Consider the following 115,343-nt stretch of genomic DNA (forward strand, 5'->3'; position numbering starts at 1 on the left):
GGCACGAATCTCGTTGGTGAGCTGTTCGTTACCATCAAGCGTCAGTCCATAGGAGGGGATCATGCGCTTGAGCTTTTCCTGCCACTGGCTGGACGCCAGCTGTTCGGGGAAAACCCGTTCCATCAGGCCGAGCATGATGGAGGGCGCCGTAGAGGCCCCCGGGGAGGCGCCCAGCAGCGCCGACATGGTGCCGTCTTTGGAGGCCACGACTTCGGTACCGAACTGCAACACGGAGCCCTTGACCGGATCCTTCTTGATGATCTGAACGCGCTGGCCGGCGTCGATCAGTGTCCAGTCTTCTCGTTTGGCGTCCGGGTAGTATTCCTGGAGCGCTTCGAAGCGATCCTCTTCCGACAGCATGACCTGACCGACCAGGTATTTGACCAGGCTGAAGTTATCCAGCCCGACTTTCATCATCGGCAGGGTATTGCTGGTGGTCATGGAGCCGAACAGATCCGTCCATTCGCCGTTTTTCAAAAACTTTGTCGAGAAGTTGGCAAACGGTCCGAACAGGATACGCTGCTGGCCGTCCAGTTTACGGCTGTCCAGGTGTGGCACCGACATCGGGGGCGAACCGCTCGCGGCCAGCCCATAGGCCTTGGCATGGTGGCGGTGAACAATGTCGGGGTTACTGGTCACCAGAAACTGACCGCCGACCGGGAAGCCCGCATAGATGCGCCCTTCAGGAATGCCGGATTTCTGCAGCAGGGGCAGGGCAGCACCGCCGGCGCCAATAAAGACATGACGGGCATTGATGCTGTGCTCGGCACCATTGTCGTTCAGATCCGCCCAGGTGACTTTCCAGCTGCCGTCATCGTTGCGCTCAAGATCACGGACTTCGCTGCCGGTGCTCAGGCTGAAATTGTCATGCTGTTCTGACAGCGCACTGATGAGCTGGCGCGTCACCTCCCCCCATTCGGCATCGGTGCCGGCCTTCATGCGGGTGGCGGCGACCTTCTGGGCGGCGTCACGTCCTTCCATCATCAGCGGCGCCCATTCACGGATGACCTCGGGGTCTTCCGAGTACTCCATGGCCTTGTAGAGGCTGCTTTGCTGCATACCTTCGTAGCGCTTTCGCAGGAAGTCGATGTTGTCATCGCCCCAGACAAAGCTTAAGTGCGGCGTGTTGTTGAGAAACGAGCCGGGATCATGCATGACGCCATTGAGCACCTGATAGGACAAAAACTGTCGGGTAATCTCAAAGGCCTGTGTGATTTTGGGCGGGCGGGAAACATCAACGCTGCCATCGTCACGCTGTGGGGTGTAGTTCATTTCCGCAAAGGCGGAGTGACCGGTGCCGGCATTGTTCCAGCCGTTGGAGCTTTCCTCGGCGACATGGTCAAGGCGCTCATACATGTTGACCTTCCAGTCAGGCTGAAGCTCTTCCAGGAAGGTGCCCAGAGTGGCGCTCATGATGCCGCCGCCAATCAGGGCAACATCGATGGTCTTGCTGTCCTCTTCAGCCATCGCCACGCCTGAAAACATGCAGAGATTCAGGCACAGCGCCGCTGTCAGTTGTTTCGTCATGAAGTGTTGTCTCGACTTGCAGGATTGGGCCTGCCAGCAACGGCAAGCCACCCATGGCGACCTGTGAAAGGAAACAATGGGCAGGAAGAATACGCAAAAGAAGTGCGGCACTTTAACGCAGATCTTCCCGACAAGGCGTTTATGGACTTATAAAAAATGTGGAATGGTTTTATTTATTTTAAAAAATAAAGATATACGAATTCAGGCCGAGAGCGTTGAAAAGAAAAAGAAAGGAAGTTGTTGAGAAAAGAAAAATCCGCGGAGTGCGGATTAAGGATTGCCTCTTTTAACGGGCAGATTTATGTCTTTTTCGGGCTCAAAAGGCAATCGTATTGTTTGAAACCTGGTTTTTAGAAAACCGACAGGTCACGAATCAAACGGCTGTCCATTCGCGTCTGGCTCGGCGTGTCGATAAGGCGTCGTATTCGTCATCGTTGGCACTGTCATCACTGGTGCGCGGTTTTGCGGCTGCAGCCCCCGTGATAATCAGGGCGTGTTCATCACCCACGGGCCGCATTGGCGATCGATCGGCGCGTCCGAAACTGCTGGCAAGCCATAGACTGATACCGCACCAGATCGTTGTTGCTACTGCCATCGTTATCAACAAGGAAGCCATGAGCATTCTCCTGCGTGGGGTGTTGGCAGTGATGATGGCAAGCTGACATGACGCCAGGACGTCAGGCAGATGACACTTCGGTGAATACTGTGCCGAAAAGCGCAGTGTGGTGGTTTTTACCATCGGCGCTGTTTAGATACCGTTTGAGGCCGAACAATGAAGTGTCACGACCTTTCATGACTCATGGTATGGCGATTCAGCCTCTTTGGAACTGCCATTTTTATCAATGCGTTAGCGAATTGTTTAATTATTTTTTAGCCAATGGCGTCGTCTTGTTTTAAGCATGGTAATCCATTGGTATTGGTCAATTGATAACCCTGTCATCCCTTGGTTCAGCAGAGGGTATGAGAGAGGTGACTTTCTTTTGGCACAAACGGGTTAAAGGGCCTGATAAGCCCCCTGATGCTGCCGGCTTATTTACGCGATTAGACCGCAAATCTGCACATATTGTTACTCAATGTTGCCTCATATTTCTCCTCGTTCACATTTACCGCATCAGACGGTGGAGACAGGGAAAATGAGTCAGGCAACCATTGCACTTCTTATCATATTGTTCCTTGGCAGCGGCGTTGCCTGGTGGAACGGCAACCGGCACGACAGCAACCATGGCGGCCATTCCGGCTATCATCAGGGTGGCGGTCATGGTGGCGGCAACGCCAGTGGCGGTGGCGGTATCCATTTCCCTGATCCGCAGCAGTGTTCCTGATCCGTTGCTGTTTCAAAGAATCCATCGTGACTGACGTCGTGGCCAACGCCTGAGCATCGGTTACAGTAAAAGGCCCATCGCATTGCGATGGGCCTTTTGCGTATAAGGAGTATGGCGGCAACTGACCGGCCTGTATCACGCTTCCCCTGGCGTTCGAGCAGGGCTTTCATGGCACGATATGGTGTGTTCAAGAGCAAAGAGGCTATTCTGATGCTCTTGTCGCCAATAACGGCCATTCCTTATAGAGCTGATGCCATGACATCATCACAACAAAAAGCGCTGCTGGTGTTTACGGATCTGGATGGCTCGCTGCTTGACCATGCCACCTACGACTATACGCCCGCCATGGCCTGGCTTGAGCGGCTCAGGGAGGACTCCATTCCGCTGATCATCAATACCAGCAAGACCGCAGCAGAAGTCGTGGTACTGCATCAGGCCCTTGGGCTTGATTCCCCCTTTATTACTGAAAACGGTGCCTCGATACATTTGCCGGCCTCATGGTGTCTGGATGAAACGCCTGATGAGCGTGGCTGGGCAGATATCGTGCTGGGGGAATCCTATCGCCGGATTCGCAGCGTGCTGGAGGCCGTCAGGGCCACCGAGGGATTCAAATTCCGTGGCTTTGGCGATTTCAGTATCGAGGAGGTGGCCGACCATACCGGTCTTGATGCCAGCGATGCCGAGCTTGCCCACCTTCGGGAAGCATCCGAACCTCTGGTCTGGGAAGATACGGATGAGGCACTGGAGCGTTTTCGTCTGCTGTTGATTGGCGCCGGGCTGACAACGACCCGGGGCGGTCGCTTTTATCATGTGCTGGGCGATAACAGTGGCAAGGGGCGTGCGATTGCCTGGCTGGTGGATCGCTATCATCTTCTCAAGGGGCAGCGGCCCCTGACGCTGGGGCTGGGAGATGGTCCCAATGATGTGCCGATGCTGGAAAGCGTCGACCGGGCGGTGCTGATTCGCGGTGAGCATGATGTCTCGATCAGTATCGCAGAGACTGTCCAACTCTATACAACAACACAAAAGGGCCCGGCAGGATGGTCGGAAGGTCTTGATCACTGGCTGGGCTGACAGCGACAGGAGAGAGACGCCATGAGCGATTTTTATCAAAACGGTATCATCACCAACTTTCACAACCTGACGCGGCGCCCGCTTGAAGCGCTGGAAAGTGATCTGCTGGGGTTTTCAAAGCGCCGTCCAATGGGGCTGATTTTGCCCTCGCTGTTTTCCGAACTGGAAGGTCCGGCGCTTACGCGCATTATCGATCAGCTCTCGCAGGTCGAATATTTAAGCGAAATCATTATCGGGCTGGATCGTGCCGACCGCGATCAGTTTCTCTACGCTCGGGAGTTCTTCTCCCGCCTGCCACAGCGTCATCGCATTCTCTGGAACGATGGCCCGCGCCTGAAAGCGCTGGATGCTGAACTTGCCGCGGAATCCCTTTCGCCGCAGGCGCCGGGCAAGGGGCGCAACGTCTGGTTCTGCTCGGGATATGCCATTTCGTCAGGCCGCGCTGAAGCGATCGCCCTGCATGACTGTGATATCACCACCTATGACCGCTCGATGCTGGCGCGCCTGCTCTACCCTGTGGCCAATCCGCATTTCAACTACGAGTTCTGCAAGGGCTATTACGCCCGCATCGCCGATGGCAAGCTTAACGGGCGCGTTGGGCGGTTGATGGTGACGCCGTTGTTGCGTGCGCTGAAAAAGATTCATGGACCGCTGGATTATCTGAACTACCTCGACAGCTATCGCTATCCGCTGTCAGGCGAGTTCGCCATGCGCGCCGACGTGTTAAACGATATCCGTATTCCCAGCGACTGGGGGCTCGAGATCGGCGTGCTCTCTGAAGTACATCGCAACTATTCCACCAAGCGGCTGTGCCAGGTCGATATCGCCGACAACTACGACCACAAGCATCAGCCGCTGTCGCCGGAAGACGCCTCCACCGGGCTTTATCGCATGAGCACTGACATCGCCAAGGCGCTTTATCGCAAGCTGGCAACGCTGGGGGTGACCATGAACGAGGCGCATTTTCGAACGCTCAAGGCCACCTATTACCGTACCGCGCTCGATATCATCGAAAACTACTACCACGATGCGATGATGAACGGCCTCAAGGTCGACCGTCATAGTGAGGAGCAGGCTGTGGAGCTGTTCGCTCAAAGCATCATGGAGGCCGGCGTGGCCTTTCTTGAAAGTCCGCGCGACAAGCCCTTCATTCCCAGTTGGAGCCGGGTGCAGTCCGCCTTTCCGGATATGCTTGAGCGGATGTATGACGCCGTGGAAGCCGACAACGCCGGCGATGTGTAATTCCATCGTGCGACAAGGGTAGTCGCCCTCTCTGTCAGGGGGCTGGCCCCTGTCATATCGTTCGACGTTACAGTTTAAAACGCGATAGTGTCAGGGGCATTCGGGGGCTGTCATGGGTCTGTCATATCGGCTGCCCACGATACCCCGATCACCCGCCCGGGTATTAGAGGTCTCACATGGCAGCAGCAAAAACGTCCAATGATCTGGCACTGGCCCTGAAAGCCTGTCGACGCTCGTTTGTGTCGGTGGGCGGTTTCAGCATGTGCATCAATCTGTTGATGCTGGTGCCGCCGCTTTACATGCTGCAGGTCTACGACCGGGTCATCACCACTCGCAGTGTCGACACCCTCATCATGCTGACCCTGATCGTGATGTTTTTGTTTGTGGTCATGGGCGGACTGGAACTGGTGCGCTCGCGCATTCTGGTGCGGACCGGCAACCGGCTGGAAACGCTGACGAACACGCGCATCTACCGGGCCATGTTTCGCCGCAGCCTGCTGCGTTCGGGGCAACAGACAGCCCAGCCGCTCAACGATCTGACCACGCTTCGCCAGTTTTTGACCGGCAACGGGCTCTTCGCCTTTTTCGATGCGCCCTGGATACCGATCTACATCGGTGTGCTCTTTCTCTTTAACGTCTGGTTTGGCGTGTTTGCCGTTGTGGCAGGTCTGGTACTGCTGGCACTGGCACTGGCCAACGAGCGCGCCACGCGACGGCTTCTGGCCGAGGCCGGCAATGAACACATTCAGGCCCAGGAGCTGGCCAATTCCAATCTGCGCAACGCCGAGGTCCTGCATGCCATGGGCATGGTGCCCGGCATTCAGGCGCGCTGGGCACAGCGTCATCATGACTATCTCGTTCGCCAGTCCCAAGCCAGCGACCGGTCAGGGACGCTGGCTAATCTATCCAAGGTGCTGCGACTGGCCTTTCAGTCCCTGATTCTGGGGCTGGGCGCCTGGCTGGTCCTGCAGGGCAGCATCACCCCCGGCATGATGATCGCAGGCTCCATCTTGATGGGGCGGGCGCTGGCCCCCATCGATCAGATGATCGGCGCATGGAAGGGCTTTGTCAGCGCCCGTTCGGCGCATCAGCGCCTCACCACGCTGCTGGATGAAGTGCCTGCCGATCGCGAGCGAATGTCCCTGCCGGCCCCTCAGGGCGATATCCGTGTGGAAGGTGTGTCGGCGGCGCCGCCGGGCGTGCGTCTGCCGACCCTTCGCGGTATTAATTTCACCCTGGCTCGGGGCGAGCAGGTGGGCATCATCGGCCCCAGCGCCTCGGGAAAATCGACCCTGGCGCGGGTGTTGCTGGGCATCTGGCCCACCCAGATGGGCACCGTGCGCCTTGATGGAGTAGACGTTGCCCAGTGGCCGCGCGAAGAGCTGGGGCCGTATATCGGCTACCTGCCGCAGGACATCGAGCTCTTTGACGGCACCATCAGTGACAACATTGCGCGTCTGGGCGACGTCGATGCCGAGAAGGTGGTCGAAGCCGCCCGGCTGGCGGGCGTTCACGAGATGATCCTGCAGCAGCCGCAGGGCTATGACACCGTCATCGCCTCCGGCGGCGGTGCGCTGTCCGGCGGTCAGCGTCAGCGCATCGGGCTGGCGCGGGCGCTTTATGGTCGCCCGGTGACGGTGGTGCTGGACGAGCCCAACGCCAATCTGGACGACAGCGGCGAGCGGGCCCTGATTCAAACGCTGGCGCGGCTGCGACAGATGAAAACGACGGTCTTTGTTATCTCCCATCGCCCCGCCACGCTCAAGGCCGTAGACAAGCTGCTGGTAATGAAGGAAGGCCAGGTCGGCGCCTTCGGTCCTCGTGACCAGGTCGTGGCCCATCTCCAATCGCAAAAGCCGAGCACCGTTCGCCCCATGACCTCCCCGGCGCCCGAGGCACCGGACAACCAGACAGCTGCGGTAGGCAACCAATGAGCATCTCATCGAGCACGACGGCCTCAACGTCCACCAGCAATAGCCCCGCACTGCCGATCAGCGATCGTGGCGCCCGGCGTGCCGGCATCGTGATTGTGCTGGTGGCCTTTGGCATCTTCGGCGGCTGGGCGATGCTGGCCAACCTGGCGGTGGCGGTCGTGGCCACCGGCACCGTCTCGGTGGAGTCGTTTAAAAAGACCGTCCAGCATCTGGAAGGCGGGATCGTCTCGAAGATCAACGTGGACGACGGCAATCATGTCCAGGCTGGTGATGTATTGATGGTGCTGGACGCCACTCAGGCGCGGTCCCAGTACGCCATCGCCCGCACCGGCTGGTTCATTGCCAGTGCTCAGGAAGCACGACTAATGGCCGAGCAGCAGCAGCTCGAACAGCTCGAGTTTCCCGACGCGCTGCTGGAGATGGCCCACGAAGAGGAGCGCCTGCAGCAGGTTCTCAACGTACAGCGCAGCCTCTTTTTCTCGCGCCGCCAGGCCCTGCAGGGAGAACTTGACGGTCTTGATGAGCAGAACCAGCAGCTGCGCGAACAGATTGCCGGCCTTGAGCAGACCATGGGCATCAACGTGCGGCGCGTCGGTTCGCTCAGCGATGAAGCCGATGACTATCGGGCATTGTTCCGCGAGGGGCTGGGCAACAACCAGCGCGTGCGCGAACTCGAGCGCCAGAGAATGCAGCTTGAGTCCGACAGCGCTGCGTCAAAGGCGGAGATCGCCCAGCTGCGCTCACGCATCAGCGAAAATCGCGTGAGGATGGAGACGAGACGGCAGTCCTGGCAGCAGGAAGTGGGTGAGGGTCTGCGTCAGGCGCAGTCCGAAATCGGTGATAACGCCGAGCGCATGACGGCGCTGTCTGATCAGATGCGCCGCACCGAGCTGCGAGCCCCGGTCGCCGGCACCGTGGTTGGTCTTGAGACCCACACCATCGGTGCGGTGATCGAGCCGGGCAAGCCGGTGATGAGCATCGTTCCCAATGCAGAAGGCTTTCTGATCGACACGCGCATCGCCGCCCAGGACATCGACAATATCTATGTGGGCCAGCCTGCCGAGATTCGCTTTAGCGCTTTCAATCAGCGCCGCTCCAGCGTGGTGGAAGGGGAGCTGGTCAACGTCTCCGCCGACAGCTTCCAGGATGAATCCACCGGTGAATCCTATTATCGCGGCCGCGTACGGGTCTCGGAGGCCGGTCAGGAAATCATGAGCGATGAGGAGATGCAGCTTTTGTCCGGCATGCCGGCAGAGGTCATGCTGCGCACCGGTGAGAAGACCCTTATGGGCTACGTCATGCAGCCGGTGACCGACATGCTGGCACGCGCCGTACGGCAGGATTGATCAATGATCATGACCGAGCGTGCTTCTCATCAGACCCTGCGTGCCCTGCTGGTCAGCGTGCTGTGGCTGCCGGCGGTGGCGCTGGCCGAGCCGCACGGCCCCGCAGAGACCGATCTCGAACCGTTGACGATGTACGACCCGGCGCCGACCGATATCCGCTCGGCGCCGAGTACTCCGGCGGGCGCTAATGGCGCCAGCGCCATCGTGCCGTCCCTGCCGGCGCTTTATGCACATGCGCGCGATCATGATGCCGAGCTGCGCCGTCAGATGCTGGATGCCGAGGCGACCGGACTCGAGACAACCCGGACGCGGGCGGGGCTATTGCCCGCGATCGATCTGATGTACTCCGTGGGCTATACCGACAGCGACAACTATTACTCCGAGGGCGCCGACTCCTGCGAGGAGAACCCTCGTACCGGTGAACTGTTCGGCGGTGACGATTTTGAGGCGCGCTGTCGCGGCCACTCTACCGATACCACGGCGCAGATACAGCTCACTCAGCCGCTGTTTTCCATGGAGCGCTGGCGAACGCTGGCCCAGTCGCGCGAGGAGGTCCAGGCCGCGCAGCTGCAGCTTACCGTTGCTGAGCAGCAGCTGGCGCTGGAGACGGCCGAGGCCTACATGGATGGCTTTTACAGCGCTCAGCAAAAGCGGCTTCTGGTGGGCAAGCAGCGCTCGCTGGAACTACAGGTAAAACAGGCGCAGCGCGCCTATGAGCTGGGGATCGGCGATCGTATCGACCTGCTGGCGGCTCGATCCCGATTGGATCAGGCCGGGGCGGAAATCGCCGTGGCCGACAATCAGTATGCCGATGCCGTGGCGCGGCTGGAGCGTCTGACCGGTCAGACGCCGGACTTCACCCGGTTCGCCCTCGAGGAGCTGTCCGAGGCCCAGTGGCCAGCGCCCGAGGCAGTTGAGTACTCCGAGGCCACTATCAGTGACAACGTTCGGGTCCGTCTGGCCGCACAACAGCTGGCCGTGGCCGATGCCGTGCAGTCCGTTCGTCAGGCCGGTTATTACCCCGAGGTGTCCCTGAACCTGTCATGGACGGATCGCAACAGCGACGATCCCTACCGCGAAAGCGAGGATCGCTCGGCCGTGGTTCAGGCGCGCATGAATCTGTATCAGGGCGGGGCGACCAGCGCGGAAGTGCGCCAAGCAGATCTGCGGCGTCAGGCACAGGGTACGGATGTGCAGCAACAAAAGCGTCTGGCGCTGGAGGAGATTCGGCGGCGCCACCGCAGCATCGGCGGTGATCTCTCTCGTCTGAAGGCGCTGTCCCAGTCGATTCGTTCCAGCGAGCTTTATCTGGAGGCTGCCGATCGTGGCGCGGCGCTGGGGCTGCGCGATCTCGTCGATGTGCTGGATGCCCGCGCCGATCTCTATGACCAGCGTATTCAGTATGTCGATGCCTTTCGTCAACTGCTGCTGGATCGACTCAATCTGCAGGCTGCGGCCGGGCCGCTGGCCAGTGATGACATGACTGACACCATGACCATGATCGGACGCATTATCGGCCCGCCCCGTGATGACACTCCGTTGCCGGGCGGTGTTGAGGCGTCGTCGTAAAAAATAATTACATACTGTTGCCAATCATTGCGTCTTTAAACGCCACGGTCATCTCGATGCAGGCAAATCGTCATGGATGAAAGGCGAACATGCTTGGGCGGGTGGATCAGTGCCCGGACCTTGAACTCCAGACACTGTCGCGGATCCCGGATGCTGTCACGGAGAAGGTCACTCTCACCAAGGTACGCATGACCCGTCTTCGGGCACATTACGACTCAGGAGAATGACGATGTTCGGCTACAGTAACGGCATGTATGGCAGTAACGGTGCACTGTATGGCAGCAACGCGATGACCATGAATAGTGCTTCATCGGCCATGTTCTCTCCCTTCCAGGCACTGTCTCCGATATCAAGTCTCTGGTCCGGTAATGATATGCCCTGGGCGTCCGAGCCGGCGCTGGTGCCGGCCTTTCTGGATGCCACGAAATCCATTCTCGATGGCTACAGCCAGGCGCTGGGTCAGCTGAGCGGGGCCTTTCGCGATGTGCTGGCCGGTCAGGATAAACTGCCTGATATGCCCGAGCCCGAAGCGCCGGCCAATGGTGACATGGCGCAGAACGTCATTTTCATGGTGCCGGATGGTTTTGGAACGGACTACTCCACTGCCTTTCGTACTTTCAAGGGCGGAGAAGAACTGCCGGCCTGGGAAGCCGAGAACATGCTGACGGGCGCAATCAAGACACATTCGGCCAATTCCCTGATTACCGATTCGGCAGCCGCGGGCACGGCCTTTGCAACGGGTCAGAAAACCGACAATGGCATGATTTCCCAGTCGCCGGATGGTCATGACCTGGAGTCGATCGTGGATCTGGCGCAGGCGGCTGGAAAGTCCACCGGGGTGGTCTCGACGTCTTCGGTCACCCACGCCACGCCTGCCGTGTTCGGCGCCAACGTCGAAGATCGCAACGACGCCACCACCATTGCCGAGCAGTTTATCGATAACGATCAACTCGATGTGATGCTCGGCGGCGGTCTGCAGTATTTCACCTCCGAGGAGCAGGGTGGCATGGCCAGCAGCGACCTGCTGGACCAGGCCGAGTCACAGGGTTACACCTTTGTTGGTAATGCGACTGATCTGGACAGCGTGGAAGGGGGTCGTCTGCTGGGACTGTTTGCCAATGACGGCATGGACACCAGCTATGGCGAAAGCGATGACGATCAGCCAACGCTTGCCCAGATGACCCAGACTGCGCTGGACGCACTGTCACAAAATGACAATGGCTTTTTCATGATGGTGGAAGGCAGCCAGATCGACTGGGCCGGCCACGCCAACGATGCCGGCTGGGCCATGAACGATGCGCTGGCCTTTGAAGATGCCGTGAAGACCGCCCAGCAGTTCTCCGAGGAAAATCCGGACACGCTGATCGTGATTGCGCCTGATCACGAAACGGGTGGCATGTCGGCGCAGTCCACGCTGGACAACAATGCCTCGATCTATCAGAGCTTCACCGGCACCTATGAGCAGATGTACGTTGAGGCCAGTGATCGCATTGAAGCCGCTGGCATGAGTGCTGGTGACGCCGGTGCTGCCTGGGTCATGCAGGGCGCGGTGGCTGAAATGACCGGCGGCAAGGTATTCCTCTCCGAAGACGAGCTGACGGCGGTTTTGTCGGCTGAGGATGCCGACGCAGGTCTCGAAGCGCTGACCCAGACGCTCAATGAGTACGGCGGCATCACTTTCAGCTCTGGTAATCATACGGCCGAAAACGTGCCGCTTTACGCCCAGGGGCCGGGTTCCGACATCTTTGCAGGACTTCTGGACAACACCGAAGTCGGTCAGGGTTTGGCCACTGCAATGGGGCTTGAGTTCTCTGACCTGCCCTCTATTGATGTCATGGGCGTGAACACCCAGATGCAGGGCGCCGAGCTGGCGGTGGCCTGATCCTCTTTTTGAGTCGGTGGCCCTGAACAGGACGCCGGTTCAAAACAATGAATGCCCTGAAAACGCCCCGCACGATAAAAACGACTCACACGATAGAAATGACAACCCGCAAGATGTGATCACAAGAAAAAATAACCACAGAAAGGGCGCCCCGAGGGCGCCCTTTTTTTGCAGGATTTCCTTGATCCGAAAGCCTAGACACCGACAGCCTGCTGGGCATCGCTGCCTGGATCGACCCCGATGATAATCGGGTCGTGGTCCGAGGCGCGGAAGGGGTCGTCACTGTAGAGTGATTCGATCTGCTCCGGGCTTTTGAACTCGGTGTTGTAGTCCAGCGCGATAGGCTCATCGGCGTTGATGTGCAAGGTGGTGGTGCCGGTGATCTGATCACTCATCGAGGCGCTGGCCAATGCGTGGTCGAGCGAGCCCCACTGGCCGTCATAGCTGTAGGAGTAGTCGTTATCCAGCAGCGTATAGCCTTCCTGTACGAGCGTGGTGATGGGGTCTTCCATGGCGTAGCTATTGAGGTCACCAATGATCAGCACATCGCTGTCGCCGCTATCAGTGGGGTCGGTCCCGATCCAGGCGGCCAGCTGTTCGGCAGCCTCGACCCTGGTCGGGTTGTTGTTGCCCTGCCCATCACCACTGGCGTCTTCTCCGTTGATCACGCTGCCCTTGGACTTGAAGTGATTGACCGCCACCGAGAAGGTCTCGCCGCTGTCGTTGTCCTGAAAGGTCTGCAGCATGGGCGCCCGGTTGCCGGTGGCAAAGGCACCACTTGAGTTGATCGCGGCATTACCTTCAGGTGTCACGCTGTCTGGCTGGTAGATCAGCCCGACGGCGATGGCGTCGCTGCCGGGGGAGACCACGTTACCGGCGTCATCGCGCGGGGTAATAAAATCCCACTGGGCCCCGCCCTGGGCGTTGAGCGCATCGACCAGGCTTGCAATCGAGCTGTCGGCACCGAAGCCATCGTTGGCGATTTCCATCAAACCGACAATATCGGTGTCGCTGTCATTGATGGCACTGACCAGCTTGTCCTGCTGGCGGACGAACTCTGCCTCGCTATTGGCGCCACGTGGAGAGTGTTGGGTGCCTTCGGGGGTAGTGATCTGATTGTTCGATTGATCCAGCGTGTTGAAATAGTTGAGCACATTGAAGGAGGCAACCTTGAGCGGTGCATCGTTCAGTGCCTGGACCTCGGGCTGATCAAGGCGCGGGTTGGCGGGCTGAAAATCGAGCCCCTGGTCGTTCTGGACGCGCCACTGCTGATGGCTGAAATCCAGCACGCCTTCAAGCTGATCGATCGTATCGCCTCCCCGCAGGGTATTGGCTGCAGACAGGGGCTCGCCGCCGCGGCCAAACAGGATCTCTTCGGGGTTCTGAACATTGCTGGCGTCGTCGACAATGATCGAGCGGCTCTCCAGCTGATCCAGCCACTGCTGATTGCCGGCCTGGTCCGGTGCATTGACCTCGGTGAACTGTTCAAGACGCCCACCAGCAGAAAGGGTAGCCGTACCATAGCGACCCAGCTCAAAGGTGTCCGTGACCGTCAGCGGCGTGCCATCCTCGCCCTGAATGCTCACCAGCATGCTTTCCCGGGCGGCCAGCGATGACTTGTCGTCGATTGGCAGATCCAGCGCGGTCAGGGTGGGTAGCGGCTGGTCCCGGGCCGTGACCTCCAGCGAGGTCACATCGGTCAGTTCGGTCCTGCCCTGATACTGCTCGACCGTGCCGGACAGTCGCACCCGGTCGCCCACGTTGAAGTCGGTGATGTCACTGTCATTGGACAGATAGACAAAAATGCCTTCGGAAGTGGCCTCATCGCCGTCGCGATCAGCATCTTCTTCCTGCAGGAAAAAGCCGCTCATGCCGTCGCGGGCATCCAGTGTGACGATGGCCTCGACGCTGACCTGATCGCCAGCGCGCTCACTGCTCATGCCACTGCCCTGGATGGTGGAAATCAGCTCTACGGGAGGCAGGTCCATATCGTCTCCATCGTTGTTTGACGCGTCACCGCCCGGTGACTCGTTGTCCGCGTCTTTGTCAGGTGTGTCGCCACTGCTGGCACCGTCATTGCCCAGGCCGTCAAAAGTGTCCTGTGGATACTCCTGCCACTGGGAAGCATCGAAACGATCACTCCCTTCCTTGACGCTGGCATCGCGGCGCAGGGTAACGTCACGGGCAAAGTCGGTGTCATCGCCGATCGTGCCAACAATGTCCTGCGTAATGCCATCGGCGCTGGTCAGCACGATGGCATCGTTGCCGTTGAAGTTGATCACGCGGCTGGTGGCATCGCTGCGAGCGAGCAGATCGCCATCGGCCTGCGAGCTGGCCAATACCAGCGTGTCACCGGCCGCTATAGTGCCGTACTGGCCCAGCTGGACGGTCGCACTGGCGTCGGTATTGCCATTGGAATAGAGCGACAGCGTAAATCCTTCCAGCGACAGGTCGCTACCGCCCCGGTTGGCCAGCTCGATTGCTTTATTGTTGCCGCTGCCCTCGACATATTCGGACACAAGCAGTGTGCCCGGAGTGGCGGGCACTTCCGTGGCAGGGGGGTGTTCTGGTGTCTCGGGGGAAAATTTATCTCTGATGCTGTCGAGCAGGCTATCAATGCGCGAGCGCAGAGACTCGAACGGTGAAAGCCATTGCCCGGCCCAGCTTGCAATGGTGCCGAGACCCTGGCCGAGCTGCTGAAATTCCTGGTGAAAACTGTAGGGGGAAGAGATAAGGGAAAACAATGACATGGAAGCATCCTTGCGGGAGGTTATCGATTGTCATGCCTGGCGTTGTCATGGACGGGCCATGAATGGACGTAGGCACTCTTCATCCTGAAGCCTTCCTGTTGCAGTGCGGTGAAGCGAGCATTGCAGCGCCGGCTTTCGGGCTAGGCCTGACTGACCAGCCAGCAGCTGCGATAGGGCTTGAGCATGGGCGCGTCCAGGTCCGGGTCAATGCGTCCCAGCAGGTCGTGCCAGTGATGGTTGGCATACGCCTCGGGCAGGTTCAGAGGATGGGGCTGGTCGGTCACGTTGTGCACCGCCAGAAGCCGGCGACCATCGGGCAGCGGGCCGCGCAGAAAGGCAAAAAAGTGCGGACCCAGATCGATGATCTTCTGCGGTACGTCGGGGTGAAAGCAGGGCTCCTGCCGGCGGGTTTTTAATCGCAGGGTCAGCGCCTCAAACACAATATGCGTGGGCGTACTATAGGCCTCCAGCAGCGGCTCCAGCGCTTCTCGCTGCCAGCGCTTGCGGTTGATCGCCCGCAGTCGGCCGGTGCGGGTCACGCCTTCATGGTCGTTGAGCGTGGCCAGCAGGCTGTGAAAGTAAACCGCCGGAATCCCCTGAAGGCCCAGCATGATGGTCTGGGAGCAGATAAAACGAGCGACCTGCCACGGGTCGGCGCCGCGCCGTGTCCCCTTGAGCGCATCGAAATAGGTGATGTTGATTTCGTAGGGCGAGTCCTGGCCATCCGAGTCAGTCTTCATGCTGATGAAGCCACCAAAGCGCTGCATCAGTTCCAGCAAAGCGTCGATGTCATGGCGGGGCAAAAGACCTTCGAGTGCGCGGACACCGACACCGTCATGGCTGGCGGTAAAGTTGAGATAGGTGCACCCGGCCGGAAGTGGCGGCAGGGTGGCGGCCCATTCGGTCAGGGCCCGGGCATTGCCGGTCGTCAGGGTATGCAGCAACAGCGGCGGCAGGGTGAACTGATAGATGATGTGCGCTTCATCGCCGTGGCCGAAATAGCTCAGGTTTTCATGATGCGGCACGTTGGTCTCGGTCAGAAGCAGCGCTCCGGGGGCCACACGTTCCATGATGGCGCGCAAAAGCCGCACGATGGCGTGGGTCTGGGGCAGGTGAATGCAGCTTGTGCCCAGCTCCTTCCACAGATAGGCGATGGCATCGAGTCGAATCAGTCGCGCGCCCTGAGTCAGGTAGTAGAGCAGTACACCAACCATTTCAATGAGCACATCGGGATTGGCAAAATTGAGATCGATCTGGTCTTCGGAGAAGGTCGCCCAGACATGCTGCATGCCCCGTCGAGTCGAGACCGGTGCCAGCAGCGGCGTATTGCGCGGTCGGGTAACGGATCTGACATCGGTCTGTTCCGGCAGCTCAATAAAGTAGTCACGCCCGGGCAGTGTGTCGGAGAGGTAGTCGATAAACCACAGCGACTCTCGCGAGACATGGTTGATGACCAGGTCAAACATCAGATTGAAGCGCCCGGCGAGATGGCGCACCTGAGGCCAGTCCCCCACCGCGGGGCTGACCTTTCGATAATGGATGACCGAAAAGCCGTCATCACTGCTCCAGGTGAAAAAGGGCAGGATGTGTACAGCGCTGAAGGTGTCTTCGAGATGCTCGCGCATGAAGCGCTCCAGCACTTCCAGCGGCACACTGTCCTCGCCTTCAACGATGCTGTCACCGTAGGTGATCATCATCTGTGTCTGCTCGCTCCAGAGCCTGCGCGGCTCGGACGTCATGTCCGTTTGATGATGGGCGATCAGCTGTTCAAGACGTTGCAGAAGGTCAGGCGCCTGCTGCCCATAGACAAACGTCAGTTCGGCGCCGGCACGGGCATGAAAGTCATCGCGGGACAGCGCTACAACCTGGGGGGCGGCAGACATGGCAGGACTCCGGAATCTATTATTGTATGTTCTTATCAAAGCGCTTGAAGCGTGGAAATTCAAACTGTATTGGTCTGAGCGAATGTTAAGGCTTAATTATCAGCTTGCGCTGATGTTAAAGCTGATTAACACTTGCCGCTGTCGAAGGAGGGGAGTATTCCCTTGCAGGGCGCGGCGTCTGTTATCAGGCTGCGTTTTTTCTACAGCGGTGTCGTCATCACGGTGGATTGTCTTTTGAGGGTTACTTCTCTGGATGATTGCCCGGTGCCGCTGGTCCGGCGTTTTGCCATGAACTGATATGGCAGACCCCGGGCGGAAGAGACCTCCGGTAAATCACCTTTGCCGGAGAACCAGGGCATGCATGTTCCTGTCTGGGTATGGGGAGCCACCATTGCGGGCTTCGCTGCCATGTTTTTATTTGATTTCTTCTCACATGTGCGCAAGCCGCACGCACCAACCATGCGCGAATCAGCGCTGTGGTCCGTGTTCTATATCAGCCTTGCGGCCATTTTCGGGGCCGGTCTCTGGATGGTGTGGGGTCATGATCACGGGGTGGAGTATTTCGCCGGCTTTATTACCGAGAAGAGTCTGTCGGTCGATAACCTGTTTGTCTTTGCCATCATCATGGCCAAGTTTGCTGTCCCGCGAATCTATCAGCAGAAAGCTCTGCTGATCGGCATTATCATGGCGTTGGTCATGCGCGGTATTTTCATTGCCATTGGCGCTGCCGCCATCAATGAGTTCAGCTGGGTCTTTTATATCTTCGGGCTGTTTCTGCTCTATACCGCCTTCAAACTGGCGATTGAGAGTGCGCAGCATAAGGAACAGGGTGCCGATGATTTTGAGCCCAATGCGCTGGTCAAGTTTGCCCAGCGTCATCTGCCGGTGACCGATGAGTTCCATGAGCAGAAGTTGATCGCTCGCGAGAATGGCAAACGTGTTGTCACGCCGCTGTTTCTGGTGGTGCTGACGCTGGGCGTGACGGATCTGCTGTTTGCGCTGGATTCGATTCCGGCCATCTATGGACTGACCCAGCAACCCTACATTGTCTTTACGACCAACGCCTTTGCGCTGCTGGGACTCTTGCAGCTCTATTTCCTGTTGGGCGGGCTGCTGGACCGGCTGGTGTATCTGGGCTTCGGACTGTCGCTGATTCTGGCCTTTATCGGCGTGAAGCTGGTGATGCATGCCATGGTCGAGAACACGCTGCCCTTTCTCAACAACGGTCAGTCGCTTGATTGGGTACCGCATATTTCAACCGTGCTGTCCCTGTCTGTCATTATCGGCATTTTGGTGGTGACCACCGTGGCCAGCCTCCTGAAAAGCCGTCATGACCGGCGTCGTGACAAGCCCATCGATACGACCAGCTAGCTTTGAGCAGTGACTGAATGGCCATAAAAAAACGTCGCCCCGCAATTGCGGGGCGACGTTTTTAATTCGGCGATCAGTTAACGTCTGTTCATCCGTTCCATTCGCGTTATTTTTTGACTACACGGCTATTTTTTGACAACGCGATAAAGAAACAGCAGTACGAGTGCGCCGACCACGGCCACGACAAAGCTTCCGAAATTGAAGCCGTCAACACTGCCAAAGCCCAGTGCCGTACCGATCCAGCCGCCAACCACAGCGCCCAGAATACCGATAATGATGGTAATGATGAACCCGCCGGGATCCTTGCCGGGCATCAGGAATTTGGCGATGGCGCCTGCAATCAGGCCAAAGATGATCCACGCGATAATACCCATAGTCAGCTGCTCCTTGCTGTTATCAAGTCTGGCGGTTGCCAGTTTAAAAGGGCCCGGGAAAAACGTTTTTCCTTAACATTTTTCTTCAGACTGCCTTCAAGACTAGATGGGCAGGCGCGAACTGGCAAGCTGTCAGTGTTGCAGTATGTCACTGATTGCGAAGTATTATTTTCAAAGCGCTGTCTTCGATGGCAGTTATCATGTATGCCGCCATGTGCTGCCGCGATTTATCCCTTGTTGTAGCGCACCATCCAGAGCGTCATGACGGCAACGGCGCCCAGGGCGCCGGCCACCGCGGCGGCAAGGCTTCGAACATCGAATGCAAGCTCGGCGGCAAAACCGAATACCGTGACCATAAAGGCCAGTACCACACCGCCCAGTACGGCCATGCCGGCGGTTCCCAGAAAGCCGACACTCAGGCGCCGGGGAATGATCAGGTTGACCAGCATGCCCACGGCAATGCTGGCGAAAATCCAGGAGATAATGTTCATGTGCCTTCTCTGTCGGTAGACATTGTCGACTTCAAAATAGCGCTGTGGGCGATGGCGCTCAACTGCACGATGACGGACAGGAGCGCGGTACAACCGCGATGGAGTGTAAGACTTTCATCGCGTTTTCGCGGGAAACCGTGCATGTTCGCGCCCCGGGCGTGGGGATGCGTTTCAGAATACGGGGTAAAACGTTACAATATTGTCCCCGAGTATGCGTCGACATGTCGCAATGACTGGCCGCACCGACGGGCGTGTCACGCCTTGAAGGCCGCCGCCTGGCCGTGGTGTATCATGGCCCTGCAATAGGCAGGGCCTGAAAAGCTCGGGGCATCGATTATCGGCTCTTTCATCGACGGGACAGAGAACATTCATGCATTGCCCCTTTTGCGGTGCGCAGGATACGCGAGTCACTGACTCCCGACTGGTGGCCGATGGCGATCAGGTACGCCGGCGTCGCCAGTGTCTGGCCTGTGGCGAGCGTTTCACAACGCATGAGGCCGCTGAACTGGTCATGCCGCGAGTCGTCAAGGCCGACGGTTCGCGGGAAAGCTTTGACCCTGCCAAGTTGCGTGCCGGCATGTTGCGGGCACTGGAAAAGCGTCCGGTGTCCAGTGAGCATATCGAGGCGGCCATCGAACGTATTCGACAGCGTCTTCGAGCGCGCGGTGAGCGCGAAATCAATGCACTGGCCATTGGCGAAGAGGTCATGGGGCAGCTCAGGGCGCTGGACCAGATCGCCTATATCCGCTTTGCTTCAGTATACCGGCGCTTTCAGGACATCGATGAATTCCGTGCCGAAATCGAACGCCTTTCCAGTGAGTCCGCGTCGCCATCCAGCGCAGGCGTTACCGGCAGGGATCAGGAGTCTCATGAGCATTGAGGATGCCACAGAAGGCGCGCTGGCGTCCTTTTGTCGCATGGAGGGAAGCTCAAGCGTGACACGGCAACCCGAGGATTACATGGCTCGCGCGTTGCATCTGGCGCGTCGCGGGCTATATACGACCGATCCCAACCCGCGAGTAGGCTGTGTGTTGGTGCGTGGTAATCAGGTGGTGGGAGAAGGCTGGCATGAGCTCACCGGTGAGCCCCATGCCGAGATTCATGCTCTGCGCGCGGCAGGTGAGGCGGCGCGCGGGGCAACGGCCTATGTCACACTGGAACCCTGCTCGCATTATGGCCGCACTGGCCCCTGTGCCAAGGCGCTGGCAGAGGCGGGTGTCGATGTGGTCGTGGCCGCCATGCTCGATCCCAACCCTCAGGTGTCCGGTCGTGGTATCGCGATGCTGGAAGCGGCAGGCGTTGGCACGCGCGTTGGCATGCTGGAAGCGGATGCCCGCGAGCTTAACGTGGGATTTATCTCGCGCATGTCGCGCTCTCTACCCCACGTCCGGCTCAAGATGGCGATGAGCCTGGATGGCCGCACGGCCATGGCCAGCGGCGAATCGAAATGGATTACCGGTGAGCGCGCACGTCGTGATGTGCAGCATCTGCGCGCGCGCTCGAGTGCCATTCTCAGTGGCGTCGCCTCGGTCATTCGCGATGACAGCCGATTGACCGTGCGCGTTGATCAGCTCAGCCGGCCGGAATCGCATGCTGTTCAGGTCTCGCATGAGCGAGGGGTACGTCAGCCGCTGCGGGTGATCGTTGATTCGACCCTGTCCCTGCCGGCTTCGGCGCGCTGTCTGACCGAGCCGGGTCGCACGCTGGTGGCCACGGTATCCCCGACAGGCCCCGGTGCACTGGATAACCGGGATCACTTTCGTCGGCGCGAAGCACTGGTGGCTGCCGGGGCCGAGGTGGTCACGCTGGCGTCAAGCCCGGGTGGCCAGGTCGACCTGGAAGCACTGATGCATTATCTGGCCGATGTAGAACAGTGCAATGAAGTGCTGCTTGAGAGCGGCTCTCGACTCAGCGGTGCCATGCTGGATGCGGGACTGGTCAATGAGTTGATCATCTATATGGCGCCGATACTGATGGGTGATGAAGCCCGTGGGCTTTTGACCCTGTCCGGGCTTGAGAAGCTGTCGCAGCGGCGGCAGCTTTCCATTGTCGATGTTCGCGCCTTCGGCCCTGATTGGCGTATTATCGCGCGCCCCGTCAACGATCATGAAACCTCCTGATCAGGACAGGCTCAACGCCCTGATCATCAGGGAGGCATTCATCCAGGCAACCCTGCATCGAAAGGAGCGGCTTAGCCGGCAAGCGTTATGAGTCAGTCAACGGGCAACTTCGCTTCCGTGGAAGCGCTGATCGAAGATATTCGCCAGGGCAGAATGGTCATCCTCATGGATGACGAGGACCGTGAAAATGAAGGCGACCTGATCATGGCCGCCGAGTGCGTGGAAGCCTCACACATCAATTTCATGGCCCGCTATGCCTGCGGCCTGATTTGCCAGCCCATGCTGCGCGCGCGCTGCGAACAGCTTGGCCTGTCGCTGATGGTCAACGACAACGGCTCCGGCTTTGGCACCCGCTTTACCGTTTCCATCGAGGCGGCCACTGGCGTCAGTACCGGCATCTCGGCCGCTGATCGAGCGCGAACGGTGCGGGCCGCGGCCTCGCGTGATGCCAGACCCGGCGATGTGGTCCAGCCCGGCCACATCTTTCCGCTGATGGCGGAAGCCGGCGGGGTTCTGCGGCGCGCCGGGCATACCGAAGCGGCCTGTGATCTGGCCGCCATGGCCGGTTTCGAGCCGACCGGGGTGATCTGCGAGATCATGAATGAGGACGGCACAATGGCGCGGCGGCCGGAGCTGGAACGCTTTGCGGCGCTTCATGATATTAAAATCGGCACCATTTCCGATCTGATTCACTACCGCATTCACAATGAGCAGACTGTTGAACATGTGGAGTCACATCCGGTAGAAACGGACGCTGGCCCCTTTCAGCTGCACTGCTTTCGCGACCGGATCCAGGGCTCTCATCATCTGGCGCTGGTCAAGGGCTCTCCGGAAAGCGATCAGGCCACGACCGTTCGCGTTCATGTCGCCGATGCCCTGCGTGATCTACTGGGGCTGCGCCGTGATGGCCAGCAGAGCTGGTCCTCGCGTGATGCACTTGAAGAGATTGCAGCCAGCGAGACCGGCGTGCTGGTGCTGCTCGCCGACCAGCGGGGCATGACGGATTTTCGTGATCAGCTCGATCTTTTTCTGGAGCGACGTCCGCGAGCCCAGGACCCGCAGACAGACGGCGCCGGCAACTATTTGAGTATCGGTACCGGGGCGCAGATCCTGCGCAGCCTCGGGGTCGGTCGAATGCGTCTTTTAAGCTCGCCCTGGCGCTTTTCTGCGCTGGCGGGCTTTGGCCTTGAAGTCATCGAACAGGTCAGCAGCGTTGATGACAGCCGCCCGGCGCGGCACTGACAATAGCAATCAATGGCAACGACAGTTTCCGGAAGGGCCCGAACATTACGGGTCCGATGGCTTATATTACACGCTGATGCGTTTTATCAGAGACAACAGGATTTCAAGATATGCAACCGATTGCACAACTGGAAGGGCGTTTCAACGAGATCGATGGCCGCTATGTCATCGTGGTCGGGCGCTTTAACCACCACGTGGTCGACTCTCTGGTAGAGGGCGCCGTGGACGCGCTGGTGCGTCACGGCGTCGACGAGGCCAATATCGATATTCTTCATGTCCCGGGCGCCTGGGAGCTGCCGCTGGCGGTCAAGCGTGCGCTGACCCGTATCCAGCCGGATGCCATCATTGCGCTCGGCGCGGTCATTCGCGGCGGGACACCGCATTTCGAGCATGTGGCCGGCCAGTGCAATGCAGCACTCAATCGTCTGCAACTGGATTTTGATACCCCCATTGCCAACGGTGTGCTGACGGTCAATTCGATCGAGCAGGCCATCGAGCGTGCCGGTACCAAGGCGGGCAATAAGGGCTTTGAGGCGGCCATGGCGGCCATGGAAATGGTCTCGCTGCTGCGTCAGCTGGGTGGCAACGATGGCCTTGATGATGATGCCGACCATGGAGGTGTGGCGTGACCCAGCAAAAACGTGCCCCTTCAAAGCAGCAGCAGGCCCGAAGGGCAGCGCGCGAGCTGACGGTACAGGCACTGTATCAGTGGGAAATGACGGGAACGTCGATTTCCCAGGTGGAAACCGAGTTTCGCTCACAAACCGCCGATGACGACCTGGAACCGCATGAGAACTGGGTTCAGGTCATGAAAATTGCTGATCTGGGGCTTTTTCATCAGCTGCTTCATGGCGTGGCCAGACACTGCGGTGAAATGGATAATCTGATTGCGCCGGCGCTGGATCGCAAACTGGCAGAACTCGATCGCATCGAGCTTTCCATTCTGCGCCTTGGGGCCTATGAGCTGGCGCATCGGCCGGAGGTACCATACATCTCGGTCATCAATGAAGGCATCGAGCTGGCGCGTTCGTTTGGCGCTACCGAGGGGCACAAGTATATCAACTCCATTCTTGATCGACTGGCCAGGAAGCTGCGTGAAGCCGAGGTTCAGGCACGCAGGCGCCGTGACTGAGCATGGCCCATCCGCAGCATGGCCTGTGCATGAAGGTCACTGATCAGCGCTTTCCTTCACCTGTCAGGGAGATGTCCGGGCGATGAGCGATGCAGCCACTCCTGGCGAGTTTGAACTCATCAGGCGTTATTTCATGCAGGACGTTGAACCCGCCTGCCGCTCGGATCAGGTCTCGCCGCATCAGGCTCGCGCCGGGGTCGTGCTGGGGCAGGGGGATGACTGCGCGCTGCTGGCGCCGTCGGCCGGCTGCCGGCTGGCGGTCAGTGTAGACACGTCGCTGGCCGATGTGCACTTTCCGGGCGATGCCTCGGCAGAAGCGATCGGCCATCGTGCGCTGGCGGTCAATCTAAGCGATCTGGCTGCCATGGGGGCTAGGCCGCGCTGGTTTGTGCTGGCGTTGACGTTGCCGGAGGTCGACGAGCAGTGGCTTGAAGGTTTTGCCCGCGGGCTATACGGGCTGGCGCAAGCGCATGATATTGCCCTGGTTGGCGGGGACATTACCTGCGGTCGGGAGCTCTCCATTACCATTACCGTGCATGGCGATGTGCCTGATGACGAGGCCATTACCCGTCACGGCGCTCGCCCCGGCGACCTGCTGGCCGTGACCGGTGTATTGGGCAGTGCCCATGGCGGTCTGCGCGCCTGGTTTGACGGGCAACGCGATGAGCGCCATCCGCTGGTAAAGGCGTATTTGCGCCCCGCTCCCCGCGTGAGTGAGGCCATGAGCATTCGTCATCTGGTCTCGGGCGGTCTTGATATCTCTGACGGTCTTCTGGCAGATCTGGGCCATCTTTGCGCACGCTCCGGCGTGGGTGCCTGTCTTGATGCGAACGCCATTCCGCTGGATCAGGCGCTGGTTGAATCGCTGGGCGCTCAGGAGGCGCTTGAAGCTGCGCTCAACGGTGGGGATGACTATGAGCTGTTGCTGGCACTGGCGCCCGACCGGGAAGCGGCGGTTCGTCAGGCACTCGAAGCTGTGGGCGGCGCGCTGCATGTCATTGGTCGAGTGACGGCCGAGCCCGGCATCACTGGTGTCGTATCGACTGGCCGCGGCTGGCAGCACTTTCATGCGCAGGATCAGCAGGCTCAGTCACATCGCGGCACGGGAGCAACCTCATGAACCGTGCGCCTGCAAGCATCTGGCGCCGCCCCGTGCACTTTCTGGCCTTCGGGCTGGGGAGTGGCGCTGCGCCCTTTGCCCCGGGAACCTTCGGGACCCTGGCGGCCATTCCCTTTTACTGGCTGATGTCGACGCTGCCGCTGGGGACCTACCTGGCGATTCTGGCCGTGGCCACCATCATTGGTATCTATCTTTGTGATCGCACCTCGAAGGACCTGGGGGTACATGATCATTCGGGGATCGTCTGGGACGAGTTCGTCGGCTACTGGCTGACCATGGCGGCGGTGCCGTTTTCCTGGCAGTCCGCGCTGTGGGGCTTTGTCATCTTTCGGGTCTTTGATGTCATCAAACCCTGGCCGGTGCGCACGGTAGACCGCCGTGTCGCAGGCGGTTTTGGCATTATGGCCGATGATGTTCTGGCCGGGGTCTATGCCTGGAGTGTGATGCACGTGTGGCTTTGGCTACATTGATATGACGTAAAGCGCAAATATCACTATCGCAGCGGTCACCCGTGCCAGCGATTCCGGCCCGGTCATGATCTCTTGTGTCGACCCGGGGAGCGTTGATGAAAAGGAAAGTGACAGCTGCACTGACAGCTCTTGTCGTTCTGGCATTGGTGCTCTGGCTGGGCGCCCTTGCCTGGAGTCGTCATGAAGTGCAGTCCCGTATGGCGGGACAGGTCGCCGACATCAATGCACTGGCCGGGGTTCGCGCGATCAATACCATCGACCGCGATGGCTTCTTTTCCGCCAGTGGAACGCTCCGGGTCATAATGGCCGACAATGACGCGGATGCGCCCGCGGGGGTGATCGACTGGCGCGTCGCCTACGGTATTTTGAGCACCCGCTTTTCGGGTCAGGGCGATATCAGAACCCGTGACGGCAAGGCCTTGCTGGCCGATGAGCTTTCCAAAGGCGAGCAGGTCGATTTTGATGCTCGCATCCGGCATCTGAGCCATGATCTGACCCTCAACGCCAGATTTCCCGACACGATGCGCTATCAAGGCCTGAGCGGCCAGAGCCAAAACACACAGGAACAAAACACGCAGGCACAGGGCATGACTCTGCTCTTTTCCGGGGCTCGATTGGGTCTTGATGAGAATGAACAGGGGCTGCGTCTTGACGGCCAGTGGTCAGAACTGGCGCAGCAGAGCCCTCAGCGTCAGGTACATCTTGGCGAAACACACTGGTCGATGCTGTTTCCAGCCGACGACGCTGATCAGACGGACGATACGCCAGAGGGACGGCCCGGCCGACTGGACAGTCTGGACATCAGCGATGCCCGGCTGCAACGACAGGGGGGCCTCCCCCTGACACTGAGCAATCTTCATCTTGAAGGCAGCACGCATCATGAGCGTCAGGAGTTCAGCTATCTATTGAAGGCGCAGCTGGGCAATGCTGCATTTTCCGAGCAGCAGCTGGGGAGCGCCTCGCTGGATGCGATGGTGCGGCGAATCAATGAGCCGGCAGCGCGCGCGCTGCTACAGACCATGGGACGCGATATCCGTCAGCGCTGGCAGAATGCACGGCAGCAGCCGACCCAGGACAATGCCGGGGCGCAGGGCATGGCCGCCGGCGACGTCAGGGACTCGAATGACGTGCATGACCTTGCCTCGCTGATGACGCCTTGGCAGGAAGCCTTTTTTGCCGTGATGAGTGATTCCCCACAGGTGGTGGTCCATCAGCTACAGCTGGAAAGCCCGATGCTGGATCAACAGATGCATCTGGATGGCGAGCTGACATTGGATGGCGCGAACATCAAAACGACCCGTGTCGAGCAGTTGCAAACCTCCTGGGGGCGGGCGGCGTTCAAGCGTCGGCTTGACGGTCAATTCACGCTTCACAATGCACCACCGCTGCTGGCGCTGGTGGCCGGGCAGTCCCCTGATCAGGACACGCTGGAACTCGCCATTCGAAAAGGGGTCTTTTTGGTCAATGATGAGCCCTGGTTCCTATTGAACTAGGCTCTTGATCACGACAGGGGTTCTTCAGGAATGCATTACGCGGCTGCCTTTGGCAGCCGCTGTCATTTTGATCTGTTGATGCCTTTGGCACGATGCCGGACTTGATAACGGGGTGTGGTGCCCGCATTGCCAGAAACAACAGGTAACGTCAGGCATGTGTTGTCTTGCCTACAGACACGACATCCGGCGAACGATTGCGAACAGGGAAGAGCAGGTTGCCCATGAGCGAAGAAGATCAGTCCGACTACACCATCGAGCCCGCTGACGACAACGGGAGTGCCATGACCCAGGCCGTGGTGCCTGCCAGTGAGTATCTGCCTGACAGGCTCTATCTGCTGCCAGTACACAATCGCCCCTTTTTTCCGGCTCAGGTTCAGCCACTGTTACTCGACCGCAAGCGCTGGAGTGACACGCTTGAGCAGGTCGGCAACACCTCGCACCATATCGTGGGGCTGATCTTTATCGGCGATACCGGTGCTGATCCATCGCCGGAAGAGTTCCCGGTATATGGCACCGCCGTGCGCGTTCACCGCGCTGAAAACAATCAGGAGCAGCTGCAGTTCATCGCTCAGGGGCTGCGTCGTTTCAGGATTACCCGCTGGCTGTCGCAGGAGCCGCCCTATCTTGTCGAGGTTCAATACCCCAAAGAGGCGGTGGATAAACAGGCCGATGAGACGCGGGCCTATGCGATGGCCATCATCAATGGCATCAAGGAGCTTTTGCCCATCAACCCGCTTTATGGGGAAGAGCTCAAGCACTATCTCAACCGCTTCAGCCCCAATGAGCCCGGCCCCCTGACCGATTTTGCCGCGGCCATCACCTCGGCCCGTGGTCCAGAGCTTCAATCGGTGCTGGAGACGCTGCCGGTGCTGGAGCGCATGCAGGTGGTGCTGCCACTGCTGCGCAAGGAGATCGAGGTGGCGCAGCTGCAAAGCGAGATCTCCGAGCAGGTCAACGCGCAGATGCAGGAGCGCCAGCGCGAGTTCTTTCTGCGCGAGCAGCTCAAGGTTATCCAGAAAGAGCTGGGCATCTCCAAGGACGACCGGGAAAACGATGTCGATACCTTCCGTGAACGTCTGGCAGACAAGGTCGTGCCGGAACGTGTGCAGGCCCGAATTGATGACGAGCTTGGCAAGCTGTCAGTGTTGGAAACCGGCTCACCTGAATATGGCACCACGCGTAACTACCTCGACTGGTTGACCGCGCTGCCCTGGGGGATCACTTCCGAGGACCAGCTGGACCTGCCGCATGCTCGCCACGTACTCAACCGTGATCATGACGGGTTGCAGGACGTCAAGGACCGCATCATCGAATTTCTTGCCGAAGGCGCCTTCAAGGGTGATGTCGGTGGGTCGATTCTGCTGCTGGTTGGACCGCCCGGGGTCGGCAAGACGTCCGTGGGTCGATCGATTGCTGAAGCACTGGGCCGCAAGTTCTATCGCTTCTCGGTGGGCGGCATGCGCGATGAGGCCGAGATCAAGGGCCACCGCCGCACCTACATTGGCGCCATGCCCGGCAAGCTGGTGCAGGCGATGAAGGAAGTCGATGTCGAGAACCCGGTCATCATGCTCGATGAGATCGACAAGCTGGGTCAGTCCTTTCAGGGCGATCCGGCCTCGGCGCTGCTGGAGGTGCTTGACCCGGAGCAGAACGTCGACTTTCTCGATCACTATCTCGACGTGCGCATGGACCTTTCCAAGGTACTGTTTGTCTGCACGGCCAACCAGCTCGACACGATTCCTGCCGCACTTCTGGATCGCATGGAGCAGATTCGACTGGCCGGCTATATCGCCGAGGAGAAGGTGGCGATTGCCAAAAACCACCTCTGGCCAAGACTGCTTGAACGTGACCGCATTCCCAAAAAGCGCATCAATCTGACCGATGCCGCCCTCAAGCACGTCATCGAGGGCTATGCACGAGAATCCGGCGTGCGTCAGCTTGAAAAGCAGCTGCATCGCATCGTGCGAAAGGCCGCCGTCAAACTGCTGGAAGAGGATCTGGAAACGGTCAAGGTGTCGGTCAATAATCTTGAGGAGTTTCTGGGAGCGCCGATCTTTCGCAAGGAGAAGGTGCTCAAGGGTGTGGGTGTGGTCACGGGCCTTGCCTGGACGGCCATGGGCGGTGCCACCCTGCCCATCGAGGCCACACGGGTGCATGGTCTGCAACGCGGCATCAAGCTGACCGGCAAGCTGGGCGACGTCATGCAGGAGTCTGCCAATCTGGCTTATAGTTTCGTACTCGGCCATCTGCAGGAGTTTGGCGCACAGCCGGGCTACTTTGATCAGGCCTTTATCCACCTGCACGTGCCGGAAGGAGCCACACCCAAGGATGGCCCTTCTGCCGGGGTCACGATGACCACGGCGCTGCTGTCACTGGCGCGCGGGCAGGACATCAATCGATCGCTGGCCATGACGGGAGAAATTACCCTGACCGGACAGGTACTGCCGGTGGGCGGCATTCGCGAGAAGGTGATCGCGGCCCGGCGCAGTGCCATCTTCGAGCTGATTTTGCCCCAGGCCAACCAGCGCGACTTTGATGAGCTGCCGGATTTTCTGAAAGAGGGCATGACCGTAAACTTTGCTCGCACCTATCAGGATGTGGCCAAGGTCGTGTTTGGCTGATCAAGCCCTTGAAAGAAAAAGCCGCCCTGACCGGGCGGCTTTTTTAATACCTCTTTCAAAAGCTCAGCGGTGACTATTGCGATCGGCCAGGGCTTCAAACAGACGGGCCACGGCTTCGGCGCCCGGGTCGACAACACCCTCCAGCGCCTGCTCCGGAACCAGTGACGAGCGCCCGGCGCCGGCCTTGCGCATGCTGGCGGTCTCGTCAGCGCCCGAGCGGGCCGCTTTTGCTGCCGCTTCAAGGCTTTGGCCGTCGGTCAGCGTCTCGATGGCAGGAATCATGGCGTCCAGCATGGTGCGATCCCCCTGCTGTGCGCCGCCGTAATGCTGCATTCGCTCAATGCCGGCCTGCAGGGCATCAGCCCAGTCGGCATCGTCTTCGAGCCGCTGGGCGGCGCTGGTCATCAAAATCGAGAGCAGTACACCGCTTGAGCCGCCCATGGCAGTGGCAAAGAGATGGCCCAGCTCGCTGGCCAGACGCGCGTCTTCACCGGTAGAGAGCTGCCCCTCATCCAGCGCTTTCAGGACCGCGCGAGCCCCCGCGGCAAAGGTAGCGCCGGCGTCACCATCGCCGACTTTGGCATCGAGCTCGTCCAGCGCTTTCTCGCTGTCCTTGAGCGTGGTCGCAAGATGGGCGATCAGATGGCCGCGCGTCTCATCATGCCGGCCTTCACCGGGCGAGGGTCGCTGACTGAAGCGTGGCGAGAAGGTCTCGATCTCATGCACCTTCTGCGGTGTGGGCCAGGCCGGCGCTTCAACGGGGGCAAGAAGTGCTTCAAGGGTCGCTTCATCGGCAGGGGCCAGCGTGATGGAAAAGCCGTGCATGTCCAGCGAGGTCATCAGCGCGGCCGGACCCATCATCAACGCCACGTTGGAAAGGCCCAGCTGCTCAAGACAGGCGCGCTTGAGAATCTGCATCTCCTGCGGGGCACAGCCCCCCAGGTTGTTAAGCATTGCCACCCATGGCCCGTTATCGGGACGGCCCAGTGCCTCAAGAACCTGCATTACGGCGTCATCGGCGCTATCAGGGTTAACCTGACGCACGCCGGGTTCATTATGGATACCCAGCCCCAGTTCCGGGGTCTTGCGAGAAGATGCTTCCTGCCCGGGCAGGGTGGCGCTCGACAGTGCCATGCCCATGGAACGTACACGTGAGGCCATAACACGCGCCGCCTGATGAACCGTTCCGAGATCATCGCCCCGTTCGGCGCAAGAACCGGCCATCTTGTGGACCAGCAGTGTACCGGCCAGCCCGCGTGGTTGAGGAGTATCCGGCAGCGCCACGTCATCGGCCACAATCACCGTTTCAACCTGGAAGCCTTCTTCGCGCGCGCGTTCAGCAGCCAGCCCGAAGTTGAGTCGGTCTCCGGTATAGTTCTTGATGATCAAAAGACAGCCGGCGGCTCCGCAGCAGGCGCGGATGCCCGCAAGGATGGCTTCCACGCCCGGGGAGGCGAAAACATCCCCGGCCACGGCCGCTGTCAGCATGCCGCGACCCACAAAGCCTGCGTGTGTCGGCTCATGGCCTGAGCCACCGCCCGAAATCAGGGCCACCTGCTGGCGACCTTCACGCTCGGGATGCCAGTCCGAACGCATCACGATGCGCGCATCACGATGGTCGGAAAGAGTCACGTGGGTCGACATGGCCAGCCCTTCCAGCAGCTCGCTGACCAGATGTTCCGATTGATTATAAAAATGATGCATAAAAGGCTCCTTTGAGAGGGCGCTTTTAGCGTAGAGGGTTCCGGGCGGAAACAGGAGTCCCTTGTGTCAGGCAGGGCCAGTTGGCGTTCATTGAATCGGCCGACGCGGCATGGGCCATTTGATCGGGCCCTGGTCTGCCCTGGGGTCGAGCCGGCCGGGCCGCATTTCGGGCGCACACGTCTTGAGGGCACTGGCCAGGCGATCCAGAGCGACCTGCCCGGTAGTGCCTGCTGTCACCTTTTCCCACCATTGCCGATGTACGGCACGCACGGTGACCGGAACGGTCGGTAGCCCCAGACGCTGCGCCATCGCCAGTCGGTGAAGACCCCGATTGATCTTGAGCAGATGGCCTTCACGCGTCACGACCACGCCCAGCGCATCCTTGCCGCGGCTGGCGTTAAACCCGTGGCAGGCCATGTCGTCGAGAAACCCCAGATAGATTTCCAGATAAGCCAGAATTTTCGCTTCGCTGTCGAGCAGGATGCCTTCATGTGCCGAGGCCCATGGCTTGCCTGCGTTTAAACGCGCGGCATGCGTCTGAAAGCGCTTTGTCTGTGTCAGGTCGTCTCGGTGCTCGTCCAGGTCGGTGATGAACTCATAGCGCGAACCATGGCGTAGATCGCCGCGGCTTTCATCCCATTCGCCGTCCCAGAGAAAGGCCGAAGAGGAAGGGCGTTTGCCACCAACGCCCTTGAAATTGACGTCACGAATCATGTCCCGCGGATTGATATGCACGATCAGATGCTGGCCCAGACGTTTTTCGATGGAACGTCGAGGAAGGCCTGCCTTTTCAAGCTGGGTGCTGCCGGGCTGGCCTTTCAACCAGCGTTGAAACCAGAGCTCTTCAAGGGGGATGCCCACGCGCTGTTGAAATGACGATTTGAGCCATTCCTGAAAGCGCACACGCCGCATCGACCAGCGAAGACGGTCGCTGCCCAGACAGGCAAAGGCATGTTTATCCCGAGGGGAAAGAGGAGTGTGGAGAGACCTTGAAGACATGAAATGAGCCGATAATTCGAAACAGGGCACGCAGTACGGTGAGTTTACCATGAGGAACAGTAAATGCCGGAAAGGGGCGCGCAAGAGCTTTTGCATTTACGGCACAGGTTTCTTTACCCAGGCTTTACCTCCTTTGTACAGCACTTTGACAGGCTGCGGTTTGTGCCCTAACTTTACGCTTACTTACTCAGCGGTATCCTGCAGAGTGCCGCTGTGACTGCCTCCCATGCCATGACAGGCAGACTACAACATCGCTTGGGCGTTGTTGCAGGAAGTATCTGTGTAGCCGGTGCTGTGGCCTGAATGTGCCTGTGTGCCGGAACGAAAATCAGAGTTCTGGAGGAAGTATCCATGAAGAAAGTTATTGCTACCGTTTTTTGCGCCGCTTTTGTGCTGCCTGCCATGTCTGTCATGGCTTCAAGTGAAGCTACTCATAACAGCGCTGCCAACAAGGGTCAGGAAATGACAGGCGCGGCATCCACTGAATCCACCAGCACCATGGATCACAGTGCGACCAGTGCCGATGTCACCAAGACTGGGCAGGCTGGAAACGGCAGCTCTGCTCAAATGAACGACATGGAAGGCATGAGTGACGACGGCATGGGCAGCACCGATTCGATGGGCAGCACCAGCATCGAAAATGCTGATGCGACCATGACCGGTCGACAGGGGCATTCCGCACAGATGGAATCTACGGATCCCATGCAGGATGGCGACACTACAGAGCATGGTGCCAGCCCATCCAACTGATCCCGGATTGAATGCAGTCACTGCATTGATCCTGATTTGAAAGGGCCCGGCCGCGTTAGCGGCCGGGCCCTTTTCCTTGGCGTCAATGATAATAAAGCAGGAAAAGGCCGAGCCGGTCAGGATCCTGGGTTACCAGAACATGGGATCGGGCGACTCCTGCCTTTCACGAAGCCGTTCTCTGGCAATAAACAGGGCCGCAATGGCGCGTCCTTCATGAAAATCGCCACGTGTGAGCAGGGCGCCAATGTCTTCGATGGCATGCTTTTCGACAATCAGAGGCTCGGGTTCATCACCGGGCAACTGTTCTTCGTAAAGCTGGGTGGCCATGACAACATGAATGCGGTGGGTCATGTAATTGGGCGCCAGCGTCAGTTCGATAAGCGGCTCGATCACGTGCGCGCCATAGCCGCACTCTTCACGAAGTTCGCGATTGGCGGCCGTAATAATGTCCTCGCCCGGATCGATCACGCCCTTGGGGAGTGTCAGGGCATAGTCTTCGATGCCGACGGCGTACTCCTGAATCAGAAGCACATGATCCGGGTCCGGCATCGCCACGATCATGACGGCCCCTGCGCCCTGTCCGTTGCTGGTCAGACGCTCGAAGGTGCGCTGTTCGCCGTTGGAAAATTCAAGCTCCAGCGCTTCAACTGCAAAAAGCCGGCTCTGGGCGATGCTGCGCCGCCGTCCGATTTCAGGCTTTTTTGATGGGGACATGTCTCTACCTCCGGATGCTTCAAAAGACGGGAGCGGCGAATCCGATGCGATCTCGATGCCTGTGCTACACATTATCGCATTGTATTGTGGGCAGCATCTTTCTGACCCTGCCATCACAGGGCTTGAGAGCATGGCTTTTGCCCCCATATTGACTTTCAGAAACGGTGTGGAGACATGGCATGAGCGAACAGGTTCGACTCGATAAATGGCTCTGGGCAGCCCGGTTTTTCAAGACTCGTGGGATGGCGCAAAAGGCCATTGATGGTGGCAAGGTTCATTACAACGGCGCGCGCACCAAGGTCAGCAAGATTGTTGAACCCGGGGCGCTGCTGGCGCTACCGCAGGGATGGGACCGCGTTGAGGTGGAAATCATCGACGTCAGCGACAAGCGGCGCGGGGCTTCCGAGGCTCAGGCGCTTTACCGTGAGACACCGGCAAGCATCGAACGTCGTACCCGCGAAGCTGAAATTCGCCGCATGGACAAGAGCATGCAGCCCCCGAAGGGGCGCCCGGACCGTCGGGCCCGTCGCGATATTCAGAATTTTCAGCGTCACCAGCACGATGACTCCTAGCCCTTGTACGGTGCTCTGGTAAACGGGTCCTTTATGGCCATGCCTGCCGCGCCGATCCCCCTTTTTCCTTATTGAGCGACTCATGGATCATATTCAACGCTTTATTTTTGATGACACCAACGTCCGTGGTGAGTTGGTCAAGGCAGACGACACCTGTCTGGACATCATCAATCGCCACGGCTATCCCGATGTGGTCAACCGTCAGCTCAGTGAAATGCTGGCGGCCGTGGCGCTTTTGACCGCGACCATTAAACTCGATGGCGTTCTGACCCTGGAGGTCAAGGGCAATGGCCCGGTCAGCCTTTTGATGGCGGAGTCCAACCCCGGCCATGGCGACAATGGCCAGCGGCTGCGGGCGATTGCTCGTTTTGCCGAGGATCAGCCGTTGCCGGATGAAGGTGCCACCCTTCGGGCGCTGGTCGGGGAAGGCCACATCGTCATGACGCTGGATCCGCATGAGGGACAGCGCTATCAGGGCATTGTTGCGCTGGAAGCGGACTCCCTGGCGCAATGTCTTGAAAGCTATTTCGAGCGTTCCGAGCAGTTGCCCAGCCGGCTGTGGCTGTCTGCTTCAAAAGAGCATGCTGCCGGGCTGATGCTTCAAAAGCTTCCTGAAGATGACAGCCTCACGGATGAAGACGCCTGGCCGCGACTCAATATGCTGGCCGATACCCTCAAGTCTGAAGAGCTTTTGGAGCTGCCGGCGCGTGAGGTTCTGGTGCGTCTGTTTCATGAAGAGCAGATCCGGGTCTTTGAACCTGATCAAATCGGCTTTGGCTGCACCTGTTCCCGCGAGCGTTTTGCAAGCGCCCTGCATCAGCTGGGTGCCGAGGAATTGCGCTCGGTGGTCAAAGAGCAGGGTGAATTGAGTACGACCTGTCACTTCTGTAACACGGACTACGTATTCACCGCCGCAGATATCGAGGCCTTGATTGAATCGCCTGATGCCCCCTCGCCAACGCTGCATTGAAAATCGTCTATTCCGGGCCGGCGCGTTGTGCCTGTTTTAAAGGTGCGGCGCGCTGTGCCTTTGTGCGTCATGCCACCGTGATACATTCTCCCCTTGAAGCGATCTGGTCATAATACGCTTTACCGTATGCCCGACGTTGCATCAGGCAGCATCAGGTCAGACGGGAATATAACGCGAGAGGCAGATAGCAAGTGCCCATCCGCTTAACGAGAGAGAACGGCTTATGCCCGGGATAGACATGACAACGAATATGCGTACCCCTCGTATCAATGCCAGTGCTGCAGAGCTTGTCGAATATGCCATCGCGCGTGGCGAAGCAAGGCTTGCCGCCAATGGCGCGCTGGTTGCAGAAACCGGACGTCGTACCGGCCGCTCGCCTGTTGATCGCTACATTGTCGATGAGCCCTCCACCAGTCACGAGATCGACTGGGGGCGCGTCAATCGGCCCTTTTCCGGCGAGCATTTCGATGCGCTATGGGAGCGGGTCGAGGAGTTTCTGGCCGATAAGGGCGCCTTCGAGACCGAGCTGCATGTCGGGGCGGATCCCGAGCATTATCTGCCGATTCGTGTCATGGCCCAGTATGCCTGGCATACCCTTTTTGCACGCAATCTCTTCGTGCGAGCGCAGCCATTCAATCCGCGCGACAAGGGTGAATGGCAGATCATGAGCGCGCCGGAGTTTGTCTGTCAGCCCGAGCGTGACCATACCCATTCCGACGGTACGGTCATTATCAATTTTGCCCGTCGTCGCGTGCTGATTGCTGGCATGCACTACGCCGGTGAGATGAAAAAGGCGATGTTCACGGTGCAGAATTTTCTGCTGCCGGAAAAGGACGTGCTGCCCATGCACTGCAGCGCCAACGTGGGTGACAATGGTGAAACCACGCTCTTTTTCGGGCTTTCTGGCACGGGCAAGACCACGCTTTCTGCCGACCCGTCACGCTATTTGATCGGTGATGACGAGCATGGCTGGGGTGAGGGGACTGTCTTCAATCTCGAAGGCGGCTGTTATGCCAAAACCGTTGATCTAAGCGAAAAAAATGAGCCCATCATCTATCGAGCCATTCGCTTTCCGGCAGTGCTTGAAAACGTCGTGCTCGATGACGACCGCTCGCCTGTCTACGACGATGCCTCGCTGACCCAGAATGCCCGGGCCGCCTATCCGCTGGAGCACGTCGACAAGCGGACCGTCGACAATCGGGCCGGCGAGCCGAGTGCCATTGTCTTTTTGACCTGTGACATGAGCGGCGTACTGCCACCGGTCTCGATTTTGTCACGCGAGGCAGCGGCCTATCATTTTCTCTCCGGGTATACCGCGCGAGTCGGGTCGACCGAGATCGGCGCCGGCAGCGCTCTGGAGGCCACGTTCTCTACCTGTTTTGGCGCGCCGTTTTTCCCCCGTCCGGCGCATGAGTATGCCGAGCTTTTGATCAAGCGTATCGAGGCTTTCGATTCGCGGGTCTATCTGGTCAATACAGGCTGGACCGGCGGTGCCTACGGGCAGAGCGGAGAGCGGTTCAGCATCCCCACCACCCGCGCCATCATCAGTGCCATACAAAGTGGCGCGCTCAAGGATGCCGAGACGGCCACACTGCCCGGACTCAATCTGTCGGTGCCACTGGCCGTGGCGGGCGTGGATGCCACCCTGCTGGACCCGCGCAAGGCATGGCAGGATCAGGCGGCCTTCGAGGAGCATTCGCGGCTTCTGATCGAGAAATTTATAGATAATTTCAGCCGTTTTGACGGTGTGGATGAGGCCATTACCCAGGCCGGGCCGCGCCTGGTTTGAAGGACGTCCGGTTTAAAACGCGTCTGGCTTGAATATAGCCTCGGGTACCTCTCGCCCCTCCTGCTGATATGCAGACCCGCATGGCGACAGCTTTCGAGCTGTCGCCATTTTTTTACAGAGGCTGACCTGATTCAGGCGTTATCCCGTCGGTTCATGGTTTGTGATACCCTGGCGCCCTGTTCGGAAGGGAAGGCGTTTTCATGACACAGATTTCTTCAATGGCCACGCGTCTGGCGGCAGAGCTTGGTGCAGCGCCCGGTGCGGCGGCGGTTCGTCCTGCCCAGATCGAGGCCACCATCGCCCTGCTCGATGAAGGGGCCACCGTGCCATTCATCTCGCGCTATCGAAAGGAAGCCACCGGCGGCCTTGACGATAGCCAGCTACGCCTTCTTGAAACCCGGCTGCGTTATCTTCGCGAGCTCGATGAGCGCCGCGAAACGGTACTGTCCTCGATCGAGGAGCAGGGCAAGCTCGATGACGCGCTGCGGGCCAATATTCTGGCGGCTGATACCAAGCAGCGACTGGAAGACCTGTATCTTCCTTACCGAAAAAAACGGCGCACCAAGGCGCAGATCGCTCGAGAGGCAGGACTCGAGCCGCTGGCCGATGCGCTGTTGAACGATCCCTCACTGGTGCCCGAAGCGCTGGCGACCGATTATCTTGACGAGGCGCAGGGCATTACGGATGCCCGCGCTGCCCTGGATGGTGCCCGGCAGATTCTGATGGAGCGCTTTGCCGAGTCCCCGGCGCTGGTCGGCCGGCTGCGGGAGCGGCTGTGGCAGGAGGCCGAGCTGGTGTCCACGATGCTCGCCGGTCAGGAAAATAGCGGGGCCAAGTTCTCGGACTATTTTGATCATCGTGAAAAACTCTCCAGAACGCCTTCGCATCGGGCGCTGGCCATGTTTCGTGGCCGCCAGGAGGGGGTGCTGGGTCTGGCCCTCAAGCTGCCCGATGAAGATGAGGCCCCCGTTCATCCCTGCGAAGTCGAGATCGCGCGCGAGTTTGGTATCAGTGACCATGCCCGGCCTGCCGATCGCTGGCTGAAGGAGGTGGTGCGCTGGACCTGGCGGGTCAAGCTTTATACGCATCTGGAAACCGAGCTGCTGGGTCAGCTGCGTGAACAGGCAGAAGCTACAGCCATTGGTGTGTTTGCCGATAATCTGAAGGACCTGCTGCTGGCAGCGCCTGCTGGCGCACGCGCCACGCTGGGGCTTGATCCGGGCCTTCGTACCGGCGTCAAGGTGGCAGTGGTGGATGCCACCGGCAAGGTGGTCGATCACACGGCCATTTATCCCCATGCCCCGCGCAACCAGTGGGAAGCCTCGCTGGTCACGCTGACCGGGCTGTGTAAAAAACATGATGTCGGGCTGGTGGCCATTGGTAACGGCACGGCCAGTCGTGAAACCGACCGGCTGGCCGCCGACCTGCTGGATCGGCTCAAGGGGCAGGACATTGCCCGGGTCATGGTCAGCGAGGCCGGCGCCTCGGTGTATTCTGCCTCCGAGTTCGCCTCGCGCGAGCTACCAGAGCTGGACGTCACCATCCGCGGCGCCGTGTCGATCGCTCGACGGCTGCAGGACCCGCTGGCCGAGCTGGTCAAGATCGATCCGAAATCGATTGGCGTGGGCCAGTATCAGCACGACGTTTCACAGCTGATGCTGGCGCGCTCGCTGGACGCCGTGGTCGAGGACTGTGTCAATGCTGTAGGGGTGGATCTCAATACGGCCTCTTCGGCGCTGCTGGCGCGCGTGTCGGGGCTTAACAATACCTTGGCTGACAATATCGTCGCCTGGCGTGACCGTCATGGCGCCTTTGACAATCGTCGCCAGATTCTTGAAGTCACCCGTCTGGGGCCCAAGACCTTTGAGCAGTGCGCGGGCTTTTTGCGTATCAACGGCGGCAGCAATGCGCTGGACGCATCGGCCGTTCATCCCGAGGCCTATCCGCTGGCAGAACGCATCGCAAAAGCCGGGCGCCGCAACCTGCAGACGCTGATCGGCGATAGCGATTTTCTGCGCGGTGTTCGCGCGGCGGAGTACGTCGATGAGCGCTTCGGTCTGCCGACGGTGAGCGATCTATTAAAGGAGCTGCAAAAGCCCGGTCGTGATCCGCGCCCCGAGTTTCGTGCCGCACAGTTTCAGGAAGGCGTCGAGAAGGTCAGCGATCTGGTCGCCGGGATGGTGCTGGAAGGCGTCATCACCAATGTGACGCATTTTGGCGCCTTCGTGGACGTTGGTGTCCATCAGGATGGTCTGGTGCATATTTCGGCACTGTCGCACCAGTTCGTGCAGGACCCGCGCTCGGTGGTCAAGGCCGGTGACGTGGTCAGGGTCAAGGTCATGAGCGTCGATCTGGCGCGCCAGCGTATTGCGTTGTCCATGCGCCTTGATGATACCCCGGAGGCCGAGCAGGGCAGCAGGACAGAAGGGGCCGGACGCCGTGAGCAGGGCAGACCTCAAAAGCGCCGCAGTGAGGCCGCCTCCTCACCGGAGCCGATTGGTGCGCTGGGAGCGGCACTGCTCAAGGCGGGTGCCGGCAAGCCACGCGATCGAAACCGTTAACACGTTGACATGATAAACTCGTTAGCATGCACACTTTGGCGCTTGAAAGGGCCGAGTCGCGCTTCATAATGAGCACACTATTGGCAGATGCCGACGCCTGACTGATGCAGTGTCAGCAGGTGTTGGTCGACGAAAACAGTTCCGGAGCCTGTCCCGGCCACCTGCCGGCATGCGCGCAACAAGGTTACTGCGCGCGGGCTCCCGCAAGAGAAGGTGTTCAACCTTGTCCGAGCAATTCACTCGCCGCATCGATGGATTGAGCGCACCGGCGCAGCAGGGCCTTTTTGGCCGCATTCGCCGGGGCATTGAAAAGGAAGGGCTGCGCGTGGATTCTCGGGGGCATATCGTGTCAACGCCCCATCCGCATGCTCTGGGCTCAAAGCTGACCCACCCCTACATCACGACCGATTATTCCGAGTCGCTGCTGGAGTACATCACGCCGGTATTCTCCCGGCCATCGGATGCGCTCGCCTTTCTGGGAGACCTGCATCGCTACAGCTATCGCTATCTGGGCCAGGAGCTCATCTGGCCTTCTAGCATGCCAGCTGAGCTCGATGGCAACGATAGCGTGCCGATTGCCGATTACGGCAATTCCAACGTGGGTACCATGAAGCGGGTGTACCGTAACGGTCTGGATATGCGCTACGGGCGCATCATGCAGTCGATTGCCGGTATTCACTACAATTTCTCACTGCCCGATGAGCTCTGGACGCATCTGCAGGACATTGACGGTCAGCAGGCGGTGTCGGCTCAGGCGTTTCGCTCGCGCGGTTATTTTGACCTGATTCGCAACTTCCGGCGTAACAGCTGGGTGCTGATGTATCTGTTTGGCGCCTCCCCCGCCGTGGATCGCAGCTTTCTTGAAGGACGTGATGCCGGACTGCTGCCCCATGGTGAGCAAACGGAGCTTTCGGATACGGCGTCCACGCTTCGCATGAGCGATCTGGGCTATCAGAACAAGGTGCAGTCGCAGCTGCGCATCTGTTTCAACTCGCTTGAAAACTACATTGGCACCCTGCGCCATGCCATTGTGACGCCATGGCCTGCCTATGAGCGCGAAGGCGTTGAAGTGGATGGGCAGTGGCGTCAGCTCAATGCCAACATGCTGCAGATTGAAAACGAGTATTACAGCGATATTCGTCCCAAGCGTGTGGCGCGCCACGATGAAACGCCGACTCAGGCCATGGAGTCACGTGGCGTTGAATACATTGAAGTGCGCTGCCTGGACCTCAACCCGTTTACGCCGTTGGGCATCGATGAGCAGCAGATCCACTTTATCGACACGTTCCTGGTCTGGTGTCTTTTGTCGCCCAGCCCCTGGATCAATGATGAAGAGTGTGACCGCCTCGATGACAATCGGGCACACGTGGTTCGTGGTGGGCGTGATGCGTCACTGATGTTGTCCTTCGCCCACGGTGATCGCCCCCTGCACGAGTGCCTGGAGGAAATTTTTGAGGCCATGGCACCTATCGCCGAACTGATGGACAGCGCTGATGACAGCGCCTCCCATCAAAAGGCCCTGGCCGAGCTGCGTACGTTGATTCATCACCCCGAGAAGACGCCGGCCGGGCGCATGCATCAGCAGATGCGGGAAAGCGGTAGCGATTTTGTAACCTGGTCGCTGGAACGTGCCCGTGAACATGCGCAATGGTTTGCGCAGACGCCGATGGATCAGGCACGCGACACACTGCTTGATCAGCTGGTGGAAACCTCCCATCAGCAGCAGCGTGAAACGGAAGAGGGCGACGATGTTGATTTTTCGACCTTTATGCGGCGTTATTTCGAACATGCGCGTCAATTGAAGGTCAATAATGGCGCTCAATAATGAAATGACAACGTAAAATCGGTGGGAATCACGCATGACGAATCTGTTGAATCGGTCAGCACGCCAATGGTGTCTTGTTGGCAGCGTCTTTTGTATTGCCATGCTGGCCTTCGCGCTGGTGCTGCAATATGGCTTCGGGCTTGAGCCCTGTCCGCTGTGTACCTTTCAGCGGGTAGCCGTGCTGGCGGCGCTGGTGCCGCTGATCATTGGCGCGCTGCATAATCCCCGAGGATGGGGTGGCAGCCTTTATGGTCTGCTGGCGTTGATCGGTGCCGGCGCGGGCATCTTTCTGGCCGGTCGACATGTCTGGTTGCAGCATCTTCCCGCAGATCAGGTACCCAGCTGTGGACCTGGGCTGGATTACATGATGGAAGTGCTGCCGCTGAAAAGCGTGATTTCGACCGTGTTGAGCTCGTCGGGAGAGTGCGCCGACATTAAAGGCAGCTTTCTGGGGGTGTCCCTGCCCGCATGGACGCTGGTCGGATTCGTTGTGCTGGCCCTGATCACGATCGGCCTGATCTTGAGTGCCCTCAAGCGCCAGCGTTTGAACGTCAGCGCCTGATCACCCCGTATCGACAGCAGTGTGGTCAACACAAAAAAGGCACCCTTGGGTGCCTTTTTTGATGCCAGCGGTGGCTTGCCGACCCTCAGGCGCCGGGGCCAACGCTTTTATTCTCTTTTTCCTTTTGCTGCTCGGCATCAAGATCTTCACCGTGAGATGACTTCTCGGGCGACATCTGCGGGGCTTCATCAAGCCCACGCAGTTCGACTTCACCCATCAGCAGGTCGCCCTCGAAGGTTTCCTTGTCGATGTTAAAGCCCAGAAATTTCTGCGCCAGATACAGGTCCTTCTCGGCGTTGCCCAGACAGCTGGTACCACCGGGTGAGGGGGTCATGTTGAACACGATGCCGGTACCCGGATCGATCTTGGCTTCGCCCATGACCAGCTTTTTGGCCGTCTTGTCGATTAGCTGTGGGCGCACCCCACCAAAACCCTTGGCAAACGTCACATCCTCGGCACGAAGGCTTGGCACGATGCTCTTGATGCTCTGGTGGAAGAGCCTTTCGCGCAGTATTGGCACTTCATACATGAAGTTCTTGAACACGTAGTTGCGAATATCGCGAACCTTGAGCAGATCCCAGAAGACCTTCGCCACGCTACCATCGAAGCGGAAAACGCGCAGAAATTCCGTAAAGGTCTTGCTGTTATAGCGCTCAAGCAGCGGCAGCATCAGAGCGGTGGGGCCAAAGCGGGTTTTGTCCTCCACCAGTACGTCCGGGTCACCGTGCACTGCTGCAAAGGGCAGGTTTTCATTCTGAATGGTGTAGACCTTGCCGTTGAGCACCTTGGGCGTGAAATAAAACGACCCGGCCATCGGCAGGCAGGACTTGTCCAGACCGTAGCCCATCTGGTGGGCAAACAGCAGTGAGTGACCGCCGGCGGCGACCACGACATAGCGAGCCTGCAGGGTGCCCTTGTTGGGCGTGGTGACCTTGAAAAGGTCGCCTTCCTTTTCGATCTTGTGAACCGGCGTGGAAAGATGCAGGTCGCAGGTCATGCCCTTTTTCTCGGCATCCTGCTCGGCATATTTCACAAAGGCTTCGGACAGCGTGGTGTAGTTGACGGCCGTGTATTCATCGGACGAGCCCAGCGCCAGAATCTTTTCCGCGGGGTCTCGACCTTCCACCACCTTCGGCTCCTGAGCGGCGATATCGTCGCGCTCCAGAAGACGCATGTTCGGGAAAAGTTCACGGAAGGTGTCAAAGCGCTTGCGCAAAAAATCACACTGCTTGTCGCCAACGCCCAGCACCATCTTGGGGTAGCGATAGATGATGTTGTCGCGCTCTGCGGCGGCCAGCTTGGTGCCGAAATTGATGACCATGCCGGCGGTGCGCTTGGTCGTGCGCGCCTTGTCCAGCGTGTAGTTGGTCTCGATATCGCCGCAGTGAATGGTCTGACTGTTGTTGCGACCATGCGAATTGACGATGGCAACCTTGTCATACTTCTCGATCAGACCGATGGCGTTCACATCGGTATATCGAGCCAGTTCATACAAAAGGGCAGTGCCTGATACGCCGCCACCCACGATAAGGACATCATACGTCGTTGCTGCCATGGCTTCTCACGCTCGGTTTGATGCGAGATTTGCGTCCTGATCCATCATCCTGACATGACACGGGGCATTACACACCGAGGGATCATGGTCACGGATGGGTCGATGACAAACAGGACGCGCTGGGTCGAACGGCACTTTCATGGTCTGGCCGGAGGGCGGACCCCGATCGGGGAGGGCGCTTGTCGATGCCCGTCCGGTTCAACCAATGGTGTCAAAGTGACACACTCCGCGATGGATATATTGATTATAGGGAATCACGCCGTTCGTCGCGATCCCGCAGGGTAATGATTTGCCAGTGCCGCTGTCTGGCGAGGTCGGCCAGTACCGGGTCCGGGTCGACGGCCACGGGGTTGTCGACCCGTTCAAGCAGTGGCAGATCGTTTTGAGAGTCGCTGTAGAAAAAGGCACCCTCAAGCGAGACGTCATGCGCCTTGATCCAGTGTTCCAGGCGAGTGATCTTGCCCTCGCGAAAACTCGGGATGCCCACCACGCGCCCTGTGTAGCGACCCCCCTCCATCTCGGGCTCCACGGCGATCAGGTGCTCAACGCCCAGTCTTTTTGCGATGGGGCCGGTAATGAAGCGGTTGGTGGCCGTAATGATCAAAATCAGATCACCGCGGGCACGGTGCTGCTCCAGCAGCGCTTCGCCCATGGGCAAAATGATGGGATCGATACGATCTTTCATGAAGCGGCGGTGCAGCTCGTCAAGCTCTGCCAGGCTGTGGCGGGTCAGCGGTTCGAGTGCAAAGGCCAGATATTCGTGGATATCCAGCGTGCCGGCATCGTAGGCGCGATGGAAGCGATCATTTTCACGACGGAAATGATCACGATCGACAATGCCCTGTTCAACCAGAAAATCGTTCCAGGCGTGATCGCTGTCGCCGCCAAGCAGTGTGTTGTCGAGATCGAAAATGGCCAGCGTCAAGGGCAAGGCTCCCATCAAGAGCAAGGGTCAGTTTGTTTAATTTCATTATTACAAAGATGACCACGCTTTAATATGCGCACGCAACAACTCGCATCTGCCTGCGCGCAGCATATTGATGCGCTTTCGCGCTTTGTGGAAGAATGCCTGTAATCTATTTTCAAAAGGTGGCAAGTCGTGATCGATCCCGACGGTTTCCGGCCCAACGTTGGCATCATTATTGCCAACTGCGGTGGTCAGGTGCTGTGGGCACGACGGGTAGGACAGAATGCATGGCAATTTCCACAGGGTGGGATCAAGGAAGATGAGACACCTCATGACGCCTTGTATCGAGAACTGAAAGAGGAGATCGGCCTGCATCCCGATGACGTCGATATACTGGCCTGTACGCGTGGCTGGCTAAGATATCGACTGCCAAAGGGACTGATTCGCACCCATTCGCGTCCGCTTTGCATTGGCCAGAAGCAAAAGTGGTTCCTGTTGCGCATGCGATGTCAGGAATCAAGCATTTGTGTGGATACCACGCCCAAGCCCGAGTTTGACGGCTGGCGATGGGTCAGTTACTGGTATCCTCTGGGTCAGGTAGTGTCTTTCAAGCGTGACGTCTATCGGCGCGCCCTGCGAGAGCTGGCGCCGCGTTTGCCAAAAGAGAGCTCGGTGGATGCGGCCGGCCAATAGCGGCCATTGACGTGTCCGTTCGTCTGCTGTGTACAGGCGAGCGGGCATGGCAGATATACAGGGATGAAAATATAACGCCATGCTCGAAATTCTTCGCCGCATCGTTCAGGAGGTTAATGGCGCCCGCAGCCTGGATGCGGCGCTGTCGATCATTGTGCGGCGCATACGCAAGGCCATGCAGACCGACGTTTGCTCGGTGTACCTGCGCGATGACGAGCGTGACTGCTTCATTTTGATGGACACCATCGGTCTGAATGCCTCGGCCATCGGTCAGGTCACCCTGAAGCCGGGGGAAGGGCTGGTGGGTCTTGTCGGTCAGCGCGAAGAGCCTCTCAATATCGAGGAGGCGCCGTCGCACTCCCATTTTCGCTACTTCGCTGAAACCGGTGAGGAGCGCTATTCAAGCTTTCTTGGCGTGCCCATCATTCATCAGCGTCGCGTGCTGGGCGTGCTGGTCGTACAGCAGCGCGAAAAGCGCCAGTTCGGCGAGGGTGAAGAAGCCTTTCTGATCACCATGGCGGCCCAGTTGGCCGGCGTGCTGGTGCATGCCCTGTCAACCGGTGCGCTGGCGCGACTGAGCGACACCGGCACCCAGGCCCTTCTCAACGGCATTGCGGCGGCGCCCGGCATGGCCATCGGGGAGGCTTTTGTGGTGGTGCCGTCGGCCAATCTGGAGGCCGTGCCCGAGCGCGTGCCCGATGATATCGAGGCCGAGGTCCTCCGACTGCGTGAGGCCATCGACTGCGTGCGTCACGATATCCGCCAGGCGGCGGAGCGGCTGGCCAGTCGCATCTCGGCGCAGGAGCAGGCGCTGTTTGATGTCTACCAGCAGATGCTGGGGGACGCGGCACTGGGCAATGAGGTCGAAAAGCGAATTCGTGAAGGCCAGTGGGCGCCCTATGCGCTGTCGCGGGTGGTGCAGCGCCACGTCAATTATCTTGAGCGCGTGGATGATAACTATCTGCGCGAGCGCGCCGCGGACATTCGTGATCTGGGGCGTCGCGTTCTGGCGCATCTACAAAAGGACAGCAACGCCCGCAAGCCGGTCTATCCCGAGCGCACCATTTTGGTCGGTGATGAAATCAGCGCCGCACAGCTGGGTGAAATTCCGCGTGAAAAGCTGGCGGGCCTGGTAGCGCTGCGCGGCTCGAGTACCTCTCACGTGGCGATTCTGGCGCGGGCCATGGGGATTCCGGCCGTAATGGGCATGAACGATCTGCCCATTTCCCGGCTGGCCGGTACGCCCATGATCGTTGATGGCTATCGAGGTCGGCTGATCCTGCGCCCGCAGCCCGACCTGCTGGTGCGCTATGAGAGCATGATCGAGGAGGAAAAAGCGCTTACCTCGATGCTCGAAAGCGAGCAGTCGCTGCCGAGTGAAACCAGCGACGGGTTTCGTATTCGGTTGATGATCAATACCGGATTGGCCGTGGAGATGAGCGGCTCGCCTGCGGCGCGCATTGATGGTGTAGGGCTTTATCGCACCGAAGTGCCTTTCATGATGCATCAGCGCTTTCCCAGTGAAAAAGAGCAGACGCGGATCTATCGCGAGCAGCTTCAGGGGTTTGCGCCCCTGCCTGTGGTCATGCGAACGCTCGATATCGGCGGCGACAAGTCGCTGCCCTATTTCCCCATCGAGGAAGACAATCCGTTTCTGGGCTGGCGTGGCATTCGGGTGACGCTGGATCACCCTGAAGTGCTGATGGTGCAGCTGCGGGCCATGCTCAGAGCCGCCGAGGGACTGGATAATCTTCGTATTCTGTTGCCCATGATCACCAGTGTTGAAGAGGTCGATACGGTCTCTCGCCTGCTGGATCGCGCCATACAGGAGATGCGTGATGATGGCGTGCAGATCGAGCGTCCGCTACTGGGGGTGATGCTTGAAGTGCCCGCGGTGATCTATCAGCTGGAGGCACTCGCCTCGCGCGTTGATTTTTTCTCGGTGGGCAGCAACGACCTGATCCAGTATCTGCTGGCCGTGGACCGCAACAACGCGCGTGTCTCCGCGCTTTATGATGCCCTTCAGCCGGCAGTGCTCAGGGCGCTGGATCATATCGCTCGTGAAAGCCGGCGGCTGAATGTGTCTGCCTCGGTGTGTGGCGAGCTGGCAGGAGACCCGATAGGCGCGCTGTTATTGATGGGCATGGGCTATCGGGTACTGTCGATGAACGCCCCCAATCTTTCACGCGTGCGCGCCGCAATACGTCGCGTGTCGATGGAAGGGGCGCAGGGTCTGGTCAGCGACGTGCTGGCGCTGCACTCCCTGACCGAGACGCGTGAGCTGGTTTATCAGCGCATGAAGGAGTGGGAGCTGGCCCATCTGCTGCCGCCACGGGACTGATTCAGGCGCCCGGACGTGTCATTTTGACCCCTGCCCATCGTGTGTCGTGGCGACCCATGTGTCGTCATGACACAGTCCCCCTGCCTGCTCGGCATTGCCTGTTACTGACTTTCTTCATAAAAGCATATGTAAAACAGTGGCTTGAATTTTTTTACCATGGTGGTCAAGACTGGCATGGTCGTTGCTTTTGTCTGAGGCAATGACGTCAACAGACAGTGGCTGACCATGGTTAAAAAACTTGAATGGATTAATGTCCTGAAAGGCCTCGGCATCATGATGGTGGTGTACGCCCACATGACGTCCGGGTTTGTGCGGGATTTTTTCTTTTTGTTTCACATGCCGCTTTTTTTCATCATTGCCGGTTATCTCTTCAGGCCCTGCGCCGATCTCAAGGCGTATCTCGGCCGCAAGAGCCTGCACCTGCTGGTGCCTTACGGCTTTTTCATGGCGCTTTTGTACGCCCCGTCCCTTTATCAGGCAGCGGGTGATGAAAAGGCACTTTCCAGTGCGCTGCTGGCGATGGTACTGGGCGGGCGGGATCTGGAATCGGGGCTGTCGCCATTCTGGTTCGTGACCTGTTTCTGGGCCACGCAGCAACTGGTCAATGTGCTGATGACGCGGCTGTCATTGCGCACCACCGGCGGCGTCATGCTGGGCATGCTGTGTCTTGCCATGGCGAACCAGTATGGTTTCAGAGAGCTCTGGCTGATCGGCAATCTCAACGTGGTTCTGATGGCCGCGCCCTGCTTTTATCTGGGGCATCTGGTGGCGCATTACCGGATTGATGTCGAAAGGCCGCGCGTATTGCTGCTGACTGCAGGGATTGGCGTACTGTCGATGTGGTGCGTTCACGCTGATCCACATTTCACGATGGACATGAAATATGCCGATTACGGAGTGCCGGTGTTGAGCCTTCTGGGGGCGGTTGCCATGACGCTGGTGTTAATGGCGCTGTCGCGACAGCTGGCGCGCCTGCCGCTCGTTGCCCCCCTTGTGGGGCTGGTGGGAGAAGCCTCCATGGTGATCATGTTTGTGCACCTGGGCATTCAGGTCACGCTCGATCAGCACGGCATGGTAGAGGCGCTGGCGCCGCGCTGGTGCCTGATGGTGACCTTGCCGGTGCTGATGTATCTGCTGGTGCGCCATAACGGCTGGACAAGGCTGCTGTGTCTGGGGGACCCCACGGTGTTGTCCGAACGGCGCGCCCGCCGACATGAGCAGCGTCAGAACGGGTATGCGCTGGCGTCCAATCAATACTGAGAGGATGTTCTGGTATGCGGATGGAATAATGGCAGGTCAGGGGGACTCCCGATCTTCCAGACGACGATAGAGCGTCTTGCGGCCGATCCCCAGAATGTCGGCGGCACGGCGCTTGTTGCCATCCACGGCGTCAAGCACGCGCTGAATGTAGCGCTGCTCCATCTGCTCAAGACTGAGCCACTCCTGGGTCCTGGCGTCATGGCCTTCGAAAGTGGCGGCCGCCTGGCGAAAGCGTTCAGGGAAGTCATCGGGTTCAAGGATATCTGCCTGTGCCAGGGTGACGGCGCGTAGAATGGCGTTGTCCAGCTCCCTGACATTGCCGGGAAAGGGATAGGCCCACAGCAATGACAGGGCCGAAGGCGACAGCGTCATGGGGCGTCGTCCCTGCTCCCGACGGTAGCGGTCAATGAAGTGCTCTGCCAGCAGGGGGATGTCATCGGGGCGCTCACGCAGGGGCGGCAGTGTCAGACTGAAGGTCTCGAGTCGATAAAACAGGTCCTCGCGAAAAAGCCCTGCCTCGATGCGCTCCGCGAGCGCGCGGTTGGTAGCCGCCACGATGCGGATATCGATCTGCTGCTCCTCTTCACTGCCCACGGGCCTGACGCAATGGGTTTGCAGAACGCGCAGCAGCTTGACCTGCAGGGCCGGCGGCATGTCGCCAACCTCATCAAGAAACAGCGTTCCGCCATGGGCCTGCTGAAACAGGCCGCGGCGATGGGCAATGGCCCCTGTAAAGGCGCCCTTGACGTGGCCAAAGCACTCACTTTCCATGACATCCGGGGCGATACTGGCACAGTTGACGGCCACAAAGGGACCTTCCCTGCGAGGGCCTTCCCGATGCAGGGCATGCGCCAGCAATTCCTTGCCGGTACCGCTTTCTCCCAGAATCAGAACGGCGGCCTGCTGGGCAGCGAGCCGGCGCGCCTGCTCAAAAAGGGCAGACATGGCGGGCGTGCAGCTGGAGAGCTCGTCCAGATGAAAGGTCTCGCGATGCTCACCGTCCTGCTGGCGATTTTGCAGCACGCGTCGTTGGCTCAGCCGGGCGACGCTGGCGCGCACCTGATCAAGATCCAGTGGCTTGGTCAAAAAATCGTCGGCGCCGCGCTGCAGGGCATCCACGGCCTGTTCGATGCTGCCAAAGGCGGTAATGATGATCACGGCGGGCCGGTCGGGCTGCTGTGCCAGTGACGCCAGCAGCGCCATGCCATCCATGCCCGGCAGGCGGATATCGCTGATGATGACGTCAAACCTGGTGGTTTCAGACAGCATCAAGGCCTGTTCGGCGCTGTCGACACCGGTGACGATATGGCCGGCTTCCTCGAGCTCCTCGGTAAGGAGTTCGAGAATGGCCTCATCATCCTCGACAATCAGGATCTGATCAGTCATGGCCGTAATTTCCGTGACATGGCATCCTCGATGTGGTCCGTGGTTTCCATCCTGTCGCTATCAGGCGCTGTGTCCTCGGGCGTGATGGCGTCCGGCGGCAACAGGGTTTCGGCGGGCAGGGTGATCACGAAGGCAGCACCGCCCATTGAACTTTCTTCCAGCGTGATGTGGCCGCCGTGATCTTCCACCACGCGGTGTACGATCGTCAGGCCCATGCCGCTTCCCTTGCCGGCGCCGCGGGTGGTGTAGAAGGGGTCAAAGATCTGACTGCGGTGTCCTTCGTCAATGCCCGGCCCGTTATCCTCAAGGCGCATTACCACGCCGGTGGCTGAATAGTGCGCTGAAATAGCCACGTCATCACCGCCGGCCTGAAAGGCATTCTTGATCAGATTATCCAGCAGTTGCTGGAAGCGCTGTCGATCCACGGTAATGGCATCCCCTGGGGGGAGATGTAGCACAAGTCGTGGATGCGCCTTTTCAAGATGCAGGGCATCGCGGGCCAGCCGCTCGGCCTCATGGATCATCTCTCCCAGGGAGCATTGCCCTGGATGCAGCGTGTGGCGACGACCCATGTCCATCAGCTGGCGGATGGTGGCCTCCATGCGCCGGGTTTCGTGGCGGATTCGCGTCAGGCGCTGGCGGGCGTCATCGGGTAGATCATCGCGGCGCTGCAAACGTTGAACCTGTCCATCAATGACCGTGAGCGGTGAGCCAAGTTCATGGGCTACCCCTGCGGCCAGTACGCCAATTTCTGCCAGTCGTCGGGATTTCTTCAGGCTGCGCTCCAGTGCAAGCTGCTGCTGTTGCTGCGCGCGGACCTCCTGTTCCTTATGAGCCACGGCGTCGAGCATGGCATTGAACGCCTCCCCCAGTTCGCGAAATTCCCGAGCGCCTCCGGGCGTCATGCGGTGCAGGCGATTACCGCCCTGAACGGCCTTCATGCTGCAATAGAGGCGGTTGACCGGGCGGTTCACATAGCGGCGAAAGCCCCACCACACCATCAGCACGACCAGAATGCCGACAATAGCAGCCAGCAGCAGGGCCACGGTGGTCATGAGACTCATGTAGCGCTCGATGCCGGTGGTCAGCCGGTTGATCTGCAAAATGCCCAGCACGTCACCCTGAGCGTTCGTCATCGGCAGCAGATAGGTATAGAAGCTTTGTCCGCTCTGCTGTGAATAGCCTTCTGCTTCTTTGGCCGTACTGATCGCCTTTTGCAACATGGCCGTGTTCTGCAGGCCGCCGGCGAGGCCGACGCCGGCAATCTGCTGACCCGATGTCGACAGGACAAAGGCGCCATAGAGTCTTGAGAGTGAAAAGGTGGTGCTCAAGCCTTCCTGCAGGGCCTGCGGGTCATGATGGGAAAGCGCCCGGGTCAGAGGCAGGCGTAGCCCATGGGCAATCAGTCGCACCTCTTCCTGCTGGCGCTTTTGCATGTTGTCTTCCAGTACCCAGAGCGCCACGGCACTGAACGTGACCAGCGTGAGCAGCAGGGGACAAATGATGGTCAGCAATATGGTGGTGCGCAGTCTCATAACGGGCCCCTGGTCGTCAGGCGGCTACCTTAACGCGCCCGACACGGGCAGACGAGCATTGGCGTAAAGGCGCGAGGCCTGATGGCTTCATGGTAGACTCGCCGCTGTCGTTGGCATCCCCCGAAAAGGGGCGGTGTTGTCGGGTCTGATAGGCTCCTGTGCAGGGAAGGTTGCATGTTTCATCATCCGCAGTTTGATCCGGTAGCGGTCTCGCTTGGACCGTTGGCCATTCACTGGTATGGCCTGATGTATGTGGTGGGGTTTGTTGGCGCCTGGTGGCTGTCCCGCGTGCGTGCGGCGCGGCTTGGGCTGACAAAAGATCAGGTCGGCGACATCATCTTTTATGGCGCCCTGGGCGTCGTGCTGGGCGGGCGTATCGGATACGCGATTTTTTACGGCTGGGAGCAGGTTCTGGCCAACCCGCTCTGGATCTTCAAGGTCTGGGAAGGCGGCATGAGCTTTCATGGCGGCCTGATCGGCGTGCTCATCGCGTCACTGCTTTATGCGCGACGACATCAGCTGACCTTTTTTCAGCTCACCGACTTTATTGCACCGATGGTGCCCATCGGTCTGGGTGCCGGGCGACTGGGCAACTTCATCAATCAGGAGCTTCCCGGACGGGTAACGGATGTGGCCTGGGGCATGGTGTATCCACTGTATGGCCCCGAGCCGCGTCATCCTTCCGAGCTCTATGAGTTCGCCCTTGAGGGTGTCGTGCTTTTTTGCATTCTCTGGAGCGTCTCGCAAACGCCGCGTCGGCGCGGGCTGATCTCGGGACTGTTTCTGATCTGCTATGGCGCCTTTCGCTTTTTTGTCGAGTTTTTCCGCCGGCCCGACCCGCAGCTTGGCTTTATCGCCTTCGACTGGCTGACCATGGGTCAGCTGCTGTGCGTTCCCATGCTGCTTCTGGGCGCGGTGCTGGTAGTCTGGTCGCGTCGTCAAAACGTTGACGACGCGCGTTCTTCTTCACAGGTATAAACGGTTCAAGTACATGCAGCCCTATCTCGAACTCATGCAGCAGGTGCTCGATCATGGCGTGGAAAAGCATGATCGTACGGGCGTGGGGACGCGCGCCATTTTTGGCCATCAGATGCGTTTTGATCTCTCACAGGGCTTTCCGCTGCTGACCACCAAGAAGCTGCATCTGCGCTCGATCATTCACGAGCTTCTCTGGTTTTTAAGCGGCGATACCAACATTGGTTATCTCAAGGACAATGGTGTTTCGATCTGGGATGCCTGGGCCGATGATGACGGCGAGCTGGGCCCGGTCTACGGCTACCAGTGGCGCAGCTGGCCCTCGCCCAAAGGCGGGGAAGTGGATCAGATCAGCCGGGTCATCGAGCAGATCAGGACCAATCCCGATTCGCGGCGCCTGATTGTCTCGGCCTGGAATCCGGCGCTGGTCGATGAGATGGCGTTGCCGCCCTGTCATGCGCTTTTTCAGTTCTTTGTGGCGGATGGCAAACTCTCATGCCAGCTTTATCAGCGCAGTGGCGATATCTTTCTGGGAGTACCGTTTAATATCGCAAGCTATGCGCTGTTGACCCACATGGTGGCTCAGGTGTGTGATCTGGCACCGGGGGAATTCATCCATACGCTGGGTGATGCGCATCTCTACAGCAATCACATGGAGCAGGCGCGCCTTCAGTTAACGCGTGCCACAAGGCCACGGCCGACGCTCAGGCTCAATCCTGACGTGAAGGACATTTTTGCCTTCCGCTTTGAAGACATCGCCATCGACGACTATGACCCCCACCCGCACATTCGCGCCCAGGTGGCCGTCTAATGCGACCGGAGAGTGAGAGCATGCAGGAAACACTGGTCCCCATTGCCATGATTGCGGCGGTTTCACGCAATCGTGTGATCGGCGTTGAGGGCAAGCTGCCCTGGTATTTGCCCGAGGATCTGAAGTTTTTCAAGGCAGTCACATTGCACAAGCCGGTGGTGATGGGACGCGCTACCTTTGCCTCCATTGGCAAGGCGCTACCCAACCGTCTCAATATTGTGGTGACACGCGATACGAGCTTTGAGCATCCCGGCGTACGGGTATGCCATGATCTGGAAAGCGCGCTGGCGCTGGCAGACGATCAGGCCATGATTGAAGGCAATGAGGAGATCATGGTCATCGGGGGGGGCGAGATTTATCAGCAGGCACTGTCTTGCGCTTCCCGACTTTATCTGACAGAAATTGATGTCGAGGTGGAAGGGGATACCCATTTCCCTTCGCTGGATGAGCACTGGCAGGAAGTGGAGCGGGTAGCAGGCTCGCCCACTGAGGGGCAGCCCGGCTACGACTTTGTGCGCTATGAAAGAAACGACGCTGCACAGGCCTGATACTGGCTTGCCGGATGCTGGCTGCAGGTCCCATAAAATAATGTATGGTTCGATGGTGTCGAAGACAGACACCATCATGAAAAGGCTTGGGAGATGGGCGTGAGCGATCGTTTAGATGAAGTGTTCAGCACGCTTGAGCAGCAGGCAGGCGATCTGAAAGCGCGTCTGGAAAGTGCAGGAGCCCGGATTCGGGAGCTTGAAAGCACCAATCGGGAACTGATGGCTCGCCTGACACGCATTCAGCAGATGTCGGGTGCCGACCCTGAGCCCCCGTCTGCGCAGCCTGAACTGACGGAGAGCCCTTCAGAGAGCGTTGCCATGACTGCCGAGGGGGCAGAAGCCGGCAGTACGGAAGCGCCCGATAGTGATGTCTCTCGTTTACCCATCTCCGAGTTGACAGCAGAACCCGACGCCTTGTCGCCGGCGCCAGATGAATCAACCCCGCCTACAGAGCAGAACATGTCCGAAGTTGTTGAAACCGCACCGATTGAGCCTGCCCAGGAAGAGATCTCTCCTCAGGCGCTTCTCAAGCAGTGGTATCGTCGCTATCCCAAAACCTTTTTCGAGCGTCATACCCGACCGCTGGCCATCGGGATTCACGAGGCCCTTTCGGCTCGCGAACCTTACAATGAAAAGCTGATTCGCCGGGCGCTGGCGGGCTATGTCAACCTGCCGCGTTATCTCAAGTCGGTGCGGGTGAATGCCGCACGTATCGACCTGGAAGGCCAGGAGGCCGGCCGGGTTGAAGAAGAAGATGCCCAGCATGCAAAGGAGCAGCTCAAGCGCCTGCAGGATCGTCAGCAGGAGCGAGAGGCCGAAAAGCAAAAGCGCAGATTGGCACAAAAGATGTCCGAGCTGGCCCATCTGCATCAGCGTTAAATAAAACAATGGAAGACATTAATCGTTACGCTGCAAACTAAGTGGCACGTGTTTTGCCAATAAAACTTTGTATGATGTAACGCTTTGATGTTTTTTGTTTTTACCAAAAAGAGCGCCCCTAAAGGGCGCTCTTTTTTTGATTACACAAAAGAAGATGTCATATAAAAGTAATGGTTTTATCCCAAGATACCGGCCTGAGAGCGGCGTTCTAGTCCAATAGTAAAAAGAACGGAAACGCTGTTTTTTTCTTGTTGCGTTAGTGAAAACGCCGTTATAAGGTAGCCCGGCGAGCAACAAACAATAAAAGCTCGAACGCCACCGGCGTCGGGCATCTGCCACGGCAGACAATCGAACAGTTAGCCAGTTAAGGAAAAACCAAGATGAAAAAGACGCTCTTAGCGACTGCGATTGCCGGTGCGCTCGGCACGATGGCGGCTGGTGCCCAGGCGGCCACGGTTTACAATCAGGACGGTTCCAAACTGGACGTTTACGGTAACGTTCAGCTGGGCTGGCGTAATGTTAAAGGTGTTCAGGATGATGGCACCGTTCATGGCGATGATGACCTTTTCGACAACGGTTCTACTGTCGGGTTCCGTGGCGAACACATTATTAATCCGGACCTGACCGGCTACTTCCGCGCCGAATTTGAATTTAATGCCGATCAACAAAAAGGTTATTACGCTGCTGGCGGCTCCAACTCTAATGGTTCCGGCCTGTCCAAGGGTGACCAGGCTTATCTTGGTCTGACTGGCGACTTCGGTGATGTTCGCATCGGTTCCTGGGATGATCTGTTGAATGACTGGATTCAGGATCCTGTCTCCAACAACGAATACTTCAGTAACACCACCAGTGGTAGTGATATTGGCGGCTCCACTTACCGCGAAGCCAACAAGATTACTTACACTTCACCGATTACTGGTGGTCTGCAGTTCGCAGTCGGTACTCGTTACTACGGCGATGCTGAAGATACTCAAGAGTTTCAAAACAACGTCAGGGATCGTGCAGGTCTGACCGGGCAGTTCCAGACCAAGGACGGTGGTAATGCCGCCCTGTTCGGTGGTCTGCGCTACATGGTCGGTGATTGGACCTTGGCTGCAGTCTATGACGATCTGAGAAATTTTGAGTATGTCGAAGCTAACGGTGATGACCATGACTACGGTCAGCAGTTTGGTTTGAATGCGACCTGGCAGATGAGTGATGACCTGCGCGTAGCTGCCAAATGGGAACAGGTACACGGCGAGTGGGAAGATGATGCCAACGCGAATCGCTATGGTATTGGTGCCCGCTACAGCTATGGCTCAGGCGATCTTTACGGTTCCTATCAGTACGTTGATGCCGAGCGTAATGCTGTTGCCCTTATCGATCCGGACTCCTTCGCCGGTGTCGATCAGGGTAGCGACAAGAGCTACAATGAGTTCATTCTTGGCGCGACCTATAACCTGAGCAGCCAGATGTATGTATGGCTCGAAGGCGCCAAGTATGACCGTGAAGAGAATGTTGGTGATGGTTTCGGTACCGGTATCGCCTACAGCTTCTAAGCACCTGTCCTGATCGTCCTCGTGACGCTTGCGACATATAATGAGCCGGCCTCCTTTGGGAGGCCGGCTTTTTTGATGCCGATTATCAGGCGCTGTACGCTCCATTTAAATGAGCGAGAGTAAGGAGGCGTGCCTTTTTCTGCGATGCCTTCACAAGGCATGACGCGTACAATGCCGCGGTTGCTGACCGGTTTGTTCGACAGGAACGGGGTTTTCAACAGCGCCGGGTCAGCGGTACTGCACTATGCTTTGGGCACTTCATTACCGATATTGACGGTGATTCCGCCATCATGAGCACTGCTTTCATGACGAAGGCCCTTGATGGAACAGAAACAGGAGAAGGGCGTGTTACTGCGTGAACTTTCCATTGGCGGTGTCTTCATCAGTCCGATGCTGCTGTTTGCGCTGGTGTCTCTGGTGATTTCGGCGTTGCTGCGAACCATGATGCACAAGGCAGGTCTGACACGCTGGGTGTGGCAGGAGGCGTGGTTTGACGTCAGTCTGTTCGTGATTGTGCTGGCCGTGGTGACCTACCTTTCAAGTCATGTGTTGTAGAAGCGAAACCTGAATGCGCACGATTATTAGAGTTTTCATTACGCTGGTGCTGGCCGCCATTGCCATCGCGCTGGGTATCTGGCTATGGCAGTACTATATGTATACGCCCTGGACGCGCGACGCCCGTGTTCGCGCCGATATCGTCACCATCGCCCCCGATGTCTCGGGCTGGGTGATGGATCTCGATGCCCATGATAATCAACAGGTGAAGGCCGGCGACGTACTCTTTACCGTCAATCACGAGCGCTATGAGGCGGCCGTTCGTCAGGCCGAGGCGACGCTTGCCAATCGAGAGTACTCGTACCAGCTCAGCGAGCATGAGTATGAGCGCCGCCGCAATCTGGGCAGCAACGCCATCAGTACCGAAGATCGCGAAACCGCGCGGCTCAATGCACAAATCGCGAAAGCACAGCGTGACCTGGCAAAGGCGCAGCTCGACAGTGCCCGCATTGACCTTGAGCGTAGCGTGGTGACCTCACCGGTGGACGGCTCTGTCATTAATTTGCATCTGCGTCAGGGCAATTATGTCAGCCAGGGCAATGCGCAGATGTCGATCGTGCGCAATGGATCCTTCTACATCACGGCTTATTTCGAGGAGACCAAGATCCCCTCGATCGATATCGGTGATGGTGCCAGTGTCTGGCTGATGGGCGGTGATCAGGAAATGCATGGCCACGTGGTGAGTATTGGCCGCGGGATCGCCAATACCAACACCACGCCCGATGGGCAGCTTCTGCCGCAGGTGCAGCAGACCTTTACCTGGGTGCGCCTGTCCCAGCGAATTCCCGTGGATATTGCCATCGATCATATTCCCGATGGCGTTTATCTGAGTTCTGGCATGACCGCCAGTGTGCGCATTGATGACCCGCGTCAGAAGGATGACGGTGTTGATGGTGTACGCCCGCACGGTATGGGCAACGCCGGCGAGCAGGCCCGTGATCCTGATATCCCGCCGGCGGTGACCAGTGACGCCGAGCAGCGGGATCCCTGATCATGGCTCTTGGCCCCTGGGCGCGCGTTTACCTGACGCCGGACATCAATACCCTCAAGTTTGCGACCAAGGGTCTGGTGGCCATGACCCTGTCGCTTTATCTCGCCATGGAAATGCAGCTGGACCGGCCCTATTGGGCGCTGATCTCTGCAGTCTTCCTGCAGATTCGCCCCCAGAGTGGACTGGTCATCGAGAAGGGCTTTTGCCAGATCGGCGGTACCGTGATCGGTGGGGGTATCGGGATTTTGATCATGGCGCTGAGCATGCAGATGCCGGCCATGGCACTGATGCTTTTGATGATCTGGATCTTTATCTGTGCCACCTCCTCGGCACTGACCCGTAACTTCAACCTGACCTATGGCTTTGCGATGGGGGCGGCCACGGCCATCCTTGTCGTGGTGCTGACCATTGTGAACAACAATTCAAGTCAGGGCGTTTTTGATATTGCCGTCGCGCGCGTCAGCGAGATCGTGCTGGGGGCGACCTGTGCCACGCTGGTCAGCATGCTGCTGTGGCCCAATCGGGTCCGAAACATCATTTATAGCCATGCCAATACGGTGATTGACCAGACGTTCAAGGCGCTCGTCATGCATCTTGACGCCAGTGTCTCGATGGGTGATGCCCGTGCGCAGATCATGTCTGCGCTGGAGCAGGCATTGACGCTCAACAATGACAGCAGTGCCGTAGTCTATGAAGGGCCGCACGGCCCGGGGCGTGCCCGGGCGGCCTACCTTCTGTCGCAGCGGGCACTGTCCATGATGGCTGAAATGCAGACCTACGCACGCCTGGTGCGCGAGCACCCGACGCTTTCCAGCGAGGCGTTCGAAGAAGCCCTCAAGGACATTCGTGACACCATGGAGCGGGTCCGTTCGCGTCAGACCTATAGCGAGCGCAAGCGCGAAATCAATGGTCTTCGGCAGCGTATCCAGAAGGCCGAGCTGCACCGTCATGGCACACCGCTGGCAAGACGCATGGCGCAGGGCCTGATGATGCTGCTGGGCTATGCCAGCGTCATGGTCGAGGCGCATCACGCCATCAATGATGCCGAAAATACGCGACTCAAAGCGCCACGACTGTCACGTCATCGTGACTATATGCCGGCGCTGACCATCGGCATTCGATCCAGCCTTTTGTTTGCCATCGGCTCAATCATTTATGTCGCGACCCAGTGGGGCTCCGGGGTGCTGATGATGGTCATGCCCGTGATTTTTGGCACCATGTTTGCCTCCTTTCCCTCGCCAACGGTCATGCTGGGCAAGGTCATGAAGGGAGGGGCTGTCGGGGCCGTGGCCGCTCTGGTATTTGGCAATGTTCTGCTGGCACAGGCACCCCATGAATATCTCATGCTGATCATGGTCTTCGGCGCGCCGCTATTTCTGGGTTTGATGGCGCTCAACAATCGCGCGGTGCTGGCCAATGGCCTTGGCTTTTGCATCATTTATACCATCCTGACCATGCCCAGTAATAACATGACCTTTAATATCAGCAGTTTCATGGACCGCACGCTGGCCATCGCTCTGGGGCTGACCATCCTCTATACCGTTTTCCGGGTCATCCCTTCTCCCAATGCACTGGTGCTGCGCCGGCGTGTCATCCGTGCCATTACCGATGACATGAACCAGCTCTGGGCGCGTTCCTGCAGGCATTCGCGAGAACGGGCAGCCGACTGGTTCAACGGGCGCATGGTGGAGCGGGTCCAGCGTTTGGCCAACTTTGACAGCCAGTTGCCGGAAGACCAGCGCTATTTGCTGGATCTGGGCATGACCGGCCTGAATCTGGGACACCTGATTCTGGCCAACTACCGCCGAGTGGTCAGTCTGGATGATACGTCATCGACCCGTGAAGCCCTGAAACAGTGGCAGATGGCGCTTGCCCATGCCTATCAGGCCTGTGCCTGGGGAGATTTCGACGAGCGCTTCACCGACGCCAGTCAGGCGCTGCTGAGCCAGCTACGCGCCTCCGGTGAGATGGAAGAAGAACAGATCGAACTGGTCGAGGGCATGATCAAGCGTCTGGACATCACGCTGCATCGCTTTGCAAAAATGAGCAGCAGTCGGGATCAACGCGACATCGACAACGTATTGCAGCAGCCGGCGTAAGGGTTGCCGTGAGCCATGACGGTCTCGGGCGGCGCACTATCGTGCACCGCCTTTTTAATACGTGACCTTTAATCCGTCAGCACTTCGAGGATATCTCGGAAATTACCGTATGGTGCTGGAACGCCGGGCAGGCTCCGCGGTAAAAGGCGTAGTTTCTAGGCCGCGCTGAATGCAAAAAGGGGCCGATTGTGATCGGCCCCTTTGATGCTTTTGACGTGCCAAAAATAGGGGGTGTTACCTGATCCGAACCGGTCAGGGTTTACAGGTCATCCGGGTCACGGCTTTCCAGATCCGGGCGAGTGCGCTGTGGGTCGACGTGATCACCGCCTTCGGGCTCTTCAAAATCAAGCGCCTTGATGTTGGCCTCAATCCCTTCTTCGTCGGCTTCGGTCACCTCCAGCTCGTTCTCAAGCTCGGCTTCCTTTTCATCGAGAAGGCGTTCGTCTTCATCCAGTGCACCGGTCTCTGTCAGATCGGCGTACTCGTCATTTTCATCGGGCAATACGGAGGCATTTTCCGTGGAGCCCGTGCCGTCATTGATATCTTCCAGATCCCGCGTCCATGCATCCGTTTCCGAGGTGGCGGCGGTCACCTCGCCGCTGTCACGTGCAGGGCGCTCATCAGTGGGGCCCTTCTTTTGCTCGTCCATGAGTACTCTCCATCATTGTCAGGGGATGATTAACATCCATTGCCCTGAGTCTAGAACATTGCAGACCATTACCCCTCGTTGATGTGGTGGCTCGTGTCCTTTACTTCAACGCCTTCTTCCAGATGAGCCCGGTGCCCGGGCCAATCAATTTCATCGATGCCTGGCCAGACGAGGCCTTCAAGTATCTGATGCAGGGCAAAAGCCACCGCGATAGCGGCCAGTGGCCATACGCTGCGAAGGCGATTCTGAGCGATGCAGATGGATGATGGTCGTTGAAGCAAAAGCAGACGCAAGGGTGTCCTTTAACGGGCTCGGAAGATGATGATTTAGCTCCGGCCGTTTAGAATAGTCATTCTTATCGGGCACTTGAGGAAAAAACCATGGACGACCTTTCTACTACAGGCGTGGTTGTTGCAGGCGTCGTTGTGCTTGAAGGAGAGCATATCGTGGCGGCTGGCTGCGATGAGCAGACTGCGATGGCTAGCGTCCCGCAGGCTTGGCAGGCCAGTCCTCTACTGCAATGTGTACCGGCCTCCATGAAGCTGGTGCGACAAGTACAAAAACGCGGTAGCGTGCCCTATGTGGTCGTTGAGGGCATGCTTTGTACCATTGACGATGTTGATGCCCTTCTGGAGCCCGATGACGCCACTGAAGCACCCGGCCATCCTGAGGTGGAACAGCTTCTTTCGCGCACGGGTGCACTGGTGGCAGACAATGATGAGGAGGAGGTCGAAAGCACTGGCTGACCATGAGGCCTGCGTAGCTTTAACCCTTGACTGCCCACTTTCAATGTCGTGATGTATCCATGTCTGAGACACCAATGCCTGCGACCTCCTGCATCCGCACAGATGAGTCCGATGCGCCGCTGTGGCTGTTTGGCTACGGCTCGCTAATCTACAAGACCGGTTTTGCCTTCAAGGCGCGTCGACCTGCCAGCATCAGGGGATGGGCGCGTCGTTTCTGGCAGGGCTCACATGACCATCGCGGTACGCTTGAATGGCCGGGCCGGGTGGCCACCCTTGTGCCGCGGGAAGATGCCGTTTGTCATGGCATGGCCTACCTGATTACGCCTGATGTGCTCGAAGGACTCGATGTCCGGGAAAAAAACGGTTATATGCGTGTTGTGACCGATCTTTATTTTGATGATGGCAAGCGCAGTGAAGCACTGGTTTACATGGCCACCGAAGGCAACGAAGCCTGGCTCGGGGAAGCCTCTGCACTGGAAATTGCCCAACAGATTTCGACGGCGGTCGGCCCCAGCGGTCCCAATCGCGACTATCTGCTGATGCTGGCGGATTCGATACGCGATATGGGCCATGACGATGCACATGTAGAGGCTATCGAACAGGCGCTACTGGCACTGGAGGCGGGTGTAGATCGATCATGATCCGTGACGATATGCCCGCCTGCAAAAATGACCGCATCAGCGGTCCTTTTTACTGCAGGCTGTATCTTTCATGGCAACAGGCGTTCAGGCGTTTCCGAGGCTCCTCCCGCTAGAAGGTTTCCCACTCATCCCCATCACTGGTAACACGTGTACTGTGCGCTGGCGCCGTGGGGGCAGGGGCCTTTGTCGACGACGGTGCAGACTGTCTGGCGACAGGCGCGGCAGGTTTGTCAGTGTCGGTCGCCTCCAGGGCTCCGGTCACCTGCCTGATGGGGTGTGCAGACTCTGCTGTATGAACGTTGGAGGGCTTGGTTGCGGGCTGCTGGACAGGCTCTTCGGGAAGTACAAAGAGATCAACCGAATCACGCAGTGCGTGCGCCTGACGTTCCAGCTCGCTGGCCGCCTGAGCTGCGTTTTGCACCAGTTCGGCGTTTTGCTGCGTCACCTGATCGATCTGTGAGATGGCCTGGTTGACCTGAGTGATACCGCTGCTTTGTTCCTGTGATGCCGAAGCAATCTCACTGATGATGCCGGTAGCGCGCTGGACGGACTCGACAATGCCCTGCATGGTCGTGCTGGCCTGCTCCACCAGGGTCGAGCCACTGTTGACCCGTTTGAGAGAATTATCGATCAGCTCGCGGATATCGCCGGCCGCGCTGGCCGAGCGACCCGCCAGTGCCCGTACTTCACCAGCCACGACGGCAAATCCCTTGCCCTGCTCGCCGGCACGCGCAGCCTCGACAGAGGCATTGAGCGCCAGAATGTTGGTCTGAAAGGCAATCGAGTCGATGAGGGCAATGATATCGCCCATCTGCTGTGAACTCTGACTGATCCCTTCCATGGTCTGCTGTACTTCGACAATGACCTCGCCGCCGCGCTGCGCCTGATGTGACGCTTCCTGGGCCAATTGGCTGGCCTGGCGTGAGTTTTCGGCATTTTGTGACACGGTGGCCGTCAGCTCTTCCATGCTGGCCGCCGTCTGCTCGAGCGAGGCAGCCTGCTGCTCGGTACGGGCGGACAAATCGGTGTTGTCGCGGGCAATCAGGCGCGCATTGTCATTAATTCGGTGGCTGCCCTGGCGCACGGTATTGACCGTATGAGAGAGGCTGCGCTGGGTGCTGGACAAGGCATTGAAGAGTCGACCGATTTCGTTGTCACCGCGCTGTTCGGCGGCCATTGAAAGATCGCCTTTCGACATGCGTTCAAAGTGGGTAACGAGTCGCTTGAGCGGATTGATGACGTTGACAGTTACCCCCCACATCACCACGGCACTGACGAGGATCGCCATCACAATGGCCAGCACCATGATCGTTCGCAGCACCTGCGCCGTGGTTTCAAAATCGGCTCGTAACTGACCGTTGCGACTGCCTTCCTCGGCCATAAGCTGCAACAGGGTGGACTGGCTATAATGAAGACCGTACAACCCGAGGGCGCTGACCCCCATGATCAATGCCACGAAAACGGCAATCACCAGTGTCCAGCTTGTTTTGACGGTCATGTCATCGATCAGCTTCATGTTCGCTCTACACCCTTTTTTGCAGTCGGGAGGGGTTGCCTGATGATGCCGTCTTATCGGCCAGGTCTGATAAACCTTAAGCCAATGGAATTTATGTTATGGGATAATGTGTGAGGTCACTTCAGGAAAATGCATTAAGGCCGTTATCAACGAAGCAGGCTCCAAAAAGATGATGGACCAACCATGACCGTATCCTACGACCGCAAGGGTGCCCCCTTACAACAGTTGCTGCGCAGCGCAGCGCATGCCACTGACTGTGCCCTCAGCATTTTTTATGGCACCTGTGGTGACGTCATGGCCGGTTACGGAAGTGGCCTGACAGGTTCTTTATCGCGCGACAATATCGCTTTGCTGTGTCATTTGATTGACAGCAGCGGTGAAGGATATCTGTGTCTCGAGGATGTTCGTCGCACCGAGGCCCCTGTGTCGGACCTGCCCTGGCCGGAAGGCATTGCCTTTGCAGCACTGACCGTCGTGCGCTCGGGACGCGATGAGTTGCTGGGCCTGCTGATGGTCTGTGACGTGCGTCTACGGCGAGGGTTGAGTACGGCGCAGTGCTATGTGCTGCATACGCACGCCGCCCAGCTTGGCCGTCATCATGACTGTCAGCAGATCCGTGAACCGATCGATATTGTGAATACCAGCGGGCGTGAACGCCTCAGGCTGTTGGAATCGGTCGTGGTCCATGCCAACGACGCCATCCTGATTACCGAAGCCGAGCCGTTCGGCCTGCCCGGACCGCGCATCGTCTACTGCAACGCCGCCTTCACTCGTACGACCGGTTATAGCGAAGCCGAGGTGCTGGGCAAGACCCCGCGCATTTTGCAAAACGGGAAGACCGACCGCGCTACGCTGGACCGCCTTAGAGCAGCACTGGAAAAGTGGCAGCCCGTGGAAGTCGAGCTTTTGAATTCCCGCCGCGACGGCAGTGAGTTCTGGGTCGAGGTCAGTATTGTGCCGGTGGCCAATGAGAAGGGATGGTTCACCCACTGGATCTCGGTGCAGCGTGACATCAGTGAGCGCAAGCGCGCCGAGGCGATAGAGAAGCAGGCCCGTCGGGCGCAGGCGGAAAACATGGCGCTGGAGGCAAGGTTGCTGGAGCGTCAGCGCATTGAGCAGGAGCTGTCCTGGGCGGCGACCCATGACAACCTGACCGAGCTTTATAATCGGGCCTGGATCATGGGTCGGCTACGCGAGCTGCTTTCAAGAACGCCACCGTCGCAGCCTGAAGCCGCGGTACTGTTCATGGATCTGGATCGCTTCAAGCTCGTTAATGACAGTCTCGGTCATCGCGCCGGCGATCAGCTGTTAACGGAGATGGCGCGCCGGCTCGAATCCTGTCTGCGCAGCGTTGATACCCTGGCCCGTGTCGGCGGGGACGAATTCGTGGTGCTGATCGAGGATGTCTCGCCGGGGCGGGCAGCCGGTGAGGTGGCCCATCGCATCGCTCAGTGTCTGCAAAAGCCCTTCAGAATTCAGGGGCAGAATATTTTTTCTTCCAGCAGCATCGGGATTGTGCTGCTGGAGGCGCATTACCACACGCCCGAAGAGCTGCTGCGTGATGCCGACACCGCCATGTATGTGGCCAAGGAAGAGGGGGTCGGGCGCTACGTCTTTTTTACGCCTTCCATGCGTGCAAGCGTGGTCGAGACGCTGGCGCTGCAAAATGACCTGCGTCATGCCATGAAACGTGATGAGTTCACGCTGTGCTATCAGCCCATACATGAACCGCATTCGCGCTCGATCAGGGGCATCGAGGCCCTGTTGACCTGGCAGCACCCCGAGCGCGGTCGTGTGGCACCGGAAGTCTTTATCGGCATGGCCGAAGAGCTTGGTATCCTGCGAGACATCGGTCACTGGGTCGTGCATGAGGCCTGTCAGCAGCTGGCGATCTGGCGTCGGACGCATCCCGAGGCCTGTGACCAGCTGACGCTGAACATCAATGTCTCGGCCCAGGAGCTCAAGCATCATAGTTTCAAGAGTGATCTTGTCTCGGCGCTGGAAAGCAGCGGGGTGCCTGCGCATCTATTGCAGCTTGAAATCAACGAAGGCGTTTTTCGCCACCACCCCGATATCATCGGTCAGATTTTGCATGATATTCGCGCACTGGACGTGAGCATCGTGCTGGATGACTTCGGCACCGGCTATTCGGCGTTGAGCTATATCGATCAGTACGAGATTGACGCCATCAAGGTGGATCGAGCCTTTGTGCTGCGCATGGTCCTTCACAAGCGCTCCATGGCCATCATGCAAAGTCTGTTGTGGCTCGGCAAAACCCTTGAACTGGACATCGTGGCAGAGGGTGTTGAAACCCTGGAGCAGTTACAGATGCTGCAGCGTCTCGGGTGTCCGCTGGCGCAGGGATATTTTCTCTCTCGCCCGATGACCCCGGATCAGATTGATCTGCTGCTGGCAAAACGTGACTCGGTGCCTGCCGGAGCTCGCTCGGCATTGCCACGTCTGACGCCCTGGTCTATGCCCGACGCTGATGCGGGCGGCTGTGCCTGATCAACGACCCATACATGAACTGATCGTCGTCAGCGGTGAACGGAGCGCCGGGTTGGCATGCGCTGCTGATGCAGTACGTTGATGCAGCAGGTCATGCATAAAAGGGGCGGGACAGCATCTTCGCTGTCCCGCCCCTTCATGATGACCAGTGGCGCCCGCGCACTGGCGCTCGATCAGTAGTGGATGACCGTGCGGATCGATTTACCGTCATGCATCAGATCAAAGGCTTCATTGATCTGTTCCAGCGGCATGGTATGCGTGACGAAGGGATCAAGATCGATCCTGCCGCCCAGATAGTCATTGACCATGCCCGGCAGCTGCGAGCGACCCTTGACGCCGCCAAAGGCGGAGCCTTTCCAGACCCGGCCGGTCACCAGCTGGAAGGGACGGGTGCTGATCTCCTTGCCGGCGCCTGCCACGCCAATGATGATGCTCTCGCCCCAGCCCTTGTGACAGCACTCCAGCGCCGAGCGCATGACATCGACGTTGCCGATGCACTCAAAGCTGAAGTCCACGCCGCCATCGGTCATCTCGACGATCACTTCCTGGATCGGACGATCATGATCCTTAGGGTTGATGAAGTCGGTAGCGCCCATGGAGCGGGCCAGCTCGAACTTGTCCGGATTGGTGTCGATGGCCAGGATGCGTGAGGCCTTCGCCTGCACCGCTCCCTGAATGGCCGCAAGCCCGATACCGCCGAGACCGAAGATGGCAACGGTATCACCTTCCTTGACCTTCGCAGTGTTGTGCACAGCACCGATACCTGTGGTCACGCCACAGCCCAACAGACACACCTTTTCCAGCGGCGCCTCTTCGTTGATCACGGCCAGTGACACTTCGGCAACGACCGTGTACTCACTGAAGGTACTGGTGCCCATGTAGTGATAGATGGGCTCACCATTATAGGAAAAGCGCGTGGTGCCATCCGGCATCAGGCCCTTGCCCTGAGTGGCGCGAACGGCCGAGCACAGATTGGTCTTGCCGGAACGGCAGAACTTGCACTCGCCGCATTCGGCAGTGTAAAGCGGGATGACGTGATCGCCCGGCTTGACGCTGGTCACGCCTTCACCGACGGCCTCGACGATACCGCCGCCCTCATGGCCCAGTACGGCCGGGAAGATACCTTCCGGGTCTTCACCGGAGAGCGTGAAAGCATCCGTGTGGCAGACACCGGTATGCGTAATGCGCACCAGGACTTCACCCTTGCGGGGCGGTTCAACGTCAATTTCCACGATTTCGAGCGGTTTGCCCGGCCCAAAGGCGACAGCAGCACGTGATTTCAAGTGACTCTCCTTGAGGTTGCGAAGGGCCCGAGTCGCGGGCCACAGGCTATTTCAGATAGGAACGGATCAGTGATGCCGTCTCATCGACGCGAGCGGTACGCTCCTCGTCGCTGGCGGCGGCGTCGCCAAAGGTCTCACGGATGTGCGTTTCCATCATCTCCGACATCAGGCCGTTGATGGCACCGCGCATGGCCGCGATCTGTTGCAGAATCGGGGCGCACTCGGCGCCGGCTTCCAGCTGACGTTCCAGCGCCTCACACTGGCCTCGAATGCGACGCACCCGGGTAAGAACACGCTTTTTTGCAGCGGGAGAATGCGGCATGACAACGTCTCTATATACTATACCCCAGTATGGTAAAGACATTTCGAAGCGGATGCATCCCCTCATTGGTGACAGCCGGGCCTCCTTGACTTGATGACGGCGCCAGCCCCTCTGGTGCCCATCTGTCCTCACATATTAATGTAAAAACACTTGAGACCGGCGGCCGGCAAGGCCATCATCGGCGCCTTCTTGCCGCAATGCCTTTTGGGCAGGTGAGACCACGACCGGGGTGGCATCGGGTCGGGGTGTGCTGAATCTTTCCTGGTGAAAAGTTGGTTGCCCACTACCGATAAGACCCTTACCACTGTTGACTTTCCCGATCTGGAATTGACTCCATGAACAAGGTTCTGATTATTGGCGCCGGTGGCGTCGGTGGGGTTGTAACCCACAAGTGTGCACAACATCCTGAAGTGTTTGGCGAGGTCTGTCTGGCCAGTCGCAACGAAGAAAAGTGCAAGTCGATTGCCGATCAGCTGTCGCGTCCCATTCAGACCGCGCAGGTCGACGCCGATGACGTTGAGGCCCTGGTCGCGCTGATTGAATCCTTCAAGCCGGATATCCTGATCCATGTGGCGCTGCCCTATCAGGATCTGACCATCATGGAAGCCTGCCTGCGTACCGGCGTGCCCTATCTGGACACGGCCAACTACGAGCATCCCGATGAGGCGAAGTTCGAGTACAAGGAGCAGTGGGCCTTCCAGGACCGTTATGCCAAGGCCGGCAACATGGCCACGCTCGGCTGCGGTTTCGATCCGGGCATGACCAACATCTACTGCGCCTATGGCCAGAAGAACCTGTTTGACGAGATCCACCGCATCGACATTCTCGATGCCAATGGCGGCGACCACGGCTATCCGTTTGCCACCAACTTCAACCCGGAGATCAACATTCGCGAAATCACCGCGAACGGTCGCTACTGGGAGAAGGGCGAATGGGTCGAAACGGCGCCGCTGTCGGAAAAGCGTACCTTTGATTTCGACGGCATCGGTGAAAAGGATCTTTACCTGCTCTATCACGAAGAGCTGGAATCACTGGCGCAAAACATCAAGGGCATCGAGCGTATTCGCTTCTGGATGACCTTTTCCGATAAGTACCTGACGCATCTCAAGGTGCTGGAAAACGTCGGCATGACCAGCATCGAACCGATCAACGTCAACGGCTGTGAGATCTCGCCGCTGCAGTTTTTGAAGTCCGTTCTGCCGGACCCGGCATCGCTTGGCCCGCGCACGAAAGGCAAGACCAACATTGGCGTCATCCTCGACGGCATCAAGGATGGCAAGCGTCGCAAGGTGTATATCTACAACATCTGCGATCACGAGAAGTGCTACGCCGAAGTGCAGTCCCAGGCGATCTCGTTCACGACCGGCGTCCCGGCAGTGACCGGTGCCATGCTGATGCTGGAAGGGCTCTGGAAGGGCGATGGCGTGTTCAACGTCGAGCAGCTCGATCCGAATCCCTTTATGGAACGCATTGGCGACATGGGCCTGCCCTGGCAGATGGTCGAGCTCGACCCCGACCATGACCCGCTGGGCTGAGCATTGATGAACGATCACCGTATCGACTTCGACATCCATGCCTGCCCGTCACCGGCCTATGTGGTCGATGACGCGCTGCTCAAACGCAATCTCGAGCGTCTGGGGCAGGTACAAAAGGACAGCGGAGCGAAAATCCTTCTGGCGCTGAAGGGCTTTGCCCTGTGGGACAGCTTCCCGCTGGTGCGCCAGTATCTGGTCGGCACGACGGCCAGCGGTCAGGATGAAGCGCGTCTGGGGGCCGAGACCTTTGGCGGCGAGGTGCATGTCTACTCGCCGGCCTTTACCGAAGCCGAGATGACGGAAGTCCTGCGCTATGCCGATCATCTGAGTTTCAACTCGCCCGGTCAGTGGCGGCGTCATCGCGATACCGTCACGGCAGCACCGCGGCGCATCTCCTGTGGACTGCGGGTGAACCCCGAGCATTCCACCGGGGCAGTAGCGCTCTATGATCCCTGTGCCGCCGGCTCACGGCTGGGCACCCGCGCACGGGACATTGGACCAAATGATCTCGACGGTCTTGAAGGGCTTCACTTTCACACCCTGTGTGAGCAGAACAGTGATGCGCTCGAAGAGACGCTGGCCGCGTTCGAGATGAGGTTCGGTCAGTATCTGAGTGAAATGCGCTGGGTCAACTTCGGCGGTGGGCATCACATCACGCGTGACGATTACGATGTGGCGCGGCTGGTGCGCGTGATTCGTGATTTCCGCGCGCGCTATCCGCATCTGGAAGTCTATCTGGAACCAGGTGAAGCCATTGCGCTCAATACCGGCTATCTGGTGGCGACCGTACTGGATATCGTCGATAACAACGGCTCGATCGCGATTCTCGACACCTCTGCCACGGCCCATATGCCGGACGTGCTGGAGATGCCGTACCGTCCCGAGATCATTGGTGGCGCGCTCCCGGGTGACAAGGCGCATACCTATCGGCTGGGTGGCATGACCTGTCTGGCCGGTGACGTGATCGGCGATTACGCCTTTGACGCACCGCTCGAGGTTGGCGACCGGCTGGTGTTCACTGACATGGCGCATTACACCATGGTCAAGACCACCACCTTCAACGGCATCCGCCTGCCCTCGATCTGCCGGGTCGATGAAACAAGCCGCGAGATTCGAACGGTCAGGACCTTCGGCTATATCGACTACATGCAGCGCTTGAGCTGATCAGGCCCATGTCATGGCAAGACCAGACGCCCCGCATCAGCGGGGCGTTTTTTATGGAATGTGGTTATCCTTGAGTGGGGCGACAATAGCTCAGTCGGGCTGTCGGACCAGACGATTGCGACCGGCACCCAGCGCCACGATCATGGCGGCCAGCCCGATCAGGCCCAGCAGGATGCCGACCACGTCCCAGCCGCCGGACCAGTCATGCAGAAGCCCCACCAGCAGCGGGCCGAAGGCGGCCAGCACGTAGCCAAATCCCTGCGCCATGCCGGACAGTTCGGAAGCGGTGTCGGCATCCGGGGCGCGCAGCGCAAGAAGCGTCAACGCCATGCTGAACGTGCCGCCCTGGCCCAGCCCCAGAATCACGATCCACAGCCACAGGCTGTCGGTCGATGCATACAGACAGCCCGCCAGGCCGCACAGGGTAAGCATCATCACCCCGATCAATACCGCACGCTGATCCTTCATGCGTCCGCCGATCAGCGGCGCCACAATGGCGGTGATCACCTGACACAGAATCGAAACCGACAGCGCAAGGCCGGCTGTGACCGGTGCCACGCCGCGGTCCTGCAAAATGGTCGGCAGCCAGCCAAATACCGTATAGGCCAACGACGACTGCAGCCCCATGAACAGCGTGACCTGCCAGGCCAGACCGCTGCGATACAGCGAGTGGCCGCCCCGGGGGCGCATTCGAACGGTATGGCCGATGCGAATCTGGGGAATCCAGATCAGCGCGGCAATTACGGCCGGCACCAGCCAAAAGGCCAGCGATGGCTGCCATTGATCACCAAAGGCCTGACGCAGCGGCTCGGTAGCCCCGGCCGCCATTGAGGCGCCCAGGTTGAGCGCGACGGTATAAAGCCCGGTCATGAGGCTGACCCGGGTCGGGAAGTCGCGCTTGACGATGCCCGGCAGCAGGACGTTCATGATGCCGATGCAGGCCCCGGCCAGTGCCGTAAACACGAAAAGCCCCAGCATACCGCTGAAGGGACGTACCAGCAGCGTCACGGCCAGCAGGATCAAAATGATGAAGATGGTGCGTTCAGGGCCAATACGCCGCGACATTTTGGGCGCCAGCGGCGCGGCCAGTCCGAGGCAAACCACCGGCAGGGTGGTCAGAACGCCCTGGGCGGCCGGCGACAGCGACAGCCCGGCGGCGATATTTTTAAGGACAGGGGAGACACTGGTCAGCGCCGGTCTCAGATTGATGGCCACCAGCAAAAGCCCGACCAGCGCCAGGGCCGCCTGATACCCCTTTTTTGTATAGCTCACCGATGACATGCCACGACATTCCCTGTTGAACCAAAAAAAGTGCCCCATTCTGGGGCAGTGCGTCGCGTCAGGATAGCGTTTGTGCGACCGGTCGTCGCAGTCAAATGCCTGTTCCTGCCCCATTGTTGTGCGCATCGGCCATGCCGCCGATCTCCATGCAGCCATATTCAACCCGGCCACGGACAATGCTGGCAGTCATCAAGTCAGCGCGTCGCGACGTCGAGGGTTTCGTTATTATCCGGGGCTTTTGATCAAGGATTCTGGAGCTTTGATGATAGCCGACTCCGAGGTACTACTTTAGTCTATGCGGCATCTCAATGATCAATGGATGTCTCACATGACAACAAATGACTTGCACGATTCGCCTCCGCCGGGCGCATCGCGAGGCGCCTGGCGCGCTGTTTTCTCGTTAACGCTGGGCGTATTCAGCCTGGTGATGGCCGAGTTTCTACCGGCCAGTCTGCTGACGCCAATGGCGAACTCGCTGGCGATCAGCGAGGGCCAAGCGGGGCAGGCCGTCACGGTGACGGCGGTGGTGGCACTGATTTCAGGTCTTTTGGTGGCCTCCGTCACCCAGCGGCTCGACCGTCGCCACGTGCTGCTGGCGTTTTCGCTACTGATGATTGCCGCCAATCTGCTGGTCGCCTACTCGCCGGATCTGATCTTGCTGCTGGCCGGGCGGGTGCTGTTGGGCGTGGCGCTGGGTGGATTCTGGGCGCTCTCCGCCGCTACCGTGATGCGACTGGTCTCGGAGCATGACGTGCCCCGCGCACTGTCGATACTGTTTGCCGGTGTCCCCATTGCCACCATCAGTGCCGCGGCACTGGGCAGCTATCTCGGTGAGCTGGTCGGCTGGCGTAACGTGTTTCTGCTCACGACGGCGATATCGGTGCTGACGCTGATCTTCCAGTACGCCACATTGCCGCGCATGACGCCGGAGCGACCCTCACCGCTCGGTACGCTGGTGAGCGTGATGAAACGACCGGGCATGATGGTCGGCATCGTGGCCGTTCTGCTCGTGTTCTGTGGCCATTTCACCTTCTTTACCTATGTCCGTCCGTTTCTTGAGGGCGTGTCGCACATGGGCATCAATGCGCTGTCATCGACCCTGCTGGCGTTCGGGGTGGCAAACTTCTTCGGGACGCTGGCCGCGGGGTACCTGCTCGAGCGCAGCCTGCGTATGACGCTGCTGCTGATGCCGTTGATCATGGGCTCGCTGGGCTGGTTGCTGGCGACGCTGGGCGGCTTCTCGACGGGGACTGATGCGCTCATGGTCGCGCTGTGGGGCTTCGCCTTTGGCGCCGTGCCGGTGGCCTGGTCGACCTGGATCACTCGTGTTGTGCCGGATGAAGCCGAAAGCGGCGGTGGCTTGATCGTCGCATCGATCCAGCTGGCCATCGCCCTGGGGGCGGCCGCGGGGGGGGTTGTCTTCGGGATCGGCGGTGTGCTCACCGTCTGCGCCACGGCCGGCACGATGCTATTGGCCGGCGCGGCGCTGGTGGTGGCCGGGGTGCGCACGCAATCGGTGGACACCGCCTTCGAGGCCTGTGACGCCGAGCGTTCGGCCTGCAGCTGAGTTCCTGCCCGGCTACCTGTATGCCGGCCGCGTCATGACTCGCGCAGCGCGGCCATCAACGCATGACAGTCCGCCAGATGATGGTCGGTAGCCTCGGGGCATGAGTTCTCCGGCACATTGACCAGCACGGTACGGGTGCCTGCTGCGCGCCCGCACTGCATGTCCAGCGGACTGTCGCCCACCATCACGACCTCCGAGGGCGCCACGCCCCAGTGGCTAATGAAGTGTTCCAGCCCACCCGGATGCGGTTTGGGGGACGCATCCTCCCGACCCAGAACGTCGACACGCTCAAAGCACCGGGCAAGGCCGATGACCTCCAGCGTGACATGCGCCAGCTCGCGGGCATTGCGAGTCAGGATGCCCAGCCGATAATCCCGTTCACAGAGTTCGCGTATCAGGGCCACCGCACCTTCTGCCGGGGTAGAGCGTGCGGCCAGCTCGCGTTCGTGTTCCATCAACCAGGCATGGCTGTCCCGGCGCTGCGCCTCGGGCAGTGACTCGAGATACTCGAGAATATCGCGGTCATCCGGCACCTCAAGCTCACGACGAATGAACTGAAAGTCATGAATGCCCACGGTCAGCGTGCCATCCATGTCGAATACCCAATGCCGGCAATCGTTGAGAGAAGCGAGGGTCATGAAACACCAATGGTCAGGGGGGTGATGTCATGGTGGCACGCCGGCGCAATATTGGCAGGGTCGTCTTGAAGATTTCTTTCATTAGAGAGACAGTCGCAGGGCAGATCATCATTGAGACAACCCCTGCCATGTGAAAGGAGGCTTCGATGAACCTTGCCCAAAAACTACTGCTGACCAGTGGCCTGCTGCTGGCGGCAGCGTCCGGACCGGCGCTCGCTGCTGATAACCCCGCGGATTGCAGCCAGTTAAACGGCGCACCGGGAAAAGACGGCCACACCGGCACGGCGGACTGTCCGCAGGGTGGCCATGGCGGTGACGGCATGGCCGGTAAAAACGGCGTTGATGGCAGCAACGGCGGTAACGGTGGCGCTGGCGGCAAGGGCGGTGCCGGTGGCAGAGGAGGAGATGGTGGTGACGGCGGCGCAGGCGGCGCTGGTGGCAAGGGCGGTGATGGCGGCGACGGTGGTGATGGCGGTGCCGGTAGCAACGGCATCGACGGACAGGATGGCCTTGATGGCGCCGATGGACAGGATGGGTAGGCTGAAGCCACCTGCGCGAATGAAGGTCAGATCAGAACCAATATTCTGTGCAGGTGACTGATCATAAAGGGGCTATTGAAAATTCTGGTATCGTTGGCACCCATTAGCGCCACCTGGCACCTTCTTCGGGCCGAGGCACAAGGAGCCATATGACCTCTGATCGTCCCAGTATCAGTATCCAGACTTATGAAGAAAGGCACGCGCCAGCACTAAGAGCGTTTTCACTGCCGAGTGAGCAAAAGCGCTATACCGACCTGCCGGCCACGCTTCTGGACAACATGGCAGAACATCGTGAAGACCACTTCATGGTGATTTTGAAAGATGAACAGCCGGTCGGCTTTTTTGCCCTCAAGCACGACCCCACCCACCTGAGCCCGTACCGAAAACATGAAGCGATCGTATTGGCGGCGCTCTCCGTGAATGCTTCCGAGCAGGGCAAGGGATATGCCGGGCAGGGAATGATCCTGTTGAAAGACTACGTCGAAAGGCAGTGGCCGCAGATCAAAAGCATTGTGCTCGGGGTCAACGTCAAAAATAGAGCGGCCCAGGCCCTTTACGAGAAAACAGGATTTGAAGACACGGGCAGAACCATCATGGGAGAGATGGGGCAGCAGAAGGTGTTTGAATTGTGGTGTGGAGAGGATTGAGTCAGGCGCTGGTTTTTCTGTTTAGCAAATGGCCTCTCGAAGCTGCGGTTATATCTCCCGATAAGATTCTTTTTGGCTCCCAATAAACTGTTTTTTATAGATTTTTAAATCTGTTGGAAGGTCGGTATACCACTATGTATACCACAGCCTCTGTAAATTAAGAAGCTTTGTACTGTTAGGTTATTAATATCACTTGAGCTACTGGCTCGCCCTGATGCTCCAATGAACTACCTATAGGTAGTATCTATATCGCGGTTAACTACAGAGATATGATTAAACAATATTGTTGTAGTATGCGTATTCCAAAAGATCGGTAGCTGTTCCTGATCCACAAGTTATTTATATTTTTTTGATGCAAGTCATCTTATAAGTATTTGGTTAACACCTTTGTGATCCCTATCATATCTGTAATGAAAACAACTTCTATCGATAGAAGGAAAATCGGAACTATAAATGGGAAACCTCTTTGAATATTTGCCTGCAAAAAAATTTTAAATTTAGGCAGGCCGCAAAAAAAGTAATCTCTATTCATTTCTAGGGTGGCAAGCCCGTAATCACTTCTAATATGATTCTCTGTGTCAGTAACGATGTCTGAGTAGCGCTCTTGATATGCGGCTAGATCATCGTTTGAAAAAACAATTTTAGTTTCTTTGTCTTTGTCAATCGATCTAATTAATTCTTTAAGTTTGTCACCGCATTCAGTAAGCGTCTCTGCTCTTACTTCAAATCGAGATGTTCCTATTACTACAGAATAAACCAGTACTGATACAGCTAAGAATACTTGCATCATATTTAAAACGTCTGGCGTGAACGATAACGATACGCCTGCACTTTGGATTAAAGGGATAAATATTAAGCCTAAAGACAAGGAAGTAGTTGTAAAAAAGGCAAAAGCCCCTTGTCTTTGAAGACGAACTGCGGCGTTATATCTGCATTTGGCCGTAACCCTCATACTCATCTGTAGCTTTTCAGCCGCTGTTTTTACGGTTCTTTCTCTTTCTTTCAAACAAAACAGCCATTTAAGAAAAGTTTTGCAATATCCCATAATGGTTTTGCCTAAATTAAGTTAAGTCTAAATTGTTTAGAGAATAAATTATTGTGTTGTGCACATCGTTAACTGCGTTCGGTCTTTTTTCAAACAAAATACCTATATTTTTTCTAAATTCTTCTACGTTTTTCAAACCTTTCAATAATGCTGTATTGGCCAATCCTTGGCATCTTGAAACACTAAACTTTGTTATATTTTCATATAGTTCTAAGGTGTTTTTTTCAAAATCCATAATTCTAAAGCCTGAATGTACTGAGTCGTTCCGGAGGTTTCTAATACTGTCAATATCTTTGACCAACTTTTTTGCCCAAAAAGAATAATCCTTATGGGCTTCAAGCTTTTGAATCGTGTTTGCTGTTACATCTTTTCTATATTTCCCATTTGGGAAACCTAAGAACCACCTGACCATGCCGACGATATTATCGTTAACGGATTTTTTAAGAAGCGCCTCAAGAGCAAACCAGTTAAATAATATTCTAAGTTGTTTGTTGCTTTCATAGTTGCTTTTTCTCGACCAGTGTAGCGATCGGGAATACCTCTGGCTAAGGTCGTTATCTAACGATAGTAAATAGTTTATCCAGTCATAGCTTCGTATACTGTTTCTTTGAATCAAAAACCCCATTGCTCCCTCGAATCCCTCTTTCTCAAGTGGGAATGTTTCCCCAGTGTCCATATTCTTTATAAGTCCAATGCTGGAGGTTTTTAATTTCGATATAGATGTTTCAACTGCTTTTAGATCTAGAATCTCGTTAAATATATTTTCAGCGCTGTTGAGTGCTTCTTGAATATTTTTAGATGTTAAGCACGTGGCAACTCTGGCGCTAAACATGTATTGTTCGTAATCTAGGCCATGGCTTTTCGCGGACTTTTTAAAAGTATCAACTTCGAAAGGGAAATCATTTCCATGGGGTCTAATTTCAACAGTACCATAAACAGATGTTTCTGATACTGAAATGCTATATTTGTCAAGCAATTTAATGATTAAGAAGTTGGTCATTTTGATAAGGAAGAGCTTTGATAAGTCGTGGAATAAGAAGTTTTTTAATTTCGGATTTTTGATTAGCTGATTTTAAATCTAATTTATTTTTTCGGAGGTGTCTGGAAAAATAAAAAGCTATTGGTTCGCTTTTGAATTTTATGCAAGATTCTAAAATAAATGAAAGGCGCTCATTTCCTACTTTATTAGATAGGATGTATTCGCAGCATGATTCGGCCCCCTCCTTGTAATTAAGTGCAAAAAATAACTGCAATCTATACCAAATTATTTCGAGTTCTGGATAGTTGAGAGATATTAGCTTTTCTTCGTATATAGATGCTTCTTTTTTACTAAAAGTTCTTATTGATAGCTCATATCCTGTTTTTAAAGTATAAACGTGATCGGGTTTTAATGTATGAAGCTCTTTAAAAAAATAGTTGGCCTCAATATATCTTTCTTTGGCAAGCAAGGCATTTATCAAATCTCTTAATCTTTTAATGTATTTTTTATTTTTTCTTGGCGTATCTCTGTATTTTTTTTCGATTAATTCCAAGGTGCACCTATAGAGTTGTAAGCAATGCGAAAAATATTTTTGTAAGGTTGAGGCTTCCAAGTCGGAAGATGCTCTCTACGCGCTATCGACTCCCCGCCCCGCCTGCGCGCTAAATGGGTCGGTTTTATTGCACCCTTGCAAGGGGCGCCGGACCGCGCCAGTACTGGGACACGCGGCGGTTTTATGACGTCTAAAAACCTTGCGTTTCCTTGCATTTCACACCTACGACACAGGGTGGTGTGGGGTCAAAAGACGGCTCTGTGATACATGTTGCCGCGCGGACCTGAAAGCGGGTGCCTCTTGCGGTACTCGGGAGGCTCTACAGGTCTTTTCAGCACAATATTCGAGTGCGCTGATTAAGTAAAGTTGTGTAACGGAAAGTGAGGCAAAAGCAGCATCCATCACGAACCTCTTTCGCTCGCCAGAATGAAATGATCACGCCTCGATTACGCGCTTCTTGGCCGCCACTCTTTAGTGTTTTACCGGGAACAAGTAAGCCGCCTGTGGCGCGGCTTCCAGCGAGGTGTTCTCGGTCGTTTTCAGGTTCTTGTAGCAACCTTCCTCACCGTTTTAGCGCTTGTTGAGGGTGATCTGGCCATCATCGCGCCGGGTTTGGTGATCCTTTCCTCTGGAAAGCGATGGGGTTTGTGGCTCGTCCCTCTACTGACGCATGCCGATCGCCAGTCGATTGAAGGCGCTCATCAGTGACACGGCAAAGGTCAGGTCGCTGATCTCAATGTCCGAGAAATGCGCTTTCAACGGCTCGAAGTCCTCATCGGGGGCATGCGTCTTTGCCACATTGACCAGCGACTCCGCCCATGTCAGCGCCGCTCTTTCACGATCATCAAAGCGAGTGCTGACGCGCCATCCCGAGAGGCTGTCCAGTTTGGCATCACACACGCCTTTGGCACGCAGGGCACTGGCGTGCATTTCCAGGCAAAAGGCACAGCCGTTGATCTGCGATACCCGCAAATACACAAGCTCGATCAGCTCCTGTCCGAGACTGCTGCTGTTCAGCGCTTTTTTGGTAGCGCTCAGCCCTTTATAGGCTTCCGGTGAAAGAGTGGGGTAGGGCAGACGAAGGGTGCTCATGGATTGGCTCCGGCGTGAAAGAAGAAATATCTTTCAAAGCTAATACGAAATGTTGGCCCGAAGGCAATGTTTGCGTTGTGATTTGGCGGTTGCAGTGTCTGCACTTTGAGAGGATGGGGTGGGGGCAGCAGGGATGAACAAACAAGGGGATAGACATGCAGATTCGAACCTTCATGCCCGAGGATCAGGCGGCAGTCATCGACCTCTGGCAGCGCTGCGGGCTGACGCGCCCATGGAACAATCCTGCCCTGAATATCGAGCGCAAATGCAGTGAAGACCCGGCGCTGTTTTTGGTCGGTACCGATGAAAACGGTCGTGTGATGGCGTCAGCGATGGTGGGGTTTGACGGTCACCGCGGCTGGCTCTATTACCTGGCGGTCGATCCCGACGCGCGTCGACGCGGTCATGGCCGTGTTTTGATCAAGCAGGCAGAAAAGCTTTTGATCGAACGGGGGTGTCCGAAAATCATGCTGATGGTGCGCCGCGGTCAGCCGGAGCTGGAGGCGTATTATGAATCGATGGGCTTTGCGGAAAACGAGGTCGTGACGATGGGCAAGCGACTGATCGAGGACGATTAGACGTGCGATTATTGCGATAGGAAGGGAAAGCGCTGGCGCCCCCGTCAGGATTCGAACCTGAGACCTTCCCCTTAGGAGGGGGACGCTCTATCCAGCTGAGCTACGGGGGCGAAGCGGGCGTCATTATAGGGATTTCCCGCGTATAGTGAAACCCTGACGCATCAACGCCGCCAATCGAGCCCGCATGAAAGAACGCATCACCACGGACCGCCACTTCAACGGCATGGCCGAGAAGTTCGAACACTCTTTATACAATCACTCCCGCGGACGGCTGCGCCTGGCGCTGTTGACCCGCGCCATCGAGTCTTCCATCCCACTGAACGGGCAGCCGCTGGTCGATGTCGGCGCTGGGCTGGGCCAGATGGCGCACTGGGCGGCAGGAAAAGGCCACCCGGTCACGCTGCTGGAGCCGGCCGAGGACATGCTCGCGGCCGCGCGCACACGTTTGATCGGTCATGATGTCCGCTTTTATCAAAGCGATCTGCAAGGCCTGTGTAATGTGGCCCCCGGCCCGTGGCCGCTGATGTTCTGTCACGCCGTGCTTGAGTGGTTGATCGATCCCGAAGCGGCGGTTCATCGGCTGGCCGAACAGCTGGCACCCAACGGGTGGCTATCCCTGATGGTGTTCAATGAGGATGCGCTGCGCTTTTCCAACGTGGTGAAGGGCAATCTGCAAAAGGTGCTTGATGACCAGCTGGCAGGCTTTGGTCAACGCAAGCGTCTGACGCCGATTTCCCCGCTACGCCATGATGACGTGGTGCGCTGGCTGAATGAGGCCGGGCTGGAGGTTCGGGCCGTGACCGGCATTCGCGTGTTCCATGATTATCTGCGTGAGCGCGACCCGGATGAGGCCACGCTGGAACGGCTTTTTGAACTTGAGCATCGCTACTGCCGGCAGGAACCCTACTGGCGCCTGGGTCGCTATCTTCATTACAGCGTTTATCGCCCGAGCTGATATTCTTCACCTCATCGCAGGGGTGTTTCCGGGCTTGCTCGGAGATATACCGTTATCTTTATGGCCATGTCACAGGACAGGCCAGTCATTATTTGAGTAAAGCAGGGGATTCATGAGTTTTTCCACGCCCATGGGGCAGTTACTGGACCGACAGTCACCCGCGATCAGAGAAGGGGAATGGCTGATTGCCCCGCCGCTGGATGAAGGGCTTTTAAGCGGCGCGAAACACCGCATCTGGAGTCTGGATCACTTGATCGCCGAGGTGTGGCGCAAGCATGGCCATGAGGTCGTCGAAGGGCTGACACCGCCGGAAGGCATGACGGCGGCGCTGCTGTTCTGGCCCAAAACGATGGACCTGGGTCGATGGTGGCTGGATCAGCTCAATGCGCACTGCGATGTGGGCAGTACGCTGCGCATCGTCGGTGAGCATCACGGCGGCGGCAAGCGCGTGCCGGGCGAGCTGAAGGCCCGCGGCATGTCGCACCAGCGTCTCGATAACGCGCGGCGCTGCTCACTATATGAAGCCACTACCATTGCCGGAGAGGCGGGCGATCACTGGTCCACGTTCGAAGCGCTGGATCTCACCCTGGTCAGCCACCCGGGCATCTTCGGTCACGGTCGGTTGGATGATGGCACCCGCATGCTGCTGGACGTTCTGCCGGCTCAGGAAGGGCGCGTGCTGGATGCCGGCTGCGGCGATGGCGTGATCAGTTCCTGGGTGGCCCGTCAGGGCGCTGACGTCACGGCCGTGGACATCAACCATCTGGCGCTGGAAGCCACTCGACGTACGCTTGAGGCCAATGGCCTGAAAGGCGAGGTGCTGTCCAGCGATATGCTGGATGCCGTCGAAGGCCCCTTTGACACCATCATCAGCAACCCGGCCTTTCATCAGGAGCGTCACGTCTCGATCGACCCGGCCCGCAAGCTGATCGAGCAGGCCAGCAAGAAGCTGACCCCCAAGGGGGCACTGTATATCGTGGCCAACAGCTTTTTGCCCTATATGGGGCTGATGAAAAAGCACTTCGGTCGTGTCGACGTGCTGGCGGAAAGCAGCCGCTTCCGGGTCTATCGCTGTAGCCGGCGTTAAGGGCCGGGCGCCGGGTGATAGGTGCTTTTAATCAGCGCTCGGCGTAGGCGATGTCGGTAATGATCCAGGTGGTTTCGCCACCCGGGGCGTCGACGGTGACTTCGGCGTCCAGTGGCTTGCCGAGCAGGGCCCGCGCGAGTGGAGCGTCCACGCTGATCCAGTGCTTTTTGTTGTCGGTCTCGTCGGGACCGACAATGCGGATGCGCATCTCTTCGCCGTCGTCATCTTCCAGCGTCACCCAGGCACTGAAAAAGACCCGCTCGCGGTCGGCCGGCAGTCGGTCGACCACGGTCAGGGCGTCCAGGCGCTGTTGCAGATAGGCGATCCGGGCGATGGTGCCGTTCAGGGCCTTCTTGTTATAGGTGTAGTCGGCGTTTTCGCTGCGATCGCCCTGGGCGGCGGCTTCCCCGGTCTTGCGGGACTGTTCCGGGCGGCGTACGCGCACCAGATGGTCCAGCAGGCTTTGCATCGAGGCGTAGCCTTCCGGTGTGATCAGGTCGGTCTTTTTCTCCTGACGCGGATCCTTGGCGGGATCGCGCCAGCGAGTCATGTTGCGTCCTTTCATGCAGGCGGTGGCCGTATGACAGTGGGGCCATTACCATAATCGCCTCGTATTGTGCTGCCAAGGCCGGTGGCCGGCGCGCGCTTGAAAGTTTCTGGCGCAGTGCCCATAAACCTGCCAACACTTCCTTTATGGCCCGGCGCATTCCGTCTTCCCGTCACCCGAGACTGTCTGCCCTTTCCATCCGGCGGCCATGCTCATGTATTTCAAGGACAAGCCGATGACCACTCAGGAGACAACGTCCGTGCCACGTTTTGACGGCGCTGACGTCGAGCCCATCGAAGACGTACCGCTGCATCGCGGATTTTTCAATCTCGACCGCGTGGACGTGCGTCATCGCCGGTATCAGGGCGGCTGGAGCGAGACCGTCTCGCGTGAGGTGTTTCGTCATCATGACGCCGTTGGCGTGCTGTTATATGACGTGGAACGTGACGCCGTCGTGCTGGTCGAACAGTTTCGCGCCGGCGCCATGGGGCGCAATTTCAGCCCCTGGCTGCTGGAACCGGCTGCCGGTCTGATCGACTCAGATGAGTCACCGGAAGCGGTGGCCCGTCGCGAGGTACACGAAGAAACCGGATGCGAGACCGAACAGCTGATGGAGATTCACCGTTATTTCCCCAGCCCCGGGGCCTGTGATGAGTACATTACGCTGTATTGTGCGCTGGTGGATTCGACCGAGGTGGGCGGCGTACACGGGCTTGAAGAGGAGCACGAGGACATCATGGTGCGTGTGCTACCCTTCCGTGACGTCTGGGGAATGCTGGAAAACGGTACCATCAACAATGCCATGTTATTGATTGCGCTGTACTGGCTGGCTCGTGAACGCCCGTCCCTCAGAGCAAGGAGTTAATCATTTGAGTAGACGAACCGCTTACGTTACCGATCTCAGGACGCTACAGGCCGAGTGTACGGCCAATTTCGTGCGTCTTGACCGGCTGCTGGGCGATACCGCCGCCGGCGAGCGGGTAGAGCTGCCGCTGGCAAGCCATACCGCCCGCTTTGGCACCCTGCATCTCGAGGTTGTCGAGCGCGCACCCTACACAACGGTCGTGCGCGTTTTTCAAAGTGGCGTGCTCGATGGCATGATCGATGCGCCGCGCATGATGGTGCATCTGTATCACGACGTGCAGATGGCCGAGGTGACCGACTTTCAGCGCAAGCGCCACTTCGAGGGTCGCTATCGCTACCCTAATGCCCATATGCATCAGCCCGATGAGAAACTACAGCTCAATCGCTTTCTGGGCGAATGGCTGGAGCACGGTCTGGCCCATGGTCACGATACCCGCATTTTTGAAACGCCCTGAGTTGCACAGCGCCTGCTGATGCGCCCTCGTTTAAATCCTCGCCCTGCTGCGCCCTCGTGTTGCGCTCTCGTGTTGACCTGATAACGTCGCCGGGAATGCCCCTTGTCAGGAGAAGGCCATGTTGATCATTCAGCTGTCGGACAGCCATTTAAAGGCAGACCCCGCCGGGGTATATCGAGACGTTGAGGTGGAAGCACGACTGATCTCGATGCTGGCCGTGGTGGCTGGTTATCAGCCGGACCTGATCGTGGTCAGCGGTGACGTCAGTGATGACGGTTCATTGGCCTCCTATCAGCGCGCCGCCGGACATCTCGATGCACTGGGCTGTCGCTGGGTCTGGTTGCCCGGCAATCATGATCATCCGGCGACCATGGCCGAGGTGCGCGCGCTGGAGCCCATCATTCATCTGGCGGGCTGGCAGATTCTGCTGCTCAACAGCTGGGTCGAGGGCGAGGAGGGCGGTCGGCTGGGCCGTCAGCAGCTGGCGCATCTGGACGCACAGCTGGCCGGTGAGGCGTCACCGGCGCTACTGGTATTGCATCATCCGCCCGTAAGCGTTGAAGCCGACTGGATGAACGAGATCGGCCTGGAAGACCGCGAAGCCTTCTGGGCCGGACCTGGCCGATCTGATCATCTGCAGGCCGTGCTGTGTGGCCACATTCATCATGAGATGACCTGTCTGCATCAGGGCGTACCGGTCATGTCGGTGCCGGCCATTGCCGCGCAGTTTGTGCCCGAAAGTCAGGAGTTTGCTGTCGATAGCCACGCCCCGGGCGGCTTTCGTCTCATACATCTGGGTGTCGATGACGCCGGGCAGCCTCGTTTATCGACGCGGGTTGAATACGTTCCGGTCCAACAGCCCGGGTAGCAGAAAGCGTTTGCGACAACTTTTATAGCTCAAACGTCTAAAGGAAGAAACGTTGATTCTTTGACGTTATGAAGGCGGCTCGCTAACGTGAGCGCATCTTTATTTGCTCGTGACGTTTTTTTCACGAGAACCCCCGTTTACAGCGTCATCGTCATCCGGCGATGGCGTTTGGTCATGAGAGGTTGTGATACGCATGCTTTCTCCCGAGCGGCAAACACATCTGAAACAACTCGAAGCCGAGTCGATTCATATCCTTCGCGAGGTGGCGGCCGAGTTTCGCAACCCCGTCATGCTTTATTCGATCGGCAAGGACTCCTCGGTCATGCTGCATCTGGCCCGCAAGGCGTTCTATCCCGGTACACCGCCGTTCCCGCTGATGCACGTCAACACCACGTGGAAATTCCACGAGATGATCGAGTTTCGCGATCGCATGGCGGCCGAGACTGGCATGGAGCTGATCGAGCACATCAACGAGGAAGGCCGCGAGGCGGGCATCAACCCGTTTGATCACGGCAGCTCCAAGTACACCGATGTCATGAAGACCCAGTCGCTCAAGCAGGCGCTGGACAAGTATGGCTTCGATGCCGCCTTTGGCGGCGCGCGTCGTGATGAAGAGGCCTCGCGTGCCAAGGAGCGCGTGTACTCGTTTCGCGATCAGTACCACCGCTGGGACCCGAAAAATCAGCGCCCGGAGCTGTGGAGCCTGTACAACGGCCACATCAACAAGGGCGAGTCGATTCGCGTCTTCCCGCTGTCCAACTGGACCGAGCTGGACATCTGGCAGTACATCTATCTCGAATCGATTCCGATCGTGCCGCTGTATTACTCCGCCAAACGTCCGGTCGTCGAGCGTGATGGCACGCTGATCATGGTCGATGATGAGCGCATGCCGCTGAATGAGGGCGAGGTGCCCGAGATGAAGTCCGTGCGTTTTCGAACGCTGGGCTGCTATCCGCTGACCGGCGCCGTGGAATCCGAGGCGGCAACGCTTCCCGACATTATTCAGGAAATGCTCCTGACCCGTACCAGTGAACGTTCCGGGCGCGCCATCGATCACGATCAGGCCGGTTCCATGGAACGCAAGAAACGCGAAGGTTACTTCTGAGGCGCATATGGCACACCAATCATCCCTGATAGCCGAAAACATCGAGGCGTATCTCAAGGAGCATGAAGCCAAGGATCTGCTGCGCTTCATTACCTGTGGCAGCGTCGATGACGGCAAGTCGACCCTGATCGGGCGACTGCTGCACGACTCGAAAATGATCTATGAAGATCAGCTGGCGGCCCTGACGCGGGATTCAAAAACCCGCGGCACCACCGGCGAGCGCGTGGATCTGGCGCTGCTGGTTGACGGGCTCCAGTCCGAACGCGAGCAGGGCATCACCATCGATGTGGCCTATCGCTTCTTCTCGACCGACAAGCGCAAGTTCATCATCGCCGACACGCCCGGGCATGAGCAGTACACCCGCAACATGGCCACCGGTGCTTCGACGGCAAGCCTTGCGGTGATTCTGATCGATGCACGTTATGGCGTGCAGGTGCAGACGCGTCGTCACAGCTTCATCGCCGATCTTTTGGGCATTCAGCACCTGGTGATCGCGGTCAACAAGATGGACCTGGTCGAGTACTCGCAGGACCGTTTTGAAGAGATCAAGCGCGACTACCTGGGCTTTGCCGAGAACCTCAAGGCGCGCGACATCAGCTTTGTGCCCATGTCGGCGCTGGAAGGCGACAACGTCGTCAACCCGAGCGCCAACATGCCCTGGCATGACGGCGTGCCGTTGCTGGAACAGCTTGAAAACGTCGAGATTTCGCGTGATCAGAACCTGACCGATCTGCGCTTTCCGGTGCAGTACGTCAATCGTCCCAATCTGGATTTTCGCGGCTATGCCGGCACGCTTCAGGCCGGCGTACTGCGCCCGGGACAGCAGGTGAAGGTCCTGCCTTCCGGCAAGGTCTCCACGGTCGAGCGACTCGTGACCTTTGATGGCGACCTCGATGAAGCCTGGCCCGGTCAGGCCATTACCGTCACGCTCGCCGATGAGGTGGATATCTCCCGCGGTGACTGGCTGGTGGCCTTCGACACCGAACTGCCGATGTCCAATGCCTTTGTGGCCGACATCGTCTGGATGAACGAGCGCGAAATGACGCCCGGTCGCGGCTATGACTTCAAGCTGGCCACGCGGGATGTCAGCGGCCAGATCAGCGCCATCGATTACAGTATCGACGTCAACACGCTGGAGCATTACGATGCCGAGCGGCTGGCGCTCAACGAGATCGGCCGCTGTCAGGTCACGCTGACCCAGCCTGTGCCGGTGGATGCCTACGACACCAGCCCCGGTACCGGCAGCTTTATTGTCATCGACCGCCTGACCAATCTGACGGTCGGCGCCGGCATGATTCGCAAGGCCGCTGATAACGCCGAAGGCAGTGGCGCCGTTGACTGGCAGGCCTTTGAGGTCGAATTCAATGACCTGATCCGTCGTCACTTCCCGCACTGGGAAGCGCGTGACGTGCGCGACATCTTCAAGCGCTGACGCTGTAGACATTGATCGATCCACGCCCGGCCCTGTGCCGGGCGTTTTTGCAGGTGTCTTTGCGCAGCGGCGAGGTAACCCGCGGTCAATTCGTTGGCGTGTCCGGTTTCAAATCGTTGCGTTGTCTCACTATACTCCCCCCGCTTCTCAAGCCGTCAGACAGCGTGCGCCCTGACCTGCTCGGCGTTTTTTATCGTGATGATCGGGATTGACCATGAATATCGGGAAAGGGCGGGGGGTAGTGCTGGGGCTGACGGGCGGTCTGGTACTGATGCAGGCAGGCGCTGCCCGGGCGGAAGTCACGCTGTTGTCACCCACCGAGTCCCCGGAGACCGGGCTTGATCGTGTCGAGGTCAAGGTCGGCGGCAGTGTGCGGGCGCAGTATTTCAATGAACTGGGCGGGTCGGATGAGGGGAGCTACAAGCATCGCGGCTATGACGGCGGCACGCGCTTTCGGCTGCACGTCAACTATCACGTCAGTGATGATCTAACGCTTTTGAGCTATGGCGAGCTGGGCGTGAACACGGCGAAGGTCATGGGCTGGGATGATCACTACGATCAGGATAGCTCCGATAGTGCGACGACCCGCCGACAGGTCTATTTCGGGTTTGAAAGCGACCGTTACGGCCGGCTGACCGCCGGCAAGCAGAACAGTGTCTATTACGACACCGTTGGGGTCAGCACGGACGTCTGGGATTACAACCAGTTCGCTCAGGCGCCGGGGGTGGGCATCGATGGCAGCTACGATGGCTCCTATCGTGCCCGCAAGAGCCTGCGCTACTCCAACGGCACGAAAGACTTCACGGTCTTTGCGGGCTGGCTGTTTCCCGATGATGACCTGCATCTGGACGGACCGTTTGATTATCGCCGTCGCAGTGGCGGCTCTATCGGCTTTCGATGGCATTTGACCGATGACCTGACGCTGGGCGGGGCCTATGCCAATACCTCCGCCGAGATCAAGGGCAGCGGCGAGCAGCAGTCCTTTCGCCAGCAACTCACCGGCAGCTCCCTGACCTGGACGGGCGGTGACTGGTATCTTGCCGTGGGGGCCGGCTATTACAACGATTTCGTACCCGACCCTGCCGCCGACGGACTCAGTGATTACCTTGCCAGCGACGCCTACGGGGTGGAGTACATCGCCCGCTACAGCTTCCCGCTCGACAACGACTGGGTGCAAAGCATCAAGCCCTTCGTGGCCGGTGATCGCCTGAAGCGTCTGGGCAGCGCTGATGCCCAGAGCAACCATCAGGTGCTGGGGGTGACCACCCAGTTCAACCATGGCTTCCGCCTCGACCTTGAGCGTATCTTCGCCAACACTTCGGACAGCGAGCCCGACTCGGTACTGGCCAGACTGCGCTACGACTTCTAGATACCGCGGTACGGCGCCACTCACATGTCCGTAAACGGCCAATGTCTGAGCATCAGACGCGATATATTGGGCGCATGAACCTTGCTCCCGATATCTGCTATCAGGCTCTGGCCTCCCGCGACCGCCGCTTTGACGGCCAGTTTGTCGTCGGGGTGACATCGACCGGCATCTACTGCCGGCCGATCTGTCGTGTGCGTTGCCCGAAACCTGATCACTGTCGCTTTTTTAGCCACCCGGCCGCCGCCGAGCAGGCCGGGTTTCGGCCCTGTCTGCGCTGCCGCCCGGAACTGGCCCCGGGCCTTGCGATGATGGATGCCCGGGATCAGCTGGCACAGGCCGCCATGGTCATGATCGATAACGGCTTTCTGGATCACGATGGCAGTGATGCGCTGGCGCGCCGGATCGGGATCAGCGAGCGTCATCTGCGGCGGCTGTTCAGGGCCACGTTTGGCGTGACCATGTTCGATGTGGCCAGAACCCGGCGCCTGTTGCTGGCCAAGAGACTGTTGACCGATACCTCCCTGCCCGTCAGCGAGATTGCGCTGGCCGCGGGCTTTGGCAGCCAGCGCCGGCTGAATGCACTTTTCCAGACCCACTATCGCATGTCGCCCGGCCGGCTTCGCCGGGGAGAGCGCGGCGGAACTGCCGACTCATCGATCACGCTGGCGATGGTCTATCAGCCGCCATTGGACTGGACGGCCATGCTCGACTTTCTGGCGCTTCGACAGGTCGAGGGGCTCGAGCAGGTCGAAGCAGGGTGCTGGCAGCGCAGTCTGATGATCGAAAGGGACAGTGCCAGCGGGCGGACCAGGCACTCCGGCTGGATCTCCGTGGCCCATATGGCCCCGGGACAGCTGGCGCTGACCCTGCCGGTGACGCTGGTGCCGGTCATGGGGGAGGTGCTCAACATGGTACGTCACCTGTTTGATCTGGACGCGCCCATGGCGCTGGTCGAGGCGCATCTAAAGGGACTGGTGCCTGCGAGCACCGGCATCCGGGTGCCCGGCGCTGTTACCGGCTTTGAAATGGCGGTGCGTGCCATTGTTGGTCAGCAGATTACGACCGCTCGGGCACGTCGGGTGCTTACCGAACTGGTGGCTCGATTGGGCGAGCCGCTGGCGGGGCAGCCGGGACGTTACGTGTTCCCGCCGCCTGCGGTACTGGCGGCGCAGCCGCCCGAGGCCCTGATTACCCTGGGGCTGCTGCGGATTCGGGCCGAGGCGATCATCGCCGTGGCGAAAGCGATGGACAGCGGGGCGCTGGTGCTGAGCCCGGGCGCACCGGTGGCGGAAAACATGGCAGGGCTACAGGAGATTCGCGGTATCGGTGACTGGACCGCGCAATATGTGGCCATGCGCGCGCTGGCCTGGCCGGATGCCTTTCCGGCCGGTGATCTGGTGCTCAAAAGGGCCATGGGCTGTCGCAGTGACCGGGAGGCAGCGGCCCGCTCCGCTGTCTGGTCGCCGTGGCGTGCCTATGCGGCCATTCGGCTCTGGCACGCGGCGTCATTGGCTGCCCATTCGAACCATGTCATTTTACCGTTGGGGGCGCCGGAGGCTATCGAGCCGGCGTCATTAAGCGAGGAGCTACCATCATGATGGAATATGCCGTGCTGCCCTCGGCACTGGGGGATATCGTGCTGCGCGTCGAGTCGGATGATCTGACGGGCGTTTTTTTCCATGATCAGAAGCATTTCCCGAGCTCGGCGCACAGGCCCTTTATGCCGATCAAACAGAGCCCGTCAGCGGTGATGCGTCAGGCCGGCGAGGAGATCGAAGAATATCTCGCGGGGGCTCGACAGCGCTTTGAGCTGCCGCTGTCGCTGCCGGGCAGCCCCTTCCAGCAGCGCGTCTGGCAGCGTCTGGAAGGCATCGGGTTTGGCGAGATTCTCACCTATGGCGCGCTGGCGCGCTCGCTTGGGCTGTCTCGGGGGCATTCGCGGGCAGTGGGCAGTGCGGTCGGCCGCAATCCGGTCTCGATGATCGTGCCCTGTCATCGTGTGCTGGCCGGCGGCGGTGCGCTTACCGGTTATGCCGGCGGGCTGGCGCGCAAGGCACATCTGCTGGCGCTGGAAGGACGCCCGGAAGGGTCAGCGGCACTCCGTCAGGTCGAGGGCGAGCATCATCTCGCCGCTGGCGTCGAACGCTTCCAGTGAGGTGGTAAGTCGCCCTTCGGGGCCAGGCCGCACAACCTGCCAGGCTTCGTTCAGGGCGCTGCTGTCGAGCGACAGGGTCAGCTGATCACTTTCAAGGCGGAGCGTATCGCGGCTGCCCTGATGGAAGTGTTTGAAACGGGCGCGATGATGATGGGCGCCGCCGGCGTGTATGAGACTGGCCCGAGTGGGCTGCGTACGCCGACAGGCCCCTGCCAGTGCCATGATAAAGCGCTCGGGGGCCACCGATGTGCTGAAATCCCCTGCCACGGCACGGTTTGCGTCCACGCGTCGCAGCCGGTGATGCGACAGCAGCCGCGAGAAATCCTCTGCGCCGCGCAGGGCACGCCACGACGCGAGCAGTGCCGGACGATGCGCCTCCGGGCAGTCGTGGGCAATGTCGATGCAGCGGGTAAAGCCGGGGCGTTTGAGGGTGGCGAAGTATTCAAGCAGGGTCCAGCCGGAGGCTTCTGGCGTCAGGCCATACAGCTGGTGCAGCACATGGCCGAAGCGGTCGAATACCTGCAGGCAGGGCACTTCCTCAGCCGTTGGCGAGGGCCGTTCACGGGACAGGCTGACCCAGTACCAGCAGGGCAGCAGAAGCTGCATGGTCAGCGCCCGATCATTCCAGAGACTGGCATGGCGCTGATCGGCGTGAATGTGACAGCCCTCCAGCCGGCTGGACAGTGCCGCGTGCGCGCTTCGGGTCACCATCTGAACCTGGCCCAGCTGCGGCAGCATCATGACCAGATCGCAGGGCGTCAGGGCCAGTGAGTGCACCCCACGCCCCAGCCGCGAGGCCTGAATGTCCCCTTCACTACAGTCCAGCAGCGCTGCCAGCGTGCGACACTCCAGATGCGGGGCGCGCAGACGTGCTTCCTCAAACGCTTCAAACACAACGTTGGCCTGGTGCATGCGGCAACCCTCGCAGCGTGATGGATGGATACAGGGTTTATTTTGCTAATGATAACCATTTGCAAAAAGCCATCAAGCAAAAACCATGCGTATCGTCCGGCAGGTCGCTGGCCCTGATCGAATGTCGAGCGTTTCAGCGCCGTGTCAGGGTTTTGTCGCGATGACCACGGCCCGTCTCGGCGCCGGGTAGCCTTCCACCGTACGGCTCGCATCCTCGGGGTCGAGAAAATCGGCCAGTGACTGGAAGGTCATCCACTCGGTGGCGCGCTGCTCGTCCAGCGTGGTATTGGCTTCATCGACCACCCGTGGGTTTTGAAAGCCCACTCGGCCGAGCCAGTGTACAAGCGCTTTTGAAGAGGGCAGAAACCAGACGTTGGGCATCTGTGCGTAGCGCTCGCCCGGGACCAGCACCTGATGCTCATCGCCTTCCACCACCAGCGTTTCAAGCACCAGCTCACCGCCCGGGCGCAGCGTGTCATACAGTTCGCGCAGATGATCGATGGGGGAGGGGCGGTGGTAGAGCACGCCCATGGAAAAGACCGTATCAAAGGCGGCAAGCCGTGGAGGCACTTCTTCGATACCGACCGGAAGAAAATGCACATTGCGCCCGGCTTCCCCCATGAAATGGCGAATGGCATGAAACTGCCAGTAAAAGCGCGGTGACGGGTCAATCACGAGCACAAAGTCAGCCCCGGCCCCGGCCATGCGCCAGCCGTGATAGCCATTGCCGCCGCCGACATCGAGCACGCGCCGACCCTTGAGATCACTCAGGTGCGGCGCCAGACGCTGCCACTTCCAGTCCGAGCGCCATTCGGTATCGATGGTGATCTCGCCGACCCGGTAGGGCCCCTTGCGCCAGGGGGCCAGAATCTTTAAAAGATTGTCGCACTGCCGGCGGCTGGAGGCGTCCATGATGGCCTCCACGCTCACCGTATCCTGCGTCAGATGCACTTGTTCCACTTCCAGGGCGGGCAGGCGTTTGACCGCGCGCTCCCAGGCGGGCAGATCGCCGAATCGTTGACGATCCAGGCCGCGCGCCAGCTGCTCGGGCAGGCGGGCAAGCCAGCTTTCCAGCCCCTGTTCGAGAAAGGCGTGATAAAGGGGAAGATGACGCGCATCGATCGACATGCAGAGGTCCGGGCTGGTGAGGGTAAGGGGAGATAACTTATTTAAAGGCCAGTATCGAGGCAAAGTTGAGATACTGAAACCAGGTGTCATGGCGCGTGAAGCCCGTGTGGGCCAGTCGCTCATGATGGGTGGAAAGCCGGTCCGGAATCATGACGTCTTCAAGCGCCGTACGTTTCTGGCTGATCTCGAGATCCGAATAGCCGTTGGCGCGCTTGAAGTCATGGTGCAGGTCGATCAAAAGCGATTCCTGGCCCGGCTCGCCCAGAATCTTTTCCGACAGCAGCAGCACCCCGCCGGGCATGAGGGCGTCATACAGGCGTTGAATCACCTGGTCACGCTCGCTCGGGTCAAGAAACTGTAACGTAAAATTGACCATGATCATGCCGGCCCGGGGCAGCGGACAGTCGCGGATATCGCCCTGCAGCACCTCGATGCGATGCTCGGGCGCCTGCTGGGCGAGAAGGCCGCGGGCCTTGTCGACCATGGGCTGTGAGAGATCGATGGCCTGCAGGGTAAAGGCCTCGGGCCCCAGGCGCTGGCAGATGGACAGGGTCGAGGCGCCCAGCGAGCAGCCCAGATCCAGAATGTGGGCGCCGGGGCTCAAATGGCGTGCGGCGATAACACCGGCCATGCTGGTGATCTGGGCATAGCCTGGGACCGAGCGGCGGATCATGTCGGGGAAGCAGTCGACCACGCGTTCGTCAAAGGAAAAATCGGTAACCTGATCCAGCGGTGTCGAAAAAAGGGCGTCGCGTCGGGAGACGTCGGTCATCGGGGTACCCACGATCTATCAGACTCTGAGAGAAGGTTGTTCGGTCATGCAGACAGTGGTCTGATAGAGACCCGCTGCGTGTCGGACGCGCCTTCTGTCAGAATGAACATCAAACAGGGGCGGTCTTCATGGCCGACCATGTTACGCTTTGAGCATGAAAGCTGCACCTATCACGGAGGAAGAGCAAGGATGTCAATTCGTCAAAACACGGCCTGGAAAGCGCTGGAAAGTCATCGCGATACCATGCGCGATGTGCACCTGACCACCCTGTTTGAACAGGATGGGCGCTTTGACGCCTTCTCCCGTCAGGCCGCCGGACTTACGCTTGATTTCTCCAAGCAGCGCATTCGCCAGGAGACCCTGGATCTGCTGCTGAACCTGGCCCGTGAGGCCGGGGTGGAAGCCGCCGTTGAGCGCCTGCTGTCCGGTCGTCGTGTCAACCTGACCGAGGATCGGCCGGCCCTGCATACGGCGCTGCGTCTACCACAGGGCGGCGAGTTTCACGTTGAAGGGGAAGACGTTCAGGCCGATGTGCATGACAGTCTCGACCGCATGCAACAGATGGTCGAAAAGCTTCAGGCCGGTCAGTGGCGTGGCGCGAATGGCCATGCCATCAAACAGGTCATCAATCTGGGCGTCGGCGGTTCCGACCTGGGTCCGCTGATGGTCGTCAAGGCGCTGGAAGATGCGTTTGTGGCACCCAATGCGCTGGAAGTGCACTTTGCCTCCACCATCGACGGTTCACAGCTGGCCGAGCTGCTGCCGACGCTGGATGCCGACGAGACGCTGTTCATCTACTCCTCCAAGTCGTTTGGCACCATCGACACCTCGGCCAATGCCGATACGGCACTGGCCTGGCTTGCCGAGCAGACCGGCAGCGACATCGAGCGCCTGAAGCGTCATCACTTCATCGGGGTCTCTACCAAGCCCGAGAAGATGACCGAGTGGGGCATCGCGCCCGACCATCAGCTGCTGTTCTGGGACTGGGTTGGCGGTCGCTACTCCTTCTGGAGCGCCATCGGTCTGCCCATTGCCATTCGTCTGGGCATGGACAACTTCCGTCGTCTGCTGGCCGGTGGCCATGCCATGGATGAACACTTTGCCTCGGCGCCGCTGGAAGAGAATCTGCCGGTACTGTTTGGCCTGCTGGGCATCTGGAACACCAACTTCCTCGATATTCAGTCGCTGGCAGTATTGCCCTACGACGGTCGTCTCAAGCATCTGCCGGGCTATCTCCAGCAGCTCGAGATGGAATCCAACGGCAAGTCATCGACCAATGAAGGCGAGAAGGTCGACTACAACACCTGCCCGGTTCTGTGGGGCGAGATCGGGCCCAACGGCCAGCACGCCTTCTATCAGCTGCTGCACCAGGGCACGCGAGCGGTGGCGTGTGATTTCGTAGCCCCCATCACGCGTTATGATCACGTGGAAAGCGCCAGCGTGCGGGAAAGCCTTGAGCGCCAGCATCGCCTGTCGCTGGCCAACTGCTTTGCCCAGTCCCGCGTGTTGATGCTGGGTGATGACGCCATCAAGAGCACCGAGACGCCGCCTGCCCACAAGCGCTACGGCGGCAACCAGCCGTCATCCACCCTCCTGTTCAACACGCTGTCGCCGGAATCACTCGGTGCCCTGATCGCGCTTTACGAGCACAAGGTGTATGTCCAGGGCGTCATCTGGGACATCGATTCGTTCGATCAGTGGGGCGTGGAGCTTGGCAAGAAGATCGCCAATGAAACGGCCGATATCCTGGCAAGCGGCCAGGGGCTCGACCAGATGGACGATTCAAGCCGTCATCTGATCGAGACCGTGCTGGGTCAGCGCGGCAGTGCTTAAAAATGGCTGTTTATTTATACAGTAACTGCGTTATGCTGATGTCATGAATGATCATGCCAATGCCGTCGACAACGTGCTTTATCTGCACGGCTTCAACAGCCACCCCGGTTCGGCCAAGGCCGAGCTGACCCGCCGGGCCTGCGAGCAGGCCCGGCCGCGTCCGCGCTTTATTGCCCCGGCCCTGTCGCATCATCCAGGCCCTGCCTGGCAGACGGCACAGGAGGTGATGAGCACGCTTGAGGGGCGCACCATGGTGATCGGCAGTTCCATGGGCGGTTTTCTCGCCATTGGACTGGCCCGTACCCATGAGGTGGCGCGCGTGGTGCTCATCAATCCGGCCGTTGATCCCTTGAAGATCGCGCTGGAGCGCATGGGCAGCGAGATCGAACACGTCGAAACCGGCGAGATGTTCGTGATCGATGAAAGCTATGCCGATGCCCTTCGCGAGCAGCAGGCCGAGGTGGTCAATACCGACCGGTTTCTGGTCCTTCTGGGCACCGAGGATGAGATCCTCGATTACCGGCAGGCACTGGAGATGCTGGATGGCAGCCGGTTTGTCATCAATGAAGGTGATGATCACGGCCTGAGTCGGTATCCTGAACTATTGACGACAGTGCTGGCCCATGGCGGCCTGACGCTGCCGGAAGATTTCAATCCCGTACCGTAGGCCTTCAATGTGCCAGCGCCATATCTCTGACCCGACAGGCCGGCCTGAAAAACCGGTCTGTTGTGCCAGCGCTGATTGTTCCAGAGAGCCCCTTCGGCGCTTGACGATGAGCGCTTCTCGTTCATTTCTGACGCGACTTCACGTATGACCCAGTACAGTGCCAGTTCCATCGAGGTGCTTTCCGGTCTTGAGCCGGTACGAAAGCGCCCCGGTATGTATACCGATACAACCCGACCCAATCACCTCGTACAGGAGGTGGTGGACAACAGCGTGGATGAAGCGCTGGCGGGTCACGCAAAAAAGATTACCGTACAGCTTCGTGACGATGGTGCCATTGAAGTGGTCGATGATGGCCGCGGCATGCCCATTGATATTCACCCCGAGCATGGGGTGTCGGGCATCGAGCTGATCCTGACGCGCCTGCATGCGGGCGGCAAGTTTTCCCAGTCCAGCTATCGCTTCTCGGGCGGCCTGCACGGCGTGGGGGTCTCGGTCGTCAATGCCCTCTCCGAACGCCTGGAAGTGGAAGTCTGCAAGGGCGGCAAGCGCTACCGCACCGCCTTTGCCTTTGGCGAAAAGATCGAAGAGCTGACCGTCATCGGTGACTGCCCGAAAAAGGCGAGTGGCACGACGGTGCGCTTCTGGCCGGAGCTTGCCTATTTTGACAGCCCCAATGTGTCCGTGACGCGTCTCTCGCACCTGCTGCGTGCCAAGGCCGTGCTCTGCCCGGGGCTTGAGGTCAATCTGGTTGAAAGCAACGGCAATGTCAGCACCTGGTATTACGAGGACGGGCTGCGCGATTATCTGGCCCAGTCCACGGATGGCTTCGAGCCGTTGCCGGCGTCACCCTTTGTAGGTGCCTTCGAAGACGATGAACACAGCGTTGACTGGGCCATCCAGTGGCTGCCCGAAGGCGGCGAGGCGCTGGTCGAGTCCTACGTGAACCTGATTCCCACGACCCTGGGCGGCACCCACGTCAACGGGTTTCGTACCGGGTTGCTGGAGGCGCTGCGCGAGTTCTGTGATTACCGCAGCTTGTTGCCGCGTAACGTCAAGCTCTCGGGCGACGACCTGTGGGAGCGGGTGGCCTTCGTGCTCTCGATCAAGATGTTCGAGCCGCAGTTTGCCGGCCAGACCAAGGAGCGCCTCTCTTCGCGTGCCGTGGCAGGCTTTGTCTCGGCGGTCGTCAAGGATGCGTTCTCGCTGTGGCTCAACGAGCATACGGCTCAGGCCGAGCAGCTGGCGGAGCTTGTCATCAGCGCCGCGCAGCGTCGTCAGCGTTCCTCGAAAAAGGTGGCGCGCAAGAAGGTGACCCAGGGCCCGGCCCTGCCCGGCAAGCTGGCGGACTGTTCCAGTCAGGACCCGACCGTCGGCGAGCTGTTTCTGGTCGAGGGTGACTCGGCCGGCGGCAGCGCCAAGCAGGCGCGCAACAGGGAAACTCAGGCGATTTTGCCGCTCAAGGGCAAGATCATGAACACCTGGGAAGTCGACTCCCAGGAAGTGCTGGGCTCGCAGGAAATTCACGATATCGCTGTAGCGCTGGGCATGGACCCGGGCAGCGACAATCTGGAGCGCCTGCGCTATCACAAGATCTGCATTCTGGCCGATGCCGACTCCGATGGCCTGCACATCGCCACGCTGCTGTGTGCACTGTTTGTGCGCCATTTCCCGTCATTGGTGGATGCCGGCCACGTGTTCGTGGCCATGCCGCCGCTGTATCGCATCGACCTGGGCAAGGAAGTGCATTACGCCCTGGATGAGAGCGAGAAGGCCGCCGTGCTCAAGAAGCTGGCCAGTCGTCGGGGGACTCCCAACGTCCAGCGCTTCAAGGGGCTGGGGGAGATGAGTCCGGTGCAGCTTCGCGAGACCACCATGGCGCCGGACACGCGTCGACTGGTGCAGCTGACCCGCGAGGCCGGTGACGACACCCTGGAGCTGATGGACATGCTGCTGGCCAAAAAGCGTGCCGGTGATCGGCGCGGCTGGCTGGAACGTTACGGCAATATGGCTGAGGTAGACGTCTGAAATGACCATGGATATTCACGTGCGCGAAGGCGATGTCGAGCGTCTGGCGCTTCGAAGCTACACCGAAAAGGCGTACCTCGACTATTCGATGTACGTCATTCTGGATCGCGCCCTGCCCAACATCGGCGATGGCCTGAAGCCGGTACAGCGCCGCATCGTTTATGCCATGCGCGAGCTGTCGCTGACGGCCAATGCCAAGTACAAGAAATCGGCGCGTACCGTCGGCGACGTACTGGGCAAGTTTCACCCTCACGGCGACAGCGCCTGTTATGAGGCCATGGTGCTGATGGCGCAGCCCTTCAGCTATCGCTATCCGTTGGTGGATGGCCAGGGCAACTGGGGCAGTCCCGATGATCCCAAGTCGTTCGCGGCGATGCGCTATACCGAATCGCGTCTGACACGTTTTTCCGAAGTGCTGCTGGCCGAGCTGGGTCAGGGCACCGTGGACTGGATTCCCAACTTCGACGGCACCATGAACGAGCCGGCGGTACTGCCGTCGCGCCTGCCGCATGTGCTGCTCAACGGCGGGTCCGGCATCGCGGTCGGCATGGCCACAGATATTCCGCCCCATAACGTGACGGAGGTGGTCGAGGCCACCGTTCACCGCCTGCGCCACCCGGACTGCAGCATCGACACCCTGTGCGAGCTGCTGCCGGCCCCGGATTTTCCGACCTCGCCTGAAATCGTGACGCCGCGTGCGGACCTGCAAAAGCTCTATACCACTGGGCGCGGGTCGGTGCGCATGCGCGCCCGCTATTATCAGGACGACAGCGATATCATCATCAATGCGCTGCCCTGGCAGGTTAGCGGGGCGCGTGTGCTGGAGCAGATGGCCGCACAGATGCAGGCCAAAAAACTGCCCATGGTGGCGGACCTGCGCGATGAGTCCACGCATGAAGAGCCTACGCGGCTGGTCATCGTGCCGCGTTCCAATCGCGTCGATGTGCAGGCGCTGATGGACCATCTCTTTGCCACCACTGATCTGGAAAAGAGCACCCGGGTCAACATGAACCTGATCGGGCTCGATGGTCGCCCGCAGGTCATGTCGCTGGATCGCTTGCTCGATGAGTGGCTGGCGTTTCGTCGCAACACCGTGCGCCGGCGTCTGGAGCATCGTCTGGGCAAGGTCGAGGACCGCCTTCACATTCTTGAAGGCCTGTTGATTGCCTATCTCGATCTCGATGAGGTCATTCGCATCATTCGGGAAGAGGATGAGCCAAAGCCTGCCCTGATCGCCCACTTCGGGCTCAGCGAACGCCAGGCCGATGCCATTCTCGAGCTGCGCCTGCGTCATCTGGCCAAACTTGAAGAGATGAAGCTCAAGGGCGAGCGTGATGAGCTCGAGCGCGAGCGCAAGCAGCTCGAGAAGCTGTTGGGCAGCGAGCGGTCCATGACCAACCTGATCGAGCGTGAACTGCGTGCCGATGCGAAAGCCTATGGTGATGAGCGTCGCAGCCCGCTGGTCGAGCGTCAGGAAGCGCGGGCGCTCTCCGAAGTCGATCTGCTCGGCGCCGACCCGATTACCGTGGTGGTCTCCGAGAAGGGCTGGATTCGGGCGGCCAAGGGCCACGATATCGATCCAAGGAGTCTTTCCTACAAGTCCGGTGACAGCTTCGCCTTCTCCGCCCACGGCAAGACCAATCAGCCACTGGTGCTTCTGGAGGACAGTGGGCGCGCCTATACGCTGGCCGCGCATCAGCTGCCCTCGGCCCGAGGTCAGGGCGAGCCGGTCTCCGGGCGGGTCAATCTGGCGGCGGGCTCGAAGCTTCGTGCCGCCATGATCGGCGCGCCGACGCAGCGCTATCTGCTGGGCAGCGACGGCGGCTACGCCTTCAGCGTGGCCCTGGAGGAGATGCTTGGTCGCAGCAAGTCCGGCAAGGCAGTCCTGAGCATTCCAAAGGGGTGCGATGTGCTGATGCCGCTGGCGCTTTCGGGTAAGGCGCAGAAAGTGGCCGTGGTCTCCAATGAAGGGCGGCTGCTGGTCTTTGAGGCGAGCGAGCTGCCGGCGATGAGCAAGGGCAAGGGGTCACGCATGATGGATATCACGGGCGCGCGGGCGGCCAATCGTGAGGAGTTCGTGCGTGACTGGATCGTGCTTGAGCCGGGCCAGGCGCTGATGGTGCATGCCGGCAAGCGCAAGAAGCGGCTGGCGGGCGAAGAGCTGGCCGGTTACGCAAGCAGCGCTGGCAAGCGGGGTCTGAAACTCCCGCAGGGGTTCCAGAAGGTGGATCGCCTGGACGTCGAATAGCGTTGTCAGACGCCGTCGATCGTCATTGGCAGGGCCGAGGGGGCAACCCCCGGCCCTGGGCTTTTTTTCCATGGTGTGTGAGAGAACAACATGAACCAAAGGCTGCTGGTACGTGCCACCGGTCAGGTCAGACCCCATCAGCTGGCAGTGTTGAGCCAGGTGCTGAGCGAGTGCGGTGTTCAGCTATTGGACATCGATCAACGGGTCACGCTGGGTCAGACCGTGCTTGAGGCGCTGGTCCTGTGTGACGAGACGTCATCGACCATGGCGTCGCGTCTTCATTCGGCCTGGCAGACGGTTGAGGAAGACACCGGCCTTGTGCTGTCGGTACATGACCTTGAGCAGAACACGCATGCGCACGGTCAGGCATCTGATCTGGTGATGACGCTCATGGCCACGCATCTGCCGGCGGATCTGCTGGCGCAGATGGACCGCAAGTTCAGCGAGTGTGGCCTTGTCATCGAGCGGATGCAGCGTCTGTCCGGGCCCTCGTCACTGATTGAGCCCGCGCCTGCCGAAGGCGTCTGTTTTGAGTATCACCTGCGTGGTGAGAACATCGATGTCGACACGCTGCGTCAGACCCTGCTGAGGTTTGGCGCCGAGCAGGGCGTCGACATTGCCCTGCAAAAAGACAGTGCCTGGCGTCATCAGCGCCGTCTGATCTGCTTTGACATGGACTCGACCCTGATCAAGGCCGAGGTCATCGATGAGCTGGCGCGCCGCCATGGGGTCTTTGAGGCGGTCGCGGCGATTACCGAGCGGGCCATGCGCGGTGAGATCGACTTTCAGCAGAGCTTTCGTGAACGCATGGCCATGCTCGAAGGCCTCAGCGAGTCTGTGCTTGAAGAGGTCGCCGACGGCCTTGAGCTGATGGACGGTCTTGAGCGGCTAATGGTCAATCTCAAGCGGCTGGGCTATCGCACGGCCATCCTGTCAGGTGGGTTTACCTATTTCGCTCGCTATCTACAAAAGCGACTCGGCTTTGATGAGGTTCATGCCAACGAGCTGGTGATCGAGCAGGGCGTGGTCACCGGCGAAGTGCATCTGCCGATCGTGGATGCCGAGCGCAAGGCAGAGCTTTTAAAAGAGATTGCCGAGCGTCACGGCATCGCCCCCGAGCAGACCGTGGCGGTCGGCGATGGTGCCAATGACCTGAAGATGCTGGCCGCCGCTGGGCTGGGCATTGCCTTTCACGCCAAGCCGCTGGTGCGGGAAAAGGCGCGACTCTCACTGTCCATTCTGGGGCTGGATGCCATTTTATATTTACTGGGCCACGACGCGCGTGGGCTGTACCTGCAGTAACGCGCACGCCCCGAGCCCGGTGCTCAAGAAAGGCCCCATCATGCCGATATCCCCCGCATTCAGGTGCTCAAGCCTGCCCGGCGGATAATCTCATGTTTCCAGATTCCAATCTTAATGCAAGCAAGGCGCGTCATCTGGACATCGGCGCGCCGGATCAAATTGTCGAAACCTTCGCCGATTTGATCGGCAGTGACGCCAGGTTATCGATTCGTTTTGAAGGCCTTGAGGTTCAGTATCCCGTGAGCCTGGCCCTGCTGGACCGTGACCTGCATCAGTGTGTCCTCAGGGCCAGTGCACTGGAGGACCTCAACACGCTGCTGGACCGGCGCCTTCCCTTCTATCTGGATATTCAGTACACCTCGATGACGATGACCAGTGCCATGATGCGCCCGCTCAAGATGGGCGGGCAGGGTGACTGGATCGATCTTCGCGCGGCACTGCCCGTGTCGCTTAAGCTGACCCGACAGCGTAATCTGTTTCGAGCCACGCTTGAGCGTGGCATGAAGGTCAATATGCTCATGACCGCCCAGCGTGGCGGCAGCGAGGTCGAAGGGCGGCTGGTGGATCTCTCCATTGGCGGCTGTCTGATTGCGGTATCGGTCAACGATGCCATCAATTTTCAGATCGGCATGGCGCTGCATCGACTACGGGCGGTCTTTCCCAGTTCCGAAGCCTTTGACGCTGCCGGCTGTGTGCGACACATGCGCTGCAGCGATAACAGCAATGATGTGCTGGTCGGGGTGGTGTTTGATGCCAGCCTGGCCGATTTTGAACGCAAGGTATGGTTTTACGTGCGCGAAATCGAGCGCGAAGCCGTGCGGCTGGATGCTCCGGTTGAACGGTCGGTGGCGCCTTCGAGGCTTTTTAATGAAGGCAGTGCCGCCCTTGAGATGGAGGCGATTGCCACCCCTCAGGAAGAAGCGCTGGCAGTACTGCCCCTGTTTGATAACGTCAAAAATATTGCCCGTGCGCTGGGCGTTCAGCTGATCAACCTGCAGGCCGGCATGAGTCTGGAAACGTCGGTGCTGTGTGAGCAGGCGCGCATGCTGCTGTCGCTTTTGCAGGAAGATCGTCAGGCGCTTTTGTATGCGCTGGCCTGCGTCGAGTCACATTCCACGCCGCTGGTATGCCACGGCATGTCTGTTGCCGCGCGGCTGGCCGATCTGGAAAGCGGCGACCGAACCACGGAACAGGTCGTGCAGATGATGGCCTGTGCGCTGGTACATGACTTTGGCAAGATACTGTTGCCCGAAAACGTGCGCCTGCATCAGGGCAGCATGGAGGCTTCGATGCTGTCGCATCTGCATGCCCACGTGGAACTGCTGCGCTTTCGCATCGAGCGGGACGGGCTCTCCTCCGACATGCGTCGTGACGTGCTGCTGAGCATCAATGAGCGACTCGATGGCAGCGGCTACCCCCGTGCCCTGGGAGGGCATTCACTGAATCGTCTGGCGCGCATGGCCGCCGTGGTGGATGCCGTGGATGCCATGGGCAGAGTGCGCTCCGATCGTCCTGCATGGCTGTCGCTGGACATCTATCGCCACATTTTCAACGCCGGCAGCCAGTTTGATGCCGCCAGCGTCAATCGCTACGTCAAACGCTACGGGTTTACGCCGATCGGCTCGCTGGTATCGTTTTCCAGCGGGTTCCAGGCGTGGGTCATGCGCCTTGATGCCAGAGGACAGCCGTGGCGGGTGCGGGTCGTGCGCGAAATGACCCGTAACAGCAGCATGAATCAGGTGCTTGAAGGGACTGATCTGGTACAGCTGGGCACGCTTGAAGGGAGTGTCGGGCGTCATGACAGCGCCATGACGCCCTGGTGAGGCGTCAGCGCGAGAAGGTGGCGCTATCGGTTTCCACCATTTCGACAGTGGCGCTCATGCGCTCGGTCAGGTGTTCGTTGAGGGTGGCCAGCAGCGCATTGGACAATGCCAGACGCTGAGCCTGCGTTCGTCCGGCAAACAGGCGCACCTGCAGCATGGCAAAGGGCTTTTTCTCACCGGCCTGACGGGGGTGGGACAAGGGCAGCGTGGCGACCTTGATCGCACGCGCTTCAAAAAGCCCGGAGTCCAGAGCACAGTGGTGCAGGGCATCCACGAGGGGGTCGAGCGTGTCATCACCGAGGTCGCGGGGATGATGGAAAAGCAGTGTCGGCATGTCGATGTTCCGTCATGAAGGCCTTTCAGCCATGGTTTTTTCAACCATAAGCGCGCTGATGGGCCTTTTTGCGTTTCAGATAGTCGTCGTCTTCGCGCACCTGTCTCCAGACCTTTTCAAAGATGGCCGCGGACTCGGCTTTTTCCTCATCGATCTGGCGCTCGCGAATCTCGCCATTTTTATCGTATTTGCGCCCCCCTGGATAGTTGGCATAGCGCCGGGCGCGGGTATGCCCCATCTGAATAAACTTGCGCGCCATGTCCATGCCGACAAAATCATCGCGCGAACGGTAGTCTTCAAACATCTCCAGAAGCTTTTGCGAGGAGGCGCGGGCATCCTCCGGGGTCTTGAAGCGCCAGTGCGGCAGCAGCTCTCCCTTGTAGGGTTCCACGGTGAGCACGCCCTGTTCGCCGCGGCCTACCCGATAATGTTCCGGGTGCGCTCGACAGTCCGGCGTGTCGCCATCCTCCTGGTGTGGCTGGCCGGTCAGGGCCGCCTTTGACTTGCTCATGCCGTTGTCCTGTCATCCGTGAGTGGGGCCTTTAGGGCTGTCCATGAAGCGATGTTGAAATACCTGCCAGTGCAGGCGCCCGAGAGTGGTCAATATCAGGCATTATCAGCCATGATAGTTCAGCTCATCAGACAGGAAAGCGGTAATGCCATCACGAGTTCAGAGAAAGGGATCGTCACATCGAGTCGCCGGCATGTCGGTGACTCGCGCGCGCATGCTGATGATGACGCTGTTACTGAGCAGCGGCGTCATGCAGGGCTGTCAGGCCGGTGCCTCAACGTTTTCGCAGGCATCTTCACAGGCGCCTTCATCGACGCCGCCGGCCACGACGCAGGAGACGGGGGAAAACGAGGCCCAAAACGCCATCAAGGCTGCGGAGACGCCGACCGTCGACCGCGACGATCAGACACCTGCCGAGCGGGAGTCATTTGACCAGTGGGTCAGCGAATTCCGGCAAACGGCGCAGGGCCAGGGCATCACGCCTGCCACACTGGACGAGGCGCTGGCAGAGGTGCGCTATCAGCCGCGCATTATCGAGCTGGACCGCTCGCAGCCGGAATTTACCCGGGCCATCTGGGAGTATCTTGACAGTGCCGTGTCTTCGACTCGGGTCGATAACGGCCGTCAGAAACTGGCCGAGCATCGCAGTGCCGCCGATCAGGCGCAGGCGCGCTATGGCGTGCCGGGTTCGGTTATCACGGCCATCTGGGGTATTGAAAGCAACTATGGCAGCAACTTCGGCAGTTTTTCGACCATCGATGCCTTTGCCACGCTGGGCTATGAAGGCCGTCGTCATGCCTTTGCCCAGGAACAGCTGATCGCGGCCCTGCGCATCATTCAGGAAGGCGATATCGACCGCGACCATATGCTGGGGTCCTGGGCCGGGGCGATGGGGCATACCCAGTTCATTCCCACCAGCTTTCTGGCTTACGCCGTGGATGGCGACAACGACGGCCGGCGTGATATCTGGGGCAGCATTCCTGACGTGATGGCGTCAACTGCCCACTATCTGACCAAAAATGGCTGGCAGCCCGGCCAGCCGTGGGGCGTGGAAGTGACCCTGCCGGAAGGCTTTGATTACACCCGCACCGAACTCTCCACGCGTCAGTCCACTCAGCTTTGGCAGTCACAGGGCGTTCGTCCGATTCAGGGACAGTCCCTGCCGGCATTCGACCAGGGCTCCATCATTGCCCCGGCAGGTGCGCAGGGTCCTGCCTTTCTGGTCGGCCCCAACTTTCGCGTCATCATGCGTTACAACAATGCCACCAGCTACGCACTCGCTGTGGCGCTGCTGTCACAGCGCATCGAGGGCGGCCCCGGTGTACAGGGCAACTGGCCGCGCAATCTGAAACCGCTGACTCGTTCGCAGACCAGGGAACTGCAGGGGCTTTTGAATCAGAAGGGCTTTGGCACCGGGACACCGGACGGCATCATGGGCCCCAACACTCGTGAAGGGCTGCGAGCATGGCAGCGCAGCGCTGGCAGGACGCCGGACGGCTTCCCCAGCAGTAGCGTACTGGAAGCCCTGCGTCAGCCGTAACGCTTTCGGATAGATTTGGGTCGCCGGGCGGGGTTATACAAAAGTCGGTGTGACGATTCATCACACTTAAAAGAGTCCCCCGCCCATGATCGACTAGGCTTATCAATGAAAGGATTTCATTACAGACAGTGACGGTCACATAACAGTGTTGTGCTGTCATTGTGGCGGGCAGTCAGACAGTCGGAGAGTCAACATGAAGGCGACGCGCAACAACCCTTACGGGGTCATTCCTCCTCATCTACTCAACTACCTGATCGAGCATGGTAACGATCGTCATCGCCGTTGCGCGTTGAACACCCTGACGCTTGATTCCCGCTTCAGAGCCCGTACCGAGCGTCACACGTCGCCCACCGATGCCCGCCGCGGTGCCAGGGGGGAGCCCCTGCGCTACATCTTTGATGCCGGCAATACCATGGAATTGCCAGGGCGCCAGGTGCGGCGCGAAGGTCAGCGCAGCACCGGCGACGAAGCCGTGGATGAGGCCTACAAGGATCTGGGGGCCACCTATCGGTTTTTCTGGGAAGTCCTTGGTCGTAATGCCATCGATGATGAGGGCGGTGCATTACTGGGGACCGTGCATTACGGCGAGGATTACCAGAATGCTTTCTGGAACGGCTATCAGATGGTCTTTGGAGATGGGGATGGCGAGATTTTTCTTTCCTTCACAAGAGCACTTGATGTCGTTGCCCATGAGCTTACACACGGCATTACCGAGCGCGAAGCGGGGCTGGTGTACTACAACCAGCCGGGCGCCCTGAACGAGTCCGTTTCGGATGTCTTTGGTGTCATGGTGGCCCAGTACGATGCCAGCCAGACCGTGGAAGAGGCCGACTGGTCGATCGGCCGGGAACTTTTGGCGCCCAACATCAACGGCACCGGCCTTCGCTCGATGTCACAGCCCGGCACGGCCTATGATGATCCCCTGCTGGGTCGTGATCCTCAGCCGGCACACATGCGTGATTTCGTGGAAACCAACGAGGACAACGGCGGCGTTCACATCAACTCCGGCATTCCCAATCGTGCCTTTTATTTGACAGCCATGGCACTGGGTGGCCACAGCTGGGAACGTGCCGGCAAGGTCTGGTACGCCACACTCACCGACGACCGGCTGGCCAACGATGCCGAGTTTGTGGACTTTGCCCGCCTGACGCTGGACAACGCCGAGCAACTGTTTGAAGGCGGTGAGGTACGTGAGGCCGTACGTGGCGGTTGGCAGGGTGTGGGAGTCGAGGTATGAGTTATCAACACTCTCTGGGCGAGCGCGCGCGCGTTCGTCTGGCACGAGAAGGCGGCGTGGCTTACATGCCTGCGCTGGCTCGTCCTCGCGAGATCGCCTTTCATGAATGTTCGCTGTCACAGCGTAAAAGGGTCTGCAAGCTTCTGGATGAGGCCGAGCAGCTGAAGTGCCCAGGCGATCAGGCCGGGCAGGGTGACCAGCGCTATTTTCGCATCATCATCATGCCGGTAGGCAGCGAGAATGAAGTGATCACCCTGCATGTGCCCGAGCGTCGGGCACCGGAGTCACTGGTGGCGCTGTGGGAGAAGGGGCCCGGTGACTGATAGGCCTCGATGACAGCGAGGGCTGCTATCGCGATGGCTGTGCAGCAGGCCAGGCCTCGATCGGCGATTTAGCCTGTTCGCCCGGTATCTCGCGCACCAGTCGCGGCACCAGAAAGCCCGGCAACCGGTCTCGAAGTGCCTCATGAAGCTGCCGGGCTTCGTGGTCCGGCACATCAAAGTGTGCGGCGCCGGCCACGGGGTCCAGCACGTGAAGGTAGTAGGGCAGGATGCCGGCTTCAAAAAGGCGCTCGGAAAGGCCTGCAAGTACCTCGGTATTGTCGTTGACCCCGCGTAACAGCACGCTTTGATTGAGCAGTGTCACCCCCACGCCTTTCAGCCGCTCACAGGCTTTCATGACGCTGTCATCGATCTCATTGGCATGATTGATGTGTAGCACGATGACCTTTTGAAGACGTGTGGCACCGAGCCATTCAAGCATGGCGTCATCGACCCGGTCGGGAATGACCACCGGCAGCCGCGTGTGCAGGCGCAAGCGCTTGAGGTGCGGGATGGCGTCAAGCTCACCTACCAGCCAGGCCAGCCGGGCATCGCTTGAGACCAGCGGGTCCCCGCCGGAGAGAATGGCCTCGATCAGTGAGTCATCGTGGCGCAGGTAGTCCAGCGTTTTGCCCCACTGCGCGCGGGAGGCGGCGTGATCCTCGTAGGGAAAGTGGCGCCTGAAGCAGTAGCGGCAGTTGATGGCGCACGCACCGCTGGTAATCATCAGGACGCGCGCGGCATATTTGTGAATCAGCCCGGCCGCCGGCGTATGATCCGCCTCTTCCAGCGGGTCGGTCACGTAGCCTGCGACCGTGTGCATCTCGCTTTCCAGCGGCAGCACCTGGCGCAGCAGCGGGTCGTTCGGGTTACCCTTCTGGATGCGTGACAGGTAGGCCTGTGGCACCCGCACCTCAAAGGCCTGATGGCCACCTTCAGCGCCCGGCAGCCAGCGCTCGTCGAGGCCGACGGCCGCCAGCAGGGCCTTCGGGTCGCGAAGGGCGCCGGAAAGCTGTGATTGCCAGCTCTGATCGGGAGGGCTGTCGTTGCCAGCGGCGGATAAAGAGATAGTCTGCACAGGCTGCATGGTTCGCGTTATCATCGCATACATTGTAATGCTTCAACGTCGATCGACCCTGATGGCCGAGGCGTTGGAGCCTTCTGGTCATTCACTGTCCCCGCAGCCCCGACATATGAGCGGCTGCGAACACAACGAGGCGTTATGGCAAGCTATTCTACCAACGAATTCAAGGGCGGTCTGAAAGTGATGCTCGACGGCGATCCCTGCAACATCGTCGAAAACGAGCTCGTTAAACCCGGCAAGGGTCAGGCCTTCAATCGCGTCAAGCTGCGCAATCTGATGACCGGCCGTACCTGGGAGCGCACCTTCAAGTCCGGCGAGTCTCTTGAGGGCGCCGATGTTCTCGACATCGACATGGAGTATCTCTACAACGATGGCGATATGTGGCACTTTATGAGAACCGACGGCTCCTTCGAGCAGTTCGCTGCCGACAAGAAGGCCGTGGGTGATACCGCCAAGTGGCTCAAGGAGCAGGTGGTCTATACCCTCACACTCTGGAACGACAACCCCATCTCGGTGAGCCCGCCCAACTTCATCGAACTCGAAGTGGTCGAAACCGATCCGGGTCTCAAGGGCGACACGGCTCAGGGCGGCTCCAAGCCAGCGACCCTGTCGACCGGTGCTATGGTTCGCGTCCCGCTGTTCATCAATCAGGGCGAGACACTCAAGATTGATACCCGCAGCGGTGAGTACGTCAGCCGCGCGTAAGTTGCGTTCTGATATGTGGCAAGCGCCGGGCCCTGTGGCCCGGCGTTTGCGTTTGGTCTTCCCTGATCGATGGATAACCTGCCATGAGTGCTGATGACTGGCGCCCCGGTGCCACCATGGACGTCCTGCGGGCGCGCGCCGGTCTAATGCGCCGCATCCGCGGTTTTTTTGACGCGCGTGACGTGCTGGAAGTGGAAACCCCTATCCTGGGCCACGCCGGCAGCAGCGACATGCATCTGGATTCGCTCTCGCTGAAGGCTCGCACGATGAACGGCGACGAGCGGCTCTGGCTGCAGACGTCGCCTGAATATCACATGAAGCGTCTGCTGGCGGCCGGCAGCGGCCCCATCTTTCAGCTGGCGCGCGCGTTTCGTGACAATGAAACGGGAAGGCGTCATAACATCGAATTTACCATGCTGGAATGGTATCGCCCCGGGTTTGCACTTGAGGCATTGATCCAGGAAGTGGCGGCGCTGATCGAGACCGTGCTGGACAGGCCGTTCCCCGCGGTGCGTCTGCGTGCCTATCGCGAGCTTTTCATGACGCATCTGTCGGTAGACCCGCTGCAGGAAAGCGCTGACACGCTGATCAGACTGCGCCATCAGGCTGCGCGTCATGCCGGCGCTGAGACAGCCGAGTGGTCACGCGATGACTGCTGTGACCTTCTGATGTCACTGGTCATCGAGCCCTGTCTTGGCCGGGACGGTCTTGATGTGGTCGTTGATTATCCGGCATCACAGGCAGCACTGGCGCGCCGGCGCAACGACAGCGACGGGGCGCTGGTGGCCGCCCGCTTTGAGGTCTATCTGGACGGCATCGAGCTTGCCAATGGCTTTGATGAACTGACCGACGCCGATGAGCAGCAGGCGCGCTTTGAGGCGGACAACCAGGCACGTGCCGAGCTGGGCAAACCGTCCGTGGACGCCGATCAGCGTCTGATCTCGGCACTGCGCGCCGGTATGCCTCAGGGCTGTGGTGTGGCGTTGGGCGTTGATCGACTGATCATGCTGGCGCTGGGGCTTGAACATATCGACAGTGCCATGGCCTTTGGCACCGCCCGCTGCTGATTCGGTCGGCATCACATGATGATTTGATGCGCCCCGTCGTCATCTCGCCACGGGGCGTTGCAGGTATCGGGGTCAGGCGTTCGGGTCGAACAGTTTGATCTCGCGAACATCGATATGCTCCCAGACCTTCTCGGTGACGTAGACCTCCGTCTTGAGCCAGGCCTCCAGAGCGTCCCGGCTTTCAAACCGGCAGTGGACATTGGAGCCAATCATTTTGCCTTCATCATCCAGGATGACGCCGCCACTGATGAAATGCCCCTGCCTGGCAAGCTCGCGAAGATCCTCCAGATGCTTCTCGCGACAGCCCATGCGGCGCTCGAGTGCGTCATCATCGGTGTAGTCCCAGGCCAGCAGCGTAAATTGTGTCATGTCGTATTCCTTTCAGAAGCCATCTTTCCGGGCGGCACCGGCTGAAGTGCCGCTCGGGCCGCCTTGTCACAGGGACGAGACTCAGGCCAGTTCTTCCGGCGTTAGCGTATTCGCCGGAATGTCGGGATCGGGCGCCAGCTGCTGACCCAGGCGAATCTTCATGCCGGGGGTGAGCGTCTCATTGAAGGTGTAGGCCCTGGGCAGACACATGACCACGGAGGAGCCGAGATGAAAACGGCCCATTTCGTCGCCCTTGCCAAGCGTGACGTCGCCTTTGGCCCAGTCATTGCTGTGTGGCTGACGTGACAGCGGGGTGACCTGACCCGACCAGACGGTCTCGATGCCGGCGACAATCATCGCGCCCACCAGCACCAGCGCCATGGGCCCCAGCTCGGTGTCGAACAGGCATACCAATCGCTCGTTGCGAGCAAAAAGCCCGGGCACTTCGCGAGCGGTGGCCTGGTTGACCGAGAAGAGCCGGCCGGGCACGTAGATGGTTCGAATCAGGCGACCTTCAAGGGGCATGTGCACCCGGTGATAGTCGCGTGGCGAAAGATAGACGGTCGCAAAACTGCCTTCACGCAGATCGGAGGCCGCCGCTTCATCGCCACCGAGCAGGGCGGTCAGCGAGTAGGCGTGGCCCTTGGCCTGCATGAGCGTGCCGTGATCGATGCGCCCGAACTGGGAGAGTACGCCATCGGCCGGGGAGACAATGCCTGAGTCGATGGGGCGGGCGTCGGGGCGTAGCGGTCGGGTAAAGAAATCGTTGAAGCTGTGATAGCTCGCCAGGTCGGGATTGAGGGCCTCGCTCATGTCGACGTTGTAATGGCTGGCAAAACGCTGAATGAACGTATCCCTGATCAAGGGCGTGCGAGCATCGGCAAGCTGTCCTGCCAGTCGGGAGATGGCGTGCTGAGGCAGCGGATATTGCAGCAGGGCAAACAGACGATCACGATTCAAAAGAGGCACCTGGAAACAGTAGTGAATGAAGGCAATGTGACATGCCCCGGCCGGGCGCTCAAGCCTTGCGCCGACAGGGGCGGGTGGTCAGGTTTCGATAGGGGTATCGTCGCGATTGCCCCACTCCTGCCATGAACCGGGGTAGGCACGAATGTTGTAGCCCAGCAGGTAACCGATCATCCAGGTCAGTCCGCTGCGATGATGGCTCTGACAATGGGTGGCGATCTCCCCTTCGGCATCGATCCCCATGATGGCAAGCTCGGTTACCAGTTCCGACAGATCGCGCAGGCGCAGCTGACGATCCCTGTCCATGGTCTCGGTCCATTCGAGATTGACCGCGCCGGGCATGTGGCCTCGACGCTGATTGTTGCCCTTGATGCCGTCATACTCTTCGGGACTGCGTGCATCCCAGATGACAAGGTCAGGGTCGTCAAGGCGCTCGATCAGCTCCTCGCGGCGTATCATCAGCTCCGGGCGTTGAATCTGGGCCTGATAGCGCGTGGGCGTTGGGGTCACCGGCTCGCGGGATTCAGGCAGACCTTCCGCGCGCCAGGCATGAATGCCGCCGTTGAGATAGGACCACCGATCATGACCCAGCAGGGTGAGTGTCCAGGCCAGCCGACCGGCCCAGCCGCCACCCTCGTCGTCATAAAGGATCACGTGGGTCTGCGGCGTCAGGCCAAGCTCGGAAAAGAGCGTCGAGAGGGCAGCGTCATCCGGGACGTCGTTGGCGACCGGCGCCTGACCCGACAACAGACAACGGTAGTCGAGAAAAATCGCGCCCGGAACATGGCCGTCATGATAGCTCTGGGCGTTGGCCGGGACATCGATGATCAGAAGATCGGGCGCCGCTAAATGCTCTGACAGCGCCTGTGGCTCGATGATTCGGGGAAACCCTGGTTCATCCTGTGACATCCTCACTCTCCTTTTGGTGACGCGAGCGGGTTAACATGGCTTCAAGCATTGCACACTCGATGGCCGCTCGCGAACGGTGGCAGTGCCGGTATTCAGGGACAGCGGTGTTTTAACGACACCACCGGCAGGGACAGGTCGACATTCAATCAGGTATCAGGACAGACAACAGTGCAAGTGGAGAGTCAGTGTGCTCGAATCGTATTTTAAAATAACAAGCCAGGGCAGCAGCGTACGGCGCGATATTCTGGCCGGCATCGCCACCTTTCTGGCGGCCATGTACATCATCGTGGTCAACCCGACCATAATGAATGCGGCAGGAATTCCCTTTGGCGGTGCCCTGACCGCAACCGTACTGGTCAGCTTTTTTGGCAGTCTCATGATGGGGCTTTACGCGCGCAACCCGATTCTGGTGGCGCCGGGCATGGGCATCAATGCGCTGTTCACCTACACCATGGTCGTGGGGGCAGGTATCCCCTGGCAAACAGCGCTGGGCTGTATCTTCTGGGCCGGGATTCTCTTTGCCGTATTGGCGGTGCTTAACGTGCGCCGCTATATCATCGATGCGATCCCGGCGCAGCTGCGCTATGCCATTTCCTGTGGCATCGGGCTTTTCATCACGGTCATTGGCCTGGTCAACGCGGGCTTTCTGGTCAGCAATCCGGCCACCGTCGTGGGGCTGGGCGAGATGACGCCGACGTTGGTGACCTTTCTGATTGGCCTTGCCATCACGGCCGTTCTGGTGGCACGCAACATGCCGGGGGCGCTGATCATCGGCATCGTGACCACCACCCTGATGGCCACGGCCATTGGCCGGCTCTGGGGCGATGCCAGCGCGTTTTCTCCCACGGGCAGCGCAACGCTGGTCAATTTCAACGGCATTTTTGCCCTGCCGGATTTCAGCACCATGGGGCAGCTGGACCTGATCGGGGCGCTCAATATTGCCTACTGGCCGTTCATTTTCGTGGTGCTATTCACCACGTTTTTTGATGCGCTATCGACCTTCATGGGCGTGTGTCAGGCCGGCAAGCTGCTCGATCGCAACGGCGAGCCGCGCAACATTCGCCAGTCCATGATGGTCGATGCCATGTCGGCCATCATTTCGGCCCCGCTGGGCACCAGCCCGGCCAACGCTTACGTCGAATCAGCTGCGGGCATCAGTCAGGGCGGGCGCTCGGGACTGGTGGCGGTGACGGCCGCGCTGCTCTTTCTGCCGTTTCTCTTCCTGTCGCCGTTGTTGTCGCTGGTCCCTTCCATCGCTACGGCACCGGCGCTGATCATGGTCGGCGTGTTCATGCTCGACCCGATTCGCCACATCAACTGGTACGAGTTTGATGACGCGATTCCGGCCTTTATCGCCATGATCCTGATTCCGCTGACCTACTCGATCACGCACGGCGTGGTCTTTGGCTTTCTGGCGTTTGTGGTGGTCAAGGCAGGCGTTGGCAAGCGCCACGAGATTCATCCGACCATGTGGATTCTAGCCGCGCTGTCACTGCTGTTGCTGTTTCAGGAATAGGCACGTGCGTTGCGTCAGGTATAAAAAAAGGGCCGCCTTCGGGCGGCCCTTTTCATGTCTGCATTCAGGCTTTCACATGTCTGTATTCAGGCTTTCAGGAAATCAGCGGGGTGGTGTGTTGAGCTCAACAATAATGCGCCGAAAGCTTTCCAGCCTCTGAGGCAGAATGTCGCCGGCTTCGGCGGCGGCCAGAATGGCGCAGCCCGGCTCATGACGATGGCGGCAGTCGCGGAAACGACAGTGGCCCAGATAGGGGTGAAACTCGATAAAGCCGTTTTCGACCTGCTGTTCGTCGAGATGGCCCAGGCCAAACTCGCGAATGCCGGGAGAATCAATCAGGGCGCCGCTGCCCTGGCTGAAGTGATAAAGGCGCGCCGTGGTGGTGGTATGGCGGCCCTTGCGGCTGTCTACGGAGAGCTCGCCCACGGCCAGTGACTCATCGGGCAGCAGGGCGTCAATCAGGGAGGACTTGCCCACACCGCTCTGGCCGACAAATACGGCCGTGGTGTCATCCATGGCGGCGATCAGGTCCTTAAGGCCGCCCTCATTTCGGGTCGAGGCGCCGATGACCGGATAGCCCAGCGCACGGTAGCGTTTGGCCAGTTCGTGCAGGGTGTGGTGCTCATCAAGCAGGTCCATCTTGTTGAGTACCAGCGCCGGGGCGATCCCGGTGGCTTCGGCAGCGACCAGATAGCGGTCGATCAAAAAGGGATAGGGCTCGGGTTCCACGGCAAACACGATCATGATGCGATCGATGTTGGCGGCCACGCTCTTGAGTCGGCCCCGGGCGTCCGGACGTTCCAGCGTCGAGTGGCGTGGCAGGCGCGCTTCGACCACGCCGCTGCCATTGCTTGCCTCGCGCCAGCTGACCTGATCGCCGGTGACCAGGGTGTCGAGATTAGCGCGCAAGTGGCACAGATGGCGCACGCCGTCGGTACCTTCCACCTCCATGTTGCGGCCAAAGTGGGCCACCACGCGTCCGAGCTGCTCGGGGCCGTATTCGCCCTCGGCCAGCTGATGCTGATCGGTCTGCTCGCGCTTTTCGGCGCGTTTGACCCGCTCGGCCTGGACCTTCTCGACACGCCAGCGCTGCTGGCGGGATAGCTTGCGTTGACTCATGAAACTCCTGGACTTTCGTAAACGAGCACACCGGAGCCGATCCCGGCTGGTGGAAAGCGTCATGCAATTGTACGCTTTAGGGCATTCGTGTTTCATCCCGGCCCCGTTAGCAGGCCAGCAGGTAGTAGGCCATCAGGTGTGCCGGGAGGGATCTCCCTTCAAGTTTATCCGGAAAGTGTCATGAGTACTCAAAACGAACGTCTGATCTGGATCGATCTCGAAATGACCGGTCTGGATCCGGCACGGGATCGTATTATCGAAATCGCCACCATCGTGACCGACAGTCAGTTGAACGTGATTGCCGAAGGGCCGGTCATGGCCATCCATCAAAGCGATGAGCAACTGGCGCTGATGGATGACTGGAACACGCGTACCCATGGCAATACGGGGCTGACCGATCGAGTGAGACAGAGCCGGGTGACCACGCAGGAAGCCGAGCAGGCGACGCTGCGCTTTCTGGAGCTGCACATCGAAAAGGGCGCCTCGCCGATGTGCGGCAACAGTGTTCATCAGGATCGACGGTTCATGCAGCACGAGATGCAGGCACTGGAAGCCTTTTTCCACTACCGCAATCTGGATGTCTCGACGCTCAAGGAGCTGGCGCGACGCTGGAAGCCTTCGATTCTGTCCGGCCTCAGCAAAAAGGGCACGCATCTGGCCCTCGATGATATCCGCGATTCCATTGAGGAGCTTCGCTACTACCGCGAACACCTGCTGGCGCTGTAGTGCTGCTGTGATCTCTGCCTTTCCCGATCAGGCCGGCTGGCGGGCGATGATGTCCTCAAAGCCTGCCTCGATCAGCGGCGCCGACACGGGCTTTTGATGCTCGTCGCGCTTTCGAGTCTGTTCTGCCAGCGCCCAGCGTATGTGTTCACGCACCATGTCGCTGGGCCATGCCAGACGCGCGCGCAGCGCTGAGATGATCTCTTCGCTGAACGGCGCGTTGCCAAGCCCCACGGCCAGATTGCGCAGCCAGCGCTCATACCCCAGCCGACGGATGGCGCTGCCCTGGGTGTTTTCGAGAAACTCCGGCTCGCTCCAGTTGAAAAGATCGACCAGCCGCGCGCGGTCCAGCGCATGGCGCGGGGCAAAGTCCTGTTCCCGGGTGGCGCGCGTGAAGCGCGTAAAGGGGCAGACGAGCTGGCAGTCGTCGCAGCCGAAAACACGATTGCCCATGGCGTGACGGTATTCGAGTGGAATGGGGCCGTGCTTTTCAATGGTGAGATAGGAGATGCAGCGCCGGGCATCGATCACCTTGTCGTCCACAATGGCGCCTGTCGGGCACCAGGTCTGACATCGCGTACATTTGCCACAGTGGTCGCGCTCAAAGGGTTGATCCACGGGCAGGGGCAGG

Annotated in this window: 102 protein-coding genes and 1 tRNA gene (2 of these 103 only partly in view); 68 read left to right on the plus strand and 35 right to left on the minus strand. The window is 59.0% G+C overall.

All coding sequences use genetic code 11. The features are described 5' to 3' along the window. A protein-coding gene (gene mqo, locus KSP9073_RS12010) for a malate dehydrogenase (quinone) (RefSeq protein WP_108843186.1) crosses the window boundary here: on the minus strand, window positions 1–1,527 show its 5' portion. Its footprint begins 156 nt before the window's first position; 1,527 of the gene's 1,683 nt are visible here — the first part of the coding sequence; it begins with the start codon at window positions 1,525–1,527; its stop codon lies beyond the left edge, outside the window. Between the two features lie 332 nt (window positions 1,528–1,859). Between mqo and KSP9073_RS17505 the strand changes: the two genes are divergently transcribed. The 8 genes from KSP9073_RS17505 (at window position 1,860) to KSP9073_RS12045 (ending at window position 11,896) form a co-directional block, all read left to right on the plus strand. Further along, window positions 1,860–2,189, plus strand: coding sequence for a hypothetical protein (locus tag KSP9073_RS17505; protein WP_133241020.1), 330 nt, complete (start codon window positions 1,860–1,862; stop codon window positions 2,187–2,189). 471 nt (window positions 2,190–2,660) lie between these two features. Then, complete coding sequence (locus tag KSP9073_RS12015) at window positions 2,661–2,849, plus strand: hypothetical protein (protein ID WP_108843187.1); 189 nt, start codon at window positions 2,661–2,663, stop codon at window positions 2,847–2,849. Between the two features lie 255 nt (window positions 2,850–3,104). Further along, on the plus strand, window positions 3,105–3,923 hold the full coding sequence (locus KSP9073_RS12020) for an HAD-IIB family hydrolase (RefSeq protein WP_108843188.1): 819 nt from the start codon (window positions 3,105–3,107) through the stop codon (window positions 3,921–3,923). A 21-nt stretch (window positions 3,924–3,944) separates the two neighbouring features. Then, a complete protein-coding gene (locus KSP9073_RS12025) occupies window positions 3,945–5,165 on the plus strand; it encodes a glycosyltransferase family protein (RefSeq protein WP_108843189.1) in 1,221 nt (406 codons plus the stop codon). Between the two features lie 176 nt (window positions 5,166–5,341). Continuing rightward, window positions 5,342–7,099 (plus strand): type I secretion system permease/ATPase, encoded by a 1,758-nt coding sequence (locus KSP9073_RS12030; RefSeq protein ID WP_108843190.1) that lies wholly within the window; start codon window positions 5,342–5,344, stop codon window positions 7,097–7,099. After that, window positions 7,096–8,445: an HlyD family type I secretion periplasmic adaptor subunit gene (locus KSP9073_RS12035; protein WP_108843191.1), complete on the plus strand. Its 1,350-nt coding sequence runs from the start codon at window positions 7,096–7,098 to the stop codon at window positions 8,443–8,445. Before KSP9073_RS12030 ends, KSP9073_RS12035 begins: the two co-directional genes overlap by 4 nt. A 3-nt stretch (window positions 8,446–8,448) precedes the next feature. Beyond that, window positions 8,449–10,014, plus strand: coding sequence for a TolC family protein (locus KSP9073_RS12040; RefSeq protein WP_108843192.1), 1,566 nt, complete (start codon window positions 8,449–8,451; stop codon window positions 10,012–10,014). Window positions 10,015–10,243: 229 nt separating this feature from the next. Next, window positions 10,244–11,896, plus strand: coding sequence for an alkaline phosphatase (locus KSP9073_RS12045; protein WP_165814246.1), 1,653 nt, complete (start codon window positions 10,244–10,246; stop codon window positions 11,894–11,896). Window positions 11,897–12,090: 194 nt separating this feature from the next. Here the strand turns inward: KSP9073_RS12045 and KSP9073_RS12050 are convergent, their stop codons facing one another. Both KSP9073_RS12050 and KSP9073_RS12055 read right to left on the minus strand, forming a co-directional pair. Then, window positions 12,091–14,646, minus strand: coding sequence for an ExeM/NucH family extracellular endonuclease (locus KSP9073_RS12050; protein ID WP_108843194.1), 2,556 nt, complete (start codon window positions 14,644–14,646; stop codon window positions 12,091–12,093). A 140-nt stretch (window positions 14,647–14,786) separates the two neighbouring features. Then, entirely contained in the window at window positions 14,787–16,529 is a 1,743-nt protein-coding gene (locus KSP9073_RS12055) for a sugar phosphorylase (RefSeq protein WP_108843195.1), read from the minus strand. Window positions 16,530–16,886: 357 nt separating this feature from the next. Here KSP9073_RS12055 and KSP9073_RS12060 point away from each other — a divergent pair, with 357 nt between their 5' ends. Beyond that, a complete protein-coding gene (locus KSP9073_RS12060; RefSeq protein ID WP_108843196.1) occupies window positions 16,887–17,900 on the plus strand; it encodes a TerC/Alx family metal homeostasis membrane protein in 1,014 nt (337 codons plus the stop codon). A 125-nt stretch (window positions 17,901–18,025) separates the two neighbouring features. Here the strand turns inward: KSP9073_RS12060 and KSP9073_RS12065 are convergent, their stop codons facing one another. Both KSP9073_RS12065 and KSP9073_RS12070 read right to left on the minus strand, forming a co-directional pair. After that, window positions 18,026–18,274 (minus strand): GlsB/YeaQ/YmgE family stress response membrane protein, encoded by a 249-nt coding sequence (locus KSP9073_RS12065; protein WP_108843197.1) that lies wholly within the window; start codon window positions 18,272–18,274, stop codon window positions 18,026–18,028. Window positions 18,275–18,501: 227 nt separating this feature from the next. Continuing rightward, a complete protein-coding gene (locus KSP9073_RS12070) occupies window positions 18,502–18,765 on the minus strand; it encodes a hypothetical protein (RefSeq protein ID WP_108843198.1) in 264 nt (87 codons plus the stop codon). 370 nt (window positions 18,766–19,135) lie between these two features. Here KSP9073_RS12070 and nrdR point away from each other — a divergent pair, with 370 nt between their 5' ends. The 9 genes from nrdR (at window position 19,136) to lon (ending at window position 28,963) form a co-directional block, all read left to right on the plus strand. Then, the gene (nrdR, locus tag KSP9073_RS12075; RefSeq protein ID WP_108843199.1) at window positions 19,136–19,645 is read left to right on the plus strand and encodes a transcriptional regulator NrdR; all 510 of its coding nucleotides are present in this window, start codon (window positions 19,136–19,138) and stop codon (window positions 19,643–19,645) included. A 37-nt stretch (window positions 19,646–19,682) separates the two neighbouring features. After that, on the plus strand, window positions 19,683–20,885 hold the full coding sequence (gene ribD / locus KSP9073_RS12080; protein WP_108843418.1) for a bifunctional diaminohydroxyphosphoribosylaminopyrimidine deaminase/5-amino-6-(5-phosphoribosylamino)uracil reductase RibD: 1,203 nt from the start codon (window positions 19,683–19,685) through the stop codon (window positions 20,883–20,885). 87 nt (window positions 20,886–20,972) lie between these two features. After that, complete coding sequence (ribBA, locus tag KSP9073_RS12085; RefSeq protein ID WP_108843200.1) at window positions 20,973–22,127, plus strand: bifunctional 3,4-dihydroxy-2-butanone-4-phosphate synthase/GTP cyclohydrolase II; 1,155 nt, start codon at window positions 20,973–20,975, stop codon at window positions 22,125–22,127. Window positions 22,128–22,237: 110 nt separating this feature from the next. Further along, window positions 22,238–22,756 carry a 6,7-dimethyl-8-ribityllumazine synthase gene (gene ribH / locus KSP9073_RS12090; RefSeq protein ID WP_108843201.1) on the plus strand — a complete coding sequence of 173 codons (519 nt, stop codon included), beginning with the start codon at window positions 22,238–22,240 and terminating at the stop codon, window positions 22,754–22,756. Further along, window positions 22,753–23,259, plus strand: coding sequence for a transcription antitermination factor NusB (gene nusB / locus KSP9073_RS12095; protein ID WP_108843202.1), 507 nt, complete (start codon window positions 22,753–22,755; stop codon window positions 23,257–23,259). The genes ribH and nusB overlap by 4 nt, the downstream gene beginning before the upstream one ends. Before the next feature lie 82 nt (window positions 23,260–23,341). After that, complete coding sequence (gene thiL, locus KSP9073_RS12100) at window positions 23,342–24,379, plus strand: thiamine-phosphate kinase (RefSeq protein WP_108843203.1); 1,038 nt, start codon at window positions 23,342–23,344, stop codon at window positions 24,377–24,379. After that, window positions 24,376–24,849: a phosphatidylglycerophosphatase A family protein gene (locus tag KSP9073_RS12105; RefSeq protein ID WP_108843204.1), complete on the plus strand. Its 474-nt coding sequence runs from the start codon at window positions 24,376–24,378 to the stop codon at window positions 24,847–24,849. The genes thiL and KSP9073_RS12105 overlap by 4 nt, the downstream gene beginning before the upstream one ends. A gap of 95 nt (window positions 24,850–24,944) precedes the next feature. Further along, window positions 24,945–26,342: a DUF945 family protein gene (locus tag KSP9073_RS12110; RefSeq protein ID WP_108843205.1), complete on the plus strand. Its 1,398-nt coding sequence runs from the start codon at window positions 24,945–24,947 to the stop codon at window positions 26,340–26,342. A 281-nt stretch (window positions 26,343–26,623) separates the two neighbouring features. Then, window positions 26,624–28,963, plus strand: coding sequence for an endopeptidase La (lon, locus tag KSP9073_RS12115; protein ID WP_243409246.1), 2,340 nt, complete (start codon window positions 26,624–26,626; stop codon window positions 28,961–28,963). 63 nt (window positions 28,964–29,026) lie between these two features. On the opposite strand, the gene KSP9073_RS12120 is transcribed toward lon, so the two are convergent. Both KSP9073_RS12120 and KSP9073_RS12125 read right to left on the minus strand, forming a co-directional pair. Further along, window positions 29,027–30,667 carry a dihydroxyacetone kinase subunit DhaK gene (locus tag KSP9073_RS12120; protein WP_108843207.1) on the minus strand — a complete coding sequence of 547 codons (1,641 nt, stop codon included), beginning with the start codon at window positions 30,665–30,667 and terminating at the stop codon, window positions 29,027–29,029. An 87-nt stretch (window positions 30,668–30,754) separates the two neighbouring features. After that, window positions 30,755–31,666: a hypothetical protein gene (locus tag KSP9073_RS12125; protein WP_243409226.1), complete on the minus strand. Its 912-nt coding sequence runs from the start codon at window positions 31,664–31,666 to the stop codon at window positions 30,755–30,757. Between the two features lie 351 nt (window positions 31,667–32,017). Here KSP9073_RS12125 and KSP9073_RS12130 point away from each other — a divergent pair, with 351 nt between their 5' ends. Beyond that, complete coding sequence (locus KSP9073_RS12130) at window positions 32,018–32,416, plus strand: hypothetical protein (protein ID WP_108843208.1); 399 nt, start codon at window positions 32,018–32,020, stop codon at window positions 32,414–32,416. A gap of 129 nt (window positions 32,417–32,545) precedes the next feature. Here KSP9073_RS12130 and nudE read toward each other — a convergent pair whose 3' ends face one another. Beyond that, window positions 32,546–33,130 (minus strand): ADP compounds hydrolase NudE, encoded by a 585-nt coding sequence (gene nudE, locus KSP9073_RS12135; protein ID WP_108843209.1) that lies wholly within the window; start codon window positions 33,128–33,130, stop codon window positions 32,546–32,548. Between the two features lie 179 nt (window positions 33,131–33,309). On the opposite strand from nudE, the gene KSP9073_RS12140 reads away from it, so the two are divergent. From KSP9073_RS12140 to KSP9073_RS12165, 6 genes are all read left to right on the plus strand, one after another. Next, window positions 33,310–33,702: an RNA-binding S4 domain-containing protein gene (locus tag KSP9073_RS12140; protein ID WP_108843210.1), complete on the plus strand. Its 393-nt coding sequence runs from the start codon at window positions 33,310–33,312 to the stop codon at window positions 33,700–33,702. Between the two features lie 82 nt (window positions 33,703–33,784). Beyond that, a complete protein-coding gene (gene hslO / locus KSP9073_RS12145) occupies window positions 33,785–34,672 on the plus strand; it encodes an Hsp33 family molecular chaperone HslO (RefSeq protein WP_108843211.1) in 888 nt (295 codons plus the stop codon). Between the two features lie 238 nt (window positions 34,673–34,910). Continuing rightward, complete coding sequence (locus KSP9073_RS12150) at window positions 34,911–36,461, plus strand: phosphoenolpyruvate carboxykinase (protein WP_108843212.1); 1,551 nt, start codon at window positions 34,911–34,913, stop codon at window positions 36,459–36,461. Between the two features lie 200 nt (window positions 36,462–36,661). Continuing rightward, window positions 36,662–39,022 (plus strand): Tex family protein, encoded by a 2,361-nt coding sequence (locus KSP9073_RS12155; RefSeq protein ID WP_108843213.1) that lies wholly within the window; start codon window positions 36,662–36,664, stop codon window positions 39,020–39,022. Between the two features lie 169 nt (window positions 39,023–39,191). After that, window positions 39,192–40,847: a glutamate--cysteine ligase gene (gene gshA, locus KSP9073_RS12160; protein ID WP_108843214.1), complete on the plus strand. Its 1,656-nt coding sequence runs from the start codon at window positions 39,192–39,194 to the stop codon at window positions 40,845–40,847. 34 nt (window positions 40,848–40,881) lie between these two features. Continuing rightward, entirely contained in the window at window positions 40,882–41,409 is a 528-nt protein-coding gene (locus KSP9073_RS12165) for a disulfide bond formation protein B (protein ID WP_108843215.1), read from the plus strand. An 85-nt stretch (window positions 41,410–41,494) separates the two neighbouring features. On the opposite strand, the gene KSP9073_RS12170 is transcribed toward KSP9073_RS12165, so the two are convergent. Both KSP9073_RS12170 and KSP9073_RS12175 read right to left on the minus strand, forming a co-directional pair. Beyond that, on the minus strand, window positions 41,495–42,964 hold the full coding sequence (locus KSP9073_RS12170; protein WP_108843216.1) for an FAD-dependent oxidoreductase: 1,470 nt from the start codon (window positions 42,962–42,964) through the stop codon (window positions 41,495–41,497). 244 nt (window positions 42,965–43,208) lie between these two features. Then, window positions 43,209–43,889: a histidinol-phosphatase gene (locus KSP9073_RS12175; RefSeq protein WP_108843420.1), complete on the minus strand. Its 681-nt coding sequence runs from the start codon at window positions 43,887–43,889 to the stop codon at window positions 43,209–43,211. 174 nt (window positions 43,890–44,063) lie between these two features. Here KSP9073_RS12175 and KSP9073_RS12180 point away from each other — a divergent pair, with 174 nt between their 5' ends. The 3 genes from KSP9073_RS12180 to KSP9073_RS12190 all read left to right on the plus strand — a co-directional run bounded on the left by KSP9073_RS12180 (window position 44,064) and on the right by KSP9073_RS12190 (window position 48,165). Then, window positions 44,064–44,564, plus strand: a complete 501-nt coding sequence (locus tag KSP9073_RS12180) for an RNA pyrophosphohydrolase (RefSeq protein WP_108843217.1) — start codon at window positions 44,064–44,066, stop codon at window positions 44,562–44,564. Between the two features lie 79 nt (window positions 44,565–44,643). Beyond that, on the plus strand, window positions 44,644–46,905 hold the full coding sequence (gene ptsP / locus KSP9073_RS12185; protein ID WP_108843218.1) for a phosphoenolpyruvate--protein phosphotransferase: 2,262 nt from the start codon (window positions 44,644–44,646) through the stop codon (window positions 46,903–46,905). 225 nt (window positions 46,906–47,130) lie between these two features. Continuing rightward, a complete protein-coding gene (locus tag KSP9073_RS12190) occupies window positions 47,131–48,165 on the plus strand; it encodes an acyltransferase family protein (RefSeq protein ID WP_108843219.1) in 1,035 nt (344 codons plus the stop codon). A 36-nt stretch (window positions 48,166–48,201) separates the two neighbouring features. Here the strand turns inward: KSP9073_RS12190 and KSP9073_RS12195 are convergent, their stop codons facing one another. Both KSP9073_RS12195 and KSP9073_RS12200 read right to left on the minus strand, forming a co-directional pair. Further along, window positions 48,202–49,551 carry a sigma-54-dependent transcriptional regulator gene (locus tag KSP9073_RS12195; protein WP_108843220.1) on the minus strand — a complete coding sequence of 450 codons (1,350 nt, stop codon included), beginning with the start codon at window positions 49,549–49,551 and terminating at the stop codon, window positions 48,202–48,204. Further along, on the minus strand, window positions 49,548–51,086 hold the full coding sequence (locus KSP9073_RS12200; protein WP_108843221.1) for a sensor histidine kinase: 1,539 nt from the start codon (window positions 51,084–51,086) through the stop codon (window positions 49,548–49,550). Before KSP9073_RS12200 ends, KSP9073_RS12195 begins: the two co-directional genes overlap by 4 nt. A 174-nt stretch (window positions 51,087–51,260) precedes the next feature. On the opposite strand from KSP9073_RS12200, the gene lgt reads away from it, so the two are divergent. From lgt to KSP9073_RS12240, 8 genes are all read left to right on the plus strand, one after another. After that, window positions 51,261–52,064 (plus strand): prolipoprotein diacylglyceryl transferase, encoded by an 804-nt coding sequence (lgt, locus tag KSP9073_RS12205; protein WP_108843222.1) that lies wholly within the window; start codon window positions 51,261–51,263, stop codon window positions 52,062–52,064. A 13-nt stretch (window positions 52,065–52,077) separates the two neighbouring features. After that, a complete protein-coding gene (locus tag KSP9073_RS12210) occupies window positions 52,078–52,872 on the plus strand; it encodes a thymidylate synthase (RefSeq protein ID WP_108843223.1) in 795 nt (264 codons plus the stop codon). Window positions 52,873–52,892: 20 nt separating this feature from the next. After that, window positions 52,893–53,420 carry a dihydrofolate reductase gene (locus KSP9073_RS12215; RefSeq protein ID WP_243409228.1) on the plus strand — a complete coding sequence of 176 codons (528 nt, stop codon included), beginning with the start codon at window positions 52,893–52,895 and terminating at the stop codon, window positions 53,418–53,420. A 99-nt stretch (window positions 53,421–53,519) separates the two neighbouring features. Then, the gene (locus tag KSP9073_RS12220) at window positions 53,520–54,299 is read left to right on the plus strand and encodes a ProQ/FINO family protein (protein WP_243409229.1); all 780 of its coding nucleotides are present in this window, start codon (window positions 53,520–53,522) and stop codon (window positions 54,297–54,299) included. Between the two features lie 380 nt (window positions 54,300–54,679). Further along, window positions 54,680–55,837, plus strand: coding sequence for a porin (locus tag KSP9073_RS12225; protein WP_108843225.1), 1,158 nt, complete (start codon window positions 54,680–54,682; stop codon window positions 55,835–55,837). Window positions 55,838–56,158: 321 nt separating this feature from the next. Then, complete coding sequence (locus tag KSP9073_RS12230) at window positions 56,159–56,392, plus strand: DUF1656 domain-containing protein (protein WP_243409230.1); 234 nt, start codon at window positions 56,159–56,161, stop codon at window positions 56,390–56,392. Between the two features lie 13 nt (window positions 56,393–56,405). Beyond that, entirely contained in the window at window positions 56,406–57,383 is a 978-nt protein-coding gene (locus KSP9073_RS12235) for an efflux RND transporter periplasmic adaptor subunit (protein WP_108843226.1), read from the plus strand. Window positions 57,384–57,385: 2 nt separating this feature from the next. Further along, window positions 57,386–59,482 (plus strand): FUSC family protein, encoded by a 2,097-nt coding sequence (locus tag KSP9073_RS12240; protein ID WP_108843227.1) that lies wholly within the window; start codon window positions 57,386–57,388, stop codon window positions 59,480–59,482. A gap of 259 nt (window positions 59,483–59,741) precedes the next feature. On the opposite strand, the gene KSP9073_RS12245 is transcribed toward KSP9073_RS12240, so the two are convergent. After that, the gene (locus KSP9073_RS12245; RefSeq protein WP_108843228.1) at window positions 59,742–60,131 is read right to left on the minus strand and encodes a hypothetical protein; all 390 of its coding nucleotides are present in this window, start codon (window positions 60,129–60,131) and stop codon (window positions 59,742–59,744) included. Between the two features lie 380 nt (window positions 60,132–60,511). On the opposite strand from KSP9073_RS12245, the gene KSP9073_RS17510 reads away from it, so the two are divergent. Next, window positions 60,512–60,877 (plus strand): hypothetical protein, encoded by a 366-nt coding sequence (locus tag KSP9073_RS17510; protein WP_133241021.1) that lies wholly within the window; start codon window positions 60,512–60,514, stop codon window positions 60,875–60,877. A gap of 59 nt (window positions 60,878–60,936) precedes the next feature. Continuing rightward, entirely contained in the window at window positions 60,937–61,518 is a 582-nt protein-coding gene (locus tag KSP9073_RS12255; protein ID WP_108843230.1) for a gamma-glutamylcyclotransferase, read from the plus strand. A gap of 109 nt (window positions 61,519–61,627) precedes the next feature. On the opposite strand, the gene KSP9073_RS12260 is transcribed toward KSP9073_RS12255, so the two are convergent. Further along, window positions 61,628–63,034, minus strand: a complete 1,407-nt coding sequence (locus KSP9073_RS12260; RefSeq protein WP_108843231.1) for a methyl-accepting chemotaxis protein — start codon at window positions 63,032–63,034, stop codon at window positions 61,628–61,630. 183 nt (window positions 63,035–63,217) lie between these two features. Between KSP9073_RS12260 and KSP9073_RS12265 the strand changes: the two genes are divergently transcribed. Continuing rightward, window positions 63,218–65,542: a putative bifunctional diguanylate cyclase/phosphodiesterase gene (locus KSP9073_RS12265; RefSeq protein ID WP_108843232.1), complete on the plus strand. Its 2,325-nt coding sequence runs from the start codon at window positions 63,218–63,220 to the stop codon at window positions 65,540–65,542. Window positions 65,543–65,715: 173 nt separating this feature from the next. Here KSP9073_RS12265 and KSP9073_RS12270 read toward each other — a convergent pair whose 3' ends face one another. Further along, window positions 65,716–66,825: an S-(hydroxymethyl)glutathione dehydrogenase/class III alcohol dehydrogenase gene (locus KSP9073_RS12270; RefSeq protein WP_108843233.1), complete on the minus strand. Its 1,110-nt coding sequence runs from the start codon at window positions 66,823–66,825 to the stop codon at window positions 65,716–65,718. 46 nt (window positions 66,826–66,871) lie between these two features. Then, a complete protein-coding gene (gene frmR / locus KSP9073_RS12275; protein WP_108843234.1) occupies window positions 66,872–67,147 on the minus strand; it encodes a formaldehyde-responsive transcriptional repressor FrmR in 276 nt (91 codons plus the stop codon). 335 nt (window positions 67,148–67,482) lie between these two features. On the opposite strand from frmR, the gene KSP9073_RS12280 reads away from it, so the two are divergent. Together KSP9073_RS12280 and nspC are read left to right on the plus strand one after the other, a co-directional pair. Further along, entirely contained in the window at window positions 67,483–68,682 is a 1,200-nt protein-coding gene (locus KSP9073_RS12280) for a saccharopine dehydrogenase family protein (protein WP_108843235.1), read from the plus strand. A 6-nt stretch (window positions 68,683–68,688) separates the two neighbouring features. Beyond that, window positions 68,689–69,846, plus strand: coding sequence for a carboxynorspermidine decarboxylase (gene nspC / locus KSP9073_RS12285; RefSeq protein WP_108843236.1), 1,158 nt, complete (start codon window positions 68,689–68,691; stop codon window positions 69,844–69,846). A 90-nt stretch (window positions 69,847–69,936) separates the two neighbouring features. Here the strand turns inward: nspC and KSP9073_RS12290 are convergent, their stop codons facing one another. After that, window positions 69,937–71,127: a CynX/NimT family MFS transporter gene (locus KSP9073_RS12290; RefSeq protein WP_108843237.1), complete on the minus strand. Its 1,191-nt coding sequence runs from the start codon at window positions 71,125–71,127 to the stop codon at window positions 69,937–69,939. Between the two features lie 328 nt (window positions 71,128–71,455). On the opposite strand from KSP9073_RS12290, the gene KSP9073_RS12295 reads away from it, so the two are divergent. Beyond that, a complete protein-coding gene (locus KSP9073_RS12295) occupies window positions 71,456–72,694 on the plus strand; it encodes an MFS transporter (RefSeq protein WP_108843422.1) in 1,239 nt (412 codons plus the stop codon). 32 nt (window positions 72,695–72,726) lie between these two features. Here KSP9073_RS12295 and KSP9073_RS12300 read toward each other — a convergent pair whose 3' ends face one another. Continuing rightward, complete coding sequence (locus KSP9073_RS12300; RefSeq protein WP_108843238.1) at window positions 72,727–73,332, minus strand: HAD family hydrolase; 606 nt, start codon at window positions 73,330–73,332, stop codon at window positions 72,727–72,729. A gap of 146 nt (window positions 73,333–73,478) precedes the next feature. Between KSP9073_RS12300 and KSP9073_RS17690 the strand changes: the two genes are divergently transcribed. Next, a complete protein-coding gene (locus KSP9073_RS17690; RefSeq protein ID WP_207771466.1) occupies window positions 73,479–73,871 on the plus strand; it encodes a hypothetical protein in 393 nt (130 codons plus the stop codon). Window positions 73,872–74,020: 149 nt separating this feature from the next. Beyond that, complete coding sequence (locus KSP9073_RS12310) at window positions 74,021–74,518, plus strand: GNAT family N-acetyltransferase (protein WP_108843239.1); 498 nt, start codon at window positions 74,021–74,023, stop codon at window positions 74,516–74,518. Window positions 74,519–74,882: 364 nt separating this feature from the next. Here KSP9073_RS12310 and KSP9073_RS12315 read toward each other — a convergent pair whose 3' ends face one another. The 4 genes from KSP9073_RS12315 to KSP9073_RS12330 form a co-directional block, all read right to left on the minus strand. Continuing rightward, entirely contained in the window at window positions 74,883–75,524 is a 642-nt protein-coding gene (locus KSP9073_RS12315; RefSeq protein ID WP_207771467.1) for an SLATT domain-containing protein, read from the minus strand. A gap of 55 nt (window positions 75,525–75,579) precedes the next feature. Next, on the minus strand, window positions 75,580–76,563 hold the full coding sequence (locus tag KSP9073_RS12320; RefSeq protein WP_108843241.1) for a hypothetical protein: 984 nt from the start codon (window positions 76,561–76,563) through the stop codon (window positions 75,580–75,582). Further along, the gene (locus KSP9073_RS17520) at window positions 76,541–77,155 is read right to left on the minus strand and encodes a hypothetical protein (protein WP_165814247.1); all 615 of its coding nucleotides are present in this window, start codon (window positions 77,153–77,155) and stop codon (window positions 76,541–76,543) included. Before KSP9073_RS17520 ends, KSP9073_RS12320 begins: the two co-directional genes overlap by 23 nt. A gap of 600 nt (window positions 77,156–77,755) precedes the next feature. Beyond that, on the minus strand, window positions 77,756–78,187 hold the full coding sequence (locus KSP9073_RS12330) for a carboxymuconolactone decarboxylase family protein (RefSeq protein WP_108843243.1): 432 nt from the start codon (window positions 78,185–78,187) through the stop codon (window positions 77,756–77,758). A 155-nt stretch (window positions 78,188–78,342) separates the two neighbouring features. Between KSP9073_RS12330 and KSP9073_RS12335 the strand changes: the two genes are divergently transcribed. Continuing rightward, window positions 78,343–78,765: a GNAT family acetyltransferase gene (locus tag KSP9073_RS12335; protein WP_108843244.1), complete on the plus strand. Its 423-nt coding sequence runs from the start codon at window positions 78,343–78,345 to the stop codon at window positions 78,763–78,765. Between the two features lie 33 nt (window positions 78,766–78,798). Here the strand turns inward: KSP9073_RS12335 and KSP9073_RS12340 are convergent. Beyond that, window positions 78,799–78,875 (minus strand) — tRNA-Arg (locus KSP9073_RS12340). Window positions 78,876–78,949: 74 nt separating this feature from the next. Here KSP9073_RS12340 and KSP9073_RS12345 point away from each other — a divergent pair. Then, window positions 78,950–79,720 carry a methyltransferase domain-containing protein gene (locus KSP9073_RS12345; RefSeq protein ID WP_108843245.1) on the plus strand — a complete coding sequence of 257 codons (771 nt, stop codon included), beginning with the start codon at window positions 78,950–78,952 and terminating at the stop codon, window positions 79,718–79,720. A 112-nt stretch (window positions 79,721–79,832) separates the two neighbouring features. Then, entirely contained in the window at window positions 79,833–80,807 is a 975-nt protein-coding gene (locus KSP9073_RS12350) for a class I SAM-dependent methyltransferase (RefSeq protein ID WP_108843246.1), read from the plus strand. Window positions 80,808–80,838: 31 nt separating this feature from the next. Here the strand turns inward: KSP9073_RS12350 and greB are convergent, their stop codons facing one another. Beyond that, complete coding sequence (gene greB, locus KSP9073_RS12355; RefSeq protein WP_108843247.1) at window positions 80,839–81,372, minus strand: transcription elongation factor GreB; 534 nt, start codon at window positions 81,370–81,372, stop codon at window positions 80,839–80,841. Window positions 81,373–81,589: 217 nt separating this feature from the next. On the opposite strand from greB, the gene KSP9073_RS12360 reads away from it, so the two are divergent. The 8 genes from KSP9073_RS12360 (at window position 81,590) to KSP9073_RS12395 (ending at window position 89,602) form a co-directional block, all read left to right on the plus strand. Further along, window positions 81,590–82,219 (plus strand): NUDIX domain-containing protein, encoded by a 630-nt coding sequence (locus tag KSP9073_RS12360; protein WP_108843248.1) that lies wholly within the window; start codon window positions 81,590–81,592, stop codon window positions 82,217–82,219. Window positions 82,220–82,223: 4 nt separating this feature from the next. Continuing rightward, a complete protein-coding gene (locus KSP9073_RS12365; RefSeq protein WP_108843249.1) occupies window positions 82,224–82,673 on the plus strand; it encodes a DUF1249 domain-containing protein in 450 nt (149 codons plus the stop codon). Window positions 82,674–82,791: 118 nt separating this feature from the next. Further along, window positions 82,792–83,541, plus strand: coding sequence for a metallophosphoesterase (locus KSP9073_RS12370; RefSeq protein WP_108843250.1), 750 nt, complete (start codon window positions 82,792–82,794; stop codon window positions 83,539–83,541). A 193-nt stretch (window positions 83,542–83,734) separates the two neighbouring features. Next, window positions 83,735–84,646, plus strand: a complete 912-nt coding sequence (gene cysD / locus KSP9073_RS12375) for a sulfate adenylyltransferase subunit CysD (RefSeq protein ID WP_108843251.1) — start codon at window positions 83,735–83,737, stop codon at window positions 84,644–84,646. A 7-nt stretch (window positions 84,647–84,653) separates the two neighbouring features. Continuing rightward, window positions 84,654–86,078 (plus strand): sulfate adenylyltransferase subunit CysN, encoded by a 1,425-nt coding sequence (cysN, locus tag KSP9073_RS12380; RefSeq protein ID WP_108843252.1) that lies wholly within the window; start codon window positions 84,654–84,656, stop codon window positions 86,076–86,078. Window positions 86,079–86,292: 214 nt separating this feature from the next. Further along, window positions 86,293–87,447, plus strand: coding sequence for a porin (locus tag KSP9073_RS12385; protein ID WP_133241023.1), 1,155 nt, complete (start codon window positions 86,293–86,295; stop codon window positions 87,445–87,447). Between the two features lie 74 nt (window positions 87,448–87,521). Further along, complete coding sequence (locus tag KSP9073_RS12390) at window positions 87,522–89,045, plus strand: Ada metal-binding domain-containing protein (protein ID WP_108843423.1); 1,524 nt, start codon at window positions 87,522–87,524, stop codon at window positions 89,043–89,045. After that, window positions 89,042–89,602: a methylated-DNA--[protein]-cysteine S-methyltransferase gene (locus tag KSP9073_RS12395; protein WP_108843254.1), complete on the plus strand. Its 561-nt coding sequence runs from the start codon at window positions 89,042–89,044 to the stop codon at window positions 89,600–89,602. Before KSP9073_RS12390 ends, KSP9073_RS12395 begins: the two co-directional genes overlap by 4 nt. On the opposite strand, the gene KSP9073_RS12400 is transcribed toward KSP9073_RS12395, so the two are convergent. The 3 genes from KSP9073_RS12400 to cmoA all read right to left on the minus strand — a co-directional run bounded on the left by KSP9073_RS12400 (window position 89,537) and on the right by cmoA (window position 92,414). Further along, a complete protein-coding gene (locus tag KSP9073_RS12400; protein WP_108843255.1) occupies window positions 89,537–90,514 on the minus strand; it encodes a ChuX/HutX family heme-like substrate-binding protein in 978 nt (325 codons plus the stop codon). The genes KSP9073_RS12395 and KSP9073_RS12400 overlap by 66 nt on opposite strands. A 144-nt stretch (window positions 90,515–90,658) precedes the next feature. Beyond that, window positions 90,659–91,642 carry a tRNA 5-methoxyuridine(34)/uridine 5-oxyacetic acid(34) synthase CmoB gene (cmoB, locus tag KSP9073_RS12405; protein ID WP_108843256.1) on the minus strand — a complete coding sequence of 328 codons (984 nt, stop codon included), beginning with the start codon at window positions 91,640–91,642 and terminating at the stop codon, window positions 90,659–90,661. A 37-nt stretch (window positions 91,643–91,679) separates the two neighbouring features. Further along, window positions 91,680–92,414: a carboxy-S-adenosyl-L-methionine synthase CmoA gene (cmoA, locus tag KSP9073_RS12410; protein WP_108843424.1), complete on the minus strand. Its 735-nt coding sequence runs from the start codon at window positions 92,412–92,414 to the stop codon at window positions 91,680–91,682. A 189-nt stretch (window positions 92,415–92,603) separates the two neighbouring features. On the opposite strand from cmoA, the gene pgi reads away from it, so the two are divergent. From pgi to KSP9073_RS12440, 6 genes are all read left to right on the plus strand, one after another. Beyond that, on the plus strand, window positions 92,604–94,247 hold the full coding sequence (pgi, locus tag KSP9073_RS12415) for a glucose-6-phosphate isomerase (protein WP_108843257.1): 1,644 nt from the start codon (window positions 92,604–92,606) through the stop codon (window positions 94,245–94,247). A gap of 43 nt (window positions 94,248–94,290) precedes the next feature. Further along, window positions 94,291–94,914, plus strand: coding sequence for a YqiA/YcfP family alpha/beta fold hydrolase (locus tag KSP9073_RS12420; RefSeq protein ID WP_108843258.1), 624 nt, complete (start codon window positions 94,291–94,293; stop codon window positions 94,912–94,914). A 144-nt stretch (window positions 94,915–95,058) separates the two neighbouring features. Then, on the plus strand, window positions 95,059–96,939 hold the full coding sequence (gene parE, locus KSP9073_RS12425) for a DNA topoisomerase IV subunit B (RefSeq protein ID WP_108843259.1): 1,881 nt from the start codon (window positions 95,059–95,061) through the stop codon (window positions 96,937–96,939). 1 nt (window position 96,940) lies between these two features. Then, the gene (gene parC / locus KSP9073_RS12430) at window positions 96,941–99,187 is read left to right on the plus strand and encodes a DNA topoisomerase IV subunit A (protein ID WP_108843260.1); all 2,247 of its coding nucleotides are present in this window, start codon (window positions 96,941–96,943) and stop codon (window positions 99,185–99,187) included. Between the two features lie 90 nt (window positions 99,188–99,277). Then, a complete protein-coding gene (gene serB / locus KSP9073_RS12435; protein WP_108843261.1) occupies window positions 99,278–100,489 on the plus strand; it encodes a phosphoserine phosphatase SerB in 1,212 nt (403 codons plus the stop codon). A gap of 92 nt (window positions 100,490–100,581) precedes the next feature. After that, the gene (locus KSP9073_RS12440) at window positions 100,582–102,312 is read left to right on the plus strand and encodes an HD domain-containing phosphohydrolase (RefSeq protein WP_108843262.1); all 1,731 of its coding nucleotides are present in this window, start codon (window positions 100,582–100,584) and stop codon (window positions 102,310–102,312) included. 4 nt (window positions 102,313–102,316) lie between these two features. Here KSP9073_RS12440 and KSP9073_RS12445 read toward each other — a convergent pair whose 3' ends face one another. Further along, window positions 102,317–102,646, minus strand: a complete 330-nt coding sequence (locus KSP9073_RS12445; RefSeq protein WP_108843263.1) for a 5-carboxymethyl-2-hydroxymuconate Delta-isomerase — start codon at window positions 102,644–102,646, stop codon at window positions 102,317–102,319. A gap of 40 nt (window positions 102,647–102,686) precedes the next feature. Beyond that, complete coding sequence (locus KSP9073_RS12450) at window positions 102,687–103,157, minus strand: DUF4385 domain-containing protein (protein WP_108843264.1); 471 nt, start codon at window positions 103,155–103,157, stop codon at window positions 102,687–102,689. Window positions 103,158–103,350: 193 nt separating this feature from the next. Here KSP9073_RS12450 and KSP9073_RS12455 point away from each other — a divergent pair, with 193 nt between their 5' ends. The 3 genes from KSP9073_RS12455 to KSP9073_RS12465 all read left to right on the plus strand — a co-directional run bounded on the left by KSP9073_RS12455 (window position 103,351) and on the right by KSP9073_RS12465 (window position 106,257). After that, on the plus strand, window positions 103,351–104,697 hold the full coding sequence (locus tag KSP9073_RS12455; RefSeq protein ID WP_243409231.1) for a lytic murein transglycosylase: 1,347 nt from the start codon (window positions 103,351–103,353) through the stop codon (window positions 104,695–104,697). Window positions 104,698–104,890: 193 nt separating this feature from the next. Beyond that, complete coding sequence (locus KSP9073_RS12460) at window positions 104,891–105,934, plus strand: M4 family metallopeptidase (protein WP_108843265.1); 1,044 nt, start codon at window positions 104,891–104,893, stop codon at window positions 105,932–105,934. Continuing rightward, window positions 105,931–106,257, plus strand: coding sequence for a protealysin inhibitor emfourin (locus KSP9073_RS12465; protein ID WP_108843266.1), 327 nt, complete (start codon window positions 105,931–105,933; stop codon window positions 106,255–106,257). Before KSP9073_RS12460 ends, KSP9073_RS12465 begins: the two co-directional genes overlap by 4 nt. Before the next feature lie 25 nt (window positions 106,258–106,282). Here the strand turns inward: KSP9073_RS12465 and epmB are convergent, their stop codons facing one another. Next, the gene (gene epmB / locus KSP9073_RS12470) at window positions 106,283–107,341 is read right to left on the minus strand and encodes an EF-P beta-lysylation protein EpmB (RefSeq protein WP_243409232.1); all 1,059 of its coding nucleotides are present in this window, start codon (window positions 107,339–107,341) and stop codon (window positions 106,283–106,285) included. Between the two features lie 135 nt (window positions 107,342–107,476). Here epmB and efp point away from each other — a divergent pair, with 135 nt between their 5' ends. Beyond that, window positions 107,477–108,043, plus strand: a complete 567-nt coding sequence (gene efp / locus KSP9073_RS12475) for an elongation factor P (RefSeq protein WP_108843267.1) — start codon at window positions 107,477–107,479, stop codon at window positions 108,041–108,043. An 83-nt stretch (window positions 108,044–108,126) separates the two neighbouring features. Further along, entirely contained in the window at window positions 108,127–109,110 is a 984-nt protein-coding gene (gene epmA, locus KSP9073_RS12480) for an EF-P lysine aminoacylase EpmA (protein WP_108843268.1), read from the plus strand. 72 nt (window positions 109,111–109,182) lie between these two features. Here epmA and KSP9073_RS12485 read toward each other — a convergent pair whose 3' ends face one another. The 3 genes from KSP9073_RS12485 to KSP9073_RS12495 form a co-directional block, all read right to left on the minus strand. Further along, the gene (locus KSP9073_RS12485) at window positions 109,183–109,479 is read right to left on the minus strand and encodes a YciI family protein (RefSeq protein ID WP_108843269.1); all 297 of its coding nucleotides are present in this window, start codon (window positions 109,477–109,479) and stop codon (window positions 109,183–109,185) included. 81 nt (window positions 109,480–109,560) lie between these two features. Then, entirely contained in the window at window positions 109,561–110,439 is an 879-nt protein-coding gene (gene asd, locus KSP9073_RS12490; protein WP_108843270.1) for an archaetidylserine decarboxylase, read from the minus strand. Between the two features lie 87 nt (window positions 110,440–110,526). Beyond that, window positions 110,527–111,354, minus strand: coding sequence for a sulfurtransferase (locus KSP9073_RS12495; protein ID WP_108843271.1), 828 nt, complete (start codon window positions 111,352–111,354; stop codon window positions 110,527–110,529). Window positions 111,355–111,541: 187 nt separating this feature from the next. Between KSP9073_RS12495 and KSP9073_RS12500 the strand changes: the two genes are divergently transcribed. Beyond that, entirely contained in the window at window positions 111,542–112,870 is a 1,329-nt protein-coding gene (locus tag KSP9073_RS12500; protein WP_108843272.1) for an NCS2 family permease, read from the plus strand. Between the two features lie 102 nt (window positions 112,871–112,972). Here the strand turns inward: KSP9073_RS12500 and rsgA are convergent, their stop codons facing one another. After that, window positions 112,973–113,989 (minus strand): small ribosomal subunit biogenesis GTPase RsgA, encoded by a 1,017-nt coding sequence (gene rsgA, locus KSP9073_RS12505; RefSeq protein WP_108843273.1) that lies wholly within the window; start codon window positions 113,987–113,989, stop codon window positions 112,973–112,975. Between the two features lie 180 nt (window positions 113,990–114,169). On the opposite strand from rsgA, the gene orn reads away from it, so the two are divergent. Further along, window positions 114,170–114,715, plus strand: coding sequence for an oligoribonuclease (gene orn / locus KSP9073_RS12510; RefSeq protein ID WP_108843274.1), 546 nt, complete (start codon window positions 114,170–114,172; stop codon window positions 114,713–114,715). A 27-nt stretch (window positions 114,716–114,742) separates the two neighbouring features. On the opposite strand, the gene queG is transcribed toward orn, so the two are convergent. Continuing rightward, window positions 114,743–115,343, minus strand: partial view of a tRNA epoxyqueuosine(34) reductase QueG gene (gene queG / locus KSP9073_RS12515; protein ID WP_207771469.1) — the 3' portion only. The gene runs 512 nt beyond the window's last position; only the last 601 of its 1,113 coding nucleotides appear in the window; its start codon lies off the right edge, out of view; the stop codon is at window positions 114,743–114,745.

The organism is Kushneria phyllosphaerae (assembly GCF_900312995.1).
Classification (GTDB): domain Bacteria; phylum Pseudomonadota; class Gammaproteobacteria; order Pseudomonadales; family Halomonadaceae; genus Kushneria; species Kushneria phyllosphaerae.

Excerpts from the sequence above, each read along its gene's own strand:
- thiL (WP_108843203.1), top strand. The coding sequence starts at position 23,342 with ATGAGCGATGCAGCCACTCCTGGCGAGTTTGAACTCATCAGGCGTTAT.
- KSP9073_RS12195 (WP_108843220.1), bottom strand. The coding sequence starts at position 49,551 with ATGACTGATCAGATCCTGATTGTCGAGGATGATGAGGCCATTCTCGAA.
- KSP9073_RS12040 (WP_108843192.1), top strand. The coding sequence starts at position 8,449 with ATGATCATGACCGAGCGTGCTTCTCATCAGACCCTGCGTGCCCTGCTG.
- KSP9073_RS17510 (WP_133241021.1), top strand. The coding sequence starts at position 60,512 with ATGGACGACCTTTCTACTACAGGCGTGGTTGTTGCAGGCGTCGTTGTG.
- KSP9073_RS12020 (WP_108843188.1), top strand. The coding sequence starts at position 3,105 with ATGACATCATCACAACAAAAAGCGCTGCTGGTGTTTACGGATCTGGAT.
- KSP9073_RS12215 (WP_243409228.1), top strand. The coding sequence starts at position 52,893 with ATGCAGGAAACACTGGTCCCCATTGCCATGATTGCGGCGGTTTCACGC.
- KSP9073_RS12110 (WP_108843205.1), top strand. The coding sequence starts at position 24,945 with ATGAAAAGGAAAGTGACAGCTGCACTGACAGCTCTTGTCGTTCTGGCA.
- KSP9073_RS12280 (WP_108843235.1), top strand. The coding sequence starts at position 67,483 with ATGAACAAGGTTCTGATTATTGGCGCCGGTGGCGTCGGTGGGGTTGTA.
- nrdR (WP_108843199.1), top strand. The coding sequence starts at position 19,136 with ATGCATTGCCCCTTTTGCGGTGCGCAGGATACGCGAGTCACTGACTCC.
- KSP9073_RS12290 (WP_108843237.1), bottom strand. The coding sequence starts at position 71,127 with ATGTCATCGGTGAGCTATACAAAAAAGGGGTATCAGGCGGCCCTGGCG.
- KSP9073_RS12400 (WP_108843255.1), bottom strand. The coding sequence starts at position 90,514 with ATGCACCAGGCCAACGTTGTGTTTGAAGCGTTTGAGGAAGCACGTCTG.
- nspC (WP_108843236.1), top strand. The coding sequence starts at position 68,689 with ATGAACGATCACCGTATCGACTTCGACATCCATGCCTGCCCGTCACCG.
- KSP9073_RS12260 (WP_108843231.1), bottom strand. The coding sequence starts at position 63,034 with ATGAAGCTGATCGATGACATGACCGTCAAAACAAGCTGGACACTGGTG.
- KSP9073_RS12030 (WP_108843190.1), top strand. The coding sequence starts at position 5,342 with ATGGCAGCAGCAAAAACGTCCAATGATCTGGCACTGGCCCTGAAAGCC.
- KSP9073_RS12460 (WP_108843265.1), top strand. The coding sequence starts at position 104,891 with ATGAAGGCGACGCGCAACAACCCTTACGGGGTCATTCCTCCTCATCTA.
- KSP9073_RS12140 (WP_108843210.1), top strand. The coding sequence starts at position 33,310 with ATGAGCGAACAGGTTCGACTCGATAAATGGCTCTGGGCAGCCCGGTTT.
- KSP9073_RS12395 (WP_108843254.1), top strand. The coding sequence starts at position 89,042 with ATGATGGAATATGCCGTGCTGCCCTCGGCACTGGGGGATATCGTGCTG.
- cysD (WP_108843251.1), top strand. The coding sequence starts at position 83,735 with ATGCTTTCTCCCGAGCGGCAAACACATCTGAAACAACTCGAAGCCGAG.
- lgt (WP_108843222.1), top strand. The coding sequence starts at position 51,261 with ATGTTTCATCATCCGCAGTTTGATCCGGTAGCGGTCTCGCTTGGACCG.
- rsgA (WP_108843273.1), bottom strand. The coding sequence starts at position 113,989 with ATGAGTCAACGCAAGCTATCCCGCCAGCAGCGCTGGCGTGTCGAGAAG.
- KSP9073_RS12345 (WP_108843245.1), top strand. The coding sequence starts at position 78,950 with ATGAAAGAACGCATCACCACGGACCGCCACTTCAACGGCATGGCCGAG.
- KSP9073_RS12420 (WP_108843258.1), top strand. The coding sequence starts at position 94,291 with ATGAATGATCATGCCAATGCCGTCGACAACGTGCTTTATCTGCACGGC.
- cmoB (WP_108843256.1), bottom strand. The coding sequence starts at position 91,642 with ATGTCGATCGATGCGCGTCATCTTCCCCTTTATCACGCCTTTCTCGAA.
- KSP9073_RS12450 (WP_108843264.1), bottom strand. The coding sequence starts at position 103,157 with ATGAGCAAGTCAAAGGCGGCCCTGACCGGCCAGCCACACCAGGAGGAT.
- pgi (WP_108843257.1), top strand. The coding sequence starts at position 92,604 with ATGTCAATTCGTCAAAACACGGCCTGGAAAGCGCTGGAAAGTCATCGC.
- KSP9073_RS12065 (WP_108843197.1), bottom strand. The coding sequence starts at position 18,274 with ATGGGTATTATCGCGTGGATCATCTTTGGCCTGATTGCAGGCGCCATC.
- greB (WP_108843247.1), bottom strand. The coding sequence starts at position 81,372 with ATGAAAGGACGCAACATGACTCGCTGGCGCGATCCCGCCAAGGATCCG.
- KSP9073_RS12360 (WP_108843248.1), top strand. The coding sequence starts at position 81,590 with ATGACCACTCAGGAGACAACGTCCGTGCCACGTTTTGACGGCGCTGAC.
- KSP9073_RS12130 (WP_108843208.1), top strand. The coding sequence starts at position 32,018 with ATGAAGAAAGTTATTGCTACCGTTTTTTGCGCCGCTTTTGTGCTGCCT.
- KSP9073_RS12440 (WP_108843262.1), top strand. The coding sequence starts at position 100,582 with ATGTTTCCAGATTCCAATCTTAATGCAAGCAAGGCGCGTCATCTGGAC.
- KSP9073_RS12015 (WP_108843187.1), top strand. The coding sequence starts at position 2,661 with ATGAGTCAGGCAACCATTGCACTTCTTATCATATTGTTCCTTGGCAGC.
- KSP9073_RS12495 (WP_108843271.1), bottom strand. The coding sequence starts at position 111,354 with ATGTCACAGGATGAACCAGGGTTTCCCCGAATCATCGAGCCACAGGCG.
- KSP9073_RS12245 (WP_108843228.1), bottom strand. The coding sequence starts at position 60,131 with ATGGACGAGCAAAAGAAGGGCCCCACTGATGAGCGCCCTGCACGTGAC.
- KSP9073_RS12050 (WP_108843194.1), bottom strand. The coding sequence starts at position 14,646 with ATGTCATTGTTTTCCCTTATCTCTTCCCCCTACAGTTTTCACCAGGAA.
- KSP9073_RS12310 (WP_108843239.1), top strand. The coding sequence starts at position 74,021 with ATGACCTCTGATCGTCCCAGTATCAGTATCCAGACTTATGAAGAAAGG.
- efp (WP_108843267.1), top strand. The coding sequence starts at position 107,477 with ATGGCAAGCTATTCTACCAACGAATTCAAGGGCGGTCTGAAAGTGATG.
- KSP9073_RS12235 (WP_108843226.1), top strand. The coding sequence starts at position 56,406 with ATGCGCACGATTATTAGAGTTTTCATTACGCTGGTGCTGGCCGCCATT.
- KSP9073_RS12300 (WP_108843238.1), bottom strand. The coding sequence starts at position 73,332 with ATGACCCTCGCTTCTCTCAACGATTGCCGGCATTGGGTATTCGACATG.
- KSP9073_RS12455 (WP_243409231.1), top strand. The coding sequence starts at position 103,351 with ATGTCGGTGACTCGCGCGCGCATGCTGATGATGACGCTGTTACTGAGC.
- KSP9073_RS12370 (WP_108843250.1), top strand. The coding sequence starts at position 82,792 with ATGTTGATCATTCAGCTGTCGGACAGCCATTTAAAGGCAGACCCCGCC.
- serB (WP_108843261.1), top strand. The coding sequence starts at position 99,278 with ATGAACCAAAGGCTGCTGGTACGTGCCACCGGTCAGGTCAGACCCCAT.
- parC (WP_108843260.1), top strand. The coding sequence starts at position 96,941 with ATGACCATGGATATTCACGTGCGCGAAGGCGATGTCGAGCGTCTGGCG.
- KSP9073_RS12155 (WP_108843213.1), top strand. The coding sequence starts at position 36,662 with ATGACACAGATTTCTTCAATGGCCACGCGTCTGGCGGCAGAGCTTGGT.
- KSP9073_RS12265 (WP_108843232.1), top strand. The coding sequence starts at position 63,218 with ATGACCGTATCCTACGACCGCAAGGGTGCCCCCTTACAACAGTTGCTG.
- frmR (WP_108843234.1), bottom strand. The coding sequence starts at position 67,147 with ATGCCGCATTCTCCCGCTGCAAAAAAGCGTGTTCTTACCCGGGTGCGT.
- lon (WP_243409246.1), top strand. The coding sequence starts at position 26,624 with ATGACCCAGGCCGTGGTGCCTGCCAGTGAGTATCTGCCTGACAGGCTC.
- cmoA (WP_108843424.1), bottom strand. The coding sequence starts at position 92,414 with ATGACCGACGTCTCCCGACGCGACGCCCTTTTTTCGACACCGCTGGAT.
- KSP9073_RS12230 (WP_243409230.1), top strand. The coding sequence starts at position 56,159 with ATGGAACAGAAACAGGAGAAGGGCGTGTTACTGCGTGAACTTTCCATT.
- cysN (WP_108843252.1), top strand. The coding sequence starts at position 84,654 with ATGGCACACCAATCATCCCTGATAGCCGAAAACATCGAGGCGTATCTC.
- KSP9073_RS17690 (WP_207771466.1), top strand. The coding sequence starts at position 73,479 with ATGAACCTTGCCCAAAAACTACTGCTGACCAGTGGCCTGCTGCTGGCG.
- KSP9073_RS12150 (WP_108843212.1), top strand. The coding sequence starts at position 34,911 with ATGACAACGAATATGCGTACCCCTCGTATCAATGCCAGTGCTGCAGAG.
- KSP9073_RS12210 (WP_108843223.1), top strand. The coding sequence starts at position 52,078 with ATGCAGCCCTATCTCGAACTCATGCAGCAGGTGCTCGATCATGGCGTG.
- KSP9073_RS12385 (WP_133241023.1), top strand. The coding sequence starts at position 86,293 with ATGAATATCGGGAAAGGGCGGGGGGTAGTGCTGGGGCTGACGGGCGGT.
- KSP9073_RS12200 (WP_108843221.1), bottom strand. The coding sequence starts at position 51,086 with ATGAGACTGCGCACCACCATATTGCTGACCATCATTTGTCCCCTGCTG.
- hslO (WP_108843211.1), top strand. The coding sequence starts at position 33,785 with ATGGATCATATTCAACGCTTTATTTTTGATGACACCAACGTCCGTGGT.
- nudE (WP_108843209.1), bottom strand. The coding sequence starts at position 33,130 with ATGTCCCCATCAAAAAAGCCTGAAATCGGACGGCGGCGCAGCATCGCC.
- KSP9073_RS12350 (WP_108843246.1), top strand. The coding sequence starts at position 79,833 with ATGAGTTTTTCCACGCCCATGGGGCAGTTACTGGACCGACAGTCACCC.
- gshA (WP_108843214.1), top strand. The coding sequence starts at position 39,192 with ATGCGCGCAACAAGGTTACTGCGCGCGGGCTCCCGCAAGAGAAGGTGT.
- KSP9073_RS12165 (WP_108843215.1), top strand. The coding sequence starts at position 40,882 with ATGACGAATCTGTTGAATCGGTCAGCACGCCAATGGTGTCTTGTTGGC.
- ribD (WP_108843418.1), top strand. The coding sequence starts at position 19,683 with ATGGAGGGAAGCTCAAGCGTGACACGGCAACCCGAGGATTACATGGCT.
- orn (WP_108843274.1), top strand. The coding sequence starts at position 114,170 with ATGAGTACTCAAAACGAACGTCTGATCTGGATCGATCTCGAAATGACC.
- KSP9073_RS12170 (WP_108843216.1), bottom strand. The coding sequence starts at position 42,964 with ATGGCAGCAACGACGTATGATGTCCTTATCGTGGGTGGCGGCGTATCA.
- KSP9073_RS12485 (WP_108843269.1), bottom strand. The coding sequence starts at position 109,479 with ATGACACAATTTACGCTGCTGGCCTGGGACTACACCGATGATGACGCA.
- KSP9073_RS12035 (WP_108843191.1), top strand. The coding sequence starts at position 7,096 with ATGAGCATCTCATCGAGCACGACGGCCTCAACGTCCACCAGCAATAGC.
- KSP9073_RS12045 (WP_165814246.1), top strand. The coding sequence starts at position 10,244 with ATGTTCGGCTACAGTAACGGCATGTATGGCAGTAACGGTGCACTGTAT.
- KSP9073_RS12060 (WP_108843196.1), top strand. The coding sequence starts at position 16,887 with ATGCATGTTCCTGTCTGGGTATGGGGAGCCACCATTGCGGGCTTCGCT.
- KSP9073_RS12225 (WP_108843225.1), top strand. The coding sequence starts at position 54,680 with ATGAAAAAGACGCTCTTAGCGACTGCGATTGCCGGTGCGCTCGGCACG.
- KSP9073_RS12335 (WP_108843244.1), top strand. The coding sequence starts at position 78,343 with ATGCAGATTCGAACCTTCATGCCCGAGGATCAGGCGGCAGTCATCGAC.
- KSP9073_RS12295 (WP_108843422.1), top strand. The coding sequence starts at position 71,456 with ATGACAACAAATGACTTGCACGATTCGCCTCCGCCGGGCGCATCGCGA.
- ptsP (WP_108843218.1), top strand. The coding sequence starts at position 44,644 with ATGCTCGAAATTCTTCGCCGCATCGTTCAGGAGGTTAATGGCGCCCGC.
- KSP9073_RS12070 (WP_108843198.1), bottom strand. The coding sequence starts at position 18,765 with ATGAACATTATCTCCTGGATTTTCGCCAGCATTGCCGTGGGCATGCTG.
- KSP9073_RS12120 (WP_108843207.1), bottom strand. The coding sequence starts at position 30,667 with ATGCATCATTTTTATAATCAATCGGAACATCTGGTCAGCGAGCTGCTG.
- KSP9073_RS12055 (WP_108843195.1), bottom strand. The coding sequence starts at position 16,529 with ATGTCTGCCGCCCCCCAGGTTGTAGCGCTGTCCCGCGATGACTTTCAT.
- KSP9073_RS12320 (WP_108843241.1), bottom strand. The coding sequence starts at position 76,563 with ATGACCAACTTCTTAATCATTAAATTGCTTGACAAATATAGCATTTCA.
- KSP9073_RS12465 (WP_108843266.1), top strand. The coding sequence starts at position 105,931 with ATGAGTTATCAACACTCTCTGGGCGAGCGCGCGCGCGTTCGTCTGGCA.
- KSP9073_RS12330 (WP_108843243.1), bottom strand. The coding sequence starts at position 78,187 with ATGAGCACCCTTCGTCTGCCCTACCCCACTCTTTCACCGGAAGCCTAT.
- KSP9073_RS12445 (WP_108843263.1), bottom strand. The coding sequence starts at position 102,646 with ATGCCGACACTGCTTTTCCATCATCCCCGCGACCTCGGTGATGACACG.
- KSP9073_RS12190 (WP_108843219.1), top strand. The coding sequence starts at position 47,131 with ATGGTTAAAAAACTTGAATGGATTAATGTCCTGAAAGGCCTCGGCATC.
- epmA (WP_108843268.1), top strand. The coding sequence starts at position 108,127 with ATGAGTGCTGATGACTGGCGCCCCGGTGCCACCATGGACGTCCTGCGG.
- ribBA (WP_108843200.1), top strand. The coding sequence starts at position 20,973 with ATGAGTCAGTCAACGGGCAACTTCGCTTCCGTGGAAGCGCTGATCGAA.
- KSP9073_RS12390 (WP_108843423.1), top strand. The coding sequence starts at position 87,522 with ATGAACCTTGCTCCCGATATCTGCTATCAGGCTCTGGCCTCCCGCGAC.
- KSP9073_RS12025 (WP_108843189.1), top strand. The coding sequence starts at position 3,945 with ATGAGCGATTTTTATCAAAACGGTATCATCACCAACTTTCACAACCTG.
- KSP9073_RS12255 (WP_108843230.1), top strand. The coding sequence starts at position 60,937 with ATGTCTGAGACACCAATGCCTGCGACCTCCTGCATCCGCACAGATGAG.
- parE (WP_108843259.1), top strand. The coding sequence starts at position 95,059 with ATGACCCAGTACAGTGCCAGTTCCATCGAGGTGCTTTCCGGTCTTGAG.
- KSP9073_RS12240 (WP_108843227.1), top strand. The coding sequence starts at position 57,386 with ATGGCTCTTGGCCCCTGGGCGCGCGTTTACCTGACGCCGGACATCAAT.
- ribH (WP_108843201.1), top strand. The coding sequence starts at position 22,238 with ATGCAACCGATTGCACAACTGGAAGGGCGTTTCAACGAGATCGATGGC.
- epmB (WP_243409232.1), bottom strand. The coding sequence starts at position 107,341 with ATGCAGCCTGTGCAGACTATCTCTTTATCCGCCGCTGGCAACGACAGC.
- KSP9073_RS12125 (WP_243409226.1), bottom strand. The coding sequence starts at position 31,666 with ATGTCTTCAAGGTCTCTCCACACTCCTCTTTCCCCTCGGGATAAACAT.
- KSP9073_RS12105 (WP_108843204.1), top strand. The coding sequence starts at position 24,376 with ATGAACCGTGCGCCTGCAAGCATCTGGCGCCGCCCCGTGCACTTTCTG.